General features: G+C 58.8%; 90 protein-coding genes and 15 pseudogenes (1 of these 105 only partly in view). 52 read left to right on the top strand and 53 right to left on the bottom strand.

Translation table 11 applies throughout. From position 1 onward, the window contains the following. Nucleotides 1-70: 70 nt before the first annotated feature. The 3 genes from phaC to phbB all read right to left on the bottom strand — a co-directional run bounded on the left by phaC (nt 71) and on the right by phbB (nt 3,862). Nucleotides 71-1,774, bottom strand: a complete 1,704-nt coding sequence (phaC, locus tag ACYZTU_RS14920) for a class I poly(R)-hydroxyalkanoic acid synthase (RefSeq protein ID WP_461963839.1) — start codon at nt 1,772-1,774, stop codon at nt 71-73. Between the two features lie 98 nt (nt 1,775-1,872). Beyond that, entirely contained in the window at nt 1,873-3,051 is a 1,179-nt protein-coding gene (locus ACYZTU_RS14915; RefSeq protein ID WP_461963837.1) for an acetyl-CoA C-acetyltransferase, read from the bottom strand. A 64-nt stretch (nt 3,052-3,115) separates the two neighbouring features. Next, the gene (phbB, locus tag ACYZTU_RS14910; protein WP_461963835.1) at nt 3,116-3,862 is read right to left on the bottom strand and encodes an acetoacetyl-CoA reductase; all 747 of its coding nucleotides are present in this window, start codon (nt 3,860-3,862) and stop codon (nt 3,116-3,118) included. Nucleotides 3,863-4,191: 329 nt separating this feature from the next. Here phbB and ACYZTU_RS14905 point away from each other — a divergent pair, with 329 nt between their 5' ends. Further along, the gene (locus ACYZTU_RS14905; protein WP_461963833.1) at nt 4,192-5,229 is read left to right on the top strand and encodes an AraC family transcriptional regulator; all 1,038 of its coding nucleotides are present in this window, start codon (nt 4,192-4,194) and stop codon (nt 5,227-5,229) included. Between the two features lie 24 nt (nt 5,230-5,253). On the opposite strand, the gene ACYZTU_RS14900 is transcribed toward ACYZTU_RS14905, so the two are convergent. Beyond that, nucleotides 5,254-7,683 (bottom strand): DUF3141 domain-containing protein, encoded by a 2,430-nt coding sequence (locus ACYZTU_RS14900; RefSeq protein WP_461963832.1) that lies wholly within the window; start codon nt 7,681-7,683, stop codon nt 5,254-5,256. 254 nt (nt 7,684-7,937) lie between these two features. On the opposite strand from ACYZTU_RS14900, the gene phaP reads away from it, so the two are divergent. Then, nucleotides 7,938-8,507: a TIGR01841 family phasin gene (phaP, locus tag ACYZTU_RS14895; RefSeq protein ID WP_461963830.1), complete on the top strand. Its 570-nt coding sequence runs from the start codon at nt 7,938-7,940 to the stop codon at nt 8,505-8,507. A 93-nt stretch (nt 8,508-8,600) separates the two neighbouring features. Here phaP and ACYZTU_RS14890 read toward each other — a convergent pair whose 3' ends face one another. From ACYZTU_RS14890 to ACYZTU_RS14865, 6 genes and pseudogenes are all read right to left on the bottom strand, one after another. Then, a complete protein-coding gene (locus tag ACYZTU_RS14890; RefSeq protein ID WP_461963828.1) occupies nt 8,601-10,622 on the bottom strand; it encodes a nitric oxide reductase activation protein NorD in 2,022 nt (673 codons plus the stop codon). Further along, nucleotides 10,622-11,437, bottom strand: coding sequence for an AAA family ATPase (locus tag ACYZTU_RS14885; protein WP_461963826.1), 816 nt, complete (start codon nt 11,435-11,437; stop codon nt 10,622-10,624). Before ACYZTU_RS14885 ends, ACYZTU_RS14890 begins: the two co-directional genes overlap by 1 nt. After that, nucleotides 11,437-12,807: a cbb3-type cytochrome c oxidase subunit I gene (locus tag ACYZTU_RS14880; protein ID WP_461963824.1), complete on the bottom strand. Its 1,371-nt coding sequence runs from the start codon at nt 12,805-12,807 to the stop codon at nt 11,437-11,439. The genes ACYZTU_RS14885 and ACYZTU_RS14880 overlap by 1 nt, the downstream gene beginning before the upstream one ends. 15 nt (nt 12,808-12,822) lie before the next feature. Continuing rightward, the gene (locus ACYZTU_RS14875) at nt 12,823-13,680 is read right to left on the bottom strand and encodes a c-type cytochrome (protein WP_461963822.1); all 858 of its coding nucleotides are present in this window, start codon (nt 13,678-13,680) and stop codon (nt 12,823-12,825) included. 378 nt (nt 13,681-14,058) lie between these two features. Beyond that, complete coding sequence (gene phaR / locus ACYZTU_RS14870) at nt 14,059-14,574, bottom strand: polyhydroxyalkanoate synthesis repressor PhaR (protein WP_461963820.1); 516 nt, start codon at nt 14,572-14,574, stop codon at nt 14,059-14,061. Nucleotides 14,575-14,678: 104 nt separating this feature from the next. Beyond that, nucleotides 14,679-14,958 (bottom strand): annotated as a pseudogene (locus tag ACYZTU_RS14865) (OprD family outer membrane porin); the annotation flags it as partial. A gap of 196 nt (nt 14,959-15,154) precedes the next feature. Here ACYZTU_RS14865 and ACYZTU_RS14860 point away from each other — a divergent pair. Continuing rightward, nucleotides 15,155-16,297, top strand: coding sequence for a patatin-like phospholipase family protein (locus tag ACYZTU_RS14860; protein WP_461971044.1), 1,143 nt, complete (start codon nt 15,155-15,157; stop codon nt 16,295-16,297). A gap of 20 nt (nt 16,298-16,317) precedes the next feature. On the opposite strand, the gene ACYZTU_RS14855 is transcribed toward ACYZTU_RS14860, so the two are convergent. From ACYZTU_RS14855 to gfa, 9 genes are all read right to left on the bottom strand, one after another. Continuing rightward, complete coding sequence (locus tag ACYZTU_RS14855) at nt 16,318-16,977, bottom strand: MliC family protein (protein ID WP_461963818.1); 660 nt, start codon at nt 16,975-16,977, stop codon at nt 16,318-16,320. Between the two features lie 130 nt (nt 16,978-17,107). Continuing rightward, on the bottom strand, nt 17,108-18,001 hold the full coding sequence (locus ACYZTU_RS14850) for an alpha-amylase family protein (RefSeq protein WP_461963816.1): 894 nt from the start codon (nt 17,999-18,001) through the stop codon (nt 17,108-17,110). Then, a complete protein-coding gene (locus tag ACYZTU_RS14845) occupies nt 17,968-18,957 on the bottom strand; it encodes an alginate O-acetyltransferase AlgX-related protein (RefSeq protein ID WP_461963814.1) in 990 nt (329 codons plus the stop codon). The genes ACYZTU_RS14850 and ACYZTU_RS14845 overlap by 34 nt, the downstream gene beginning before the upstream one ends. Continuing rightward, nucleotides 18,954-19,607 carry an alginate O-acetyltransferase AlgF gene (locus tag ACYZTU_RS14840; RefSeq protein WP_461963812.1) on the bottom strand — a complete coding sequence of 218 codons (654 nt, stop codon included), beginning with the start codon at nt 19,605-19,607 and terminating at the stop codon, nt 18,954-18,956. Before ACYZTU_RS14840 ends, ACYZTU_RS14845 begins: the two co-directional genes overlap by 4 nt. Nucleotides 19,608-19,615: 8 nt before the next feature. After that, a complete protein-coding gene (locus tag ACYZTU_RS14835; RefSeq protein WP_461963809.1) occupies nt 19,616-22,159 on the bottom strand; it encodes an NfrA family protein in 2,544 nt (847 codons plus the stop codon). Continuing rightward, nucleotides 22,156-24,270, bottom strand: coding sequence for a glycosyl transferase family protein (locus ACYZTU_RS14830; RefSeq protein WP_461963807.1), 2,115 nt, complete (start codon nt 24,268-24,270; stop codon nt 22,156-22,158). Before ACYZTU_RS14830 ends, ACYZTU_RS14835 begins: the two co-directional genes overlap by 4 nt. Before the next feature lie 12 nt (nt 24,271-24,282). Then, the gene (locus ACYZTU_RS14825; RefSeq protein WP_461963805.1) at nt 24,283-26,496 is read right to left on the bottom strand and encodes a hypothetical protein; all 2,214 of its coding nucleotides are present in this window, start codon (nt 26,494-26,496) and stop codon (nt 24,283-24,285) included. Nucleotides 26,497-26,538: 42 nt separating this feature from the next. Continuing rightward, nucleotides 26,539-27,777 carry a non-hydrolyzing UDP-N-acetylglucosamine 2-epimerase gene (gene wecB / locus ACYZTU_RS14820; RefSeq protein WP_461971042.1) on the bottom strand — a complete coding sequence of 413 codons (1,239 nt, stop codon included), beginning with the start codon at nt 27,775-27,777 and terminating at the stop codon, nt 26,539-26,541. A 674-nt stretch (nt 27,778-28,451) separates the two neighbouring features. Next, entirely contained in the window at nt 28,452-29,030 is a 579-nt protein-coding gene (gene gfa / locus ACYZTU_RS14815) for an S-(hydroxymethyl)glutathione synthase (RefSeq protein ID WP_461963804.1), read from the bottom strand. A 466-nt stretch (nt 29,031-29,496) separates the two neighbouring features. Here gfa and ACYZTU_RS14810 point away from each other — a divergent pair, with 466 nt between their 5' ends. After that, nucleotides 29,497-31,218: a type I secretion system permease/ATPase gene (locus ACYZTU_RS14810; protein ID WP_461963802.1), complete on the top strand. Its 1,722-nt coding sequence runs from the start codon at nt 29,497-29,499 to the stop codon at nt 31,216-31,218. Continuing rightward, complete coding sequence (locus ACYZTU_RS14805) at nt 31,211-32,581, top strand: HlyD family type I secretion periplasmic adaptor subunit (RefSeq protein ID WP_461963800.1); 1,371 nt, start codon at nt 31,211-31,213, stop codon at nt 32,579-32,581. The genes ACYZTU_RS14810 and ACYZTU_RS14805 overlap by 8 nt, the downstream gene beginning before the upstream one ends. A gap of 91 nt (nt 32,582-32,672) precedes the next feature. On the opposite strand, the gene ACYZTU_RS14800 is transcribed toward ACYZTU_RS14805, so the two are convergent. From ACYZTU_RS14800 to folE, 5 genes and pseudogenes are all read right to left on the bottom strand, one after another. Further along, the gene (locus tag ACYZTU_RS14800) at nt 32,673-38,288 is read right to left on the bottom strand and encodes a putative Ig domain-containing protein (RefSeq protein WP_461963798.1); all 5,616 of its coding nucleotides are present in this window, start codon (nt 38,286-38,288) and stop codon (nt 32,673-32,675) included. A gap of 361 nt (nt 38,289-38,649) precedes the next feature. Next, the gene (locus tag ACYZTU_RS14795) at nt 38,650-40,188 is read right to left on the bottom strand and encodes a cryptochrome/photolyase family protein (RefSeq protein ID WP_461963796.1); all 1,539 of its coding nucleotides are present in this window, start codon (nt 40,186-40,188) and stop codon (nt 38,650-38,652) included. A gap of 25 nt (nt 40,189-40,213) precedes the next feature. After that, entirely contained in the window at nt 40,214-40,519 is a 306-nt protein-coding gene (locus ACYZTU_RS14790; protein ID WP_461963794.1) for a DUF6482 family protein, read from the bottom strand. Between the two features lie 14 nt (nt 40,520-40,533). Next, nucleotides 40,534-41,246 (bottom strand): annotated as a pseudogene (locus ACYZTU_RS14785) (SDR family NAD(P)-dependent oxidoreductase). A gap of 40 nt (nt 41,247-41,286) precedes the next feature. Next, a pseudogene (folE, locus tag ACYZTU_RS14780) lies at nt 41,287-41,845 on the bottom strand (GTP cyclohydrolase I FolE). Nucleotides 41,846-42,205: 360 nt separating this feature from the next. Here folE and ACYZTU_RS14775 point away from each other — a divergent pair. Together ACYZTU_RS14775 and ACYZTU_RS14770 are read left to right on the top strand one after the other, a co-directional pair. After that, a complete protein-coding gene (locus ACYZTU_RS14775; protein ID WP_461963792.1) occupies nt 42,206-42,757 on the top strand; it encodes a chalcone isomerase family protein in 552 nt (183 codons plus the stop codon). A 19-nt stretch (nt 42,758-42,776) separates the two neighbouring features. Beyond that, the gene (locus ACYZTU_RS14770; protein ID WP_461963790.1) at nt 42,777-43,301 is read left to right on the top strand and encodes a DUF3833 domain-containing protein; all 525 of its coding nucleotides are present in this window, start codon (nt 42,777-42,779) and stop codon (nt 43,299-43,301) included. Nucleotides 43,302-43,355: 54 nt separating this feature from the next. On the opposite strand, the pseudogene ACYZTU_RS14765 reads toward ACYZTU_RS14770, so the two are convergent. Both ACYZTU_RS14765 and ACYZTU_RS14760 read right to left on the bottom strand, forming a co-directional pair. Beyond that, a pseudogene (locus tag ACYZTU_RS14765) lies at nt 43,356-43,484 on the bottom strand (class I SAM-dependent methyltransferase); the annotation flags it as partial. A 37-nt stretch (nt 43,485-43,521) separates the two neighbouring features. Then, a pseudogene (locus ACYZTU_RS14760) lies at nt 43,522-43,794 on the bottom strand (site-specific integrase); the annotation flags it as partial. Nucleotides 43,795-43,885: 91 nt separating this feature from the next. On the opposite strand from ACYZTU_RS14760, the gene ACYZTU_RS14755 reads away from it, so the two are divergent. Next, a protein-coding gene (locus ACYZTU_RS14755; RefSeq protein ID WP_461963788.1) for an IS3 family transposase occupies nt 43,886-45,438 on the top strand; the annotation gives its coding sequence in 2 pieces (ribosomal slippage) (nt 43,886-44,348 and nt 44,348-45,438; 1,554 coding nt in all). A 39-nt stretch (nt 45,439-45,477) separates the two neighbouring features. Here the strand turns inward: ACYZTU_RS14755 and ACYZTU_RS14750 are convergent. The 3 genes and pseudogenes from ACYZTU_RS14750 to ACYZTU_RS14740 form a co-directional block, all read right to left on the bottom strand. Beyond that, the gene (locus tag ACYZTU_RS14750) at nt 45,478-46,470 is read right to left on the bottom strand and encodes a TerC family protein (protein WP_461963787.1); all 993 of its coding nucleotides are present in this window, start codon (nt 46,468-46,470) and stop codon (nt 45,478-45,480) included. Between the two features lie 473 nt (nt 46,471-46,943). Continuing rightward, nucleotides 46,944-47,340 (bottom strand): annotated as a pseudogene (locus tag ACYZTU_RS14745) (transposase); the annotation flags it as partial. A gap of 149 nt (nt 47,341-47,489) precedes the next feature. Beyond that, nucleotides 47,490-47,603: pseudogene (locus ACYZTU_RS14740) on the bottom strand (ATP-binding protein); the annotation flags it as partial. A gap of 142 nt (nt 47,604-47,745) precedes the next feature. On the opposite strand from ACYZTU_RS14740, the gene ACYZTU_RS14735 reads away from it, so the two are divergent. The 6 genes from ACYZTU_RS14735 (at nt 47,746) to ACYZTU_RS14710 (ending at nt 54,080) form a co-directional block, all read left to right on the top strand. Continuing rightward, nucleotides 47,746-48,258: a sigma-70 family RNA polymerase sigma factor gene (locus ACYZTU_RS14735; RefSeq protein ID WP_461963785.1), complete on the top strand. Its 513-nt coding sequence runs from the start codon at nt 47,746-47,748 to the stop codon at nt 48,256-48,258. A 5-nt stretch (nt 48,259-48,263) separates the two neighbouring features. Next, a complete protein-coding gene (locus tag ACYZTU_RS14730; RefSeq protein WP_461963783.1) occupies nt 48,264-49,253 on the top strand; it encodes a FecR domain-containing protein in 990 nt (329 codons plus the stop codon). A gap of 121 nt (nt 49,254-49,374) precedes the next feature. After that, nucleotides 49,375-51,843, top strand: coding sequence for a TonB-dependent receptor (locus ACYZTU_RS14725; protein WP_461963781.1), 2,469 nt, complete (start codon nt 49,375-49,377; stop codon nt 51,841-51,843). Between the two features lie 11 nt (nt 51,844-51,854). Further along, the gene (locus ACYZTU_RS14720) at nt 51,855-52,151 is read left to right on the top strand and encodes a hypothetical protein (protein WP_461963778.1); all 297 of its coding nucleotides are present in this window, start codon (nt 51,855-51,857) and stop codon (nt 52,149-52,151) included. A gap of 20 nt (nt 52,152-52,171) precedes the next feature. Further along, complete coding sequence (locus ACYZTU_RS14715) at nt 52,172-53,743, top strand: PepSY-associated TM helix domain-containing protein (RefSeq protein ID WP_461963775.1); 1,572 nt, start codon at nt 52,172-52,174, stop codon at nt 53,741-53,743. Further along, the gene (locus ACYZTU_RS14710; RefSeq protein ID WP_461963773.1) at nt 53,736-54,080 is read left to right on the top strand and encodes a DUF3325 domain-containing protein; all 345 of its coding nucleotides are present in this window, start codon (nt 53,736-53,738) and stop codon (nt 54,078-54,080) included. Before ACYZTU_RS14715 ends, ACYZTU_RS14710 begins: the two co-directional genes overlap by 8 nt. 53 nt (nt 54,081-54,133) lie before the next feature. Here ACYZTU_RS14710 and istA (ACYZTU_RS14705) read toward each other — a convergent pair. After that, nucleotides 54,134-54,847: pseudogene (gene istA, locus ACYZTU_RS14705) on the bottom strand (IS21 family transposase); the annotation flags it as partial. 19 nt (nt 54,848-54,866) lie between these two features. On the opposite strand from istA (ACYZTU_RS14705), the gene ACYZTU_RS14700 reads away from it, so the two are divergent. Then, nucleotides 54,867-55,073 (top strand): hypothetical protein, encoded by a 207-nt coding sequence (locus tag ACYZTU_RS14700; protein WP_461971202.1) that lies wholly within the window; start codon nt 54,867-54,869, stop codon nt 55,071-55,073. 329 nt (nt 55,074-55,402) lie between these two features. Beyond that, complete coding sequence (locus tag ACYZTU_RS14695; protein WP_461963771.1) at nt 55,403-55,567, top strand: hypothetical protein; 165 nt, start codon at nt 55,403-55,405, stop codon at nt 55,565-55,567. Nucleotides 55,568-55,576: 9 nt separating this feature from the next. Here ACYZTU_RS14695 and ACYZTU_RS14690 read toward each other — a convergent pair whose 3' ends face one another. The 3 genes from ACYZTU_RS14690 to ACYZTU_RS14680 all read right to left on the bottom strand — a co-directional run bounded on the left by ACYZTU_RS14690 (nt 55,577) and on the right by ACYZTU_RS14680 (nt 59,079). Then, nucleotides 55,577-56,929 carry an SLC13 family permease gene (locus tag ACYZTU_RS14690; protein ID WP_461963769.1) on the bottom strand — a complete coding sequence of 451 codons (1,353 nt, stop codon included), beginning with the start codon at nt 56,927-56,929 and terminating at the stop codon, nt 55,577-55,579. A 129-nt stretch (nt 56,930-57,058) separates the two neighbouring features. Then, complete coding sequence (scpB, locus tag ACYZTU_RS14685; RefSeq protein ID WP_461963768.1) at nt 57,059-57,853, bottom strand: methylmalonyl-CoA decarboxylase; 795 nt, start codon at nt 57,851-57,853, stop codon at nt 57,059-57,061. Next, nucleotides 57,850-59,079, bottom strand: coding sequence for a CaiB/BaiF CoA transferase family protein (locus ACYZTU_RS14680; protein WP_461963766.1), 1,230 nt, complete (start codon nt 59,077-59,079; stop codon nt 57,850-57,852). Before ACYZTU_RS14680 ends, scpB begins: the two co-directional genes overlap by 4 nt. A 391-nt stretch (nt 59,080-59,470) precedes the next feature. Between ACYZTU_RS14680 and ACYZTU_RS14675 the strand changes: the two genes are divergently transcribed. From ACYZTU_RS14675 to ACYZTU_RS14655, 5 genes and pseudogenes are all read left to right on the top strand, one after another. After that, nucleotides 59,471-60,388 (top strand): LysR substrate-binding domain-containing protein, encoded by a 918-nt coding sequence (locus ACYZTU_RS14675; RefSeq protein WP_461963765.1) that lies wholly within the window; start codon nt 59,471-59,473, stop codon nt 60,386-60,388. A gap of 45 nt (nt 60,389-60,433) precedes the next feature. Further along, on the top strand, nt 60,434-60,595 hold the full coding sequence (locus ACYZTU_RS14670) for a hypothetical protein (RefSeq protein WP_461963763.1): 162 nt from the start codon (nt 60,434-60,436) through the stop codon (nt 60,593-60,595). Beyond that, nucleotides 60,589-60,975, top strand: a pseudogene (locus ACYZTU_RS14665) (transporter substrate-binding domain-containing protein); the annotation flags it as partial. The gene ACYZTU_RS14670 and the pseudogene ACYZTU_RS14665, both read left to right, overlap by 7 nt. A gap of 69 nt (nt 60,976-61,044) precedes the next feature. Next, nucleotides 61,045-62,264, top strand: a protein-coding gene (locus ACYZTU_RS14660) for an IS3 family transposase (protein WP_461963761.1) whose coding sequence is annotated in 2 segments (ribosomal slippage) — nt 61,045-61,390 and nt 61,390-62,264 — 1,221 coding nt in all. Because the reading frame shifts where the segments join, the coding sequence is not laid out codon by codon here. A gap of 37 nt (nt 62,265-62,301) precedes the next feature. Further along, nucleotides 62,302-62,481, top strand: a pseudogene (locus tag ACYZTU_RS14655) (ABC transporter substrate-binding protein); the annotation flags it as partial. Nucleotides 62,482-62,622: 141 nt separating this feature from the next. On the opposite strand, the gene ACYZTU_RS14650 reads toward ACYZTU_RS14655, so the two are convergent. Next, nucleotides 62,623-63,888 carry an IS256 family transposase gene (locus ACYZTU_RS14650; protein WP_461963759.1) on the bottom strand — a complete coding sequence of 422 codons (1,266 nt, stop codon included), beginning with the start codon at nt 63,886-63,888 and terminating at the stop codon, nt 62,623-62,625. A 516-nt stretch (nt 63,889-64,404) separates the two neighbouring features. Between ACYZTU_RS14650 and ACYZTU_RS14645 the strand changes: the two genes are divergently transcribed. Next, nucleotides 64,405-65,567 (top strand): IS3 family transposase gene (locus ACYZTU_RS14645; protein ID WP_461963757.1). Its coding sequence is split into 2 segments (ribosomal slippage): nt 64,405-64,660 and nt 64,660-65,567, totalling 1,164 coding nucleotides; the frame shifts between segments, so codons are not numbered across the junction. A 433-nt stretch (nt 65,568-66,000) separates the two neighbouring features. Here the strand turns inward: ACYZTU_RS14645 and ACYZTU_RS14640 are convergent. Beyond that, nucleotides 66,001-66,735 (bottom strand): substrate-binding periplasmic protein, encoded by a 735-nt coding sequence (locus ACYZTU_RS14640; RefSeq protein WP_461963754.1) that lies wholly within the window; start codon nt 66,733-66,735, stop codon nt 66,001-66,003. Nucleotides 66,736-67,334: 599 nt separating this feature from the next. Between ACYZTU_RS14640 and ACYZTU_RS14635 the strand changes: the two genes are divergently transcribed. After that, nucleotides 67,335-67,565 carry a PLDc N-terminal domain-containing protein gene (locus ACYZTU_RS14635; protein ID WP_461963752.1) on the top strand — a complete coding sequence of 77 codons (231 nt, stop codon included), beginning with the start codon at nt 67,335-67,337 and terminating at the stop codon, nt 67,563-67,565. A gap of 99 nt (nt 67,566-67,664) precedes the next feature. Further along, a pseudogene (locus ACYZTU_RS14630) lies at nt 67,665-68,782 on the top strand (DDE-type integrase/transposase/recombinase); the annotation flags it as partial. Between the two features lie 49 nt (nt 68,783-68,831). Here the strand turns inward: ACYZTU_RS14630 and istB are convergent. The 4 genes from istB to ACYZTU_RS14610 are packed head-to-tail and all read right to left on the bottom strand — an operon-like array spanning nt 68,832 to nt 72,225. Then, nucleotides 68,832-69,620, bottom strand: coding sequence for an IS21-like element helper ATPase IstB (gene istB / locus ACYZTU_RS14625; protein ID WP_461963750.1), 789 nt, complete (start codon nt 69,618-69,620; stop codon nt 68,832-68,834). Continuing rightward, a complete protein-coding gene (istA, locus tag ACYZTU_RS14620; protein WP_461963748.1) occupies nt 69,617-70,639 on the bottom strand; it encodes an IS21 family transposase in 1,023 nt (340 codons plus the stop codon). The genes istB and istA (ACYZTU_RS14620) overlap by 4 nt, the downstream gene beginning before the upstream one ends. A 60-nt stretch (nt 70,640-70,699) precedes the next feature. Next, the gene (locus tag ACYZTU_RS14615) at nt 70,700-70,960 is read right to left on the bottom strand and encodes a hypothetical protein (protein WP_461963746.1); all 261 of its coding nucleotides are present in this window, start codon (nt 70,958-70,960) and stop codon (nt 70,700-70,702) included. An 11-nt stretch (nt 70,961-70,971) separates the two neighbouring features. Beyond that, a complete protein-coding gene (locus ACYZTU_RS14610) occupies nt 70,972-72,225 on the bottom strand; it encodes a tyrosine-type recombinase/integrase (RefSeq protein WP_461963744.1) in 1,254 nt (417 codons plus the stop codon). Nucleotides 72,226-72,553: 328 nt separating this feature from the next. Here ACYZTU_RS14610 and ACYZTU_RS14605 point away from each other — a divergent pair, with 328 nt between their 5' ends. Next, nucleotides 72,554-73,189 carry a hypothetical protein gene (locus ACYZTU_RS14605; protein ID WP_461971040.1) on the top strand — a complete coding sequence of 212 codons (636 nt, stop codon included), beginning with the start codon at nt 72,554-72,556 and terminating at the stop codon, nt 73,187-73,189. Between the two features lie 156 nt (nt 73,190-73,345). On the opposite strand, the gene ACYZTU_RS14600 is transcribed toward ACYZTU_RS14605, so the two are convergent. After that, complete coding sequence (locus ACYZTU_RS14600) at nt 73,346-73,870, bottom strand: transporter suffix domain-containing protein (protein WP_461963742.1); 525 nt, start codon at nt 73,868-73,870, stop codon at nt 73,346-73,348. 118 nt (nt 73,871-73,988) lie between these two features. Between ACYZTU_RS14600 and ACYZTU_RS14595 the strand changes: the two genes are divergently transcribed. The 3 genes from ACYZTU_RS14595 to ACYZTU_RS14585 are packed head-to-tail and all read left to right on the top strand — an operon-like array spanning nt 73,989 to nt 77,695. Beyond that, nucleotides 73,989-75,545, top strand: a complete 1,557-nt coding sequence (locus ACYZTU_RS14595) for an efflux transporter outer membrane subunit (RefSeq protein WP_461963740.1) — start codon at nt 73,989-73,991, stop codon at nt 75,543-75,545. Further along, nucleotides 75,538-76,677 (top strand): HlyD family secretion protein, encoded by a 1,140-nt coding sequence (locus tag ACYZTU_RS14590; RefSeq protein ID WP_461963738.1) that lies wholly within the window; start codon nt 75,538-75,540, stop codon nt 76,675-76,677. The genes ACYZTU_RS14595 and ACYZTU_RS14590 overlap by 8 nt, the downstream gene beginning before the upstream one ends. Further along, entirely contained in the window at nt 76,667-77,695 is a 1,029-nt protein-coding gene (locus ACYZTU_RS14585; RefSeq protein WP_461963736.1) for a DUF2955 domain-containing protein, read from the top strand. Before ACYZTU_RS14590 ends, ACYZTU_RS14585 begins: the two co-directional genes overlap by 11 nt. Here ACYZTU_RS14585 and ACYZTU_RS14580 read toward each other — a convergent pair. Further along, nucleotides 77,680-78,135, bottom strand: coding sequence for a hypothetical protein (locus ACYZTU_RS14580; protein ID WP_461963734.1), 456 nt, complete (start codon nt 78,133-78,135; stop codon nt 77,680-77,682). The two genes, ACYZTU_RS14585 and ACYZTU_RS14580, sit on opposite strands and share 16 nt — an antisense overlap. 107 nt (nt 78,136-78,242) lie before the next feature. On the opposite strand from ACYZTU_RS14580, the pseudogene ACYZTU_RS14575 reads away from it, so the two are divergent. Further along, a pseudogene (locus ACYZTU_RS14575) lies at nt 78,243-78,832 on the top strand (mechanosensitive ion channel family protein); the annotation flags it as partial. Nucleotides 78,833-78,834: 2 nt separating this feature from the next. On the opposite strand, the gene ACYZTU_RS14570 reads toward ACYZTU_RS14575, so the two are convergent. Next, entirely contained in the window at nt 78,835-79,737 is a 903-nt protein-coding gene (locus tag ACYZTU_RS14570) for a helix-turn-helix domain-containing protein (protein ID WP_461963731.1), read from the bottom strand. A gap of 161 nt (nt 79,738-79,898) precedes the next feature. On the opposite strand from ACYZTU_RS14570, the gene ACYZTU_RS14565 reads away from it, so the two are divergent. The 10 genes from ACYZTU_RS14565 (at nt 79,899) to ACYZTU_RS14520 (ending at nt 91,207) form a co-directional block, all read left to right on the top strand. Continuing rightward, nucleotides 79,899-81,257, top strand: a complete 1,359-nt coding sequence (locus tag ACYZTU_RS14565; RefSeq protein WP_415767545.1) for a glutamine synthetase family protein — start codon at nt 79,899-79,901, stop codon at nt 81,255-81,257. A gap of 129 nt (nt 81,258-81,386) precedes the next feature. Then, the gene (locus ACYZTU_RS14560) at nt 81,387-82,475 is read left to right on the top strand and encodes a polyamine ABC transporter substrate-binding protein (RefSeq protein WP_461963729.1); all 1,089 of its coding nucleotides are present in this window, start codon (nt 81,387-81,389) and stop codon (nt 82,473-82,475) included. Then, complete coding sequence (locus ACYZTU_RS14555; RefSeq protein ID WP_461963727.1) at nt 82,472-83,773, top strand: NAD(P)/FAD-dependent oxidoreductase; 1,302 nt, start codon at nt 82,472-82,474, stop codon at nt 83,771-83,773. Before ACYZTU_RS14560 ends, ACYZTU_RS14555 begins: the two co-directional genes overlap by 4 nt. 137 nt (nt 83,774-83,910) lie before the next feature. Beyond that, a complete protein-coding gene (locus tag ACYZTU_RS14550; protein WP_461963725.1) occupies nt 83,911-84,507 on the top strand; it encodes a paraquat-inducible protein A in 597 nt (198 codons plus the stop codon). Further along, nucleotides 84,504-85,160, top strand: coding sequence for a paraquat-inducible protein A (locus ACYZTU_RS14545; RefSeq protein WP_461963722.1), 657 nt, complete (start codon nt 84,504-84,506; stop codon nt 85,158-85,160). The genes ACYZTU_RS14550 and ACYZTU_RS14545 overlap by 4 nt, the downstream gene beginning before the upstream one ends. Continuing rightward, nucleotides 85,141-86,796 (top strand): PqiB family protein, encoded by a 1,656-nt coding sequence (locus ACYZTU_RS14540; protein WP_461963720.1) that lies wholly within the window; start codon nt 85,141-85,143, stop codon nt 86,794-86,796. Before ACYZTU_RS14545 ends, ACYZTU_RS14540 begins: the two co-directional genes overlap by 20 nt. 17 nt (nt 86,797-86,813) lie before the next feature. Continuing rightward, a complete protein-coding gene (locus tag ACYZTU_RS14535) occupies nt 86,814-87,374 on the top strand; it encodes a PqiC family protein (RefSeq protein WP_461963718.1) in 561 nt (186 codons plus the stop codon). Nucleotides 87,375-87,524: 150 nt separating this feature from the next. Next, entirely contained in the window at nt 87,525-88,538 is a 1,014-nt protein-coding gene (locus ACYZTU_RS14530) for an iron ABC transporter substrate-binding protein (protein WP_461963716.1), read from the top strand. Nucleotides 88,539-88,541: 3 nt separating this feature from the next. Beyond that, nucleotides 88,542-90,140 (top strand): ABC transporter permease, encoded by a 1,599-nt coding sequence (locus tag ACYZTU_RS14525; RefSeq protein WP_461963714.1) that lies wholly within the window; start codon nt 88,542-88,544, stop codon nt 90,138-90,140. Further along, nucleotides 90,137-91,207 (top strand): ABC transporter ATP-binding protein, encoded by a 1,071-nt coding sequence (locus ACYZTU_RS14520; protein WP_461963712.1) that lies wholly within the window; start codon nt 90,137-90,139, stop codon nt 91,205-91,207. The genes ACYZTU_RS14525 and ACYZTU_RS14520 overlap by 4 nt, the downstream gene beginning before the upstream one ends. Before the next feature lie 10 nt (nt 91,208-91,217). On the opposite strand, the gene ACYZTU_RS14515 is transcribed toward ACYZTU_RS14520, so the two are convergent. Next, nucleotides 91,218-92,156: a site-specific integrase gene (locus ACYZTU_RS14515; protein ID WP_461963710.1), complete on the bottom strand. Its 939-nt coding sequence runs from the start codon at nt 92,154-92,156 to the stop codon at nt 91,218-91,220. A gap of 330 nt (nt 92,157-92,486) precedes the next feature. On the opposite strand from ACYZTU_RS14515, the gene ACYZTU_RS14510 reads away from it, so the two are divergent. The 4 genes and pseudogenes from ACYZTU_RS14510 (at nt 92,487) to ACYZTU_RS14495 (ending at nt 95,770) form a co-directional block, all read left to right on the top strand. After that, the gene (locus ACYZTU_RS14510) at nt 92,487-93,866 is read left to right on the top strand and encodes a UDP-glucose dehydrogenase family protein (RefSeq protein ID WP_461963707.1); all 1,380 of its coding nucleotides are present in this window, start codon (nt 92,487-92,489) and stop codon (nt 93,864-93,866) included. 128 nt (nt 93,867-93,994) lie between these two features. Next, nucleotides 93,995-94,445: pseudogene (locus tag ACYZTU_RS14505) on the top strand (glycosyltransferase); the annotation flags it as partial. 129 nt (nt 94,446-94,574) lie between these two features. Then, nucleotides 94,575-95,069, top strand: coding sequence for an Hcp family type VI secretion system effector (locus tag ACYZTU_RS14500; RefSeq protein ID WP_461971038.1), 495 nt, complete (start codon nt 94,575-94,577; stop codon nt 95,067-95,069). Next, complete coding sequence (locus ACYZTU_RS14495; RefSeq protein ID WP_461963705.1) at nt 95,057-95,770, top strand: DUF4225 domain-containing protein; 714 nt, start codon at nt 95,057-95,059, stop codon at nt 95,768-95,770. The genes ACYZTU_RS14500 and ACYZTU_RS14495 overlap by 13 nt, the downstream gene beginning before the upstream one ends. A 523-nt stretch (nt 95,771-96,293) precedes the next feature. On the opposite strand, the pseudogene ACYZTU_RS14490 reads toward ACYZTU_RS14495, so the two are convergent. After that, a pseudogene (locus ACYZTU_RS14490) lies at nt 96,294-96,758 on the bottom strand (LysR substrate-binding domain-containing protein); the annotation flags it as partial. Between ACYZTU_RS14490 and ACYZTU_RS14485 the strand changes: the two are divergent. The 4 genes and pseudogenes from ACYZTU_RS14485 to ACYZTU_RS14470 form a co-directional block, all read left to right on the top strand. Then, a pseudogene (locus ACYZTU_RS14485) lies at nt 96,749-97,186 on the top strand (MFS transporter); the annotation flags it as partial. The pseudogenes ACYZTU_RS14490 and ACYZTU_RS14485 sit on opposite strands and share 10 nt — an antisense overlap. Before the next feature lie 160 nt (nt 97,187-97,346). Then, nucleotides 97,347-98,057 (top strand): HPP family protein, encoded by a 711-nt coding sequence (locus ACYZTU_RS14480; RefSeq protein WP_461963703.1) that lies wholly within the window; start codon nt 97,347-97,349, stop codon nt 98,055-98,057. A gap of 134 nt (nt 98,058-98,191) precedes the next feature. Next, a complete protein-coding gene (locus ACYZTU_RS14475) occupies nt 98,192-99,298 on the top strand; it encodes an enoyl-CoA hydratase/isomerase family protein (RefSeq protein ID WP_461963702.1) in 1,107 nt (368 codons plus the stop codon). Nucleotides 99,299-99,301: 3 nt separating this feature from the next. Beyond that, complete coding sequence (locus ACYZTU_RS14470) at nt 99,302-100,453, top strand: acyl-CoA dehydrogenase family protein (RefSeq protein ID WP_461963700.1); 1,152 nt, start codon at nt 99,302-99,304, stop codon at nt 100,451-100,453. A 112-nt stretch (nt 100,454-100,565) separates the two neighbouring features. Here ACYZTU_RS14470 and ACYZTU_RS14465 read toward each other — a convergent pair whose 3' ends face one another. The 7 genes from ACYZTU_RS14465 to pssA all read right to left on the bottom strand — a co-directional run bounded on the left by ACYZTU_RS14465 (nt 100,566) and on the right by pssA (nt 108,817). Next, nucleotides 100,566-101,339: an enoyl-CoA hydratase gene (locus tag ACYZTU_RS14465; RefSeq protein WP_282378487.1), complete on the bottom strand. Its 774-nt coding sequence runs from the start codon at nt 101,337-101,339 to the stop codon at nt 100,566-100,568. Between the two features lie 28 nt (nt 101,340-101,367). Beyond that, nucleotides 101,368-102,495: an acyl-CoA dehydrogenase gene (locus ACYZTU_RS14460; RefSeq protein ID WP_461963698.1), complete on the bottom strand. Its 1,128-nt coding sequence runs from the start codon at nt 102,493-102,495 to the stop codon at nt 101,368-101,370. Between the two features lie 9 nt (nt 102,496-102,504). Continuing rightward, on the bottom strand, nt 102,505-103,698 hold the full coding sequence (locus ACYZTU_RS14455) for an acetyl-CoA C-acyltransferase (RefSeq protein ID WP_461963696.1): 1,194 nt from the start codon (nt 103,696-103,698) through the stop codon (nt 102,505-102,507). Nucleotides 103,699-103,710: 12 nt separating this feature from the next. After that, nucleotides 103,711-104,472: an SDR family NAD(P)-dependent oxidoreductase gene (locus ACYZTU_RS14450; RefSeq protein WP_461963695.1), complete on the bottom strand. Its 762-nt coding sequence runs from the start codon at nt 104,470-104,472 to the stop codon at nt 103,711-103,713. 16 nt (nt 104,473-104,488) lie between these two features. Then, a complete protein-coding gene (locus ACYZTU_RS14445) occupies nt 104,489-106,153 on the bottom strand; it encodes an AMP-binding protein (RefSeq protein WP_461963693.1) in 1,665 nt (554 codons plus the stop codon). Between the two features lie 151 nt (nt 106,154-106,304). After that, a complete protein-coding gene (locus tag ACYZTU_RS14440; protein ID WP_461971035.1) occupies nt 106,305-107,321 on the bottom strand; it encodes an AraC family transcriptional regulator in 1,017 nt (338 codons plus the stop codon). Nucleotides 107,322-107,473: 152 nt separating this feature from the next. Then, nucleotides 107,474-108,817 (bottom strand): CDP-diacylglycerol--serine O-phosphatidyltransferase, encoded by a 1,344-nt coding sequence (pssA, locus tag ACYZTU_RS14435; RefSeq protein WP_461963691.1) that lies wholly within the window; start codon nt 108,815-108,817, stop codon nt 107,474-107,476. A gap of 215 nt (nt 108,818-109,032) precedes the next feature. Here pssA and ACYZTU_RS14430 point away from each other — a divergent pair, with 215 nt between their 5' ends. The 3 genes from ACYZTU_RS14430 (at nt 109,033) to ACYZTU_RS14420 (ending at nt 111,031) form a co-directional block, all read left to right on the top strand. Further along, nucleotides 109,033-109,596, top strand: a complete 564-nt coding sequence (locus ACYZTU_RS14430) for a TetR/AcrR family transcriptional regulator (protein ID WP_461963689.1) — start codon at nt 109,033-109,035, stop codon at nt 109,594-109,596. Nucleotides 109,597-109,652: 56 nt separating this feature from the next. Continuing rightward, complete coding sequence (locus ACYZTU_RS14425; protein WP_461963687.1) at nt 109,653-110,129, top strand: nuclear transport factor 2 family protein; 477 nt, start codon at nt 109,653-109,655, stop codon at nt 110,127-110,129. Between the two features lie 122 nt (nt 110,130-110,251). Beyond that, on the top strand, nt 110,252-111,031 hold the full coding sequence (locus ACYZTU_RS14420; protein ID WP_461963685.1) for a TSUP family transporter: 780 nt from the start codon (nt 110,252-110,254) through the stop codon (nt 111,029-111,031). On the opposite strand, the gene nudC is transcribed toward ACYZTU_RS14420, so the two are convergent. Then, nucleotides 110,999-111,829, bottom strand: a complete 831-nt coding sequence (gene nudC, locus ACYZTU_RS14415) for an NAD(+) diphosphatase (protein WP_461963683.1) — start codon at nt 111,827-111,829, stop codon at nt 110,999-111,001. The genes ACYZTU_RS14420 and nudC overlap by 33 nt on opposite strands. 6 nt (nt 111,830-111,835) lie before the next feature. Continuing rightward, on the bottom strand, nt 111,836-112,648 hold the full coding sequence (locus ACYZTU_RS14410) for a crotonase/enoyl-CoA hydratase family protein (protein WP_461963681.1): 813 nt from the start codon (nt 112,646-112,648) through the stop codon (nt 111,836-111,838). Nucleotides 112,649-113,210: 562 nt separating this feature from the next. On the opposite strand from ACYZTU_RS14410, the gene glgA reads away from it, so the two are divergent. Both glgA and treZ read left to right on the top strand, forming a co-directional pair. Next, nucleotides 113,211-114,797 carry a glycogen synthase GlgA gene (gene glgA / locus ACYZTU_RS14405; protein WP_461963679.1) on the top strand — a complete coding sequence of 529 codons (1,587 nt, stop codon included), beginning with the start codon at nt 113,211-113,213 and terminating at the stop codon, nt 114,795-114,797. A gap of 17 nt (nt 114,798-114,814) precedes the next feature. Then, nucleotides 114,815-115,343: the 5' portion of a malto-oligosyltrehalose trehalohydrolase gene (gene treZ, locus ACYZTU_RS14400; protein WP_461963677.1), read on the top strand. It continues 1,268 nt past the right edge of the window; the window shows 529 of its 1,797 coding nt (coding positions 1-529); the start codon lies at nt 114,815-114,817; its stop codon lies beyond the right edge, outside the window.

The following is a 115,343-nucleotide window of genomic DNA, read 5'->3' as shown; positions in this document are numbered from 1 at the left end:
TATTGTAATCTCGGTTATCTGGGGAAGCCTGTGGCGAGGGAGCAGCTCCCTCGCCACAAGGTAGGTGCTGTCATTGCATCACATAACGCCCCGGTGCTGACTCAATCGCCGGGTATTGGGCGTTACCGGTACGCAGCACCGAGGGCTGGCGTTCGCCGGACTGTTCAGCCAGCCAGACGAACCAGTCATTCCACCAGCTACCGGCATGTTGCTCGGCATTCCTGAACCAGGTTTCAGGGTTTTTAGTGACCCGGTTGTTGGTCCAATAATGGCGCTTTTCCTTGGCCGGTGGGTTGATCACCCCGGCAATATGCCCAGAAGCGCCGAGCACAAAACGCTTGGTCCCGGAGAGCAACGCGGTGCTGGCGTAAGCGCTTCTCCACGGCACGATGTGATCGTCATGGGTGGCGAGGATGTACGCTGGAGCATCGATGGCGCGCAGGTCCAGCTTGACCCCGCAGCAGTCCAGCTCACCGGATTTCAAGTCGTTCTGCAGATAGGTGTGACGCAGATACCAGCAGTACATCGGGCCTGGAAGGTTAGTGCTGTCGTTGTTCCAGAACAGCAGGTCAAGGGGGATCGGTTTCTGGCCCTTGAGGTATTTGTCGACGTTGTAGTTCCACCACAAGTCGTTGGGACGCAGCAGCGAAAAGGTATTGCCCATGTCCTCGCCCTTGAACACGCCGATGGGACCATCCTGGCCGCCGATGGTGCGCTCGCGGTAGGCCACCAATTGTTCGTCGACGAAGATGTCGATGGGGCCGGTATCGAGGTAGTCGAGGAAGGTGGTCAACAGGCTCACGCTGCCGATCTCGCGGTCGCCGCGCGCCGCCAGGACGGCCAGCGCCGAGCTCAACAAGGTGCCGCCGATGCAGAAACCGACGCAATTGGGCCGCTGCTCGCCGCTGATCTCGCGGGTCACTTGCAAGCCTTTGATAATGCCAGTTTCGATCAGGTCATCCCAGGTGGTGCCCGCGTGCTCCTGGTCGAAGTTGCGCCACGACATCAGAAACACCGGGTGTCCTTGTTTCAACAGATGAGCCACCATCGAGTTGTCTGGGCGCAAGTCGAGAATGTAGTACTTGTTGATTGACGGCGGCACGACAAACACTGGGCGCCGGTACTGGGTTTCGGTTTGCGGGTAATACTGAATCAGTTGGAAGAGTTCGTTCTCGAAGACCACTTCGCCGGGGGTGTTGGCGAGGTCGACGCCCACTTTGAACGCGCCGGCGTCGCACTGGCGCATCTTGCCTTCTTGCAGGTCGCTGGCCAGGTGCAACAGGCCTGTGAGGAGGCTGCTTCCCTGGGTATCGACGACCCGTTGCAGCGCATCGGGGTTACTGGCCAGGAAATTGCTCGGCGCACCAGCGGCGATGGCTTGTTCCACCAGGTAGAGCAGGCGCTGACGCGGTTTTTTGTCCGGGATCGCTAACGTGTCCAGCAGTTTCAGCAGAAACCCGGCGTTGAGCAGGTAAAAGGCGGCGAGGGAGCCGAACAGTGGCTGGCTCCAGTTACCGCTGGCGAAACGTCGATCGTCGAAAGTGAAGGGCTGACCGGTCAGCAGACGCTGGCCGAGTTCGCCCCATTGCTGTTGGTAATCCGATTGGAGGCTGTCCAGGGTGCCGCGCGGCAGATCAAACCACTCGTTGTAGGCTTGGCCGGTAAACCACGGGTTGGTGCTGACCCAGAGACGTAATTGTTGCACTGCAAAGGAGGCAATGAACGGTACCTGGCCTGACCAGAAGGTGTTAAAGGTATGTGCGTTGTTGTCCATGGAAATCCTTGCGAACATCAGTAAACTTGGCAGAAATAAACCGCGGCGCTGGACTTCGGCGCCGCGTCAGCAGTCAAACAAGCAGTCCTGTGTTGCTTTTATCGTTCGATGACCAGGCTGACACCCTGGCCGCCACCGATGCACAACGTGGCCAGACCTTTTTTGCCGTCGCGACGAATCAGCTCGTGCAACAGCGACACCAGAATCCGCGCGCCCGATGCGCCGATCGGATGACCGAGGGCAATCGCGCCACCGTTGACGTTGACCTTGCTGGTGTCCCAACCCAATTCTTTGCCGACCGCCAGTGATTGCGCAGCGAATGCTTCATTGGCTTCGATCAGGTCGAGGTCGTCCAGGGTCCAGCCGGCTTTTGCCAACACCAGGCGAGTGGCTGGTACCGGGCCGATGCCCATGATCGACGGGTCCACACCGGCACTGGCGTAGGCCGTGATGCGTGCCAGCACCGGCAAGCCGAGGGCCTTGGCCTTGGCGGCGCTGGCCAGCAACAGCACGGCGGCGCCATCGTTAAGGGTCGACGAGTTGCCGGCCGTCACGCTGCCGTCTTTCTGGAACGCGGGTTTGAGGTTGCTCAATGCTTGCAGCGTGCTGTTCGGGCGCGGCTGTTCATCGGTGTCGAAGGCCAGCGGCTCACCCTTGCGCTGAGGGATCAGGATCGGGGTGATTTCACGCTTGAAGTAACCCGCTTCGATGGCAGCAGCGGCTTTCTGTTGCGAAGCTGCGGCGAAGGCGTCTTGGGCTTCGCGACTGAGGTCATACTTCTGCGCCAGGTTCTCTGCGGTGATGCCCATGTGGTAGTCGTTGAAGGCGTCCCACAAACCGTCCTGAATCACGCTGTCTTGCAGTTGCGCATGACCCAGACGCAAACCGGTGCGTACCTTGGGCAGAACATAGGGCGCCAGGCTCATGTTTTCCTGACCGCCGGCAATCACCAGTTCGGCGTCGCCGCAACGGATGGCCTGGACCGCAAGTTGAACAGCCTTGAGGCCAGAACCGCAGACCTTGTTCAGGGTCAGGGCAGGGGTGGTATGGGGCAGGCCGGCCTTGATGGCCGTCTGGCGTGCGGGGTTTTGCCCCGAGCCTGCGGTGAGTACCTGGCCGAGGATCACTTCATCGATCTGTGAGCCGTCCAGACCTGTCTCTTCCAGCAGGCGGCGAATGACTGCTGCACCCAGTTCAGTGGCAGGAATCGCGGACAAGGCACCTTGAAAACTACCAATGGCGGTACGAGTAGCGGCAACGATTACGACTTCGTTCATGCGTGACCTCATAAAAAAGACAACATTCGTCTAGCGCGAGCAGGGCGTCCTTGCCCTGGCCGGTCTACTGCATGTTCATGCCGCCGTTGACCGAGAAGTCCGCGCCGGTGCTGTAGCCCGATTCATCGGAAGCCAGCCAGGCCACGATAGAAGCGATTTCTTCGGGTTGGCCGAGGCGCCCGACCGGAGTGGCCGCGATCATGGTCTCGAGAATGTCCGGACGGATGGCCGCGGTCATGCTGGTCTGGATGTAGCCTGGGGAAACGGTGTTGACGGTCACGCCCTTGCCGGACACTTCCCGGGCCAGAGCCATAGTGAAACCATGGATGCCGGCCTTGGCCGCGCTGTAGTTGGTCTGGCCGAACTGGCCGCGCTGACCGTTGATCGAGGAGATGTTGATGACCCGTCCCCAACCCTTGGCCAACATCCCTTCGATCACCTGTTTAGTGGTGTTGAACAGGCCTGTCAGGTTGGTGCCGATCACTGCGTTCCAATCTTCTGGAGTCAGTTTGCGAAAGGACGCGTCGCGAGTGATGCCTGCGTTGTTGACCAATACATCGATCGGGCCGAATTGCTCACGTGCCATTTCGAACGCTTTGCGCGTTGATTCCCAATCGGTGATGTCGCCATAGATGAATTCGAATTGATAACCCGCCTCCAGTTGGCTCGCCATCCATTCGTTCTTGCGGGCGGAGTCAGAGCTGCAGCCCACGATGACTTTGAATCCTTCCTTGTACAGACGTTGGCTTATCGCAGTACCAATCCCACCCATACCACCCGTTACCAACGCAATACGACTAAGCGACTTCATAAGCTCTCTTCCTTTTTGTATTTTGCGCTGCAAGATGGGGGGGATTGTTCGGTATTGGCGGGGCGTACGGAAGTGTTGAGAGGTGACTGTGTGGTGTCCAACGGTGCCATGCATGGAATGAAATTGAACTGTTCACTGCTGTTGGCATCGCCTCGCAGGCTCGGCAGCTGCTACAGGGTAACGAATGGTCTGAAAAACTGGCTAAAAGTGAGGATTACCTATACTGGGATCAATATTGGCAACGGATCACCCCGTTAGCATTTTGATTCAACGCAGATCAGTCATGGCTCCGGACAGGATGTTCGGTTCCACAGGTCATTGAGGACGTCATGTATAGAATCAGTTCAGGTTATGCCAGCGTGCTGGTGAATACGCTCTCGGCACAAGGGCTGGATGTTGCCCATCTGTGTCGGGAGGCTGGGATGGACATGGAGTCCGTTAACAACCCGGGAGCGTACTGCGAACGAAGGGCTATTTATCGGCTATGGGAACTGGGAGCCCAGGCCGCTGGCGATCCAGACATCGGTTTGAAGGCCTATGGAAACTTCCATCCCGGTAACCTTCAGATCGTCGGCTACACCATGATGTCCAGTTTGAATCTGAAAAAAGCACTTGAACGCCTGGTACGTTTCAGCCCTTTGATCAGTACCGGATTCAGCCTCTTCTTTTTGCCGGAGCAACAGCATTATCGGCTGGCGGCGCTTGATCATCAGCAAAAAGGGTCGGTCAAACCCCGGCAGTACTCGGATGCAGGCATGGCTTCATTACTGGGTTTTTGCCGTTGGCTGGCGGGAGGCAACTTACCGCAACCGCTAAGTGTGGAGTTCGCCTATCCCGAACCTGAAGACACGTCCGAGCATCAAAGGCTGTTTGGCTGCGACCTGCATTTTGGGGCTGCCTATGACAGCATCCTGTTTGACGGGCAGGAGCTTCTGCGTCCGCTGAGCATGGCTAACGAAGAACTGGCGGTACTGCATGACAGTTTTGCCGAAGCTCGATTGGTTTCGCTGCATGGCTTCACCATCGTCGGCAGAATTCGGGCACTCATTACCAAGCGCTTGAGTCAGGGCCAGGGGTCGTGCGATATGGAGTCGATCGCGGCCGCATTGAACATCAGCAAGCGAACGCTACAACGCACCCTGGAAAAAGACGGGACGCAATTCAAGGACGTGCAGAATGCGGTGCGCCGACAATTGGCCGAATTCTACTTGCGCAATTCTCGCTTCAACATGAAGCATGTGGCGTATCTCCTTGGTTTTCATGACCACAGCAGTTTCAACAAAGCCTGTAGCCGCTGGTTTGGCATGACACCCGGTCAGTATCGGGCCGATGAATCGTTTGAAATCGAGGAAGCCGCGCCCGTGTGACGCGGTTCTCCTCACTGTTAAACGTTATTTCATCGGAGGTTTTTTTACGCCTTTCTTGCCCTTGGCAGGTTTGCCCGCTGGACTCGCAACCTTGGCGATGGGCTCGGGAATTACCACCGGGGCTTTCTGCTTGATCAGCTTTGGGGTTGCCGTCGGGATTTTCTCCTCGATGGCATCGGCCTCAGCGGGTGGTTGGGTCAGGCTGAAACCTGGCAGGGGGACGTCGAGCAGCGTGTGCAGCTCACACCAGAATGGGTTGTCTGCGCCGCCGGTCAGCAGTTCCGGCAGCAAATTGGCAACGGCCGCCAGCACTTGTTGGCGTTCTTCGACCTCAACCAGCATCAAGGGCAGGCTGTGCAGGCTTTCTAGCGGGTGGGTGGCGACCAGCAGTTTTTGCAGGCGCAGGGTTTCGCGCAGATCAAGCGGCTCGGCACTGTAGTCCTGGAGCAGCACCTGTAGTTGCAGGATCAGTTTTTCAACACTTTCCTTGCCCGGCTCGTCGCTGCCGCGGCCCAGCAGGAACAGAATCCTTATCAACGCTTCCATCAGACCGCCAAGGGGCAGGGCATTCTGCAGGCGCTCGATCAGGACCTTATCGTGTTGCTTGGCATGTTCCTGGAGATTGCGCCCGGGTGCATTGCCGGCGAGGCTATTGAGTACGCCATACACGCCGTAGAAACACATTTCCTGAGCTGCATCGCGCAGATCCCGATAGCCGTTCAAGGCGTCCTGCATCTGGTTGGAAAACAGTTCCTGCCAGACCAGCAACGGGTTTTTTTGACTGGCCGGGTGACGATCCTTGCTCACTTGGGCGGCGCTTCCTGCCAGCCACCACAGCGCCGGGTTCAAACTGCTCCAGGCCACTTGTTGCTGATGGAAAGGGTGTGCCCGGCGCAGCAGTTCGGCGCTGGGTTCGTTGATCAACTGGCGCAGCCATGGGCGTATGAATTCGTCGTACACACCGTTGTTGATGTCGGACGCGCGTTGGACCAGCGCGAATTCGCGATCGTCATCACGAGGCTTCTGCGCTTCACCATGGATGTCGGCGATACGCCGGGGCTCGAAACGCACGGCATACGGCGTCGCCGAGCTCTGCGGCAGGTCGTCGATCAGCATTTCATACAGCCCGGCGGGCAGCGCATTGATCGCATCGACCGCGCCCAGCAACTCACGGTGCTCACGCCGCGCCACTTCACCGGACACGAAGATGCCCAGATGACCGACGCTCGCGTGCCGCAAGTACACGATGGTGCGTCCGGCATTTTGCAACGCGAGATCGCTGGGATAGACGTCGGTGATCCAGTCCAGTGCCTGCTGCGGTGAGGTGATGTTGTCGCCATACGAGCAGAACACCACCACCGGCACTTCGATCAGCTTGAGGTCAAGCCCGCTGCTCTTGCGACCGAGGCCGCCAGACAGCTGATTACCGATGAACAGGTCGTCGACAATCATCTCGATCTCTTCGCCATTGAGCAGGGTCGGGCTGCCCCACCAGCGTTCGAAATCCAGAAAACGTGCGGCCTCGCTGTCGACTTCGCTGAACAGGTGGTAGTACTTGCCCCAATAGGTGTTGGCCGGGTCCAGGTATTCGAAATTGCTCACCAGCCAGGTGCCGTCGAAACGTTCATTGCCGAGGTCGCTACCGAGGCGCGCCATCCAGCCACCACCCAGCAAACCGCCGGTGTAGCGCATCGGATTGCGGCCATTGACGCCGGCCCAGTACGACAGCGGCGCACCATTGACGATGATCAACCCCGGCAACTCGGGCCGGGTGGCGGCCAGGCCCATTAACGCCCACCCCGCCTGGCAGTTGCCAATGACGACAGGTTTGGCGCTGTCCGGATGCCGGGCGCTGACGACTTCAATGAACCGCGCCTGGGCTTCTGTGATATCGGCGAGGGTTTGCCCAGGGCGGGGCGAGTGACTGAAGGAGATGAAGTAGGTGGGGTGGCCGGCTCTCAGGCTTTCGCCGATGACTGAATCCTGTTTGAAACCGCCGATTCCCGAGCCGTGACCGCCGCGCGGGTCAATGATGATCACCGGCTGTTTTTTGCTGTCGATCTGTTGTCCGGGGCCGCCGAGGATTTGCAGCAGCGAATAGTTGACCGGGCGGCGCAGGTCTTCCCCGGCGACCAGCGTTTCATGATTGAACTTGAGCAGCAGCGGATAACCGGCGCGTTCGTGGGCCAGGGTGTTGTCGCCGCGTTGGCGCAAGGTGTCCCAGAACAACACGCTGCGCTGGCCAAAGTCCGTGAAGTATTCCTGCCAGTCAGCGGGCGTCGGTTGTCTGAGTTGCCCAAGGTTTAAAGGCGCGAAGGTTTTTACCTGGCGCTTCTGCACGGCGTCGAGGACGTTGCGTGTATTGAGGCGTTGCAGATGATTGAGGTGTTCGAACAGACCGACGGGCCCGGAAGGCTCTTCATCTTGCAGCGCAATATTCACTTCCTGACCCATCGTGATCTCCTGACGCTCTACATGGGAACCTGCGCATCTGAACCCCTAGTTAAAGAGGGCTAGGCTGGCCGTTCGACAGACTGGAGTTTATAGCGAATAGGGAGGGCATGAGCAAAGTTTATTTTGCACCGCACAAAAATAGACGTTGCCAAATGATTTTGTGCACTGCAATATCAAGGCTAACGCGATGACTGGCCGGATCGCTATCGCGTCTTCAGGTCCATCAGGGCCTTCCAGTACCAGGAGATTCAAGCATGTCTTTTTTCAATTCGGAAAAACTGCAAGCCGCTCAGAAAGCCAACCTTGACCTTTTGCAGCAAATCAGCGGTAAAGTCTTCGCCAGCGTTGAACAGCTCAGCCAGCTGCAGTTCAAGGCACTGCGCGACTCCACCGAAGAGCACTTCGAAGGTGTTCGCAAGCTGATGGCCGTCCGTGATCCACAAGGTTTCGCTGAGCTGCAGGCATCTTTCACCCAGCCGAGCGCGCAAACCGAACGTCTGGCCGAGTTCAACCGTCAGGTTCAAGCACTGATCGTCGGTACTCAGTCGGACATCGCCAAACTGACCTCGAGTCAGGTCGAAGCGGGCACCCAACAAGTGCAAGAGTTTGTTGAAGCGATCAGCAAGAATGCACCGGCCGGCTCCGAGCCTGTTGTGGCCGCGTTCAAGTCGAGCCTGGCGAATGCCGGCACTGTGTTCGAAAGTGCACAGAAAGCCGTAAAACAGGCTTCCGATGTGGCTCAGAGTAGTTTCGACGCAGCGACTGCCGCGGCCACCAAAGCTGCCCCAGAAGCAAGCGCCAAGGCTACCAGCGGTAACAAGTAAGTCACGTCAAACAAGCGGCACCAATGGCGATGGGATCATTCCCCATCGCCATTTTTTGTGTGCCGCGAAAAACTTTGGCAGGAAAGCTCTGGTTCACGTTGATACCAGTCGTCTGATCCAGTCCAGCAGTACGCTGGGCAACAGTTCTGGTCTGTGCAGCAAGGCATATTGCCGCGATCCGAATACCGCCGGCAGGTAATTCGCCGCCTGGCGGTCGATGGTCAAACAGAAGGGATAGATGCCTTGGAGCTTGGCTTCGGTTACGGCCTGACGCATGTCTTCGACACCATAGCGGCCTTCGTACTGGTCAACATCGTTCGGCTTGCCATCGGAGAGCAATAATAAGAGGCGGTGGGTGGCGGGTTCGCGCATCAGCAACGTGCTGGCGTGGCGCAGGGCGGCGCCGGCCCGGGTATAGCGTTCCGGCTCGAGGGCGGCAATGCGCCGACCGACTTCATGGCTGTAGCGCTCATCAAATGCTTTCAGGGTGCGGATCGTGACCCGCTGCGGCCCTTCGCCGGAAAACGCCAGTACGCTATAGGGCTCGCCCAGACTCTCCAGTGCCAGACAAACCAGTAGCAACGCCTCGCGCTCGACATCAATGACCCGGCGATGTTGAGACAGCCAGCTGTCAGTGGAGCCGCTGACGTCGATCAGCAACATGATCGCCATGTCGCGTCGGCTACGGCGCTGGGTTTGATACAGCGCCTGCGGCATGCTCAGGCCGGCGCGGGCCTCGGCGCAACCGTCGATATACGCCTCCAGATCGATATCGTCGCCCTCCCATTGTTTGCGCAGCCTGACACGCTGCGCGCGCAGGCATTCGAATTGCCGGCAGATGGCATCAAGCACCGGGCGGTGAGCCTCCAGGGTTCGCTCAACCCACTGCTGCGGGCCTTCCTGGGCGGGACACAATTGCAGGGTTGTACCCGGATCACGGTAGATCTGGCTGCGGTAATCCCACTCGGGGTAGCTGATTGCGTTGCCGGGAATGTCCTGTGCACCGCGTTGGACGCGGGTTTGTGGCGGGTCGTCAGACAGCAGCACTTCTTTCGGGCGGCCTGCCGTGACCACCAGTCGGGCTTCGTTGAGTTCGGACAATGACTCGGCAAAATCAGCCGCCGGGGTGTCGGTATCCCGGTCGGTAGGGCGCTGCATCCCCATGGGGTCTTCGGCCTTTTCCAACGGTTCGGCAGGTTGCACCATCCACAAACCCTGTTCCTGATCGTCGTCTTCGTCGGTACGGGCCTCGCGCGCAGTGGGCTGGCGTACGAGGCGAGCGCTGCGTGGCAGGGTATCGGCGTTGTCGATTTCGCCGGTCAGGGGCGAAACCTTCAGGCCCGCCGACGGCTCGCGCAGGTCGCCCGTCCAGGCATCGAGCAGCAGCAGATGAGCATCGAGCCTGGGCTGTTTTTCGACGGACATGAGACGTTGTGCGAGGGTTTCTGATTGTTGCAGCGAGTCTGCCGTTTTGGCCGGTATCTCCAGCCCTTCCAGAGGTTTTCCGCATTCGCTGCGCAGCAGTAAACGAAGCAAGTTTTCCAGGGGTTGTCGCTGAACAGGAAAGGCCTGAAGAGGCGGGCGGGTCATCAAGGCATGATGGCGCAAGCCATGGATCGATGGCGCCAACCCCGGCAACAGTCGTACCAAGTCCGAATCAGCAGCCCAGGCTTCGAGGAGCCGATAGAAACTGCGCTGCATCGGGTTGTCGAGGGCTGACAGGGCGGTGGCACTGCCTCGCTGGGCGCGCATCGCCTGTTGCAAAGCCAGGGTTTTATAACGGTCCAGCGTGAGCGAACCGTCGTCGCTGCCCAGGTTCACCGGCAACCATATAGACACGCCATCGGTCGCCGGGACGGCGCGTTGCCGACACGGCTTTTCGTGACGCAGCAAGAGCTTTTTCAGTAGCGTGGGGGGCGAGGGTGGTTGCGCGACGCGCAGCGAATAGTGGGTGTCGAACACCGCCTTGATCAGCAAATCGAGGTGTTGTGCGACATCCCCGAGGGTGAACACTTTTGCAGTGTCCGAGGGTCCCCGATGACGACGCCACAACGCCTGTGCATATACCGTTGCGTGGCGTGCGACATCAGTGATGAGGTCCTCGGCTTCCGCCATTAGATAAACGTCAGGTCAACGAGGTCGCGCATGGCAGCGACCAGCACGGCGTCATCGGACAGCGGCGAGATCAACGCGACCCGGCACGCGATGGGCGCAGCAATGCCGTGGGCGATCAGCCGTGCAGTGGCGATCAGCAGACGGGTACTGGGGACTTCCGTCAGGCCCCGGTCCTGCAAGGCGCGTAGCCGCTGGGCGAGAGTGACCAGGGCGTGCGCGGTGGCGTAGTCGGTTCCACCCTCATGGATGACGATGGCGATTTCGCGCTCGGCCGGCGGGAAGTCAAAATCCAGCGCCACAAAACGCTGTCGGGTACTCGGCTTCAAATCCTTCAGAATGCGTTGGTAGCCGGGGTTGTAGGACACCACCAGTTGAAAGTGTGGCGAGGCTTCGAGGATCTCGCCGATTTTGTCCAGCGGCAAAATGCGTCGGTGGTCGGTCAGTGGGTGCAGGACGACAATCGTGTCTTGCCGCGCTTCGACCACCTCGTCCAAGTAGCAGATAGCGCCTTCGCGGACCGCACGGGTCAGCGGGCCTTCCGTCCAATGGGTGCCCTGGTGACCGATCAGGAAGCGCCCGACCAGGTCGCTGGCGCTCAGATCGTCATGACAGGAAATGGTGATCAACGGACGCTTGAGACGCCAGGCCATGTGTTCGACAAAACGGGTCTTGCCACACCCGGTGGGTCCTTTGAGCATGATCGCCAGTTGCTGCGCATGGCATTGCTCGAAAATCGCTACCTCGTCGCCGCAGGGTTGGTAGTAGGGCTCCGCTTGCAACGTTGCAGGTTCGGCGTGCATCAGCGAACGTTCCATCACAACGCCGCGCTTGAGGCTTGAGGTGTGGCCAGGACCGGATCGGCTTCATCGACATTGAAGTCCGGTGCATGGCGGAAAAACTCGAAGATGAACAGCCCGGCACCCAGGCTGAACATCGACGCCGTCGCCACCAGCATCAGGAAATGCACCTGAATCTTCAGCTGCACGTCCAGGTAGCCCAAACCGAGAATGCGCTCCAGGTACACCTGAGCAATGCCCGCCGTGGCAAATGACAGGGTCATGCCGAACATGCCTCCCAACTGCAGCCAGAATGCCCAATAACCGATGCTGCTTTCCTCAATGGGACGACGGGTCATGCCGGGCAGCGCATAGGTGATCATCGCCAGGACAATCATGGCATACGCCCCGTAGAAGGCCGCGTGACCATGCATGGCGGTAATCAGGGTGCCGTGGGTCCACTTGTTGACGTCGGGAAAAGTGTGAGCCAGACCCAGCAGGCCCGCGCCGAACAGGGTGAACACCGCGCTGCCCAAAGTCCAGTGCAAGGCCAGTTTGTTGGGGTGAGAGAGACCCGAGCGGCGCATTGCGTTGTAGGCATAGATCGCCATGCCGATCAGCGCCATCGGCTCAAGCGCACTGAAGAAACCGCCCAGTGGCAGCCAGTAATGGGGAACGCCTATCCAGTAATAATGGTGTGCGGTGCCCAGAATGCCGGCAATGAACACCAGGCCGACGATGACGTACAGCCACTTCTCCATCACCTCGCGGTCAGCGCCGGACAATCGGATCAACAGATAGGCAAGAAAGCCGCCCTGGATCATCTCCCAAACACCTTCGACCCACAGGTGGATCGTCCACCAGCGGTAATAGATCGACACCACGTAATTTTCATAGTGCAGCAGCGCCGGCAAGTAGAGCAGGGCGGCGCTGGCCAGGCCCAGCAACAGGACGCCTTCGGTGCCGGTGAAACGCCCGGCTTTCTTGATCGTCATGCCAATGTTGTAGAGGAACATCAGCATGCAAATCACGATCACGATCTTGTGGGGCAGCGGCTGTTCCAGGAGCTTGTTCCCGGTGCCGTAACCGAACAGGTAGCCCAGAACGGCGGTGACACCCATGGCCGTCCACAACCCGAGCTGGATATAGGCCAGTCTGGTGCTGTGCAATTCACCACGGGATTCGTCCGGCACCATCCAATAGGTCGCCCCCATAAACCCGGTCAGCACCCAGACAATCAACAAATTGGTATGGATGGCCTTGGTGACATCGAAGGGCAAGAGGTTCAGCAAGGGATCCGGCCCGAGGTATTTCGCCGCCGAGAGCAGGCCGAATACCAGTTGCAGGCCGAACAGCACCATGGCAACGGCGAAATACCAGTAGGCGACGGATTGAGATCTGTAGCGCATGGTCATCCCCTGCGGTTACTGGAACGACGCCAGATAGGCGACCAGTTGATCGACCTGTTCGGGCGTTAGCGATTTGGCGAAGGTGTCCGGCATGAAGGACATGCCGTTGGCGGAAAACATGTCGCCCGGATGCAGGTAGGCACTCGGCGCGACGATGGATTCGCGGATAAAGCCTTCGGCGTCCTTGGCCTTGCCCTTGTAGTCAGGCGAGGCGATGACCTGCTTGGCCCGACTGGCCAACCCGGCCAGGGACGGACCGGCGAGGTTGACGCCCGGCGCAATCGAGTGGCAAGCGCTGCACACCGGGGTGGCGGTTGTTCGAAACAGTGCCTCGCCCAGGGCGATCGGATCTTCTTTACCGGAGACCGGGCGGGCGGCGGGTGGTGGTTGGTCGCCGGTGGCGTTCTGCTGCGCCACAGTGAGGTCCATGCCGGGGATCGACGCACCGGTCACCAGAATCGGGCGTGGTGGCCAACCTTGATTGTCGACCTTGCTCACCCAATCGAGGAAGGCGATCAAATCGGCAATTTCCTCGTCGCCGAGTTTCAGGTTCGGCATCAGGCGCCGATGGCGTTGCTCGTCATAGAACTTTGAAGGGTCTTTGAGGAACGCGGTGAGATAAGGGGCACCGCGCTGTTGGGTGATTTTCGTCAGATCCGGGGCGTAATAAGCCCCTTCGCCGAACAAGGTGTGACAATTAATGCAATTGTATTGGTGCCAGACATCTTTGCCGCGAGTGACCTGAGGCGTGATCTGTTGTGCATTGGTCAGTGTGGGAAACTGCCGGTGACTATCAACGGTCATGCCCAGAAACACCACGGCAGCAATAGCCGTCGATATCAGCGCGAACGAGCGTGTCTGGCGTTTGTTCATTGCGATTTCCCTATACGCCGATGCCGGTCCAATAGGTGATGCCGATCACTGCGGCATAGACGACCGCGCTGGCCATCAGCACGAGCACCGCATAGCTGGCGAGCTTCAAGACTGTTTGCACGACTGCCTCCCAATGTGAAAGTGCAGGTGGAAAGTGCCTGGTCATTCACGTTGCACATTGAGTATGAGTGCGCGCGAAAGAGCGTTAGCCCGCTGCACTGACGATTGCTTGAGGTCTGCATTCGAACAGCTTCGAGCAGGCGCTAAATATTGACGACTTCACCACGCCTTGCATTCAAGTGCTGTGGTTCAGTGGGGAAGGCAGGATGACTGTGAGCCTAGTTGACGTCGCGCGACTGTCAATGACTCGGGGGTACTTCATTCACCGTCTTTTTTCTTAGCGCCATCAGCGTCAGGCTTGCCGCCAAACATGCCAAACAGGTTCTGGGTGTTCAGATAAAGCGCCTTCGACTGGTCGACATACTGGCGCATCAGGTCCTGCATCACCGGGGCCTGTTGATGCATGAAGTCACTCCAGGCCTCGGACGACTGCGCGCCGGTCTGGGACTGAATGTCGATGACGGTCTGAATGCTCTTGTCCAGGTAACTGCCGAGGACGCCCTGATAAGGGCCGTAGAACTGGATAATCCCCATCAGCATTTCGGTGGTGAAGATGGGCTCACCGCCGCTTTCGGCTTCCAGAATCACTTGCAGCAGGATGCTGCGCGTCAGATCCTCGCCGCTCTTGGCATCAACCACCTGAAAGGCAATTTTGTCGACCACCAACTGGCGTATGTCCGCCAGCGTCAAATGACTGCTGGTGTGGGTGTCATACAGTCGGCGATTGGGGTACTTCTTGATCAGGCGGGGAGTGTTCCGACTGTGAACTGGCATACGGGGGCATCTCGTGGCGAACCTGATTTACAGGCATCTTATCCTACTCTGGCCACGGCCGCGGATGATCGTTCCCCCACGCAGAGCGCGGGAACGATCAGGCACTACCAGATCGGCAAGGTGTAGCTGACAATCGCGGTTTTCATCCAGATCGCTGCCGAAGTGGGTCGAGCGCACCGTCGCGTTCCGCCACTTCACCCCGACATTTTTCAGCGGGCCGCTCTGCACGACATAACCGATGTCCGAATCACGTTCCCATTCCTTGCCCTCCGGGCGGTTGTTGCCCATATCGATATCGGAGCCGGTGATGTAGCGGGTCATGAAGGTCAGGCCCGGAACGCCGATGGCCGCAAAGTTGTCATCGTAGCGAGCCTGCCAGGACTTTGCAGCGCGCAACCGGAAAATTGCTGGTGTTCAGACGGCCGCCATCTGACTGAGAGCGTAGTCATGGGTAGGTGGCGCGCGCATGATGGCTGAGGCCCCTCACCGAATAAGTTGAGCGCGTTCTTTGTCGATTGCAGGGGCCGGAGGAGGCGTTGTGAAACCATTTCTGCCCAGGCCCAGCGCCTCAACGCTGAACATGTTGCGTGAAAGGTGCCTGCAACGCCGTGACGCGGTACCGCAAGCGCTAACGGAACAAGCGATCATCCCTGGCATCCCGAATGCGCGCTACTGGCTGGACCAGGACCTGACGCCGTTCATTCGGGATGTGAGTCTGGCCAACGATCGAGAGGTCGAGGCGCTCGCCGACTCAGAGTTGCCGAACGACATGCTGCCACTGGCCTATTACCTGGCAGTGTCGGGGGGCGGCGACGCCGGCACCTTCGCGGCGGGCATCATTGCGGGGTGGACCCTGCATGGGACCCGACCTGTGTTCAAGGTCGTTACCGGCATCAGCGCGGGTGCCCTGGTCGCCCCGTTCGCTTACCTGGGGCCTGAGTACGACGGTGTCATTCTGGGGATCTGCAAGGCAATCGGTCCAAAAGACGTTTTCCATTCGCGAAGTGTGCTGACCCGCCTGGCCAGCGACGGTATAGCGGACAGCAAGCCACTGGCGCGCCTCATCGCCAAGTACATCACCGCTGACGTGCTTGCGGCCATTGCCGCGCAATACGCCAAAGGACGACTGCTGATGATCGGCACCACCGATCTGGATGCAGGGCGGCCCGTCACCTGGAACATGGGGGCTATTGCCGCAAGCGAAGCACCGGGAGCGCTCCACCTGTTCCGCAACATCATGGTCGCGTCGATGAGTATTCCCGGAGCCGTCTCACCGGTCATGATTGACGTGGAGGTCGACGGCAAACAGTTTCAGGAAATGCACGTGGATGGAGGCGTCCTCACACAGGTGTTCCTTTACCCGCCGGGCACTGTGATGGCGCTGAACAGCGTGACCGGAGCGCGTATTCGCCGGGACCGTCATTTCTATGTCATTCGTAACGGGAAACTGGAACCGCAGTGGTCTGGAACCAAGCGCCGTACCTTGAGTATCGGCGGTCGCGCCATCAGCACATTGATCCACACTCAGGGGATCAGCGATCTGGATCGAATTTACCGAATTGCGCAGCAGGATGGGGCGGACTTCAATCTGGCGTACATCGGCGCCGATTTTGATATTTCTCGCAATCATAAATTCGATGGCGAGTACATGAAGCGCTTATTCGATTACGCCTTTAAACTCAGCGAGAAAGGCTATCCGTGGCATAAATCGCCGAATACGTGAGAGAGGCCCGGCGCTATTGCCTACTGCCGACCAGTTAAGCCCTGCTCGGCCGTACAACTCATTTCCCCTGAGCCTGGCTTCTGGAAAAGGGCCACGTTGCCGTCTTGCCAGAAGCGGTAGTTCCCCTGGTAATCCTTGCCAGTGTATTGGGTTCCCGAATCACTCGGCACTTGGCTCAGGGTGATCGAGGTGTTCTCCCATTTCAGGTACACGACACCTGGCTGCGTGCTAAAGAAGGTGGCGGCAATCAGCGCGTTAAACCCGGTACAACGAAAAGTCAGGGGGCCTTCGGTGAGTCGGTATGGATCCTTGGTTCTCACAATCGCCGAGCCTTGGCGCAACTGGTGCGCGCGTTCGGCATAACTTCGGATCGTGCACATCTTGGGGTCCGGCTCAGAGGCACACTGATTGCGGGCGTCGATCCAGAACTGCTGGTCGATCATGACTTTGTCTGGACGCGGTACTGAATGTTCATCGGTGAGCGCCAGGCGATAAAGACGCGTCAGTTCGATATCCATCTGCGCCAGTTGCGGATCGCGACAGATAAGCTTTTCGACGGATACCCTTACCTTGGAGCAGTCGAAGCTGGTCTCGAACGACGCAGCATCTGCGCAGGTGCTCGTCGCCGCGCACACGCTGGCAGAGAGCAGACAGGTGAAAAGGGCCGTGACCGTTTTCATGTTGGCTTTACCCAGATCATTATGTGATGCCCGGATTGCCGTGGGACCTATTGGTCCGTTGAACAGTCATTCATTCGCATTGGGTGTATCGCAGTGTAAGTCAGCGTTCAAAACTTGCCACGATTTCGCTTTATCGCAGCATTTGCTCGACCAACTCAGGCGTCACGTAGTGCGGCCCGTCGAACAGGTAGAGCGGATAACCGTCATAGGCCGCCAGCTGCGGTTTGAGCTCGGCAGCGGTCGCGGAGCGGAAGCCGCCGCCGAAATTGGGGCGGAAGGCTTCGACGATGATCCGCACGCGATCTTTGCCCAGACGCTGGCGCATGGCGTCGGCGTAGGTTCGGGCGACCGGTGCGGTGCGGGCGTAGACGCCGACGCCGTCCTGGAAGAACACACCAATGTCGTCCGGCAGCCACTGCTTGAGCCATTCGGCCGTGGCGACGGGGCCGATATTGGCGCCATCATAAACGCTGATCCACAACGGTCTTGGCAGCTTGGCCAGCAGGGCGGGCAGTTCTTTGGCGCGGGTCCAGCTGGGGTCGACTTCGGCCGGGAAATACCATCCCGTCACGTGTAACGGCGTAGGCAATTTGGCGATCCGTTCCGAGACCTTGGCCAGTTCCTCGATATTGTCCCGTGAGCGGTTCTCGCTGAAGTAACCCGCCAGCCCAAGGATGACATCCTGCGCCCAGGGTGCCTTGGCGATGCGCGCCCAATCGGGCAGGACCGGTACGGCGGGCAGGCCGGTACCGGGAACGAATGCCTGATCGTCCACGACTGTCCATTGGACCAGCAGCTCACGCGCTCCCAGTTTTTCCCAGTGTCCGCTGATTCCGACGGTCTTGTTATCCGGCTGCCAGACAATGCCGACAATCCCCGGGTCCAGGGCCTTGGTCTTCGTCACGTAGAGCATGCCGGTACCTGCGCCGACGGTGACAGCAAGCAACAGAGCAGCAACGGTCGCGCGACTGGCGGTGTAGCCGAAGATTTTCACGGCAGTGCCTTTTTGATGCGTTGATGCCATTGGCTCACCGAGGTAACGCCTTTTGCGTTCCAGTTGGCTGCCGCATCAGGGCCAAGGTGGAACTGGCCCTCGTTGAATTGCCAGACAATCACTTGTGGCTTGTGTTCGGCAAAATCCGCCGACTCTAGGTATTGCAGCAGCGTAGCCCACGGACCGACGTCGCCGGGGTTCCATGTCAGTGCGACGGGACGGTCCAGGGCATTTGAAAGCTTCTGCGTGAAACCCAGGTAAGGCTGGACAAAGCTGTTGCCGATCACCTGAACCGGCGCCGGTGCGTCATCGATCAGCAAGTCTTTCTCAGCCTGATGGCGAACGGTGTAGATGTCGCGACCAATCGCCTTGCGCTTGATTGCTGGCAGGAAATTACTGGCCAGGTCGCCGAACGCTCGCCTGTCGAACCATTGGCCCAGCACCGAGCCACCACCGGGGTCACCGCGCAGGCGGTAGCGCGCGGTAATGAGTTGCGCCGTGGCGTCGGCGGTGTTTTCGGCGCTCCAGGCTGTCCAGTGGTAGTCGGCGCGGTAAAACGCGGTCTGTTTGCCTTGCTCGGTCCGTTGCAGGATCGGTTTGATGTTCAGCGTGGTCAGGCCCGCTTGTGTCAGGTCGTTTTGCAGGTGGTCATAGCGCTGCATCACGGCCACGCTCAAGGGTTGATCGGCAGGAAGACGCTGAGCGTAAAAGGGCGCTTTCATCGGCACCACCAGTACGATCAAGCCGATGTGTTGGCGTTCGAGTTGCTGCTGGACGTGCCTCACCAACGCAATGCTGCGGGCGGTGCCGGGGTTATCGACGTTGCTCAGGCTTTCCCAGGCAGGGAATAACCAACCGCCGTTGCCGGTGATCACCGCCGAGGCCGCTTGAACGCCGGTACCTGACAGGCTCGCCAACAGGACGGCGATCATGGCGGGCATCGACAATCGACGGATAAACCGGTCGGGTTTGAATTGAAGGTTCATGGGGCGGTCTGGTCGACAAGGCCAATCAGGCGTGGAGCCTGCCGGGAGCCGATCACGAACAGGCTGTAGCGATCGCCGGCCTTGAAGGGCGCCAGTTTTAGCGGCGGGCTGGCGATTTCATTGCAGCTGACGACCAGCGTCGCTTGCACCGGGTTGATCGTGCGCTGGGCTTGTCCATTGAACGGCAGCTGGCTGAATACCGGGGCGCCATTGGCCAGTTTAACTTCAGCCTTTTCGCAACCGTTGCTCAGGTTATAAATATTGAGTTCGGCGCGCAGGTCTTTACCGCGCTGCGGCGGGTCGATGACCAGGCGTGGCGCCCGTGCCGGGTCGCTGTCCAGAATCAGGGTCACCCACGCACTTTTCGGTGCGCTCAGGCCTGTTATCTCGCGACCATTGACGGTCAGCTTGAGCGGCTGCCGCGAGTCCACGACCTGAAAGGGGCTGGCCATCGCGCTCTGGGCGGAAAGGGCAAAACTCGCGCCTTGGCCCACTTGGACCTGCATCGCGGTGTCGGCCGGATTGACCACCCGCACCCATGCCGAACCCTCGGGCAATTTTGGCGCGTACAGCTGGGCGATTTCCGGGGCCGCTTGTGCCCACATCGGGACCAGGCCAAGGCCCAGCCACAAACACATTCGAACGTTCATGCAAGTCCTCAGTAGGAATAAGTCAGGCGAGCAAACACGCCTTCGGCACGGTCATCGCCCATCACCTTGACGCGGTACTGCAGGGAAAAATCGACGTAGGAACGGGGCGCGTTGTACGCGTCTTCGCGGAACCAGTACCGGACGTTGTTACCGACACCCACCCCGCCGGCCTTGCCGGATGATGACTCTGAACTGCCGTCGGCATCGGTGCCGATGTTCATCTTCGAGTCATAGTCGAACGCGGCCACGACATGCGGGAAGCTCACCCAGCGCGAGCCAGCGCCACCGATCGCATAGCTGCGGCCGACCTGCCATTCGCTGTTGAAGTAGTTGCGCGAGTCGTTGACGTAATGACCCGCTTCCGCGAACAACTGCGAGGTCCACCAGCTGGAGGCATCGACGCGCAGGTCGGTGCCGACGCTGGAGCCGTAACCCAAACGCAGCAGCCAGTCGCCGTCAACGTCCGAAGATCCCAAAGGGAATGTGCGCTCGACAGCGGCCATCACGTTCAGAGCGGTGAAGGGTTTGACCCTTACACCCACGGCGCCTTGCAGCGCATCGAAACCGGTGTCCGAATCGCCGTTCTTGCTCCACAGCGTGTCGGTGACGCGTCCGTAGAGTTCGACAAAACGTGCGTTGCGATAGCCCAAAGGACGCCAGGAAAGCTCGGTGCTGTTTTGCAGGCTGTCATTGCTGCTACTGCCGCTGCTCGGAGCTGAACTCAGCCCACTGCTGGAGCTGTTGCCGCGATAACTGGTGGTGCTGGTCAAGCCCATTCTGCGCGAGACATCGCCCACCGCGCGGCGGGTGTCGAACAGTTGCTGCGCGGGCATGTCCAGTTCACCGGCGTGCTGCGCGTCGATGACGCGCTCGAAGTAGCCTACGGCTTGCTGGTCTTCGTTGGCGCGCATCGCGGTGTAGGCCGCATCCTGAGTCGCTGTCGGGGAGAGTCGGGTGTCGGTATCGGACTTGCGGAACGCCCCGAAGGCGGCGTCATCGTCACCGGCCTGGACCGACAAATACGCGATCTGCAGGTCACTCATCGATTCCAGCTCGCCCGTGTCCCGCGCTTGTTGCAGCCGTTCGCGCGCGGTGCGGCGCTGGCCGAGGGCGGCATACAGGCTGGCTTCTTCGTAAGCGGGCAGGCTGCCGAGGGCCAGGGCTTGGGTGAAGTCCTTGCGCGCCCCGGCATCGTCGCCGGATTGCTGGCGCAAACGACCGCGCTGGGCGAGCAGCCGTGCATCATCGCTATTGATCTTGAGACCGTCACTGGCCGCAGCGATGGCTTCGGGAACACGCTTCTGCTCGCTCAGAGCGCTGACCAACAGACGCCGGTACGCCGGATTCTGTGGCGCGCGGCCAATGGCTTCGTTCGCCAGGGCAACCGCCGTCGCGGGGTCTTTGCGGGCCAAAGCAGCGTAGGCCTGGGCGGCCGTGTCGGTTCCGGCATCGCGCTGGTTGCCCGGCCAGATATCACAGACCAGTCCGAAGGCGCTTTCCTGACAGTTCAAGGCCGGTGCCGGAAAGTGAGCAACAGCGTTCAAGCCGTTGTTTTTCTGCCGCAGCGCCATTCGGGCGGTGGTACGTCGACGGGCCACTTCGCCGCCTTCATCGTCGACCAGTGGCTGCAGATGATCGAGCGCCTGCTGAGGCTCGCCATGGGCCAGTGCGGCGTCCCCGGCGAAGAAACGAATGTCACGAATTTCCGCTTCCAGCAGGCCATCGATGGCCAAAGCTTGATTCAGGTCAGCCTGGGCGGCCTGAGTCTTACCCTGACGATCAAGGGCGTAGCTGCGCAAAATCCACGGTGCGATTTCCCCATCGTCCTGAGCCAACGCGCCTGACGCGGCCTGTTCCGCGCCACGGTAATCGCGGGCAGCGAGCAGGGCACTGATCAGCAGTTGCTGATTGGCGCCGATTTCCGGAGCCCAGGCGACGGCTTTTCTGGCCTGGTCCACGGCCAGGGACACCTTGCCTTGCTCCAGGGCGCGATAACCCTGAACCGCCAGCGGCGCCGCCAGTTGACGCCGAATCGCTTCGCGACGCATCAGCAACGTATCGTCGTCCGGGAACACGGCCAGTGCCTGGGTGGTGGCTTGATCCGCTTCCTGCAAGTGCTGTTGGCGCTGCAAGGACTCGATCAGCAGCAATCGATAATCCATGCGTTTGGGCGCCTGAGCGATAGCTTTGCGTGCCGACTGGGCCGCAGTGCCGAAGTCATCGCGATCATAGGCCTTGAACGCCTGGGCAGCGGCACCGAAGCCCGGTGCCTGACGTGATTGCGGGTAGCGCTTGGGATGGTCTCGCTGTTCCTTGTCGCGTTGCGCCAGTGCAATCAAGGTGTTCAAGCGGGTGATATCAGCTCGCTGACGCAACGCTTCGCGGGCCTTGGCGATGGCCAGGTCGTAGTCTTTACGCTCGTACGCGCTGTACGCCTCGTTGGCCGTTTCATAGGCCGGGCCGGTCAACGGCAGGGGCAGCGTCTCGGCATGAACAAGGCCAGGTAACAGGCTTAGCCCCGTGGCCATGAGGGTCAGGAAGGGGCGGTTCATGTCGCAAGCTCCGCAGGGTAGTGGCTGTGCTGACGCGCCACGGCCTTTTCGATGGTGGAGCGGGGCAGCACGCCGCTGTCGACCAGATAGTCGCCAATGCGTCCGTGATGCTGCGGGCGGTACTGCAACATGGAGCGGCTGAACACGTCGCGATCCAGCAGCCCCATTTCGATCAACAGGTCGCCCAGCAGCGGCGCACGGGCATCCGGCACGGATTGGCCTTCACGCACGTTCAGTTGACGCAGTTGCGCGACGATTTCGCTTTCACGGGCAATCAGTTGCACCGGTTCGCAGCCCAGTTCATCGCTAACCTGTTGCAGACCTTCGGCCGGCAGAGGGCTGGCGACGGCGACTTGCGCGCGGCCGTCGGCATTCAAGCCAAGCGGCACCACGCGCCAACGCAGGGCGAACTCATCGTCCAGCGTCAGGATCGAGTCCCGTGCCTTGGCGGCCACATCGAACACCCGTGGCAGATCGTTCTGGAAGGCGATGGCTTCCGCGAGCGTCTCGTCGTCCAGCCAGCCGTTGCTGAGCAAAATCCGCCCCAAAGGCATGTGCCGGGTTTTCTGTTCGGCGAGGGCGCTTTGCAGGTCAGCGTCGTTGATCGCCTGCCAGGACAGCAACACGCTGCCCAGCTTGCGCGGTGCGACAGCCACCAGGTCGGTGGACGGGAAGTCGTGCATGGTCTTGTCCCACACCAGTTTGCGGTTCAGCGCCTTGCCGACCAGGAACATGCGCCAGGCGCGTGATGCGGCCATGAAGTTGACGAAGTTGCCCACGACCATGCGCGGGATGGACAGCAAACCATGCTGCCAGCCGTACAGCACGGTGGTGAAGTAGCAGCGGTGCGCGATACGCCAGGCCAGCGCGATACCGTTGGCCAGTAGCAGGGTTTGGATAAAGCCATTGGTTTCAAAGGGTGTCGGGAAACTCACGTCCCACAGGCCACTCTGGCGCAGGATGATCAGGCCCAGCAGCTGCACCAGAATCACGTAGGCGATGATGCTGACGAACGCCGTCACCACGCCCTTGCGATCACGAAACAGCAGATAACGGTTGGCCAGCGAGCCATTCCAGCCCATTTGCTCCCAGCCTTGCAGGCCAATGCCCAGTGTCCAGCGGGCTTTCTGGCGGAACGCGGTACGGAAGGTATCGGGAAAGAATTCCCGCACGCACAACGGCATCTTCAGGGTCGATTCGTAAGGTTTGCGAAACCATGATTTACGCAACACGCGAAACTGCACCGGGAAGCGCACGAAGATTGCGTTCATGCCGACCTTGGCCAGGCGGGCGCCGACGTCGTAATCCTCGGTGAGGCTGTCAGTGTTAAACGGCTGGTTCTGGGTTTCTCCGGCCAGTACGCGCAGGGCACGATGGGAGAAACAGGTACCGACCCCGGCAGATGGCACCGTGTCGGTCATGCTTTCACGCACCACCAAATCCTTGCCATGCCATTCGGCGAATTCGTCCATGTAGGTGCCGGCCACCCATTCGTACCAGTTGCGCTCCAGCGAAACCACGGGCAACTGGATCATGTCCTTGCGCGGCAGCAAGTAGTTGAACAGGCGCAATTCCATCGGGTGCAGCACGTCTTCGCTGTCGTGCAATACGACGCCGGCGAAGGTCATGCCGTGGGTTTTCTCGTGCAGGAAGATCGCCTGGATCACCCAGTTCAGACAGTCGGCCTTGCAGGTCGGGCCGGCATGCGGGACTTCCACGCGATGCAGCTGCTTGTAGCGCCGACGCATGCGTTCCACTTCATCGATGGTGCGTTGGTCATTAATGTAGGTGCCGACGAAGACAACATAGTTCTGGTAGTCCAGGGTCGACACCATGTTCTCGATCATCGGTGCGATGACGTCATATTCCAGCCAGGCCGGGACCATGATCGCCAACGGCTGTTCATCCCGGGCCATCAGTTGCTCGGCGGTCAGCGGCCGGTATTTGCGATCCACGGTGAACTTGCGAAACAGGCGGCGAGACCAGTACCACAGGTCAATGAACAGATCGTCCAGGCTGGAGATCAGGATCAGCACTGCGACCACGATGGTCGAGATCTCCAGGAAGCTGTAGTAGTGGGCCAGCCAATAGGGCCAATAAAGCGACGTCATCGAAAGGTTCCGTTACTGGCGATTGCGACGGGCGCTACGGCCAGCCAGCAACAGGATGAGGACCAACAGGATGCCACCCGGAATCAGCCACAACAGCGATGGCTTGCGCCAGGCGTCGAGGCCCTTGGGTTCTTCTTTGTCGATCAATTGGCTGCCACTTGGATCCTGGGTGTCGAAGGTGGTCAGTACACCGTTGTCACCGAGGATGGCCACATCGCCGCGGGTCAGCAGAATCTGTTTGGCGAAGCGTGGCGCGTCATTGCCCAGGGCGCGATAGACCAGACCATGGCGGCCGCCGGCATCCACCACTTGCAACGAGGCCAGGTGGTTGAGGGGATGGATGTCCAACAACATCTGATCCTTGTGATTGATGCGCAAGCGACCCTGATCATCGACCTGCACCGATTCCTTGCTGTCCTTGATCGGCAGCTCGAAGGCGAGGAAGGCTTTGTCCGGCGTGACCGAAACCTTTGGGTCGGCGCTGACGTTCAGTTGCGCCCGCAGCGGCGAAACACCGGCGGCGTCAGCCACCGAAATCACCTGCGGCAAGCTGCTCGCCGGATGCTCGAGGTAGGCCTGTGGTACGAGGATTTGCGTGTCCATGGCAAAGCGCGCAGCCATGCCCGAGAAGTCATCATCCAGCGCGGTTTTTTCCAGCACGATGTGGCTGGTCGGCAGCACCGAGACCGGGAAGGCCTGTGGCGTTTCCAGGCAACGATCGCTGACCGGCTGACGCTGGAACGACACGCGCAGTACGTTCTTCGAACCCAGGGCGTAACGCGGGATACGTGCTTCGATGCGTTGCTGTTCACCGTTGGCCACGAGCTGTTGCGCGCCAATCAAGTAATCGTTGAGAAACAGCGAGGCCACCGGCGCGGTGTCCGAGGCTCCGGGGGCGGCAGACACATCGATCACCGCCTTCACCGGCAGGCGACCGTCATAGGCCACGCTGCCCAGAGGGAACGAGGTGCTCCAGTCGGACTTGGCGAGCACGTCGATGGCGCCGGGGTTACCGCCCAGGCGTGACAGGGCCACACGGCCGTCGGCGCTCAATGGCATCTGTGCTTCGCTGACCGTCAATTGGCGGCTGCGTGCGAGTGTATTCCAGGCCGAGCTGAACAGGGCCAATGCCTTGCCGGTCGCTTGCGGCGCGATCATCAGCACCGGACGCGTGCCCAGCAATGCCAGGCGTACGTTGTCGGTACCGGTGGCGGCCAGACCTGCATTGATATGCCGCTCACGCCATTGCGTGAAGGCGTTGGCTGCCGTCGCGTCGAGACCCCGAATCTGGCTCTGCAGCGCGTCCAGCGATTCATTCACGGCTTTGAGCAGTTGCGGGTCGTTGATAGCCAGGTCCGCCTGGACGTTCGGCGTCTGCCCCAACATCAACAGCGCACCGATTTGCGCCGGGTTTGCCAGAACGTGCGAGCCTTTGCCGTTAAGGCTGGCGAACGCTGGAATAGACTGCAGTTCAGCCGGGATGCGCAGGCCGCTAAGGTCAATGCTGTCTTGAATGGCGGGGAAGGGCAGGATGCGGCTGTGCTTGCCAATCCGCTCCAGTGCCACACCGAGGCGCCAGGCCGCATCGTAGCTGTCGGCGGATAAGGTGCCCGGCGCGACCATGATCCCCGGTTTGCCAGGCAATGCCGTCCAGGCAGCACCGACGTCCTGTAACTGGCTGGCGTCGTAGCTGTAATTGAGGCGGGTGTCCGGTTCGATACGCAACACGTTGCCGATGGCACGCTCGTCTTCGCACAACACGCGGGACACGATCGACGACCAGGCAATCCCCAGGCGTAGCGAGCCGCTGTCACGCGCTTTCTTGTCCACGCCCAGTGTGGCGCTGGCATCACCTTGGGCTTCGCTGAGCCCTTCGGCGCGTACCGGATAGCCGTCCAGCGACAGCAACAGCGTGTTGCGTCCACCTTCGCCATTGAGGTAACTGGCGTCGAAATTCAGGGTGGCTTCCGTCAGCGGCACACCCGCCGGTACCGGCAGATACAGGTCGCGTCGGGCGTCGGTGGAGCCGAGGATGATTGGTGCATCGATCCCCAGATCGCTCAAGCGAATCTCACGCTCTTGACGGGTGTCGGCGTTGAGCCGGTTGATCGCCTGGGTGAGCGGGCTGTCCGCGGCCAAGGCAAAGGTCGGCAAGAGCGCGAGCAGGCTCACGCCACAGGCAAGGGCGCTGAGCGCACCCGTATGGATGGCAACGGAAGACTTCATTCAGGTAGATCTCGAGCTGGTAAGGGGGAGGATCGGTTTGGTTTATTGAGAGGTAAAAGCTGGGTAATCTTTCTCGGGCACAGGCACCGCTGACGGGTAGTGCAGGAACTTGGGCAAGGGCTGTCCGGCCACGACGAAATCATCGACCGGGCGTCCCATCAGGGCATCGACGATGCGCGCACTGGCCTTGCCATCGCCGTAGGGGTTGGCCGCCTGGGAGCATCGGCGCCACAGCAGGTCGTCATCGAACAATGCGTTGACGCCAGCGATGATCGAGTCCGGCGAGGTGCCGACCAGTCGCACAGTGCCCGCCGCGACAGCTTCGGGGCGCTCGGTCACATCACGCATGACCAGCACCGGCTTGCCCAGGGAGGGTGCTTCTTCCTGCACGCCACCGGAGTCGGTGAGGATCACATGCGCACGTTGCATCAGGCGCACGAAGGCCAAGTAGTCCAGGGGATTGATCAAGTGCACGTTGGGCAGATCGCCCAGCTGCTCGGTGACCGGGCCCAGGACGTTGGGGTTCAAATGCACCGGATAGACGATCTGAATATCAGCGCGCCGCGCCAGATGGCTCAAGGCCTTGCAGATATCCAGGAATCCTTCGCCGAAGTTTTCCCGGCGATGCCCGGTCACCAGCAGAACCTTGCGGCCGGTTTGCAGGAACGAAAACTGCCGGTCCAGGCTTGCACGCAGGTCAGCGTCTTGCTCAATGCGCCGCGCCGTCATCTGCAACGCGTCGATCACCGTATTGCCGGTCACGAAGGCGCGACCTTGGAGGCGTTCGTCGAGCAGGTTCTGGCGCGACTCGTGGGTCGGCGCAAACAGCATGTCCGCACCGAGGTCGATGCAGCGACGGTTCATTTCTTCCGGCCACGGGCTGTAGATATCACCGGTTCGCAGCCCGGCTTCGACATGACCAACCGGAATGCGTCGATGAAACGCCGCCATTGAGGCAACCATGGCCGAAGTGGTGTCGCCATGCACCAGCACCCGGTCCGGGTGGGTCATTTCCAGCACCGGGTCAATCGCCCGGTAAAGCGCCGCGGTCAAGGAGTTGAGCGACTGGTGCGGCGTCATCACGTCGAGGGTGTAATCGGCCTTGAGGTCGAACAGATCCAGCACCTGTTTAAGCATGCTTTGATGTTGGCCGGTGATGCAGATCTGCGATTGAATGCCAGGTTCTGCAGCGAGGGCTTTGACTAAAGGCGCCATCTTGATGGCTTCTGGACGGGTACCGAAGATCGAAAGGATTTTAACCCTTGAATGATGGCGAGCGATGATGTCTTCCTTGCGCAGCTTTAGTGCGCACACAACAGCGGCCCAAGTTTTATTGAAACTTGAGCACGCCAGCGTTATTTGAATTTAGTAAAGACCGGGACAATCAGCGTGAGATCAGATGTTCACTTCAATGTGAGGTGGTGCGTCGCCTTAAACCCGGAACGGGCCAAATTATTAGCATCGATGGTGAATATTTTAAAGTGTTATATGCGTTATTTTTTTAATGGTAAAAGTTTGAAACTTTTATGTTTGTGGCCGGTCTTTTCTGGTTTTTTGTAAATCCTGGAAAGTTTCCCCTGGTTGTTGTGGCGATTATAACTTCATGGTTTATAACGATATTGCTAATGTTTATATCCACTCGTCGGCGCGAATGAATTATTCATTGGTTATATCGGTCGCGCTCTGCGTGTTAACGATCTGGCTTTCTAGAGTGAGGGTTATGGTAGTCACTGAAATGACGCCTGTATATTGTCATGGTTAAATAAAGTGTTTCTTTTTGGAGTAAAAAAAATGAACTTTCTTTCTGTCTTCAATATTTAATAATCCCTCAACCTGTACTGGTTCGGGAGGTGACTCAGAGAAGGGTGTTTTCAAGTACCCATAACAGCGGCGTTTTACATGTTGGTGGTGAAACGGGGCCGCGGTCCGGCGAAGAAACCGCGGCGGCCGATCAATCAGGCGGCGGGGAGCAGGCCTTTCTGTTTGGCGACATGAGTCGCCAGTGCGTCCATCAAGTCCGGGGACAGGCAGTCATAGGGCTCCAGGCCGATCGAGCGCAGGCGCTCACGGATAGCCTTCATTTGCGCTGGCGGTGTGCCGGTTTCGATGATGGAGGACACGAACGCTGCGAAGCTCGGAGCAGCCCATCCGCTCTGGGGAGAGAGCTCGGTGTGGACGAAGTCCAGGCCATAAAACGCATGGTCCTTGTTTTCGATGCGCCCGAAGAGATGGGCGTGGCACTGCTTGCAGGCGTGGCGCTGGATGGCGGCGCTTTCGTCGACAATTGCCAGTTTTTCGCCGTGGGCAGTGACGCCGACCTTATCCCGAGGTACTACGGCAATGACGGCAAATGTCGCGTTTTGCGGTTTCCAACATTTGCTGCAGCCACACGCGTGGTTATGCAGGGTTTGTGCGTCGATCTTGACTTCGACTTTGTCGGTCGCGCACAGGCATTGCAGGGTGCCACCTGTGAAATTCGCGGCGGCGGGTTGAATACCATCGTCCAGTACGGGGTGAAGTTTCAAGGTGCTCACGTTGGCTTCTCCGTTTCAGGGTGTCAGACGAAAGTGCCTGGGGCGGTGCACCAGGCCGGTAGATCATTCGCGCCAGCGGCATGGCGTGAGTGACGAAGGGCGCCCATTCAAGCTCGCCATTCATCGCATCCTAGACCCTCTTCGGCAACTGAGGGCGGTGTGAGCATCTGGAAGGGACGGGCGGACTCCAATGCGTCATTTAAATTAGGGGCAATATTGAGTGTTCATGAGATCTCGTGCCCCAGTCCGAATAAACGCAACATTCCCGCCCGTCACCCACATGAAACCCCAGCCCGTCGAACCAGCACTAACCCGTGGTCACGTTGTCAGTAATTGGCGGTAGCGACGTAGTCGTCTCTGATAGCGGCACGTCAGCCTACGTTTAGTGTTCTCTCCAATGCCTCAGGGCAAAAGCTCGCGATGGATTGCGTCTTCGACCGACTATTCCTTTTGCGAGCGACACTCTATGGGTTTGCTTCTCGATCCGCGTCATGACATTGATGCCGCTTTATTAAGCTATCGCCGGGTGTTCTGGTCGCTGGCGCTGTTCAGTGGCGTGATCAACCTGCTGGTGCTGGTGCCGTCGCTCTACATGATGCAGGTGTACGACCGGGTCCTCACCAGCCGCAACGAAACCACCTTGTTCATGCTCACCTTGATTGCCCTGGGACTGTTCATGTTCAGCGCCCTGATCGAGTGGGCACGCGGCGAGGTGATGATCCGCATGAGCGCGGGGCTGGACGAGGCCTTGGGCGAGCGGATTTTCGACGCCGCCTTCGCCCGCAGCCTGCGTGAGCACAACGCCAACCCGGCGCAGGTGCTCACCGATCTGGCGACGCTGCGGCAATTGATCACCGGCCAGGGCCTGATCGCCCTGATGGATGCACCGTGGTTGCCCATCTTCGTGCTGGTGGCGTTCATCTTTCATCCCTGGTTCGGCGTGCTGACGCTGGTTCTGGCGCTGGTACTGATCGGCCTGGCGCTGTGGGGCGAGTTGGCGACTCGCACGCGCCTGGACGAAGCCAATCGCTTGGGTGTGCAGTCGTCGATCTATGTAAACAGCACGCTACAGAATGCCGAAGTCATCCAGGCCTTGGGCATGCTCGGGCCGTTGCGCCAGCGCTGGAGCCTGCTGCAGCAACGCATCATTGCCGCCCAGGCCCATGCCAGCGATCGCAGCGCGCGCATCACTTCGACGACCCGTTTTGTGCGCATCTCCGGACAGTCGCTGGCGCTGGGCCTGGGGGCGTTGCTGGTGCTTGAAGGCCAATTGTCGGCGGGCATGATGATTGCGATGTCGCTGCTGCTGGGGCGTGCCCTGGCGCCCGTGGAAATCGCCATTGGCTCGTGGAAGCAATTCAACTCCGGCCGCCAGAGCTACCAGCGCCTGAGCCAACTGCTTGCCCAGCATCCGCGCGAACGCCTGCGCATGCCTTTGCCACCGCCCACCGGCGCGGTGCGCCTGGAGCAGGTGTATGTCGGCCCGCCCGGCGCTTCGCAACCGATCCTGCGGGGCATTAATTTCAGCCTGGTCAAAGGTGATGTGCTCGCCGTCGTCGGCCCCAGCGCCAGCGGTAAATCAACGCTGGCCAGGGCGCTGGTCGGGGTATGGCCGGCCATGGGCGGGTCGGTGCGCCTGGACGACGCCGAGATCAGTCAATGGTCCCACGACGCCCTGGGCCCGCACCTTGGATATCTGCCTCAGGACATCGAGCTGTTCGACGGCAGTGTGGCCGACAACATTGCCCGCTTCGGCGAGCAGGACGCCGATAAGATCATCGCCGCCGGGCGTCACGCCGGCATTCACGAGATGATCCTGAAATTCCCCAAAGGTTACGACACGCCGCTGGGCCCCGGCGGGCTTGGCTTGTCCGGTGGGCAAAAGCAACGCCTCGGTCTAGCTCGCGCGCTCTATGGGCGCCCGTCGCTGATCGTGCTCGATGAGCCCAACTCCAATCTCGATGAAGCCGGAGAGATGGCGCTGGTGCAGGCCATCAATGCGCTAAAGGCTGCTGGCAGCACCGTGGTGCTGATTACCCACCGGCCTAATGTGCTGGCGGTGGTCGATCACATCCTAGTGCTCAAGGACGGCACTCAACATGCATTCGGTCCAAGGGATCGGGTGCTCAAGGCATTGAGGCCGGGGCCAAGACCGGCCGCGGTCAGGGAGGCTGGCAGAGATGCGTGATCTGACCCCAGAGGCACAAACGTACAACGAACAGGGACTGAGTGTGCGCGGCACCACACTGCAGCCCCGCGCCAGTACCGACGCCGGGGGAGCTGCTCGCTATGGTGTGGCTTTCCTGGTCCTGACGCTGGGCGGCTTCCTGCTCTGGGCCTGCCTTGCGCCGCTCGACCAGGGTGTCGTGGGTAGCGGCACCGTGGTGGTGGCGGGCGAACGCAAGGCTGTGCAGTCGTTGGTTGGTGGGGTGGTGGAAAAGCTGCTGGTCAGCGATGGCGACCGCGTCACCCAGGGACAGTTGCTGGTGCAGCTCAATACAGTGCAGGCACAGTCGCAGCTGGACGTGACCTTGGGCAAGTTGCTCAACGATCGCAGCGTCGAGGCGCGGTTGATTGCCGAGCGCTTGGGCTCAGCCGAGATCCAATGGCCCGCTGAACTGCTGGAACGCGCCGACGAGCCGCGGGTCAAGGCCGCCATGGCCTTGCAGAGCCAGTTGTTTCTGACCCGCCGTGCAGAGCTGGGCAGTCGCTTGCAGATCAACGAACACGAAGCCGCGGCATTGCAGCAGCAACTGCTCGGCTACGAAGGCGTCAAGCGTAACTACGATACGCAGATGCGCTTCCAGCAGCAGGAGCTGGAAGGCCTGCGTAATTTGGCCCTTGAAGGCTACATTCCGCGCAACAAACTCTACGAGGCCGAGCGCAACGCTGCCCAATTGGCTGGACAGATTGCCTCCGGAGTGGGCGATGTCGGCAGGACCCGCCAAGCGATCAACGAAAGCCGGCTCAAGGCTTTGCAGGCGCAGCAGGAATTTCGCCGCGATGCTGAAACCCAGCTTAGTGAGGTCTCTGCCGAGGCGGCAGGTTATGCCGATCAGATTCATGCCTTGCAGTTTGAAGTCGACAACGGTGCGATCCGTGCTCCGGCATCCGGGCAGGTCATGGACGTGAGCATTCATACGGTCGGGGGCGTTGCGCAGGCCGGCCAAACCCTGATGCAGGTGGTGCCGCTGGATGCGCCGATGGCGATCACCGCGCGTTTCGAGCCGCTGATGGCCAATAAGTTGCGCCCGGGTCTGCCGGTGCATGTGCATTTCACCGCGCTGCAACGGGTCGATACGCCGACCGTCACTGGCACGGTGACAACGGTGTCGGCGGACCAGTTGATCAATGAACAGACGCACCAGCCTTACTTTTCCGCCAAGGTCGAAATTCCCGCCGACACCGTCGCCTCGCTGCAGGCCGCCGGCCTGCTGGTGCGCCCCGGTATGCTCGCCGATGTCACGGTGGTGACAGGAGAGCGCACCTTGATGAATTACCTGATGAAACCTTTGCGTGAACGCTTGCTTGCGGCCTTCAAAGAGGAATGAGCATGCCCCACCGTTGCCGCTTTCGCTCCGGTGTGCATCCGGGTTTGTGTACCCGCTGTGGCGAGGGGATAAATCCCCTCGCCACATCAGGTCAGGCTGTGAAATCGCTGGCCTGCAGCTCCTTGACGCCCACCATTTGGAATTCGAACTCGGGGGTGGCGTTGGCGTTGACGCTGCCGTAGAGGATGCCATCGGCAAAGCGTATTTGGCCGGTGGCGTTGGTGGGGTCGAAGGCGTTGCTGCCGATGAACATGAAGGCGTCGAGGGTGGCGGTCAGCGGGTTGGCGTCCAGGCTGGTGAAATCCAGATGATCACCCTCGGCGGTTTTGAAACCGCTGATCACATCGCGTGAAGCCCCGACGCCCATGTCCGACAGCGCACCAAACGCGTAGGTGTCCGCGCCAGTGCCACCGGTGAGGTTGTCCGTGCCTGCACCGCCAATCAGTCGATCATCACCCGAACCACCCACCAGCGTGTCATTACCGGCACCACCGTTCAGGATATTTGCGGCGCTGTTGCCCGACAGGCTGTCGGCGTAGGCGCTCCCCGTCACGTTTTCGAAGAGTTTCAAGGTGTCGAGCCCCGACCCCGCGGTGTTTTGTTGTGCGGACGTCGAGAGGTTTACGCTAACCCCCGCCAAGGCACGCTCGAAGGACACCGTGTCATTGCCATCGCGTCCGTCCAGCACGTTGTTGCCGGCACCGGCGAACAACGTGTTGTCCTGCGCGTTGCCCGTGCCATTGGCAGCGCCAGCGCTATCGATATACAAATTCTCGACGTTGTTGCCGAGGGTGTAGGCCGCCAGGCTGCTGTGCACGCTGTCGATCCCTCCGGGCACCGCATTGCTGTTGGTCTCGATCGCGGTGTCGTCGGCATCGTCGACATAGTAGGTGTCGTCACCCTCGCCACCGCTCATGCTGTCGGCCCCTGCGGCACCATCGAGCACGTTGTCGGCGGCATTACCGGTGATGAAGTTGCGCCGCTCATTGCCGGTGCCATCGATCTCCGACACGCCGGTGAGCACCAGATTCTCGAGATTGGCGCCCAGTGTCCAGCTGACCGAGGCCTTCACGGTATCGATCTGCGAGGTCGAGGTGTTGGTTTCCACCACACTGTCGAATGCGTTATCGACCACGTAGATGTCGTTGCCATCGCCACCGGTCATGGTGTCGGCGCCCAGGTCACCATCCAGTGTGTCGTTGCCCGAGCTGCCCACCAGGGTATCCGCTTGATCAGTACCGGAAATCATCCCGCCTTGGTTCTGAGCGTTGTCGAAAATAGCCTGCACGCTGTTGTTGTCGTTCGGGTTGCCCTGGAAGCCAAGGTCACTGGCAATGTAATCGGCCAAACGCTGGCCGACGATTTCCGCCGATTCCTCATGCAAGTGCCAGACGTCGTCGGGATACACCAGCGGATCGACCTCGTAGCGCAAGGGCAGGTCCGTGTAGTCCACCGCCAGCTTGACGTCGGCGCGCTCGGCGGCGATGGCCTCTTGGGTGGCGCGGACGTAACCGACACCCTCGACGATCGAGGCAATCTTATCTTCCGAGAAGCCACGGGCACGCGCCGCGTCCTGCTCGTAGTGACCGGTTTCCATCATGTACACGCTGAAGTTGCCGAACTGGGCATGCAGGTAATCAAACACGTTCAGGGTCGCGGCCTTGTAGGCCGCTGCTGCCGCGGGTTTGTCCGTGGCGCGGGCGATCTCCTGGGCGGCTTCCTCGCCCTGGCTCCAGATGATGCCCATGGTGACGTTATCGATGGATTTGAGTTCGGTGAGCTGGTCCTGCAGCAACGCCACGGCACGCAACAGCGCAGGCCCGGGTTGGTTGGTGTCGGTCAGCCACCAGCACAACTTGAGTTGCTCTGCGTCCAGGGTCGACAGGCCATTGACCGTGCTGCCACCCACCGCGATGTCGATGCCATTGCCATCGGCGTCGGTGAACTGGCTGCGTACGTCATAGGGGGTGTAGCGGTCCAGGTCTTTGACCAGCATCGAGGTGCCGGACTGATCGTCGTCCTCCGTCATGCGTAACAGGCGCGCATTGGATTGGCCGAGTGTGGGTAGGTAGAGGATGTCTTGCTGGGCGCGCTCGCCGAACACGAAATCACTGGCGGTCAGGGTGTTGAGGTAGTTGCCGTTTAGGGCGATTTCGAAGCGATTGCCATCGGCGTCGGCCTCGGCGGATTTGATGTAGGTCTTGTCGCCGGCCGCGTTGAGGGTCATGTACAACGTGCCATTGCTGCCATCGCCGAGGCCGAGAAAGCCAAGGCCCGAAACATTGATCTTGTCGACGCCCACGGTGAAGTCATACATCGTGTCGGTGGCCGTGACACCGCCGGTGTCGTAGTCGCGGTAGCTGTCGAGTACGTTGGTGTAGCGGAAGGTGTCGGCACCGTCGCCGCCGTACAGCGAATCGCGTCCGGCGCCGCCGTCGACGATGTCCGCGCCGGTGCCGGCCTTGATGGTGTCGTTGCCACCGAGGCCGAGGATCAGGTCTGCGCCTGCCGTGCCGTTAAGGCTTTCGGCGTTGTTGGTGCCGGTGATGGTGTTGGCGGGCGCATCGGCCACCGCCAGGGCGAAGCTGTCGCTGACCGACGCACCTGAAGGATCAATGGCCTTGACCAGTACGTTGTAATTGCCGGACGCCGTGCTGATCGGCGTGCCGGTGAACGTCAGGCTGGTGGCGTTGAAACTCAGCCATGCGGGCAGGGCGCTGCCGTCGGCTAGGGTCGCGGTGTAGGTCAGCACATCCTGGTTGGCGTCGGTGAAGCTGTCGTGGGTCACGGTGTATTTGAACGGCGTGCTTTCAGTTGCGTTCTGGTCGAGGAGGGGGATGGCCACCACCGGCGCTACATTGCTGGGGGTGTTCTGGTCGGCGAAGACAAAATGACTCGCCGTCAGGCTGTTTACCAGGTTACCCGCCAGCGACACTTCGAAGCGGTTGCCATTGGCGTCGACGGTGAGATCCTTGAGGTAGGTGCGGTTGCTCGAAGCGCTGTAGGTCACTTGCAGCGTGCCATTCAGGCCATTACCCAGGCCCGTGTAGCCGATTGCCGAGACATCGATCTTGTCGACAGCCACATCGAAATCGAGGATCTGGTCACCGGTACTGGTGGACCCGTTGCGGTAGCTGTCGAGTGTTGAGGTGTAGCGGAATACGTCGGCACCCGCGCCGCCGGTGAGTTTGTCCGCGCCGGTGCCGCCGACCAGAATGTCGTTGCCGGCGCCGCCATTAAGGGTGTCGTTACCGGCGCCACCGAACAGTTGTTCGTTGGCAGCGGTGCCCGTCAGCGTGTCATTGTTCGGCGTGCCATTGATCACAGTGGGTGCTGCGGGTACGTCCTGTACGGCCAGGGTAAAGCTGTCGCTGACGGTTGCATTGCTGCTATCAGACACGGTGACCTGTATGGAGTAAGTGCCCGATGCCGTGTCGCTGGGCGTGCCGCTGAAGGTACGGGTGGCGGCGTCGAAGGTTAGCCAACCGGGCAGGGCGCTTCCATCGGCCATTTTGGCGGTGTAACTGAGGCTGTCGTTATCCGGATCGGTAAAACCGGTGGCCGGCACCACGTAGCTGAACGGGGTGTTTTCAGTGGCGTTCTGATCAAGCAACGCCGTCGCCACCACCGGCGCATGGTTGACCGTTGGCGAAGTGGCAAAGACGAAATTGGCGCTGGTCAGTTTGTCGAGGTAATTGCCGTCCAGCGCTACCTCGAAGCGGTTGCCATTGGCGTCGGCGGTCAGGGTTTTGATGTAAGTCTTGGTGCCGGCAGTGTTGAGCACCAGATACACGGTGTTGTTTTTGCCGTCCCCAAGGCCGGTGAAACCCACGGCCGAGAGGTCGATCTTGTCGGCGGTGATATCGAAGTCGGTGATCAGGTCGGCAAGGTTGGCGCCGCCGGTGTTGTAGTTGCGATAACTGTCCAGGCGGTTGGAGAACACAAAAGTGTCCGCTCCGGTGCCACCGGTGAGGGTGTCCATGCCGGCGCCGCCGTCAATTTTGTCGTCGCCCGTGCCGCCACTGAGGCTGTCGTTGCCCGCCAGACCGAGTAGGGTGTCGGCCGAATCGCTACCCAACAGCGAGTCGCTGCCGCTGGTACCGGTGACCACCCGATTGAAAATGAAGTTGCTGGCTGTCAGGGTGCTGACCAGGTTGCCCGAGAGAATCAACTCGAAGCGATTGCCGCTGGCGTCGGCATCGTAGTCTTTGATGTAGGTGCGGTCGTTGCTGGCGCTGTAGCTGACCTGCAAGGTGCCGCCACGGCCATTGCCCAGGCCGGTGAAGCCGAGGCCGGCGAGGTCGATCTTGTCCTGGGTGACGTCGAAGTCGGTAAGGGTGTCATCGAAGCTTGCGGTTGCGTTGCGGTAACTGTCGGATTGGGCGATGAAACGGAACGTATCGGCACCCGTGCCGCCGGTGAGTTTGTCGATGCCTGCACCACCCACCAGAATGTCGCCACCGGCCCCGCCATTGATGGTGTCGTTGCCGGCTGCGCCGTAGAAAATCTCGCTGGCGGCGCTGCCTAACAGGGTGTCGTTGCCAGCCGTGCCCTGCACGGTGGTCATCGGCACCGTGGCGCTGACGTAGCTGCCGTCGCCATAGACCAGCGTGGCGCCTTTGCTGGTGTGACTGATGGTGTTGCCGATGATGGCGTTACGATCGGTGCCGTCTTCATTACGCTCTGCAACACCGTAGGTCGACAGGTCGCTGCCGCTGATGATATTGCCCTGGATGAGGTTATCACTGCCGTTGAAGTACCTGCCGGACACGCCCAGGGTGTCGTCGTAGGACTGGATAATGATCTCGGGTACAGCGCCGCCCAGTGAGTTGTTGTTGAGCGTGTTGTCGATGACTTCGACGTGGTTGCTGCCGTAGACGCGTATCCCGGCGCTGGCGTTGTCGTGGATATCGACGCCGCTGACGGTCACGTCGCTGGACAGTTTGATCAACACGCCTTCGGCGCCGTTGCCGTACACCTCGCCACCGGTGATGGTGATGTTACTGGGGGAGGGGATGTCCTCGCTGCCGCGCTGCACCACGATGCCATTGCCGCCATTGTTGTAGGCAACGTTGTTGGTGAGGGTGAAGTCGTGGGTGCTGGTGACGACGTTGAAACCGTGGCGGTCATTGTCGTAGGCGACGTTGTTTTCGAAGGTGCTGTCGCTGAGGAAGTCAGCAACAAAGCCGTCCAGGCCATTGCCGTGGGACACGCTGTTCTTGATGACCATGTTGACGGTCTGCTCGTGGGGGTCGAAACCGTACCCGGAGCAATCCTTGATCTCGACGCTGTCGAGGGTGACGTTGGAGTCGTAGCCTTCTTCGCCGGGAATGTAGCCGTTGAACCAACCGTCGACCTTACCCGTGGTGTTGTCACGGTTGCCGTCGATGGTGAGGTTGCTGACGCCGAAGTCGTGGGTTTCCTCGCCATAGGCGGAGCGGATGACACCCGTGATTTTGGTGTCGGAGCCGTCAGCCACCTTGACGGTGGTCTCGCCCATGCCGTCGCCGTACAGGTAGACGTTGCTCTTGAGCATCAGGCAGCCGTCGGAGGGTTCCTCACCTCCCGAAACGATATAAGTCCCGGTCGGCATATACACCTGCCCTCCGCCTGCGGCGGCCGCTGCATCAATCGCACTTTGTATCGCCGCCGTGTCGTCTGTGATGCCATCTCCTTTGGCGCCAAAATTCTGTACATTGAAAATCATGAGCTTATCTCCGTGTCAGACTAGAACCTCGCTAGACGCCAATATTCCATCGACGACCACCGTGTTATGACCCCCCGGAGCGCAAAAGTTGTGACCGCATATCGGTGAAGTGTCAAAGAACCAGACTTACTGATCAATGGTTGTAGGATGTATCAAAAAATAACGTTTTGTTGACGCTTGCGCAGATAGCAAGCGAGGCCTGTGGGTGGAACGAAGGCTTTAGGCCTCTGATCGCGCTGCTTCAGGGCGATCAGCCCGCATTACAGACGCACATCCGCTGTCCTGATCAGCCAAAGTCTCAGCCGTGTATGTCCGTAAACTTGGCCCGTTAGGCTGTCGGTCCTCCTCGATCGCGGTTCACTTATAGCGACTCCGCGGCATCCAGTTTGGCGAGCAGGATCTGGCCACGTTGCCAGAGTGCTTGCTGCTTGGGTTCGGGCATGCGGTCGAGGTTTTTGTAAATCATGCCCATGCGTTGATTCCTGCGCAGGAGATCGCTGTGGCGCATTAGGAAATGCCAATAGAGCGCATTGAAAGGGCAGGCGTTGTCGGTGGTGCTTTCAGTCACCTTGTACGCACAGCCACGGCAGTAATCCGACATACGCTTGATGTATTGGCCGCTGGCGCAGTAGGGCTTGGAACCCAGGTAACCACCATCGGCGTGCATGACCATACCCAGCGTATTGGGCAGCTCGACCCAGTCGAAAGCATCCATGTAAATCGCCAGGTACCACTCACAAATCTGGCTCGGGGCGATGCCGGCGAGCAAGGCAAAGTTTCCGGTGACCATCAGCCGTTGGATGTGATGAGCGTATGCATGTTCCAGGCTTTGACCGATTGCCTGGCGCATACAGTTCATTTGCGTTTTGCCGGTCCAGTAAAACTCCGGCAGAGGCCTGCTGTTCCCGAACGCATTGCCGTCGGCGTAGTCGGGCATTTTGAGCCAGTAGACACCACGGACGTATTCCCGCCAGCCGATCAGTTGACGGATAAAGCCCTCAGCGGCGTTCAGCGCGATACTGCCCGACCAATAGGCAGATTCCACATCGCTGCACAGCTGACGGACATCGAGCAGACCGATATTGAGCGCCGCGCTGATGCGGGCATGAAACAGGAAGGGTTCGTCGCTGGCCATTGCATCCTGGTAATCGCCGAACCCCGCCAGGCCAAAATTCAGAAAATATTCCCACAGCTCCAGGGCATCGGCGTGGGTCACCGGATAGTCGAACGTATCCAGGGAGCCGTAGTGGCTGGCGAAACGTTCCCGCACTAGCGCAATCACTTCCTGAGTAATCGAGTCCGCAGAAAAACGCGCCGGGTAGGGGGCTTTCACGCCTTTTGGCAACGCCTTGCGGTTGTCCGCATCAAAGTTCCAGGCGCCTCCGACCGGACTGCCGTCGCCGTTGAGCAACAGTCCACTCCTGCGGCGCATTTCACGGTAGAAAAACTCCATGCGCAGCTGTTTTTTGCCCTCGGCCCAGGCGGAAAATTCGGCGCGGCTGCACAGGAATCGAGTATCGGCATGCCACTGCAACGCTAAGCCACAATCGTTGATCGACTGCTCTAGACGCCAGTCACCGCACTCGGTCAGGTGCAGCTCATCCGGTCGCAGCAACGCGTCCCAGCGCTGCAACTCGCCCGGCACCGAACCGGTATTGTGCGGATCATCAAGAGTTACGTACTGCACGCGGACGCCGCGCTGCTGCAACGCCTGGGCGAAATGACGCATGGCACTGAAGATCAGCGCGATCTTTTGCGGATGATGGGGCACATGGCTGGCTTCCTCCATCACCTCGACCAGCAACACCGTATCGCGCTCAGCATCCAGGTCCTGCAATGAGGCGAGGTCAAACGATAACTGGTCGCCCAAGACGAGGCATAGCCGGTAAATCTTATTCATTCGACAGTATCCGAAATAATGCAACTCACCAGGGTGCAGTCACTGAGAAAGGAATGCGCAACGACTCGATGGGCCCTTCACGTGAGCCGCACATCTCGTCGTGGACGCACTGCTGCACAAGCACGCAGGGAAAGGGCGGGACGAGCTTCAATAATTCGCGCAGGTGATTGATGGAGCGCAGGTGCATAGGCATCGCTGTATCGTCCAGAAGGGTGAACTGGTCGCGGTCTAGCCTGACTCGCGCTAGATAAAACCCGCCCTCCAGTGACAGCAGCTCCAGCTCACGGATTTCGCCCTTTGAGGCTTGTTCGATCAACGCTTGCAGATTCAATGTGCACTCCTTGCCTACCAGGGTAGGCGTTCTCCGTTGTAAGCAAAGAAATTGCCGCTGTCGGCAGGCGCTAAGCGGTCAATCAGTGACAACAATTCTCGGGCAGCAAGGCTTGCGGGCCTCGCAGCAGAGGCACCCCGAAAGGGCTGTGACAGGTCTGAAATAACAGTGCCCGGATGAAGGCTCAGCAGGCGGGTCTGAGGACGGGTGCGCGCCAGTTCGATTGCCGCCGTTTTAATCAGCATGTTCAACGCTGCCTTGGAGGCGCGATAGGCATACCATCCGCCCAGCCGGTTATCGCCGATACTGCCGACCTTGGCGGAGAGCATCGCCATTGCGCCTCGTGGATCAAGCAAGGGCAGGAAGTGACGCAACACAAGAGCAGGCCCGAGCGTGTTGACCTGGAATACAGTCTGAAACGCATCCGCTTCAATCGAGGAATAACTTTTTTCAGGCTTGATTTCGTTGCGATGGAGCATGCCAGCGGCATGCACAATCAACTGATAGGGTGCTTCGGCCGCTAATTCGAGGGCGGCTCTGGCAATACTATCGGGCTCTTCTAGATCCAGACCTGGAACACTTTTGCGCGCCAGTTCACGAACGCCCGCACAGCGTGGGTCTGCATTTAGCCATTCACAAAAAGCCGCGCCGAGTCCTCCGCTGGCGCCGATCACCAAGGCACGGTAGCTCTATCGCCAAGCGAATTCATCGTGAAGGAACTGTTCATTTGCCTCTCCCACAGAAAAAGCACGATTGCCGTCTGGGCGTTAATGGCGACACCCGATCAGTTTCAGGAACTCCTGACGCGTCGTGGATGACTCGTTAAAGGCGCCCAACATCACGGATGAGGTCATCACCGAATTTTGCTTCTCTACGCCCCGCATCATCATGCACATGTGCTTTGCTTCAATGACCACCGCCACGCCGGCGGCATCAGTGATGTGCTGGATGGCGTCGGCAATCTGCTTCGTCAGGTTTTCCTGAATCTGTAAGCGTCGGGCGAACATATCGACCACTCGCGCAACCTTCGACAGGCCCAAGACTCGTCCGGTGAAGGTAGGGCACATGAGCCTTACCAATGAAGGGCAACATGTGGTGCTTGCACAGTGAATACAGTTCGATGTCGTGCACGATGACCATTTCATCGTTTTGCGAGTCGAACAGGGCGCCGTTGATCATTTTTTCGAGATCCATCGTGTAGCCATTGCATAGGTACCACATCGCTTTAGCTGCGCGCTTGGGCGTGTCCAGCAGTCCTTCGCGCTCAGGGTTCTCGCCTACGCCGACGAGAATTTCACGGTAATGCTCAGCTAGCCATGGGTTCACTTTGATGTTCTCAGCCATGCAACAGGGGCGTGCTTGTCACTCAAGGTTTGACGCAGGTCACGAGCGTGAGTGGCCAAAGCTCTTTCTTGTACGTGTCGGCAATTTCTGTATAAGTTTTGTATAAGATAGGCTGAAAAAAACAGACTGACAATGTCGGCTACTCCTGCCACTCACTCCGGAAGATCGACGCTCTTTGCAGCTCGCCAAAAACCTGCTTGTGAAAGCGCCAATGGCGCTCCATCTCTGCGGTTCTGGCGAGCCTGTTTTTAAGGGGAGTCCGGTTTTGAGGTATTAGCTGTACAAAATAATAATTTGGTATAACTTTTAAAGGCGTCTATTGAGTCTTAACGAGGTCTTTGCATGGCTATGCAGACGGACCGCTTAATCCGCCACCTGATCTGTCTTGTTCTGATGCTCTCAAGTGCAGAACTATTTGCTGATTGGCGCGAGGCGTTACCCGATGCTCGTCGGTTGGGTAGCGGGGAGATGCGCGTGTTCGGTTTCTCTATCTACAACGCGCAATTCTGGAGCCCTCGCCTGATTGCAGGTGAACCGCTGGATGCGGATGTGCCTTTTGCGCTAGAGCTGACCTACAGTCGCGCTATTAGTCGCGATGATCTGGTTGAGGCCAGCATCAAGGAAATCCGTCGCCTTTCACCCAACGCCCTGAATTCAGAGCTGATGGCCCGCTGGAAGTGGGAGATGCAGCAGGCGTTTGTCGACGTGCGCGCCGGTGACCGCATCACCGGAGTCTATATGCCTGGAGAGGGCGCACGTTTTTACGTCGGCGAGAACCTACAGCATGTGGTGAGGGATGATGCGTTCGCCAAAGCCTTTTTTTCCATCTGGCTTGACCCCCGAACACGCAACCCGGAGCTGCGCGCCCAATTGTTGGGTGCAGCTAAACCCTGAGACCGTTGAGGAAATGCACATGTTGAAGATATGGATATTGCTGCTATGCATTGGCCTTGCAAGTTGCAGTCGGGTGGATGTGCACACCTACAGTCAGGAGACGCCCACGCTTGAGTTGCGCGAATTCTTCGAGGGCCGGGTCGAAGCCTGGGGTATGTTTCAAAAGCGTTCAGGCGAGGTGACCAAGCGTTTCCACGTTGAGATCAACGGCCACTCCGAAGGTAGTAGGCTGATCCTTGACGAATCATTTACTTACAGCGACGGCACTAAGCAAAAACGGGTGTGGACGCTAACTCCAGTTGGTTCTAGCCAATGGCGCGGAACCGCTGGCGACGTGGTGGGCGAGGCGCTTGGTGAGGTGGCAGGCAATGCACTGCGCTGGAGATATGTGCTGAGCCTACCGGTGGATGGCACGGAGTATCAGGTACAGTTAGACGACTGGATGTACCTTATGGACAAGAACACCATGATCAATCGCTCGTTCATGACCAAGTTCGGGGTGGAGGTAGGCCAGATCACCTTGTTCTTCCGCAAGCAGCCTTGAGTCAACGTACATGGTGTCCGGCCATTCAATACCAAACACGCAGGCGAACCAACCGAAGCACAGGTAGAATTCCCAGAGGCGATAGAACGTCTGGTCGTAGCCTAGTGCTTCTAGGTTGTGCCGGCTGCGCCGCAGGTTATCGTGCCACATGCGAAGAGTACGTGCGTAGTGAAGGCCGAAGTTCCTCCCATCCTTCACCCTGCATACATTGCAAGGAGCGATCGAATGGTGAGGGCAGGGGCGAGAGCTGCAGCGATTGGCGATACCGCACCAAATAGCGCTCGATGTACTCGTCTCTCACACTGATTTTGGCCGCTTTGTTACCTTTGCCGACGACGTGGAACCACCAGTTGCCCGTTGTATCTCCGCCGCAGATTTCCCATTGTTGGCCGCCAGTTGTCACGGCCGACCAGATCAGACACACGAGGTACATAGCAAAGAGCTTCGCCACAATAAACAGCGTGCGCTCATGGGCTGGATCATCGTCAGCCATTTTGTTTCTCGACTGTCCCCCGGTGTCAGGATAGTTGTCGCCTCTCCGAATTTTCCTGAAAAAGCATATCGGGGGCGGAAAGAGACTGGTCGTGCCGTACTATTCACCTGAACGCAAAGCCGCATTACTCAAGATGCTGCTTCCCCCGCTGAACCTGACAATGGCCGAGGTTTCCCGGCGTGAAGGGGTTAGCGAAATGTCTTTGTCCAACTGGCGCAAGAAGGTCAGTTCTGAAGGAAGCGCCGTGCCTGAAGACAAGCCACTCCCCGAGAACTGGTCTGCTGAAGCCCGGTTCGCTGTCGTCCTTGAAACCGCCGGTCTGTCGCAGCTCGAACTGGGTGAGTACTGCCGACGAAAAGGTCTGTACCCCGAACACGTCAGCGCCTGGCGCCAAGCCTGTATCACGGGGCAGCAGAGTGTTCAGAACCAACAAAAGGTCGACCGCGAACAATCTCGCAAGGACAAGAAACGTATTCAGCAACTAGAGCGCGAACTGCTGCGTAAAGACAAGGCGCTGGCCGAGACCGCCGCGTTGTTGGTGCTGCGAAAAAAGCTCAACGATTACTGGGGGATCGACAACGAGGACACCTGACCTCTTTGCCGGAACGGCAGTTGTTGGTGGCTTGGTTGATCGAAGCCATCGTGGCCGGTGCTCGAAAAATCAGAGCGTGCCAGGAGGTGGGGCTGTCGCTCAGAACCTTGCAGCGATGGACTCAGAGTGAGGATGTTCAAGCCGATGCCCGCACAACCACCGTGCGGCCCACGCCGCGTAATGCGTTGAGCGAGATCGAACGACAAGCGATCGTGACCCTGTGTAACAGCCCTGCGTATGCCCATTTGCCGCCGAGTCAGATCGTGCCGAGGCTGGCTGACGAGGGGCGTTATCTGGCGTCGGAAGCGACGTTTTATCGCATCCTGCGTGCAGCCGGTCAGCAACATCATCGGGGCCGTAGCCAGCGACCCAGACGGCATGCGGCACCGACGACGCATGTCGCCAAAGCGCCCAATCAGGTGTGGTCGTGGGACATCACGTATTTGCCGTCGCCGATACGCGGCAAGTACTACTACCTGTATTTGATCGAAGATATTTACAGCCGCAAGGCCGTGGGCTGGGAAGTTTACGAAGAAGAAAGCGGCGAAAAAGCCGCTGCGCTGCTGCAACGCAGCGTGATCGGCGAGCAGTGTTTACGCGAGCCGCTGGTGCTGCACTCGGACAATGGTGCGCCGATGAAATCGCTGACGCTGTTGAGCAAGATGTACGACCTGGGCATCACGCCGTCCCGTGGCCGACCGCGAGTGAGCAACGACAATCCGTACTCGGAGTCGCTGTTTAGAACGCTGAAATATTGCCCGCAATGGCCGCAGGAGGGTTTTGCCAGCTTGGACGCCGCACGCGCTTGGGTGAGGGATTTTATGCGTTGGTACAACAACGAGCACCGGCATAGCCGGATCCGCTTCGTGACACCGACGGAGCGGCATCGAGGGCTGGACCACCAGATCCTGGCGCGGCGACATGAACTGTACCAGCGAGCGCGCAAGAAAAGCCCGGAACGTTGGTCAGGCCAGACGCGGAACTGGGAGCCGATAGGAGCGGTGATGCTGAATCCGGATCGGGAGCAGCAGGACGAGAAAAGAGCGGCATAGTTGAACGGTTGACGCGACAACTACCTTGAAAAATGCCGCCTACTCCTGCGAGCCAGCAGAGGCTTGGTCGCGGGTTTTCCACAGCGACAGCAGCACACCGCCCAGCAGCAGCCCCAGGGTCACGCTCAGGGAAATGATCGCCGGAATCTTGCCGATGATGCCGACCAAGAAAATCTTGCCACCGATAAACACCAGCACCAGTGCCAGCGCGTACTTGAGGTAGGCGAAGCGGTGAATCATCGCCGCCAGGGCGAAATACAACGCACGCAGGCCAAGGATGGCGAAGATGTTCGAGGTGTAGACGATGAAGGGGTCTTGGGTGATGGCGAAGATCGCCGGCACGCTGTCCACGGCGAACACCAGGTCGGCACACTCGATCAGCACCAAGGCCAAGAACAACGGCGTCGCCCAGACCACGGACTTGCCGCTGGCGTCCGTCTGGCGGACAAAGAAGCGCCCTTCATGCAGTCGCTCGGTCACCCGCATGTGTTTGCGCAGGAACTTCACCAGCAGGTTTTCTCTAAGGTTCGGGTGGGCATCGACCTTGCTGAACAGCATCTTCACCCCGGTCAACAGCAGGAAGATGCCGAAAACATACAGAATCCAGCTGAACTCGGCGATTAGCGCCGCCCCCAGGCCAATCATGATCGCGCGCAGCACGATTACACCGAGAATACCCCAGAACAGCACCTCGTGCTGATACTTACGCGGGATTGAGAGGAAGCTGAAGATCATCGCCATCAGGAACACGTTGTCCATCGACAACGATTTCTCGATCAGAAAGCCGGTGTAGAAGTCCATCCCGGCGTCACCGCCCTTGACCTGCCAGACCCAGAGGCCGAACAGCAAGCCAGCCGTGATATAGCCAGCAGACAGCAGCAGACTTTCACTAACGCCGATTTCTCGCTGCTCACGGTGTAGCACCCCGAGGTCGAAGACCAACAGGCCCATCACGATGCTTATAAAGACTAGCCACAACCAAATGGCGGTGCCGAGAAACTCGGCCAGGAAGAACGGTTCTAGGGCAGTCATGAGCCCCTCCTCTAAGTGTCGAAGTTATAAAAACTGCAACTCCGACATGGCAGCGGTTAGCTGTCAGAGGGGCCCGGCATTGCGAGCTCAAATCTAGAGAGACGCGTGGGGTTTCTCAATCACGCAAGGGTTGCAAGGTATTTCAAGTTGGTAGCCCGCAGCGGAAGTCGGAATACCGATATGCCGATATGCAGAAATGATATCTGCATCCAGAGAATCTCTAGCAGAACCTGACACGCTTCCTGGGTTTTTGTTGCCGAACTTAGCGATGAAATGAGCCTGAATGTCCTATATACGCAAGATGAACGCTTTGGGCCGATTTTTGCCTGTGGCACCGTCAGCTTTGGGTAGTTATCTGCCGGTCATGGTGCCAAAGCGTGTTGGTCAAATCCGATGCAATCGTTGGTCAGAACGAATGCAAATGACGGGTCAGGCCGAATGTAAACGGGTGGTCAAGTGGAGTGCAATTTCGCACCCAACTGCTGACAAAGCACAACGAACTGGCGACAGACGCCTCGGATAGCCTTGCTGTTGTCTTTCGGAAGTTGGCGATGGTCTTGAAATCCGCCATCAAACGCCCGGTCAACCACATCAGCTCGAGGTTGCGTTGAGCTTCTCGCTCCAAACGTCGGCTCGACTGGATGCGGTTGAGATAACCATAGATGTAGATCTTCAACAAGACCGCGGGGTGGTAAGCAGGCCGGCCAGTATCGGCTGGGATGGCACCTTCAAAACTCAGATTGACCAGGTCGAGTTCATCGACAAAGACGTCGACTACGCGCACCGGGTTGGTATCGCTGACGTAGTCGTCGAGGCTCTCGGGAAGTAGGTGCCTTGGCCTCGATGTTCACCTTGGATAAAGCGCTTCATGGGCGATCCCTGCGATGAAATCTGCGGGTTCCACGACACTTGGACACTCAGCCCGCGATCATTTGGGCACTCGTTCCACGTTCACTTGGACACCTGATCCACATCCACTTGGACAGGCAGTCGGAGCGCAGCGACGCAGGTTTGCATTGTTAGTCTGAATTCTGTGTTGCCGTCAATTTCGTCGCGCGCCTGCGCATCGATTCGCCCTTCAGTTCGATGCGGTAAGCGTTGTGCACCAACCGGTCGAGGATCGCATCTCCCAGGGGAAACCGATGGGCCAGCCATTGAGCCGCGTAATCAGGAATTCGGGATGCCATGGTTGAGCCAGTATGCAGTATTGAGTTTGGTAATAATAATTATTATCATATGTGTTTGAGTAAGCCATCCGGCTGACCGGAGTTCGCCGTGCCCGCCTCTGATTTTGACTTGTCCGAAAACCTCAATAAGCTCTATCGCCTGCATCATGGCTGGCTTGAGGGCTGGTTGCGGCGCAAGCTGAATGACGCTTTTGCCGCAGCGGATCTGGCACAAGACACCTTCGTCAGCGTCATTCATTCAGGCAAGGTGAACGACATCCGCGAACCGCGGCCCTTCCTGGTGACCATCGCGCGGCGTCTGATTGCTCATCGAAACCGCCGCCAACGCTTGGAAGACGCCTACTTAGAGGTGCTCGCCAGCTTGCCGGAAGCGGTTTACCCATCCCCCGAAGAACAGCTGCAGGCTCTGGAAACTTTGCGCCATCTCGACTACGCCCTCGATGGGCTGCCCGCACAGGTGAAAGAAGCCTTCCTGCTCGCCCATCTGGAAGAACTCAGCTATGCCGAAATCGCCGAGCGCCTGGGCGTCTCCAGCAGTTCGGTGAAGCAATACCTGATGCGCGCGAACAGGCAGTACCTGTTCACGCTTGCCGGCGGATAGCTGCTATGCAACAGAATGATGGCCGCCCTATAAGCGAGGCCGTTGCCGACCAGGCGGTGGATTGGCTGACCCTGCTGATGTCGGGTGAAAGTACCGAGCATGATCAGCTTGCCTGGCGCGCATGGAGAGCGGCGAACCCTGAACATGAACGCGCCTGGTGCCACATTGAGGCCATGACCGGGCAACTCAAAACCTTGGCTCCCAAGAGCGCCTACCAGATCCTGTCGCCCTACGCTCGCCAGGAGAACCTCAACAGCCGTCGTACTCTGCTGCGCTCGTTGTTCTGGGGCAGCCTGCTGGCCGGTTCCGGCCTGTTGGCCAGCCGGAGCGGCATCTGGCATGAGCAACTTGCCGATCACCGCACCAACACCGGCGAGCAGCGCACGCTGACGCTCAGTGATGGCACCCGGCTGACCCTCAATACCGCCACGGCCATTGATCTACATTTTGACAGCAACACGCGCCGGCTGCGCCTGAGGGCCGGCGAAATTTTGGTCATCACCGCTGCAGCCCAAGGAGTACAGCCCGCCGACCCACGCCCGTTCGAGGTCGAAACGGCGCAAGGTCGCATCCGCGCGCTGGGCACCCGCTTTACCGTGCGCCTAGGCAATGGCCACACGGCTGTTGCGGTGCAGGAAAGTGCCGTGCAGATCCAGCCAATTAGAAGTGATCGCGTCCAAGTATTACTGACAGGCCAGCAGGCGGGTTTCAGCCCGACCCACATTGACTCGCTCAGAGCGTTAAGCGAGGTTGAGCTGGCTTGGACTCAGGGCCAGATCATTGCCGACGAACTGACGCTGGGAGCGTTCATCGCCGAACTCGATCGCTATAGGCCCGGGGTGCTGCGCTGCGACCCGAAGGTGGCGGGGCTGCGGTTATCCGGAGTATTCCCGTTGCACGACACTGACCGAATTCTCGCCACATTGCCCAGTGTCCTGCCCGTGCGGATACGTTCTCGCAGCCGCTACTGGGTACTGATCGAGAAGGCCGGTTGATACCGCTTACCAAAGCCCTGCAGTACAGGAGCGCGAAAATAATTTACCGACGCACTGCCCGTTTACGATTCTCAGGGCACCTACACAGCAAGAACCTCATTATTTTGTGTCAGGAGCCTTCATGTGCCGCCCAATCAGCCCAGTATCCACATGCCCGGATCTGCCAGCCTCGCGCAAATCCCCTGGCGTACCGAGTGGCCACTTGCTGCTGGCACTAGCCAGCAGCATGGCGCTCTACCAAATGCCTGGCGCAGCACTGGCAGAGGAGCTCACATTGGTGCAGAGCCAAGCGCGCCAGCAGCATTTCGATATTCCTGCAGGTCCTCTGGCCCCGGCACTGCGCAACTTGTCAAGCCACGCCGACCTGCTGCTGAGCTTCACCGCTAAACAGACCGAGGGCAAGGTTACCCAAGGCGTCCGGGGCCAATACACCGCGCCACAAGCGCTCTCGTTACTACTGGGTGGAACAGGGTTGCAAGGAGTTCAGTTGCAGGCCGGTGGCTATGTACTCAGGCTAAGTCTTGTCGAAGATTCAGATTCAGCATCGCACATGGAGCTGCCGTCGATGACCATCTCGGGCAAAGCCAGCGACTACCAGGCGAGCGTGCCGGTCAGCAGCGCAACCCGCTCCGATGCGGACTCGCTCGATGTGCCGCAGACGGTGGATACGGTGCCTGCTGCCGTGCTGCGTGATCGTGCCGCGCGCTCGGTCAAGGAAGCACTGGCCTATACCCCCGGCGTCACCAGTAGCACCGGCGAGGGTATTCGTGAGCAGTTCGTCATTCGCGGCTTTTCGGCCATTTCCGATACCTATGTGGACGGCATGCGCGATGGCGGGAGTACATTTCGCGACACCTTCAACCTCGAACAGATCGAAGTGGTCAAAGGGCCGAGTGGAGTGTTGTACGGCCGAGGGTCCGCCGGTGGCCTGATCAACCTGGTCAGCAAGCGCCCTCACCAGCAGGCGCAGGCCGACATCGCCGCCAGCCTGGGCTCTAACGATGCCCGTCGCGTGACCCTCGACGTCAACCAGCCGCTGCACGATGCCGTGCAGCTGCGCATGAATGCCATGGCCGACGAAGGCAACTCGAACCGTGATGATGTCTGGTACAAGAAGAATGGCTTGGCTCTGGCCTCGACCCTGAAGTTCAACGAGGACGTTTCCCTGGACCTGCGTGCGCAGCACCTCGCCGATAAGCGTGTGTTCGATGCCGGCATTCCCGGCATCAACGGCAAACCGGCCGATGTTTCACGCTCCACCTACTACGGCTCCATGGATCCTGGGAACAACGACAGCGGCACCAGCGAGGACATCTCATTCCAGGCTGATCTTAAGGTTGCGCTAAGCGACACCCTGCAACTGCGCAATACGTTGAGCTATCGCACCCTGGATCTTGAACGGAATCAGACCACCATCAATCGGCTGCTGCTCAACACACCCACGCCAACCCTGCGTCTTTCCCGCAGCAACTTCGACAGCGAACAGACCGATCTGGCCAACAAACTGGAGCTGACCAAGCATTTGCACTGGCTCGGCATTGAACATGAGCTGATGGTGGGTGCCGAATATGCCATCGAACAGCGCGACATGCTGTCGCGCGGCGGTGACCTGCCGGCTGCCTACAATCTCGCCGTGTACAACCCGGTACTCAAGACCGTGCCCTACAGCGCCTCTTCGGTGCGCCGCGATGGCATCTATGACACCCATACCGCCGGTTACTACATCCAGAACCTGATGCGCTTCAACGAGCACTGGGTGATGCTGCTCGGCGTGCGTGAAGACAAGCTTGACCGCGACTTCGCCAACCGCATCGGCAGTGATTACGGGCGAAAGGATGACTACCGCAGCCCGCGCGCCGGTATTGTGTATCAACCAAACGGCTGGTCGTCTTACTACGTCTCTGCTTCTCGCTCCTATCAGCCTGGTAGCGCCACCGGGGTGATCGATCCCGGTAATGCCATCCAGCCAGCGGAGATTACCACTAGCTATGAAGTGGGCAGCAAGTTCAGCCTCAACGACGGCGCACTTGAGTTGGGCGTCAGCCTGTTCCAGATCATCAAGGAAAATGTGCCCACGCGGGACCCCAGTGACCCCAGCGGTCCATCCCTCTACGTAGGTGAAATCACCGCCGAAGGCGTCGAGCTTTCCGCCTTGGGCGGTCTCGGCTACGGTGTGAGCCTGCAAGGCGGCATTACCTACCTGGATGCGCAGGTGACCAAATCCAACAACACCATGGCACCGGCGATTACCCCGACTCAGCCGGCAACGCCGCTGGAAGGCAAGCGTGCGGCCCATGCGCCACGACTCAGCGCCTCGCTGTGGGGGGTCAAGGAGCTAGACAACGGCTGGCGCGCCGGGATAGGCGTAAGGCACCAGGCCGACTCCTACGCCTCGACCACCAACGCGATCACCTTGCCGGCCTACACCGTGCTAGATGCAGGCCTGTTCTATGAATACCGGCCGTGGGCGTTCGCCTTGAACGCACGCAACCTCAGCAACAAAACCTATTACGAGTCGGCCACCAACGACCTCGGCATCCTGCCAGGCGAACCCCGTTCGCTGCAGTTCACCACCAGCTACCTTTATTGAGTGAGGCGGACATGCAACTGCGCGACATAGCACTACCGACCGCGACGGCCACGCACGTCATCGGCATCTGTACACTGGCTTACTTTGCAAGTGCACAACTGGTCGGCCTGAGCGGCCGCCTGGCCTGGTGGGCAGGCATGAGCCGAGGGGATGCCGTGATGCTGGCGATCATACTTGGATTCGTTTATCTGTTGCTGTTGCTGCTCTGGGCCTTTTCCCGCGAGCGCCGACTGCATGCCTGGCTCTTGCTCGGCGGGCTGAGCGTGCTGGCCACAGCTGCACTACTGATTGTGCAGGGGCAGCCATGAAAACGGGATTCAGAAGCCGCATGACCGAGATGCATACTTGGGCCGGAGTGTTGCTCGGTACCTTACTGTTTGCCGTGTTCTGGACCGGCACCGTGTCGGTATTCGACAAGGAAGTCGACCGCTGGATGATGCCCAGTACTCGCCTGCACTGGGATGACAGCATGCAGCGCCCGTCGCTGGACCGCGATATTCGCCCCATGCTCGAACAGCGGGCGGCGGCATCAAAGGTCTGGACCATCGTCCTGCCTCTTGAGCGCACCCCCTTTCTGACCCTCAGCTACGGCACCGAGGAGGCGCGCAAAAGCAGCCGCGACCTGTTCAACCCGATTACCATGGAACCGCTGTCCAAGCCCATGACGCTGGGAGCCAGTGGTTTTATCTACCCCTTCCATCACAACCTGACTATTCGCTACAAGGATATCGGGGCTTGGTTGGTCGGCATCGCCGGTATGGCGATGCTCTGCCTACTGATTTCCGGCATCGTCATCCACCACAAGCTGTTCAGCCAATTCTTCACCCTACGCCTGCAACGAGCCTTCGGTCGCAGCACCCTGGATGTGCACAACGTAGCCGGCGTAGCACTGCTACCGTTTCACCTGCTGATCACCCTATCCGGGCTGATCATCGCCTTCTCGATCTACTATCCCGCCGCACCGGAGCAGACCTACAGCGAGCAGGGCAAGCCAGGAATGAGCGCGGAACGCGCCTTCCAGGGTGAAGTCCTCGGGCGTGAACGCCTGCGGGCCAGCGGGCAACCAGGCGAACTGGCCGCGCTGCAGCCCATGGTGGCGCATGCCGAGCAGCATTGGGGGCCGGGCTCGGTCTACCTGATGCGGATCAATAACCCCAAGGATGCCAACGGCAATGTGCTCCTGCGCCGCACCAGCCACACAACTGTGACCAAGGACATCGACAACTTTCGCTTTGCCAGCGGTAGCGGTGGGGCCATCGGCCGTTTTCAGGCCTCGGCAACGGTAACCGCCTGGAACTTCATCGCCGGCATGCATTACATCCAGTTCCGTCATGACGCCCTACGCTGGCTGTATTTCCTTGGCGGGCTCGGCGGTTGCGTGGTGATCGCCACCGGGCTGTTCTTCTGGACCCAGGCACGGCGAAAGAAACAGCAACGCCAAGGCTCGTTGGGCGTAGCGGTAATGGATGTGCTGAGCATTGCCGGTGTGTGCGGCGTGATCCTCGCGACGCTTGCGTTCTTTTTGGCCAACCGCTGGCTGCCCCTGCAGGAGCAGGTATTCGGGCTGCCCCGCGAGCGCGGCGAAGTGCTGAGTTTCTATGCCATCTGGCTCACCGCAGCAGCCCATGCGCTGCTGCGCGTCTTGCATGACCTGCGCTTCGGCTACCTGCGAGCCTGGGTGGAGCAGTGTGCTGCGATTGCGCTGCTGGCCGTGCTGGCGATGATGTCGAACTGGCTGACCACCGGTGCCCATCTGGGCAACACGCTACTCAACGGCAACGGGGCAGTCGCTGGTATGGACCTGTGTCTGCTGGCGGCAGCGCTGCTCGCCTTGCAGGCCGCGCGCAAACTGCAGCGCCGATTCCCGCAGAAACAGATCAAGGAGGCCGTAAGTGTCTGACTCAACACTCTACATCCTTCTCGCACTAGTGCTGGCGGTGCTGGGTTTTGTCTGGATCGCCTTGGCACTGAATAGCCACTGGCGTCAGGTACATGGCTCACATCATCTGTCTGCAGGCCGCAAGGCCAGTCTGCGAGCCTCTGGCAGCCTGGCGCTACTGCTGTCGCTGGCTTGCACTTTAGCGAGTGGTTCGCTGGCTATGTCCATCATGCTCTGGGTGATGCTGCTGGCGGTGGCAACGCTGATTGTGGCCCTGACCTTAAGCTGGCGACCCCGTTGGTTGGCGAGGTTCTGGCCTGCCCGTGCAACCAGGCAAAGCAGTGACCTTGCGGAGTAGCGCCGTGGCTCAGTGACTTTGCGCCTACGTCAGCGGCCGTGGCACTGCCTCGGCTTTGCAGGTGAACGCCACCGCCGATGACCCACACAGATCAGGCAGCTGCTGGAAACCAGCACAGTTCGTTCGATGTAACCGTCGAATGCAGTGGGCATGGGCATCATTTCGGCCCGCTCCAATTCCAGCACCTCGGCCACACTCAGCCCATCGTATTGCGGGTGCGGCAGCTCACTCCAGAGTGCGCAGCAGCGCTGTGCCAACCAGGTATTGAGTTCCTCAAGGGAGTGAAATTGATAACCTTGAGCGTCTAGCCAGATAAGCCGCCAACTGTCCTGCACATTCTTCTCAACGATACCCTTCTCCCAAACGACATTGCAGAAGTCCGGATCGAACAGGTAGTGCGCGCACATCACCGCGAAGCGCGTATTCACCGTCCGGCTTTTGCCTTTATTGATCTTGTCGACGGCCGTTTTCATGTTGTCGTAAATGCCTCGGCGCGGCACGCCGCCCAAAGCGCTGAACAAGCGCGTATGCGCGTATGCGCGTCGAACAACATCTCATGACCTTGGCTTGGATAAGCCACCAGCCAGAATGCACGGCTGGCGCCCAGCTTCAGGTGCGACACCTGCATGCGTCGGTAAATACCGCCGATCAGCAAACCCTCTTCGCTCCAGTCAAACTGAAACGCGTCACCAAGCGCAAATGTCAGCGGCACAAAGGCTTTGCAGCGCTTTGCCCTGAGCCCCTCGCCACGCACGGATATTCACCGTCGGTTTTTTGCTGTCGTTATTGTCGTTTCTGATCGCATGGCGTGTGGCGGCGATTAACGGCGCGCAGGTGCTGGACCCCCCCCAAGGCTCCAACAGCAACACCACCAGTAACTACCCCTACACCGCCAGCAGCACTCGCACCCGTTGCAGCAGTTCCAGTAGCGACAGCAGCAGCTGTGCAGAGTCCGCCAAAGGACGCACCCGCAGTAGCAGCAGCTCCGCCTAATACAAGTGTTCCGAGTGCAGTCGGTAGGGCGCTACCACCGATTATCTTGAGGCGGGTGTTTCCTTGTGCATCCGTTTCACGACCACCAAGAATGGAGAGTTCGCCGTAGTTGGACACTTTCTCGACAGGGATAAACCCGGCTGGTTTCTTGTAGTCGATCACACCGTTAGGAAGGTCACAGCTCTTTGCGAACACACAGCCAAAGGTGTTGGGCTTGGCGTCTTCCTTCGATGGGAGGTTTTTGTATTACGCCCAACGTTGGGCGTGGATATGTCACCGTCCTACCCAGGTCTGCCGCTTACCTGGAACTGCATTAACGCAAGCTCGAAGTGTCTAAGGTCGATCACCTGCAGTTCGCCCGCGAGCTTTCACTGTGCTGGCATCGCACCGGTGTCATGAGCAATGCCGTGCAGAAAGTCAAAGCCGCGATCGTCGAATTGATTGGCGAACTGGGGCTGCGTCCCGAATGGGTCCTGCAGGCTGATCAGGCCTGACCCGATGATTCAAAGGACCCCGGGCACCACCAGAGTCAACCAGGCGACACAGGGTCCCACTAGGGCAATCACCGCGCTGTAGATCAGCAGGCTGCGCAAGACTTTTTCCCGCTCCCGCTCCGGCGTATTGGCCACCACCAGCGCGCCGTTAGTGGAGAACGGGCTGGTGTCGACGATGGTGGTGGAAATGGCGATGGCCGCGACCACACCGACCGCACTGATCTGGCCCTGGCTCAAGAACGGCACGGCCAGGGGAATGATCACCCCAAGCAAGGCCGTGGACGAGGCAAAGGACGAGATTATGGCGGCGGTGAAGCACAGCAGCAAAGCCACCAGCAGCGGTTCACCCAGGCTGGAGATGCCATGGGCGACATAGTCGATGGTGCCGATGCGCTGCATCACTCCGATATAAGTGATGATTCCGGTGATCAGCAACACGGTCGACCAACTGACCTTGTCGATAGCCGCCTTCTGCGCGTTGGGCGCGAACATGGCCAGGACCACCGCGACCGTCATGGCCACCAGGCCGATATTGAACTTGAACACGAGTGCCGAGACCGCCAGAGCCAACAGCCCTGCCAGCGTCGACAGTTTGGCCCAGTCCAGGCGGTGGACGGTTTGCAGCGGCGCTCCGGCGCCTGTCAGGTCGGCGCGGTGATAAGCCGGGGAAGCCGGCGTACCGCCGTGGCCAAGAATGGCCAGCGATGCACCAGCGGCATGCAACCCGGGACCGGGCGCGACGGCCACCAGGGACAGCCGAGCGCTGCGCAAGCCCCCGAAAACCACGAACACCACCATGGCAATTCCCAGGTTGAACAGCAGGCTGGAGATGAACAAAGTGGTCGGCGCGTAAGGCAGTCCCGAGGACTCGACGATCTGATTGGTGATGCCCCCGAAAATACTCACGGGCGAGAAGCTGCCGCCCTGGGCGCCGTGGATCACCATGAGTCCCATGAGCACCGGGTTGATGCGGTATTGCACGGCAAAGTTCAGAGCAATAGGCGCCAGGATCGCCGCCACCGCAGGGCTCAGCGCACCGAAACCGGTGAGCAGCGCCGCCACCACGAACATCACCCAAGGTATCAACGCGACTCGGCCGCGCACCATCAACACCGCCCTTTCGATCAGCCAGTCGATGGTGCCGTTGTTCTGGGCGATGCCGAACAGGTAGGTCACCCCAACCAGAGTCAGGAACAGGTCACTGGGAAAACCGGCGAAGATAATCGTCGGTGTCATGTCCATTATCACCGAACCGACGATAAAGGCCGCCGCGAATGCCAGCGCCCCCATGTTGATCGGTAATACGCTGGCGATGCCGAAAACGACCACCAATACCAAAATCGACAGAATCTCATTATTCATTTCAATCTGACTCCCCGCAGTCGGACGGTCCCGCAGGTACCGTCCTTGTTGTTATTTTTTCGGGATGTGGAGCAAGCGACTCACGTCAGGCCGTGCGGGCCATAACGAGTGCGCCAGGGATCTGTCGTGCTACTTGCCACTAAATATGGCCGGCCGGCGCTCGGCAAAGGCTGCCAGCCCTTCGCCAAAGTCGACACTTTCGCAGGCTTGTCGGCGCAGCTCGGCAATCTGTTCCATCGCCTGCACCGGCATCGGTTGCAGGTCTTCGAGGATGCGCAGCTGTTCCTTGACTGCCGCAACGGCCAGCGGCGCTTTGCTGGCGATGCCCTGCGCCAGTTCATGTGCGGTCGCTTCCAGCACATCTTCGTCGACCAGTCTGTTGATCAACCCGAACCGTTCCGCGCGCTGGGCATCAAGCTTCTGTGCAGTGAAAAACATCTCCTTGAGCACATGAATCGGCAAATTGTTGAAGAAGCGCAGCAATCCGCTGGTGGTGTACGGCAATCCAATATTCACTGGAGTCATGGCAAAGCTTGCGCTGTGATCCGCGACGACCATGTCGCAGCTCATTACCAGATCCACCGCGCCACCCCATACCGAGCCCGACACCAGGGCAATCACCACGCCGGGATAAGCGCGGATGCGGCGCAATACTTGTTCGAGCGGCTTGCCGTAGGCAATCGGGTCGCGATCGTGTTGCAGTTCGCGGATATCATGGCCGGCACTCCACACGGATTGGCCGACTTCGCTGCCGAGGATCACCACCGGGACGCGTTCTGACGCCAGGGCAACCAGGCTTTCGTCGAGCGCCGTCAGCAGTTGTGCGCTGAGTGCATTGCGGTGGGTGGGGTTGCTGAAGACCAGCCGCGCGATGCGTTCATCGACCCGGTTGACGGTCACGGTAGCGCAAGAGGCTGGATTCATTGTGCGGTTCCTGTTGATTGCGCGCAGGTCATGTCGTCGGAGTCCTGGAACACTACTTTAGCGGCGAGCAGTGCATTGATTGATGAAGTGTCGAACCCGGCTTCGCGCAGTATTTCGACGCTATGTTCGCCAAGCAGTGGCGGTGGGCGGCTGGCAACGCCGTCAGAGGCGCCGAATACCGGGGTCACTACCTGGCGCAGCGCGCCGAGTGTCGGGTGCGTAAGTGTCTCGGTCAATTGGCTGTGCAGCACCTGCGGGTCGTCGAAGACCTCATCAAGTGTGTTGATCGGGCCGGCGGGTAGTCCTGCATCAACGAACAGCGTGGTCCACTCGCGTTTGCTGCGGGTTTTCAAACGGCTTTCCAGAATCTCTCGCAATTCGTCACGACGTTCGACCCGCGCTTCATTAGTGGCGAAGCGCGGATCGGCCGGCAGCTCGGGAAGATCGAGCAGTACGCACAAACGCACCCACATGGCCGAGGTGATCGGCGCCAGATTGAGCGGGCCATCCTTTGTCTGGAACACGCCGTAAGGCGCAATCACCGAATGGGCGTTGCCGCTGCGACGCGGCACATCGCCCAGGCTGAGGTAGCGTTGGCCGTGCACACTCAGCAATCCGACCAGGCTGGCCAGCAGCGACGTGCTGACATGCTGACCGCGCCCGGTGCGCTCGCGCTCCAGCAGCGCGGCCAGCACAGCTGTCACCAACCACATGCCCGAGGTCAAATCACCGATGGCGGTGCCGGTGCGCGTCGGGTCGCCATCGACGAAACCGGTCAGGCTCATCAGCCCCGAGTAGCCTTGGGCGATCTGGTCGAAACCCGGCCAACTGCTCATCGGCCCGTCGGCGCCAAAGGCGTTGATGCTGCCCATCACCAGTCGGGGATTGCGTGCGCTGAGCACCTCATAACCGAGGCCCATGCTTTCCAGCGTACCGGGTTTGAAGTTCTCGATGACGACGTCGGCGTCATCGATCAGCTGCTGGATGGTAGCCAGCCCTTTGGGATTGCGGAAGTCAATGCACATGCCGCGCTTGTTGCGGTTACACGATAAATAGTAGGTACTCACGCCCCGGTCGAAGGGGCCCCAGGTGCGGCTCATGTCGCCAGTTGGGCCGGGCTCGATCTTAATCACATCGGCACCGAGGTCTGCCAGCACCATGGTGCAGAACGGCCCCGACAGTGCGCGACTCAGGTCGACGATTTTCACGCCTTGCAAAGCTTGCATAGGGTTCTCCAGTGAAGGGTTGAGTGCGGGCTATTGCGGCAAGGTCTGATCACGGTTTTGACGGCAAACGGCAGGATCAGTATCCCGGACGAAGGTGGCGATCCCGAATCCACGCCATGCAGAACTCATCCCGCGTAGTCCGTCCAGAAGCCGTGAATCTACTAGCGTCAGTGGCGTTTTGATGGGCTTCACGCTCGTTGCTGATGTCGTTAGTACTCTAGACATTAAGATCTCACATTGACCTTGATCAGGCCTATTGAGGCGCTGCTTGTCTTTGACGACCGTTAGCGCTTCGTTTGTTGTGAGACGAGTCTAGGCGACGTATCTCATAAGCTTCAAATATGATATTCCTCTGCATCCATCGGAAACTCATATGGCTTAGGAGGTACGCTTGGACCTGCGCCAGTTGCGGTATTTCATCAAGGTGGTCGAATGCGGCAACATCACCCGCGCCAGTGAAGCGCTGCATATTGCGCAGCCCGCGATCAGCCAGCAGATGCGCAATCTGGAACTGGATATGGATATGCAACTGCTTGAGCGCAGCGTGCATGGCGTGGTCCCCACTGCGGCCGGTCAGACACTTTACCGGCATGCCATCGAACTGCTGCGCCAAGCCGACGGCACCCAGGAACTACTGCGCCAGGACGCCGAATTCCCGCAAGGCAAAGTGTCAGTCGGCATGCCGTCGAGTACGGCTCGGGTGTTGGCGATTCCGCTCGCTCGTACGATTCGCAGTCGATATCCGGGTATCAAGCTGGAGTTGATCGATGCCCCGAGCGCCGACCTGGGGCGCCTGATCACTGTTGGGCGGGTGGCACTTGCGGTGAATGTCGATGCGGTCGAAACCCGGGGCATGGCTTTCCGGCGGCTGTTAACCGAAACGCTGTACTTGGTGGCGTGGCCGGAATTTGCATTATCGGATGAGCCGGTGTCGATTGAGGCATTGGCGAAGATGCCGCTGGTGCTGCCCTGTGCCCCGAACACAATTCGCAGTCGGGTCGAATTTGCACTGCAGGAGGCCGGCCTGAAATGCGAGGTTGAGTTCGAAGCCAATTCCACCGACCTGTTGTTCTCAGCCGTCAAGGCGCAGCTCGGTGTCACGATCCTGCCGTGGGCCGCTGCCCATGTTGAGCTTGTGCAACACAGGCTTAAACTGGCCAGGATCGATCATCGACTGTTCAAGCGGGATCTTTCGCTGTGCTGGCATGACACGGTTGTAGAGAGCAATGCCGTGCAGAAGGTCAAGTCGACCATTTTCGAGCTGTTCGAGGAATTCGGGCGGCAGCCGGGATGGGCAGATGGGCAGTAATGGGGCATTGGATTCTGTACGGTTTTGGGACGGTCGTCGGGGGCAATGATGAGCCTCGTCGAGGCGGCAGGGCTGGCAGAGGCCGATTGTTCTCCGGTCGATGAGTTCGACAAAGAGGCGCTGCGCATCATCAATTATCGCCAAACGGTCGATGGTGCTCCCTCAGTCACGCAAATGGCTGAAGACGTAGCCGTGATCAGATTCTAGGGCTGCTGACCCGCAAGTTCGACGTCGTCGCATCGTCGATGACCATGACCATGACCCCAAAACGCTTTGAGCAAATTGCGTTTACCGACAAGGTTTTCAACGCTCCGGCACGTTTGGTCGTCAAACGCGGATCAGACTTGTTGCCGACACTCGCATCGCTGAAAGACAAACGCGTTGGTGTGGAACAGGGCTCTATCCAGGAAGCTTATGCGAAAGCCGTTTGGGGGTCGAAGGGGGTCGAAATTCTCTCTTATCAGAATCAGGATCAGGTGTACGCCGACCTGGTGGTGGGGCGGCTCGATGCCTCTCTGCAAGTTTCCATTCAAGCTAGCTATGGGTTTATAAATAAACCGGAGGGTAAGGACTACAAGTTTGCGGGTGAACGAGCCCCATGAAAGACAGGACACCGTTTCCCCCTTACGATAAGGGATAGGCAAACGGTTATGTTTATGACTAATAGCAACGATAAGAGTGGTGAGCTTTTGGGCCAGGAGCGGCGGCGCCGCTGGAGCCCAGAGCAAAAACTGGCCATGGTTCGAGAGAGCCTTGAGCCCGGACAAAGCGTTTCGGTGGTGGCCCGGCGCAACGGCATTAATGCCAACCAGTTGTTCCTGTGGCGCAAGCTTTACCAGGACGGCAGCCTGTCGGCGGTCAGTGCTGGCGAGGCCGTGGTGCCGGCCTCCGAGCTGAGTGATGCGCTCAAGCAGATCCGTGAACTGCAACGGATGCTGGGCAAGAAAACGATGGAAGCAGAAATCCTCAAAGAGGCCGTGGAGATTGCCCGGTCGCGAAAATGGATTGCGCACTCACCCTTGTTGCCGGGGGACGACCAGTGAAGCTGGTCAGCGAATGTCTCGGTGTGGCGCGCTCGCAATTAACGGTTCGAATCAAACAATCGGTATCGCCCAAAGTACGGCGAAGCAGACCTGTGGACGATGCTGAGTTGGTGATGGAAATCCAACAGCAAGTCAGCGAGTTGCCCAGCTACGGCTACCGTCGTGTCTGGGGATTACTGCGCCGCGAACGTGAAACCCAGTCGCTGCCAGCGATCAACGTGAAGCGGGTTTACCGGGTCATGCGTGATCACAACTTGTTGCTTGAGCGGCGGATCAAACAGCCCGGTGTGCCGCGTCGGCACGAAGGCCGTATTGCCGTGAAGACCAGCAATACGCGTTGGTGCTCGGACGGCTTTGAGTTCCGCTGCGAGGACGGCGCAAAACTGAGCGTGACCTTCGCCCTGGATTGCTGTGATCGCGAGGCCATCGGCTGGGTCGCGAGCCCGACCGGGTACAGCGGCGATGACATCCGCGATTTGATGCTGGAAAGCGTGGAGAAGCGTTTTGGTGATCAGCTGCCGACAACGCCGGTGCAGTGGCTAAGCGATAACGGCTCGGCATACACGGCCGAACAGACGCGCCTTTTTGCTCGGCAGATCGGCTTGCAACCGGTGACCACGCCAGTTCGCAGCCCGCAGAGCAACGGGATGGCGGAGAGCTTCGTGAAGACGATCAAGCGTGACTACGTGGCGCACATGCCCAAACCGGATCGGGAAACGGCGCTGCGTAACCTGGCAATTGCCTTTGAGCATTACAACGAGCAGCATCCGCACAGTGCCTTGAACTATCGCTCGCCGAGGGAGTTCAGGCGCTTGGCAGCTGCATCAATTTAACGGGGAGTTGGTGTCCGGTTTTGTAGGGGCAAATCCAGCGGGCGCCATGCTGAGTGCCCCGAATTTCTTTGGTGTCGGTGATGGCATCGGCATGTGCAAGAATGATGTGGCGCTGCGTGAAGACTTGAACAAAGCCCTCGCGACCATTCTCGCCAACGGCACTTACACGTGTATCAACAAGAAGTATTTCAATTATGACGTCTACGGCGCTCAATAGAACGGCCCCGATACTTTAAGCAAAGCAGTAGCTTGGACAGCGCTGCTTCAGCGTTACCTTCATCTCACCCTAACAAAAACAAGGAGAGTGAAATGCTTCGGACGGGAGGGTGTCCCTGATTTTGTGTAAACGGGATTTCTATTAAACCGTTAACAGCCGATCTTCAAACTGGATACTGAAGCGATTCAAAGCCGCTTTCCAGTCCCGGATCGGCATTGTCCACTTTTTGCTGATGTTGTTCAGCGCCAGATAAAACAGCTTCATCACCGCCTCGTCGGTCGGAAATGACGCACGCGTTTTGATCACTTTACGCAGGCTCATGTTGATCGATTCGATGGCATTGGTGGTGTAGATCACCTTGCGAATTTCGGCTGGATAGTCAAAAAACGGAATCACCCGAGCCCAGTTTCGTCGCCATGACAGGCTGATCGATTGGTACTCGGCGTCCCATTTGGCTTCAAATTCGCAGAGCCGTTGCTCAGCCAGCTCGGCGGTGGCCGAGGTGTAAATCAGCTTGAGGTCAGCCGCGACTTCCTTCTGCCGTTTCCACGATACGAAGTTCAAACTGTTGCGCACCATGTGCACGATGCACAGCTGAACGACGGCTTTCGGGTAAACCGTTTCAATCGCCTCAGGGAAGCCTTTGAGGCCGTCCACGCAGGCGATGAAGATGTCCTGCACGCCCCGATTCTTGAGTTCGGTCACCACTTGCAGCCAGAATTTGGCGCCTTCGGTTTGCGCGATCCACAAGCCCAGCACCTCTTTGTGACCCGCCATGTTGACGCCGATGGCCAGATAAACCGCCTTGTTGCGCACGGCGCCGGCATCGCGCACTTTGACGTGAATGCAGTCCAGATAGAGGATCGGGTACAGCGCGTCCAGCGGCCGCGCCTGCCAGAGTTTGACCTCATCACTCACCGCGTCGGTAATCGCCGAGATCAGGCTGGGAGAGACCTCGGTGCCGTACATTTCCTGCAAGTGCGCCTGAATTTCTCTGACACTCAAACCGCGAGCGTACAGCGAGATGACTTTGTCATCGAAGCCCGTCCAGCGGGTTTGATGCTTGGCCACCAACTGCGGCTCGAAGGACGCCTGCCGGTCGCGAGGGATGTCGAGCGGCAGTTCGCCGAAGTCGCCCTTCAGGGTTTTACCGCTGTGACCGTTGCGCGCATTGGCGGCGGTGTTGGTGATCGTCGCGCTTTTGTCGTGCCCCAGGTGTTCGGTCATCTCGGCTTCAAGGGCCCGCTCGACCAGCATCTTGGTGAGCTGTTTGAGCAGGCCGTTTTCGCCGATGAGATCTTCGGGCTTTTTGTAATTGGCCAGCAGACTGTCGGCCAGTTTAACCAGTTCAGGATCAGGCTTGACTCGTTTGACTCGTTTGGCTCGCTTGGGTTTTGGCTCGGTCATTGGATTTCCTTGGGGTAGGCAGTCTCCTGCCAAATGACCGTTTACACAAAACTAATTACACCCTCAGGAGGCTTTTTCAGACCATCTTTAGGAAAGTCTTCAACACAAATCGCGTTCTCCGAGACGATACCAGGAATAGGATCACTCTTTCGGATAGCTGACAGCCAGATTCGCGTTTGCACGATATCAGACTTGAGTCCCTGTATTTCCATAATGAGCAGTAGGGTTCTAGAAACCCTGTAATACCCGCAGGCGCCACAGTAACGCTCTTCCCAATCACCGATTGAACGTTGCAAACATGTACGTTGAGCACAAATCAAGCAGCACATTCACCCCTCCTTGGAGCAACCTGAGAAACCTTGTGGTGAGACTCGGGTATTTGAAATAGATACCTGTGCTTAGCTATGAGCGCGCCAAGGCACTCGCGTACGACTCTTCAGGTCGTAATGAAGTGTAGTGGTCTAATGAAACCGGACACCCATTTAGGCGAGAATGCTCGCCAGATCGAGGTGTCAGATGACCAAACAACGCCGTTCCTTTTCTGCTGAATTCAAACGCGAGGCTGCCGAACTCGTGCTCAAGCAAAACTACAGCTACATCGAAGCCAGCCGTTCACTCGGCGTCGGCGAGTCGGCACTACGCCGTTGGGTCGACCAGGTTCAGCAGGAGCGCAAAGGTGTTACCCCGCAGAGCAAAGCGCTGACACCGGAGCAGCAGAAAATCCAGGAGCTGGAAGCCCGGATCGCCCGGCTTGAACGGGAAAAATCGATATTAAAAAAGGCTACCGCGCTCTTGATGTCGGAAGATCACGAGCGTACGCGCTGATCCATCAGCTGAGCGTCCATGAGCCGGTTGATTGGCTATGCAACGTATTTGAAATCAACCGCTCAAGTTACTACGCCCACCGCCTAAAGCGCCGAACGCCGGATGTCGAACGACTTCGGTTGCGCAGCCGGGTGAGCGAGTTGTTTTCACAAAGTCGCAGTGCTGCCGGCAGCCGTAGCATCCTCTCGTTGATGCGTGACGATGGTGAGCAACTCGGTCGGTTCAAAGTGCGCAGCTTGATGCGTGAGCTTGACCTCGTCAGCAAACAGCCAGGTTCTCATGCCTATAAACGAGCGACGGTTGAACGGTTGGATATCCCGAACATCTTGAATCGGGAGTTCGATGTCTCGGCACCCAACCAGGTGTGGTGCGGCGACATCACCTACATTTGTGCTCAGGGGAAATGGCACTATCTGGCTGTCGTGATGGATCTTTGCGCGCGCCGGGTGGTGGGCTGGGCGCTATCGGAAAAGCCGGATGCCGAGCTGGTTATCAAGGCGCTGGATATGGCTTACGAACAACGGGGAAGGCCTCAGGGCCTGCTGTTTCACTCGGATCAAGGGTCGCAGTATGCGAGTCGTTTATTTCGCCAGCGACTGTGGCGTTATCGCATGCGTCAGAGCATGAGTCGTCGGGGGAATTGCTGGGACAACGCGCCGATGGAGCGCGTGTTCCGCAGCTTGAAAACTGAATGGATACCGACCACGGGTTACAGAACTGCTCAAGAAACCCAACGCGATATCAGCCATTTCTTGATGCATCGGTACAACTGGATTCGGCCCCATCAATTCAACGGTGGGCTGGCGCCAGCTCGGGCCGAAGAAAAACTTAACGTCGTGTCCGGGATTAGTTGACCACTACACCGTGACCCACCGCAGTTCTCATAAAGTCTTAGCGAGTTTCTTCCGAATGCTGCTGATGGCTTCGGTGAAGGCGGATGCGTTTTGAGATCCCGGCCAGCAGCGCGAGTGGTCGACCTGACGCCAGGTTGAGGCGCACTCCATTCGGACACCGACTGCACATCGCAAGGCTCGCAGACTGTCAGCAGGACTTATCGTACGATTTTTTCCGTTTTCTCTATGCACCCCATCCAGGTTATCGACAAAGTGCTGATGCCCAAAAGCTAAGCAATGATGCCGACCCTGTGCATCGGGGGCGGCGTCCCCTGCAACGCAGTCGTCTTTTTTTGCTGAGATTTTTCGAGTTGGAGCAGTGAAAGTGAAGCGGTGCCAATTTTGTGTTTTAACGGCGTTTGGAATCGTGGGAATACTGCTAACTGGAGCGTGGTTACGGCATCTTGTGATCGGTTAACCATCGCTTTTTCAATCGATTCAACTGTCCATCGCCTTTCATATTTTCGAGTGCCTGCTTCCAGCGCGCTATCAGGTGGGCGTCGGTTTGCAGCGAGAATGCGATATAGGTTCCTTGTTTCATCAATGGCATCTGATAATGTAAATGGCGACGTTCCATACCCGCCTCATGAGCCAGCGTAGCGAGCGACATCGTGTCAGCGACCACTAAATCTGTCCGTCCCATGCGCAACAGCCGCATCATTTGCTCCGGGGTGTCCACCCCGTACAGATTGGTAAAACCCTGTTTTTTTAGATAATCGTAAGCAAGCCACTTGCGCGGAAGAGTAATTCTTCCCGCAACGCTCGCCTGTTTGAGATTTTGCACTGGTTCCTTGATTCCGCTCCCCGCGTACAATGCTGTTTCTACCTCCATCAATGGGCCGACCCACTGGTATTGGTTCTCCCGCTCGGGTGTTCGCAAGATGATAAATACCCCAACGTCAGGCTCAGTGCTGGCGACATGTAGGGCGCGCAACCAGGGGAGTTGGTCGATGCGTACTTTATCTCCAGTTTGCTCAGCGACAGCCTTCACTAAATCGACGCCAAAGCCCACCAACTCATCACCTTGGAGGAACTGCAGTGGCGGATGGATATCCGTAAGCATCCGAATATCTGCTGCAAGAGTGGAAAAGGTAAAAACGGAGACTAAGCAACCAAGCATGAATTTCATTAAGCAGCCTTAGCGCACTGGGAGAGGCTTCGCGTTTTGCAAGCGAAAATCTTATGTTGTATCAGATTATTTTCTAGTTTATAGCACTGTTCAGAGCATTGCGATTGCGGGAATGCATTATAGATGGATTTAAGTTTAAGATCTGCGTGATCAGAAACTATCTTACTTAGCTGTTTTAGCTGTTTTAGCTGTTTTAGCTGCACAAGTTTTACGATTTGACCTGTAACGAATATTTAATACTTGCTTTTGCGGCGCAGTAGATCGGCAATTAGTTGCATTTCTTCAGAATTACGTGCCCCCTAAAGGGTTGGTCGATGCGTTACTCTGATGACAGCAACTGCGCTGAAGAAAGCCGACTACAATCAGCTTTCGACGTTCGCATAGCACGACCAAAATGCTTGAGCCGAAATGCTGAGTTAGTGATTTCCATATGTTGTTTTTACGTCATGCGGCACCGACACAACTAGCCTGAGCCGTCGTATCAGCTTGCTCGGAGTGGTCGTCGATCCTGTACGTTTTTCGGCGCAACAGCGACTATCGAACTCAATGAGCCCCGCGCTACCTGCGCGCATAATGGTCTATCGACGAGGTGGCGCATCATGCATAGAGAATATTTCTGGATCGGTGGAGCAGGGATAGTGCTGTTGTTGGATCTATGGGCCCTCCACGGTGTTCTGAGTAGCGAAAACTCTCCAGCCATTAAAGGCGTGTGGTCGGCAGTGATCTTGCTGTTACCAATGCTTGGCCTCGCCTTTTGGGGAGCCGCTGGGCCGCTAGGGATTCAAAAAGGGTCGTCATCACCCGAGCACAACCCCCCGGTGTCAGGATAGTTGTCGCCTCTCCGATTTTTCCTGAAAAAGCATATCGGGGGCTGAAAGAGACTACTCGTGCCGTACTATTCACCTGAACGTAGAGCCGCATTACTCAAGATGCTGCTTCCCCCGCTGAGCCTGACGATGGTCGAAGTTTCCCGGCGGGAAGGAGTCAGCGAAATGTCGTTGTCCAACTGGCGTAAACAAGCCAGATCCGAAGGGAATGTAGTGTCCGAATCCAAGCAACCATCAGAGAACTGGACAGCCGAAACCAAGTTCGCCGTCGTCCTTGAAGCCGCCGGTTTGTCAGAAATCGACTTGGGCGAGTATTGCCGACGCAAAGGACTTTATCCCGAGCAGATCGCCACTTGGCGACAGTCGTTTATTAGTGGTCAGAAGTCTGAAAAGGCCCAGCAAAAAGACGACCGCGAACAAACGCGAAAAGACAAGAAGCGCATCCAGGAACTTGAGCGTGAACTGCGCCGCAAAGACAAGGCGCTGGCCGAGACCGCCGCGTTGTTGGTGCTGCGAAAAAAGCTCAACGATTACTGGGGGCTCGACAACGAGGACAGTTGACCTCTTTGCCGGAACGGCAATTGCTGGTGGCCTGGTTGATCGAAGCCATCTTGGCCGGGGCTCGAAAAGTCATGGCGTGCCAGGAAGTGGGGCTCTCGCTCAGAACCTTGCAGCGATGGATGGGGACGCAGGAGCTTCAAGCCGATGCCCGTACTACCACCGTGCGGCCTACGCCGCGCAACGCCTTGAGTGAGATTGAACGGCAAGCCATCGTGACGCTGTGGAACAACCCTACGTATGCCCATCTGCCGCCAAGCCAGATCGTACCGCGCCTGGCTGACGAGGGGCGCTATCTGGCGTCGGAGGCGACGTTTTATCGCGTCTTGCGAGCGGCGGGTCAGCAACAGCATCGCGGTCGTAGCCAGCGACCTCGGCGTTACGCAGTACCGACAACGCATGCAGCCCAAGGGCCTAATCAGGTGTGGTCGTGGGACATCACGTATCTGCCATCGCCGATACGCGGCAAGTTCTACTACCTGTATTTGATCGAAGACATTTACAGCCGCAAGGCGGTGGGCTGGGAGGTTTACGAGGAGGAAAGCGGCGAAAAAGCGGCGGCTTTGCTGCAACGCATCGTGATCGGTGAGCTGTGTTTGCACGAGCCGTTGGTGTTGCACTCAGACAATGGCGCGCCGATGAAACCGGTGACGCTGTTAAGTGTCAACACCGGTTGAAAACTGACCCACCCCGGCGGTGTTTGAGGTCTGTTTATTTCTGTGGCGAGGCCGTTTCTCTCGGCACCACCTTACCTGATTTCAGCTTGTCCTTCAGTCGATAACTCTGTCCGCTGACCTGGACGATATGCGCATGGTGCAGAAGCCGATCCAGCAGCGCAGCGGTCAGTGTCGAGTCGTCCGCGAAGGTCGTTGCCCACTGGCTGAACGGCAAGTTGCTGGTCAGCACCAAGCTGCCATGTTCGTACCGTTTGGCGATCACGTTGAAGAACAAGTTGGCTTCGTCACGGCCGAACGGCAAATAGCCGATCTCATCAATCACCAGCAGTTTCGAGCGTTGAACAACGCGACTGAAATACTGAGCCAGGCGCCCTTGATGGTGCGCGGCGACGAGTTGCAAAGTCAGGTCGGCGGCGGAGATGAATCGGGTCGAAATGCCTGCCATGATCGCCCGATAAGCCAGAGCGCTGGCCAAGTGTGTTTTGCCAACGCCCGAAGGCCCCAGCAGCACGACGTTTTCCTTACGCTCGATGAAGGCCAGCCCGGCCAGTTCCAGGATCTGGCTTTGCGGCGCGCCGCTGGCGAATTTGAAGTCGTATTGTTCAACCGTTTTTACCGCCGGCAGCCCGGACTGTTGCAGCAGCGCTTGCCGCCGCCGCTCGTTTCGAGCGCGATCCTCGCTCAGCAGAAGCTGTTCCAGGAAGTCGGCATAGCTCGTTTCTTTTTCGGCCGCTTGCTGGGCCAGTGCCGGCCAGTCCGTCGCAAAAGTGTCCAGCTTGAACTGTTGGCAAAGAGACTCGATGCGCAGATGTTGAAGGTTCATGGACGTACCTCAAGCAGTGCCTGATAGACCGAAAGCGGATGCTGCAAGCTTTCCACCGGCATGGGTTGGACGACCGAAATCATGCTGCTCGCAACCCCTTGGATCTCTGGCAGGGGCAACAAGTGGTGCACTTCGGTATCCAGTCGGTGTTGCGGTATTTCGCCCGTCGTCGCATGTGTTCGGGCGTTGGCGACCTCCATCAACCAAGGGCCGATCTTGCTGTTCGCGACCTCAACGTCCAACAGCAAGTTGACCTGGTTAAGTGACGCGGCCAGTGGCACTACGAAGCTGTTTTTCAGGTAGTGGTTGAAGCGCTCGACCTTGCCCTTGGTCTGCGCCCGATAAGGCCGGCAGACTTTCGGTGTGAAGCCGTAGCGCTCTGCCAAATTCAATAGCGCAGGATTCCAGCGGTGCTGACCGGGGCCATAAACATCGCGTTCCTGGATGATGGTTTTGGCGTTGTCGAAGAGTAGCTTTCGCGGCGTACCGCCGAAGAAACGCAGCGCCTTTTCGATACCGGAACACCAGGCTGCGGAGTCTTCGCGACGGGAGAAAACGACGTAGGTCGCACGGCTCCAGCCCAACGTTGCAACGAATGCCAACAACGGATCGCGGCCACGCCGAATGACGGTGAAGTCCACCTGCATCTGCTCACCGGGCTCGGTTTCAAAGCGAACGACGGCTTCGTTTGCCTTGGATTTCAAGGTCAACAGAAAGCTGGTGAGGATTGAGTACCCACCTTCGTAACCCTGTTCGCGGATCTCCCTCAACAGCACGATGGCGGGAATCCAATGGGGTCGAGCGGCTTCTACGCGCTGGCGCAGATAGGCCTCGAAAGGCACAAGCTTGCCCACGCGCTGCGCGCGCGGGCCATAGACGACGGGCTGGCGCTGGGCCTGTAATTTGAGGTGGCGTCGAATGGTATTGCGAGAGCAGCCCATCTGCCGGGCGATGGCCCGAATAGACAAACCCTGACGAATAAGAACACTGATTTCCACGTGTTGCTCCTGGGACAGCATGGGCAGCTCGCAAAAGCTGCATTTTGCCCAAGTGGGTCAGTTTTCAACCGGTAGGGTGGGTCAGTTTTGCATCGGTACTGACACATAGGCCACGAACGCTTTGGCGATTTGCATGAGGTTAGGATTCAGGTGGAGCGCAGCCCAATCTATTTTCATAGCCGTTCCGCCGTCGTACCACGTCCAAACGCTCAATCGAGTATCGACGTATCTTGGCTGGTCATTAGTGCGAGTTCGAATCGCAACCTGAGCCGGGCCCTCGAACACGTAGGCCGGAAAAGAGGAGGAGGGTAAAGCGTGTTCTTGATCGGCTGATTTGGTCACGGCGAACCTCCTTAACTGTCAAGTCGGCTCCAGGCTGCCGAGGCACGCTGGGCGTTGTGGAGGTTGGCCGACTCGGCTAGATAACGACTTGCATAACGACGTGGCATCGTCGAAGTGTCAGACCAACCGCAGACTCGCCGGAGTTCGTCCGTGGCCCGCTCGAGGTCATACCCACGCTTCTCGACCAGGTAAGCCAAAAACCGGTCGGCAAAGGTGTGGCGAAAGTCATGCGCGGAAAGTGTAGACAACAACCCCGGATGAGCCAGTTCAATGGTCAGAAACAGCCGATCAAGGACGTTAGACAACGCGCGGATCGACAGCGGGCGACCTCGGTCAGAGATGAACAAATAGTGGTACAGCAATTTCATTGGTCTGCCATTACGTATGAGGCGCCGTTCGCCCTGGATATAGCGCACGTAGACCTCATACAACTGCGCGGAGATACCTACCGTACGTCCGTGTGTTTTCAGCGCAGGCTCTTCAGCGCGCGGGTCGTCCGGGTCATGTTCGCGATCATTGATGCTGACATATGCATGCTGAGAACCCTGATTGATATCCGTGGTGTAGAGCTTCAGAAGCTCTCCGCGACGGATACCAGTCTCCAGCAGCAATTCAATCATTAGCCAATTGCGCAACTGCAGTCGTTCCGGAAACGGATTCTCTGCGTCGCCCGGGCGAATCAGTGTGCGAATGATCTCGAGTTGAGTATCTGTCAGGCTTCGGTAACGAGTGCGGTCCGGCCGAGCATTGATGATATGGCTCTCAAAGCGCCGTTCAATGACGTCGGCGACATCTGCAAATACCACCTTGATGTTAGCCAGGGTGGTTGAGTTCTGACGGGCGCGCGGGATGTAACGGGTGACACACCAGGACAGATACTGCTTTAGCAACCGCAGGTACTGGTCACGGGTACGCGGATCGATCTGCGGAAAAGGTGCCGTTTCCGCTTTGCCGATTCGGGCGACCAGGTTGTCGGCTTGACGGCCGCTTTGGAGCCAGATGGCGTAACCGTCCAGTAAAGCCAGAATCGACTCGAAGTGGCAGGCCAAGATGGCGTCATCAATATTGAGGTCACGGCTTTTGGCATAGCTGTAGAAAGCCTGGATCGCGCGCACATGTGCCGCAGTAGTGTTGTAAGCGCGGTACCTTAACTTGAGTTGAACGTAGATGAACGGGACAAGTATGGGCAACGGCGCCGCATCTCCAGTCTGCACGAGCAGCGGTACACGCTGACCTGAAGAGAAACGGCATTGAATCAGCTTCATCGGCAGCAACCTCATTCAATGACTCGCCATGAACACGAAGTACATGGCCCGTTGAGAGAGTGGACGCCAGAAGCGAGTTTGTCGAATCAGTGCCTTACGAGCCTCATGAACATTTCTAACATGGCATATGGTTTAACATAATATACATTATGCGAACCTTCGTATTCTTACGTGGGGGCCTCGGCGGTCCGATTGAGCGCAGCGTTTCTCGAAAATCAGCCCTGTTTTCAGTTGCATTGCTCACGGCTGATCGCATCTAATCCGTCTCCGGCATTTGACGGCTACTCAGTCGGATGGCGTTCGTATTAAGCAATCAAGGACGTACGTGATGGACAGGAAGATTGTATCTCTGACAATTCTGCTCGCAGCGCTGACCGGCTGCTCCGACCCCAAGAAAGCCAACGAAGAAAACTTCGAAAAAGCTGCTCAGTCTTATTTGGACACTCAGTACCCTCAGTGCTTCGTGGTCACTGAGTTCCCGACTGAAACCAAGGACTTTGACATTACCGGCAACAACAAGGTCCTGCATGCTCTGGCCCAGGTCGGCATCATCAAAGAAGTCGAATTGTCTCGCAAAGAGATTCCCAAAAGCCTCTGGCAAGAACAACGAACCGACATTCGTTACTCGTTCGATCTAACTGATGAAGGTCGCAAGTTCTACAAGAACGACGCGCAAAAACTCATGAACGGAACCACCGCAGGCGGCCTTTGTGTGGGTAAGGCTCAGGTTGTCAGTGTTGATCAATTCAGCGAGCCTGGCGATATGATGGGTCAAAAGATCTCTCGGGTGACTTACTCCTTTAAGGTCCATGATCTACCGGATTGGGCTCGTAACGAGGCGGTCGTAGCTACCATTCGTGGCCTGGCGCCAGTGGTTGCCAGCGAGAAGACTCCCATCAAAGAAACGCGAGCCATGATTCTGACCAACAACGGTTGGGTGCATGAGCGTCTTTTCGGTAAGTGATTGAGTTGCAGGGAACCTATTAGCTGTTCCCTGCTCTCGTTTTTATATCACGAAAAATTATAACTAATCTAAATAGCTCTTTAGTAGAGCTAGCTATTTAGTGCCGGGACGCACGGTATTGCCCTCGCCCACAGCCGCTATGTCGATAATTTTTGTTCACACCCCACTCGTGTTTGCAACACGAGCGGTGCGAATAAACAAGGCGCGCACCTTCTCCCAGAAATCCCCCCCCAGCACAAAAAAGCTGCCGATCAGCATTGCGTCGCCCAACGCTTGAAGCTGCCAGAGGTTGGGCCTGAGTCCAGGCCAAAGGCTGTCGATGTAGGGTTCAAGAAGGGATGAGATCAGCGGCAAACAAAACATGACGATGCCGATTCTATGACGAACCGGCCCCACTTCAAGATCGGGTTTGGGCGCGAGTGTGGACACGTAACCGAACACGTTGCGTTTGAGTTGCTGGAAGCCCGACTTGCCCATGATGGTGATGACAAGAATCAGCAGGACCTTGTTGCTGATGAACAGCACGCCGGTCAGCGCAGCGATCTTTGAGCCAGGTACACCGGCCGCTGCTGCGACAGGCACCATCAGCCAGGACCCCAACATCAAGCAGATTATGGCTATTCCCATTTTGAAGCGCCAGCCGGCTGAATCGGGTTCAACACTACCCTGAGTGGTATTCATGATCGTCGTACCTTTTTGGCCGGTCGCAGGAGATGTGAAGAGGCTTGAAAAGCGTAGCAGCCGTTCGCCCATTCGGGCGGCTATGCTCCAGTGATCGTCGTTGGTCGGGAAATGCGTAATGCATCCAAGTAGACCCCTGCTGAATCGGCCAGGCCAGCTCCTGCTGCTGGGTGTATTTGGCATCAGTGGTTGCGTACGGCTGGGCCCGGACTTCCAGTCGCCCGGCGAAGAATGGGTCAAGCACTGGAACACCCCTGCCCTTGAACAATCCAGCCAACGCGGGCTTAACCCGGACATGCGTCAGTGGTGGCAAGTCTTCGCCGATCCGGTTCTCGACCAACTGATTGCCGACTCGGATGCTCACAACGCCAGCCTTAAGATCGCCGGCCTGCACGTGATGGAAGCCCGTGCCCAGCTGGGCATCGCCCAAAGCGGGCATTATCCGCAACTGCAGCAGGCCAGCGTCGATAGTCTGTACTTCAATCGAAAACAAACGGGCGGCATCAATCCGCAGAACAGCCATTTCTGGCAATACAGTGCCGGTTTTGACATTGGCTGGGAGCTGGACTTCTGGGGACGCTTCAGTCGCGCCATCGAGTCGTCCGATGCCAGTTACTTCGCCGCCCAGGCCAACTATGAAGACGTGCTCGTGCTGTTGCGGGCGCAAGTGGCCGACACCTACTTCTCGCTGCGCACCACCGAAGCGCGTTTGCGCGTCGCCCGGGAAAACGCCAGGCAGCAAAAGCGCAGCTTCGAGATCACCGAGAAGTTGTTCAACAGCGGTCAGACTGCCGAGCTCGACCTGCAACAAGCCAAGACCCAGTACCTGGGCACGCTGAGCACTATCCCCAATCTCGAAGACCAGTTGTTGCGCACCCGCAATGCGTTGGCCGTGTTGATCGGTCAGCCGCCCGGCGCTCTGCCGCTGCTGTTGGAAAATGAAGGATTGATCCCGCTGGTCGACCGTGCCGTGTTGCAGGAAGTACCGGCCAATCTGCTGCTGCGTCGGCCCGACGTGCGCGCCGCCGAGCTCAATGTCGCGGCCCAGTCGGCGCTGATCGGCGTGGCCGAAAGCGATTACTACCCGTCACTGACCTTGTTGGGCAGTATCGTCTGGTCGGCCGACACGCTGAAGGGTACTTCCAAAAGCCTGGACTTGATCGGCGGCCCCAGTCTGCGCTGGAACCTGTTCGACCACGGCCAGATCAGCAACAACCTGCGCGTTCAGGATGCCCGTTTGCAGCAACTGATCGAGGCCTACCGCGACAAGGTTCGTCAGGCTGCACGTGAGGCTGACGACGCCGCCAGCGGCCTGATCAAATCACTGGAGCGTGAACGAATCCTGCGTGAGGCCGAAGTGGCAGCCAAGCGCTCGCTGGTGTTGGCCAGTTCGCTGTACCGCGAGGGGTATTCGGACTTCCAGCGGGTGCTGGATGCGCAGCGCGTGCTGCTCGAACAGCAGGACAACTACTTGATCGCTCGCAGCAACGCGGTGAGCAATGTGATTGCGCTGTACAAATCCCTGGGCGGCGGTTGGTACAGCTCCCAGCCGAACGTTGACTACCTTACCCGCAAGCAGATGGAAAAACGCACGGACTGGGGCGATCTGATGAATGAGCCTACCGCTGCGCAGCCAGCCTTTCCCATCCCACAGAAGGTAAGAAAAGATGAGTGAAGCCGCGCAGCTTTCCCCCGACGCGCCCTCCTCCAAGGCGCCAGCGCCGGCCCCCGACTCGGCCAAAAAAGGCATCAAGTGGGTGTTGCTATTGATCATCCTGAGCCTGGCCTGGTACCTGTTGGCGGACCGCTTCACACCCTATACGCAGCAGGCACGGGTGGGTGCCTTTGTGATTCCGGTGGCCGCGGAAGTGGCAGCCCGAGTGACCCGTGTAAACGTGCGTAACAACCAGGACGTCAAGGCCGGCGAAGTGCTTTTTGAGGTGGACTCTCAGCCCTATCAGATTGCCGTCGATCGCGCGCGCGCTGACCTTGAGTCGACACGCCGGCAGATCGGTGCCAGCACTGCTGGAATCGCGTCGGCGCAAGCGTCGTTGCGTGCTGCTCAGGCCAACGAACGCAAGGCCCGGCAGGACAATCAGCGTCTTGAAAGTTTGTATCGCGAAGACCCGGGTACCGTATCGGTGCGCCTGCTTGAAGTGTCCCGCGCCAACCATGAACAGGCGGTCAGCCAAGTGGCCGCCGCCCGTGCCGAAGTTCTGCGTGCGCAAGAGCAGGAAGGTGGCAGCGACGAAGAGAACGCCCTGCTGCGCAGCGCCGCCACGGCACTCTCAAAAGCCGAACTGGACTTGGCCAATACGCAGATTCGCGCGCGCTCGGCCGGCCTGATCACGGACCTGCGCACTGACGTTGGGCAATTCGCAGCGGCCGGTAGCCCGGTCATGACCCTGATCGCCATCCGCGATGTGTGGATCAGTGCGGACATGACCGAGAACAATCTCGGTCTGGTGAAGCCCGATACTGCGGTGGCGATTGCGCTGGATGCGTTGCCAGGCCAGATTTTCGAGGGCCGCGTGCGCAGTGTCGGTTACGGCGTCAGCGTGGGCCAGACGCCCGCGGCCGGCACCCTGCCCAGTGTGCAGAACAGTCGTGACTGGCTGCGTCCGGCCCAGCGCTTCCCGGTAATCATCGAGTTTTCCCAAGACTCAATGAACACACTGCGTGACAGTCGCGCCATCCGTGCCGGAGGGCAGGCCGAAGTCATGGCCTTCCCCACCCAGGGCAACCCGCTCAACCCGCTTGGTCGCGTGTTCCTGGGACTGATGAGTTGGCTGTCCTATGCCTACTGAACGCACACCCCAGGCTCAACGCGCACTACGCATCGCCACCGGCACGGCGTTGTGCCTGGCGACCAGTTTCGGCCTGGGTTTGCCGATCCCGTTTATCGCGCCAGTGCTGTGCTTGCTGCTGCTGGCCACGCTCAATCGTGCGCTGCCCTTCAAGGCCGCATTAGTACTCGCACTGGTGGCGATGTTGACGACCGGCAACGGCTTGCTGCTGATTCCGATCCTGCGTTACTACCCCGTCAGCGGTGTGCTGCTGATCGGCGCCAGTCTGTTCCTGGCTTTTCGTTTTGGACTGCGTGGCGGTAACAACCTGATCGTCACTTTTTTAGTGATTGGCCTGACCATGATCTCTTCGGCCGGTGTGGCGGATTTTGATTTGGCCGCGATGGTCATCGGTGCGTTGGTCAAGGGATTGCTCCTGGCCGTCGTAGTGCTGGCACTCAGTCATTGGCTGTTTCCCGAGCCGATCAATGCCCCGTCACCACCACCCCCTCCAGTTCTACCGGACGAAGAAGTCGGTCGAGTGGCTCTGCGTGCCACCCTGATCGTGCTGCCGACATTCCTGCTGGCGCTGATCGATCCGGCCAGTTATCTGCCGATCATCTTGAAGGCGGTCAGCCTGGGTCAGCAAAGCTCGACGACGACCACACGCCATGCCGGCCGTGAACTGGTCGGCTCAACGTTGCTCGGTGGCTTGCTGGCCATTCTGTTCTGGTGTGCCCTCAGCCTGTTTGTACATCTGTGGATGTTCTTTTTGTGGATGCTGCTGTTTGGCCTGGTGCTGGCGCGCAAGCTGTATGGCCTGAGCCCCACTCGGTTGAGCCCTGGGTTCTGGCTCAACAGCCTGATCACGATGATTATTTTGTTGGGTCAGTCGGTTCAGGACAGCGCGGCGGGCAAGGACGTTTACACGGCCTTCGCCGTGCGTATGGGGCTGTTCATCGTTGTGACGCTGTATGCCGACTTGATGGTGCATTTGCTCGATCAGCGTCAGCCCAAAAATGCTCAAGGATTAACCTGATACCCCTTCCCTTGCAGGCAACTGGTATAGGCCGTTGAACTGGTCGCAGCACTGGTTTTGTGCTGCGCCCGGCGTTCCTGACGCTGGCGCGAGCCACCTACCACCGCGCCCGCTGCCGCCGTCCCTTTTGCCTGGTTCTGGCGATAGTCCTGCTTCACGTCATCATCGACGCGATCATAAAACTCGTCATGCTGACGGCCGCGCACCTGCGCGCCCGCAGCCCCTGCGGCAGCGCCTACAGCGGCTCCCTTCAGTCTTCCACCGGCAGGAGGCGGTGCAGTCGAGGCGCTCTGACTGGCCGCGATGTTGTGGCAATCGGTGATGTCCTCTTGGGTTTGTTGCGAACTCTGCCCTTTCATCGGCACGACCGTTTCCGCCCACCCCTGGATCGAGGAAACCGACAGTGCAATGCACAGGCTAATTGACGACAACGTTCTCATGATGACCTCCTAAAGAGCCCTTGCTACTCCACACACCGTTATTCTGAATCGAGCTCAACGCAGAAGATTGTAGATCACCCCTCCTCTCCTCTCACTTCGCCAGGGCAGCGATCCTCGGCGGCGATGGCTTGCGCAAGTTGAATATCATCCCGGGAAATCTGCTGAATGCGCTCCTGGCACTGTTGATCGGTATTTATCTGATTCGATCGCTGCGCAGATGGCTGGATAACGAGTTCCTGCCGAAAACCGACATGGACCCCGGCATGGGTGCGTCGTTGAGCACCCTGTTCAGTAATATCGGGTCAATGTCAGGGCCACCGAGATACAGCTCAGTGATCGCTCGATCGTGATCGTCCCCAACTCCCAGCTGATTTCCCAAAACCTGCGCAATGTGACCTTGGGCGGTAGCGCCCAAGGAGTGGCGACACTCGAACTGGTGTTCCCTCTGGATATCGACCCCGAGCAAGTCAGAACCCTGCTGTACACCGCCTATTGCGAACATGAAACCATCCTCGACAAACCCGCCCCCGTTGTTCGATTCAGCAATCTGAGCCCTGAAGGCATCACATTAACCATCACCGGGTATGTCAGCAGTCCAAGGATTGTCAGTACGACCAAGAGCGACCTGCTCTTTGAGATCCTGAAGCGATTGAGTGCGGCCGGCATCGAATTGGCCAAGCCTGCCCCTGCACCATGACATTAACGACTGCGCTTCAGCGTTTCACTCGGCAATTCCTTAAATAACGCCCGATAACTGCTGGAAAATCTTCCTAAATGCCAGAACGACCAATGCATCGCGACTTCGGCAACGGTAGTCTCCATCGCTGTACGGCTGAGCAATTCTCGGCGCGCACTGTTGAGTCGACGCAAGCGCAGCCAATGGGTCGGGGTCATCCCGGTATAAGCCTTGAACGCATGCTGCAACTGCCGCAGTGACACCTCGGCGACCTGAGAAAGCTCCAGCAGGTTCAGGGTTTCTTCCGGGGCATCGGCCGCCCATTCACCGATGCGCTTCATCACCGATCGCTCTTCGGTGCGGCGCTGTAGACCTCCGCGATCAAGGCAAACACACGCGTTGTCGAGGATGTACAGGCAGTCTTCCAGCAACTGCTGGGTCAACGCCTCCTTGCTCGGCGGATCGAGCGTCTGCGTCAGTCGGGTCAACGTGCCGCTAAGCCAGCGACTGAACAGCGCGTTCTGTCCCGAGTTCAGTGGCACCATGAACAGGCCTTCGAGCCTGGCCACATTCAGACCGTGACGCTGAACGAACGCCGGACCGAACACCACGGCGATTTCCTGGTAGTTCTCCGGGGTGATCCAGATGTTGCGGCTCTCACCATTCAACACGTAAAGCGCGTTGTCGCTGCGATCGAAACAGAACGCCAGCGAGCCTTCAGGGGCGCTGAAATTCTGTTCGACCCGCGTGTTCATGTGTTCCTCGTAAATCTCCACGCCTTGCAGGTCCAGATAGCGCACCCTCCCTGCGAAATGTCCCGGCGACATTTGCTGATAATGCTGTACCCAACCCGGTGTGGCGCGGATTTGCTCGGCCACGTTGGCGGTGTTGAACGCTTGGACTTGTAAGGGATTGCACGTTGTCATGGGTGACCTTACGCACTCGTTTGGTGCGTTTTGGTGCTGCTGAAAGTGGATAGATAGAACGTCAAGGCTCGCCCAAGATAGTCGTCAACGCGCCATAGGGGAAGTGTGTGGTGGATGAAACCAGCCTCCCCGGCGTTAATAAAACCAATAACGAGGTCTTTATGAATGTCCCTTTCGATCAGCTGCTCACGTGGCTGAAAGATCACAAAATTACCGAAGTCGAGTGTGTGGTCAGCGACTTGACCGGCATTGCACGCGGCAAAATTGCACCCACCAACAAGTTCCTGCATGAGCGAGGCATGCGCCTGCCGGAAAGTGTGCTGTTGCAAACGGTAACCGGGGACTTTGTCGACGATGACATCTACTACGACCTGCTCGACCCCGCTGACATCGACATGGTTTGCAAGCCCGTTTCCGACGCGGTTTACGTGATTCCATGGGCCATCGAACCCACCGCTATCGTGATTCACGACACCTTCGACAAGTTCGGCAACCCGATCGAGCTGTCGCCGCGCAACGTACTGAAGAAAGTCCTGCAGCTGTACACCGACAAAGGCTGGCGGCCAATTGTCGCGCCGGAAATGGAGTTCTACCTGACCCAGCGCTGCGAAGATCCGGACTTGCCGCTCAAGGCGCCGCTGGGTCGTTCGGGGCGTGCGGAAAGTGGTCGTCAATCGTTTTCCATCGACGCCGCCAACGAATTCGACCCGCTGTTTGAAGACGTTTACGACTGGTGCGAACTTCAGGGTCTGGACCTCGATACCTTGATCCACGAGGACGGCCCGGCGCAGATGGAAATCAACTTCCGTCATGGCGACGCACTGGACCTGGCCGACCAGATCACCGTATTCAAGCGAACCCTGCGCGAGGCGGCCCTCAAGCACAACGTCACCGCGACCTTCATGGCCAAACCGATTGGCGATGAGCCCGGCAGCGCCATGCATATCCACCAGAGCGTCGTGGACATCGCCACCGGCCAGCCGATCTTTGCCGATGCCGACGGGCAGATGAGCGAACTGTTCCTGCACCACATCGGTGGCCTGCAAAAATACATTCCCAAAGTGCTGCCGATGTTCGCGCCCAACGTCAATTCGTTCCGTCGCTTTTTGCCGGACACTTCGGCGCCGGTGAACGTCGAATGGGGCGAAGAAAACCGTACCGTGGGCCTGCGCGTGCCGACCTCCACGCCAGACGCGATGCGCGTGGAAAACCGTTTGCCGGGGGCCGACGCCAACCCTTATCTGGCCATCGCCGCGAGCCTGTTGTGCGGTTACCTGGGCATGGTCGAGCGCATCGAGCCCAGCGCTGCGGTGCAAGGTCGCGCCTATGAACGGCGCAACCTGCGCCTGCCGATCACCATCGAAGACGCTCTGACGCAGATGGAGGAGTGCGAAACCGTCGGGCGCTATCTGGGCAGCAAATTCGTCCGCGGATACGTGGCAGTCAAGCGCGCCGAACATGAGAACTTCAAGCGCGTGATCAGCTCGTGGGAGCGTGAGTTTCTGCTGCTCAGCGTCTAGCACTTGATCGTTCCCACGCTCTGCGTGGGAACGCCTCACCGGACGCTCCGCGTCCGTTTTGGGACGCAGAGCGTCCCGGGCTGCATTCCCACGCAGAGCGTGGGAACGATCATTCAAAGAGGTGTCGATATGCGTCTATTGAAACCCGTGGTTCCGGTCGCACTGGCGTTGTTGTTCAGCGCCGTTGCGCAGGCTGAGCCAACGGTCAGCGTCTACAACTGGACCGATTACATTGGCGAGACCACCCTCGTCGACTTCCAGGCGAAAACCGGGATCAAGGTGATCTACGACGTGTTCGACTCCAACGAAACCCTGGAGGGCAAATTGCTCGCCGGCCGCACGGGGTATGACGTGGTGGTGCCGTCCAACCACTTCCTCGCCCGCCAGGTGAAAGCCGGCGCGTTCCTGAAGCTTGATCGTTCGCAGCTGCCCAACTTTGAAAACCTCGACCCGAAACTGTTGGCGTTGTTGGAGAAAAACGATCCGGGTAACGAACACTCGGTTCCGTACCTGTGGGGCACCAACGGCATTGGCTACAACGTCGACAAGGTCAAGCAGGTCCTGGGCATCGATCGCATCGACTCCTGGGCAGTGTTTTTCGAACCCGAGAATCTGAAGAAACTCAGTCAGTGCGGTGTGTCGATGATGGATTCGGCCGATGAAGTGTTCCCCGCCGTTCTCAATTACATGGGCATGGACCCGCGTAGCGAAAATCCTGAAGACTTCAAAAAAGCCGAAGCCAAGCTGTTGACCATCCGCCCTTACATCACCTACTTCCACTCCTCGAAGTACGTTTCAGATTTGGCCAACGGCGACATCTGCGTGGCTTTCGGTTACTCGGGTGACGTGTTCCAGGCCGCGAACCGGGCCAAGGAAGCCAAGAACGGCGTGAACATCGCCTACGCGATTCCCAAGGAAGGCAGTAACTTGTGGTTCGACCTGTTGGCGGTTCCCGCAGACGCCAGCAACCAGAAAGAAGCGTACGCCTTCATCAACTACTTGCTGGACCCGCAAGTGATTGCCAAGGTCAGCGCGTCGGTCGGTTACGCCAACCCTAACCCGGCGTCCAAGCAAGACATGGACCCTGAGCTGGTCAACAACCCTGAGGTTTACCCACCCCAGGCAGTCCTCGACAAGCTCTACATTTCCACCACCCCGCCCCAGGCAATCATGCGTTTGATGACCCGTTCCTGGAGCAAAGTGAAGTCCAACCAATGAATCAGAACAGCAATGAACATGCTCGCTCCTATTACGCGGCGTCGGCCAATGGCATGGCGCCCTACCCCGCGCTGGCCGCGGATCTTGAAGCCGATGTCTGTGTAATCGGCGGTGGCTTTACCGGCGTTAACACGGCGATCGAACTGGCTCAGCGCGGACTCTCGGTGATTCTGCTGGAGGGCCGACGGATCGGCTGGGGCGCCAGCGGACGTAACGGCGGGCAACTGATCCGCGGTATCGGCCATGACGTCAGCGGTTTTGCCCGTCATGTCGGTGAAGAAGGCGTGCGTTACCTTGAGCGTGCGGGTGTCGACTCGGTCGCTCTTGTGGGCAACCGCATTCGTGAACACGGGATTGATTGCGACCTGCGATGGGGGTTCTGTGAACTGGCCAATACTAAAGCGCAGTTCGCGGCGTTCAAGGCTGAGCAGCAAGCCCTTGCCGAATCGGGTTACGCCCACGAAACCCGACTCGTCGGGCCGGAGCAGATCCGTCAGCAGGTGGTGAACTCAGGCGTGTATGCCGGTGGTCTCGTCGATATGGGCTCGGGTCATTTGCATCCGCTCAACCTGGTGCTCGGCGAAGCGCGGCTAGCCGAATCTCTCGGGGTACGGATCTTCGAACAGAGCCCGGTGCTGGAGTTGATCCATGGCAGCACCGTGCAGGTTCGCTGTGCCGGCGGCACGGTGCGCGCCGGCAGTCTGGTGCTGGCATGCAACGCGCACCTGGACGAGCTCGAACCGAAACTGAGCGGCAAGGTCCTCCCGGCGGGCAGCTACATTATCGCCACCGAGCCGTTGACGCCCGAACAGGCAGCGCAATTGATCCCGCAGAATCTGGCGCTCTGCGACCAGAAAGTCGGCCTGGATTACTACCGGCTCTCGGCAGATCGGCGCTTATTGTTCGGCGGGGCCTGCCATTATTCCGGGCTTGATCCGGCGGACATCGAAGCTTACATGCGCCCGCACATGCTCAAGGTCTTCCCGCAACTGGCCAACGTGCGCATCGACTATCAATGGGGCGGCAAGATCGGCATCTCGGCCAATCGCTTCCCACAGGTCGGGCGCTTGAGCCAGCATCCGAACGTGTTTTACGCCCAGGGTTACTCCGGTCATGGCCTGAACGTGACCCACTGGTGCGCGAAGCTGTTGGGCGAAGCGATCCATGCCGGACACAGTCAGGGCTTTGACGTGTTCAGCGCCGTGCCGCACATGACGTTCCCCGGCGGACCCATGCTGCGTTCTCCCCTGCTGGCGCTCGGCATGTTCTGGTATCGCCTGCGTGAACTGCTGGGCTGACCGCCCTCCACCCTCGCGGTGCCCTAGCGCACCGCCCCGACTTATCCCATTGAACAGCCTTTTAATTTGCTCAATCGCGAGGCACTTCTATATTGAGGAAGTGCTCTGACTTCCCTGCGTCCTCGCGAGTGCGGCCTATGGCTACGACTGACCCACTGATCATCTGCGAGCACTGCGACTGCGTGTATGAAAAAGTCACGCTCGCCAAACATCAGAAAACCCTTTGTATGCGCTGCGGCGGTGTGCTGCAGCGCTATAACGGCCTGTCGGTGGAGCAGCGGCTGGCCCTGACATTCACCGCCGCGGTGCTGTGGGTTTTCGCCAATTTCTATCCGGTCATGAGCATCAGCCTCAAGGGCCTGAAAAACAGCGCGACGCTCTGGGATTCGGTGCTGGCCCTGAGTCATGGGCCGATCACGTTTATTGCCATGGTGGCGGCGATTTCCATCATCATCGCGCCCATTTTCCAGTTAGTCCTGCTGATCTGGGTCCTGAGCTTCGCGCTCGTGCAGCGACGTTCGCCCGTTTTCAGGTTCTGCATGCGCTGGCTGGAAATACTCCGGCCCTGGAGCATGCTGGAAGTGTGCTTGCTGGGGGCCATGGTGGCGGTGTTCAAACTCGCAGGTTTGCTCGACGTGCTGCCCGGGATTGGCCTATTTGCCCTGGCCGTCCTCAGCCTGATGATGATCCGCCTTGCCGGACGCGATATTCGCGATCTGTGGGACATCCAATGAACGCGCCACCGACCGCCAGCGAACTCAACCTCTGCCTGTGTCACAGCTGCGGCCTGGCCTGCGACATGGCCCATGAACCTCACGAATGTGAACGCTGCGGCGCGCCCTTGCACCGGCGCAAAAGCAACTCCCTGACCCGGACCTGGGCCTACCTGCTGACATCGCTGGTGTTCTATATCCCGGCCAATTTGCTGCCGGTGATGAACACCACCATGCTCGGCTCCGGTGCCGACAGCACCATCATGAGCGGTGTGCTGGAGTTCTGGCAGCACGGCGCCAGGGACATTGCCCTGATTATTTTCATCGCCAGCATCGCGGTGCCGGGCGTCAAGTTCGTCGCCCTGACGCTGCTGCTGGTCACCGTGCAACGCGACAGCTCATGGGCGCGCAAAGAGCGCTCGAAGCTCTACCGATTTGTCGAGCTCATCGGCTACTGGTCGATGCTCGACGTGATTGTCGTCGCGCTGGTAGCGGCGCTGGTGAAGTTCCAGGCGCTGGGCGATATCGAGCCGCGCGTGGGCATTCTGTTTTTTGGCCTGGTGGTGGTGTTCACCATGCTCTCGGCCATGAGTTTCGACCCACGCCTGATCTGGGATAAAAAAGAGCGGGATAACCCAAACGAGGAGGTCAAGGATGAAGTTGCAAGCCACTGACGGGCCGCAAGCGCCCGGTCAGGCCCCTGTCAAAACTCGTCGTTTCAGCGTTTCGCTGGTCTGGATCGTGCCAATCGTCGCGGTGCTGGTGGGGATTTCCCTGGTCGTACACACCATGCTGCAGGAAGGTCCGACCATTACCGTCACGTTCAAAACCGGTAGCGGCCTGACGGCCAACAAGACCGAGGTCAAATACCGCAACGTGGTGATCGGTCAGGTCTCGGACGTGGAATTGAGCAACGATCAGAAGAGCGTCAACGCCACCATCAAACTGTCCAAACAGGCGGAAAGTTTCACCCGCGAAGACTCGCAATTCTGGGTCGTGCGTCCACGTATTGGCGCCGGCGGGGTGTCGGGTATCGATACCCTGCTGTCCGGGGATTACATTGGCGCAGACATCGGCCAGGCCAATGCTCGCTCAAAGAACTTTACCGGCCTGGAAAACCCGCCGCCGATAACCTACGGCGAGCCGGGCAAGCGCTTCACCTTGCATACCCAGGACCTGGGTTCGCTGGATATTGGCTCTCCGGTTTACTACCGCAAGATTCCGGTGGGTCAGGTGGTGGCCTATGCCCTGGACGCCGACGGTAAAGGGGTGAACATCGAAGTGTTCGTCCACGCGCCCAACGACGCCTACGTCACTGAAAACACCCGGTTCTGGAACGCCAGCGGGATCGACGTAAATGTTGGCGCCAACGGCTTTTCGGTGAAAACCGAGTCGCTGTCGTCCATCCTGGTGGGCGGCATCGCCTTCCGCGCTCCGGAATACAGCACCAACGATCAACCGGCTACCGAGGAAAAAGCCTTCGACCTGTTCGAAGACCAGCTAACCGCCCTCGCCCCGCCCAGCGGTAAGGGACAATTCTTGAGTTTGCGTTTCGATCAGGCCTTGCGCGGGCTCAGGGTCGGTGCGCCTGTGGAGTTCCTTGGCATAGAGTTCGGCAGAGTCGTGTCGGTCAATCTGGACTTCGACGCGAAAAAGCGCAGTTTCCCGGTCAATGTCGGCATCGTGATCTACCCGCAACGACTCGGCCAGGCCCACACTAAAATGCTCGAGGCCTTGAAGCATGACCCCAACGACGAAGCCGCAGGCGTACGTCTAATGGGCAGCTTCATCGACAACGGTCTGCGGGCCCAGGCCCGTAGCGGCAACCTGTTGACCGGACAGTTGTACATCGCGCTCGACTTCTACCCCAAAGCGGAGAAAATCGTGTTCGATCCGACCGCCCGGCCGATCTCCATCCCCACCATTCCTGGCAGCCTCGAGCAGTTGCAGGAAAAACTGGAGGGCATGGTCAACAAGATCAACCAACTGCCAATCGAGCGCATTGCCGGCAACCTCGACAGCAACCTCGTCGAACTGCGTAAAGGCCTGGCGCAATTCAACGCCAAAACCCTGCCTCGCGTGCAGACTACCCTGGCGGACGTCAGCAAGACCCTGCAGTCGGCCAGTTTGACCTTGGCCGAAGACTCGCCGCAACGCGAACAATTAGGCCAGACCCTGGACGAACTCGGACGCATGTCGCGCTCCTTGCGTGAACTCTCGGATTACCTGGGACGCCATCCGGAATCGCTGATTCGTGGGCGCCCCGACAATGCCGCGCCGATGGATCTGCAAGGGCCACCGCGCAAATGACCACAGGAGCATCACCCATGGCTTTTCCGCTGAAGATCACCTTGCTCACCGCGCTGGTGCTGCTCGCCGCTTGCCGCAGTGATCCGATTCAATTCCACACCCTGATTCCGGCTCAACCGGGCCTAGCTGCACGGAACAGCGGTGCGGAAATCCAGATTGAGGGCATCAGCGTGCCGCCCCAGGTGGATCGTCCGCAGATCGTCATTCGCCAGGGCAACAGCGGGATGGCGATCCTTGAAACCGAGTGGTGGGCTGCGAGTCTGGTGGATGAATTGCGCAGTGCTCTGGTCGATCAAATGGTCAACGCCAATCCCCGGCACAACCTGTCGGTGCGAGTAGACGTGCAGCGCTTCGACTCCGTTCCCGGTCAATATGCTTTGATCGACGTCAAGTGGCGCCTGCGTAATCTGAGCGAAGGTGATGCTGCGCTGGTCACCTGCCGCAGCACCTTGCAGACGCCTTCAGGCGCTTCCATAGATGAGCTGGTGGCGGCGCAACAAAACAACGTCAAACGCCTCGCCGCGCTTATCAGCCAGGCCGCTGGCGGAGCACAAAAAAGGTGTCCGCCGGCCCAGTGATTTGACGCTTTTTTCTCATACTGCCCTTTACATTTGCCGTGCCTTAAACATGCAAATGATTCGTATTGATCTACACTGATCGACGACCTTCCCCGTTGGTTCTGTCGAATCTGCGTACTCGATTCTAAAAAAACCAGGAGCTGTCACTGCATGATTTCTCACATCCCTTCTTTCCTGAAAACAGCACTGCTGGCAACCGCTCTGCTGAGCGCCGGTCACGTATACGCAGCAGAGACTGATGGCATCGTGGTCTATAACGCCCAACACGAAAGCCTGACCAAATCCTGGATCGAGGGTTTTACCAAGGAAACCGGCATAAAGGTCACCGTACGCAATGGTGACGACACCGAGATGGGCAATCAAATCGTGCAGGAAGGCGCCGACTCCCCGGCCGACGTGTTCCTGACCGAAAACTCCCCGGCCATGGTGCTGGTCGACAACGCGGGGCTGTTTGCGCCGGTTGCGTCGACCACTCTGGAACAGGTCGGCGATGCTTACCGCCCGGCCCACGGCAAATGGGTGGGGATCGCCGCGCGCTCTACGGTGTTTGTCTATAACCCGAGCAAACTGCCCGAAGCCGAACTGCCCAAGTCGCTGATGGACCTCGCCGGCCCGAACTGGAAAGGTCGTTGGGGCGCGTCGCCGGCCGGTGCCGACTTCCAGGCCATCGTCGCTGCCGTGCTGGAACTCAAGGGTGAAGCCGCCACTCTGGAATGGCTCAAAGGGTTGAAGGCCAATGCCACGATCTATCGCGGCAACAGTGCGGTACTGAAAGCGGTTAACGCCGGGCAGATCGACAGCGGCGTGATTTACCACTATTACAGCTTCGGCGACCAGGCCAAGACCGGCGAAAACAGCAAGAATACCGCCCTGCACTACTTCAAGCACAAGGATCCGGGCGCGTTTGTCAGTGTCTCCGGCGGCGGCGTTCTGGCGTCCAGCCAACACAAGGAACACGCCCAGGCGTTCCTCAAATGGATTACCGACAAAGAGGGCCAGGCCATCCTCAAAACCGGCAAATCGTTCGAATACGCCGTAGGCAAGAACGCTGAATCCAACCCAAAACTGGTGCCTTTGCAGCAACTCGACGCGCCGACAGTCGACGCCTCAAAACTCGACAGTAAAAAAGCCGTGGAGCTGATGACTCAGGCCGGACTGCTCTAATTGATGCCTGAAACCTTGCCGGCGGGTGTCGCTGAAGCGATACCCGCGAACCTGCGACGACGATCCCGCGGTATCTTCGCGGGGCGCGGTGGCGCGTGGGTGATCGGTTTGTCGGTGCTGGTGTCGCTGCTGTCGTTGCTGCCGATTGCCTTCGTCATCGGCGTGTCGTTTCAGACAGGCTGGGCGACCCTTGTGCCGCTGGTATTGCGGCCGCGAGTCGCTGAACTGTTGATCAACACGGTTTTACTGGTGGTGATCACGATTCCGTTGTGCGTCACGTTAGGCCTGTCTCTGGCCTGGCTGACAGAACGGACCAACCTGCCGGGTCGACGCTGGTGGTCGTTGTTGGCGACCGCGCCGCTGGCGGTGCCGGCCTTCGTTCACAGCTATGCGTGGGTCAGTCTAGTCCCACCGATTCACGGGCTGTTTGCCGGAGTTCTGGTGTCGGTCATCGCCTACTTCCCGTTCCTGTACCTGCCGATTGCTGCAACGCTGCGTCGGCTCGATCCGGCCATCGAAGACGTTGCCGAATCACTCGGTCTCAAACCCTGGGCGATATTTTTCCGCGTGGTGCTGCCGCAACTGCGCCTGGCCATCTGCGGCGGTGCCTTGCTGGTGGGCCTGCACCTGCTGGCTGAATATGGCCTGTACGCGATGATCCGCTTCGACACCTTCACCACGGCAATCTTCGATCAGTTCAAGTCCACCTTCAATGGACCCGCCGCCAACATGCTGGCCAGCGTGCTGGCCCTGTGTTGCCTGGTGATGCTGACCGCAGAATCCGCTGCTCGCGGCACGGCGCGTTACGCCAGGGTCGGGTCGGGAAGCGCTCGCGAACAGCGGGTTGTGCGCCTGAAATCCGCAGCCACGCTCCTCGCGCTGACACTGCAGATCGCCACCTGCGCGCTGGCGCTGGGCGTGCCACTGGTAACCTTGGGGCACTGGCTGGTCGCCGGCGGCACGCAGGTTTGGCAGATGACCGAACTTCTGCCGGCACTGGAACAGACACTGCTGTTCGGCGTTGCGGGTGCAGCCCTGACCACCTGCGCCGCGATCCCGATTGCCTGGTTGTCGATTCGTTCTCCGGGCCGGTTGCAACGTGTGCTGGAAAGCTGCAACTACATCACCAGCTCGTTGCCTGGGATCGTTGTTGCCCTGGCATTGGTGACCATCACCATCCATTTTGCCCGGCCGATTTACCAGACGACGATCACAGTGTTGCTGGCGTATCTGCTGATGTTTTTGCCCCGTGCCCTGGTGAGTTTGCGCGCGGGTATTGCCCAGGCGCCGGTAGAGCTGGAAAACATGGCCCGCAGCCTCGGCCGCTCACCCACCCGGGCTTTGTGGCTGATCACCCTGCGCCTGGCCGCGCCCGGCGCTGCTGCTGGCGCCGCGCTGGTGTTTTTGGCGATCACCAATGAGTTGACCGCCACCCTGTTGCTCGCCCCAAACGGCACGCGCACCCTGGCCACCGGATTCTGGGCCATGACCAGCGAAATCGATTACGCCGCCGCTGCGCCCTACGCCCTGTTGATGATCCTGCTGTCGCTTCCGTTGACCGGGCTTCTCTATCACCAATCCAAACGAACGGCTGGCCGATGAACGCTCTCGAACTCCATTCCATTTCCAAGTCCTATGGCGCCTTTCAAGCGCTGGAGAACATCAACCTGTTGGTGCCAACGGGCAGCCGAACGGTCATCGTCGGCCCGTCCGGCTCAGGAAAAACCACGTTGTTGCGGATGATCGCCGGCTTCGAATTCCCTGACACCGGCCGTCTGTCACTCAATGGCCAAACGCTCGTCGACGACACCCACGAAGTCCCGGCGCATCAGCGTTTGATTGGCTATGTTCCGCAGGACGGCGCCCTGTTCCCGCACATGACCGTGGCCGCTAATATCGGTTTCGGGCTTTCGAGCAAGGGCGGCGCAAGACAGGAGCGAATCGCGGAGTTGATGGACAGCGTGGCGCTGGATGCGAACATGGCCAACCGTTGGCCCCATGAACTCTCCGGTGGCCAGCAACAGCGCGTGGCGCTGGCGCGGGCGTTGGCGCAACAGCCGCGCTTGATGTTGCTGGACGAGCCGTTTTCGGCCCTCGACACCGGACTTCGGGGCGCCATGCGCAAAATGGTCGCACGGCTGCTGACAGACGCCGGCGTGACCACCATTCTGGTCACCCATGACCAGAGTGAGGCCTTGTCGTTTGCCGATCAGCTGGCGGTGATGCGCGACGGTCGGCTGGTGCAGTCAGGCCATCCGCTGGATCTTTACCGCTACCCCGAAGATGAACAAACCGCGCTGTTTCTAGGGGATGCCGTGGTCATGCCCGCCAGAATCGAAGCCGGTTGGGCCCATTGCGATCTCGGTCGTATACCGGTGAACAATCATCGGAACAACAAATCGGCGCAGATCATGCTGCGCCCCGAGCAACTGCAACTCGTCAGCCTCCAGCCCAGCTCAACCAAGGCTGCGGGGTGCCGCGCCGTGGTGACCGAGCGGGATTTCAGCGGCAATACCTGCACGTTGACGGTGCAATTGCAGTCTTTGGTTTCAGGGAAACAGCCTGGCCGATCGTTAATGGTGCGCAGTTCGGGCCTGTATGCGCCACCCGCCGGCAGTGCGGTTCACGTCGCGATGATCGGCCATGCCCACGTACTGAGCGAACCTTGAGCCCCGTCCGTCAAAGATCGAACCGGTCCACTGCCCGACGCCGCTCGTTGTCATCGCGCACATCGTAGTTGGCCGTTGTCTGGATGTTGCTGTGATGGGCGAGTTTCTGGGCGATAGACAAGTCATGCTCCTCAATCACTCGTGTAATGAACGAACGCCGAAAATCATGCGGCATGATTTTCACCCCGACCTGCGCGCCCCGTTGCCGGGCGATGTAATAGATCGCGTGCTTGGTGATGCGCTCGCGGGTGATGTGGCTGCCGCGACGAATGCGGTTGAACAGGAACGGATCGTCCGTTTCACCCTCCTTCAGCAGTGAGCGCCGCAGTTCCAGCCAGTCATTGAGTTTGGCGAACGCCCAGGCCGGTGCGTACTTGATCAATTGCTTGTTGCCCTTGGCGGTCACACAAAGGCTGCGCTCGGTGAAATCGACCTGGTTCAGGTCCAGGTTCACCGATTCCGATTTGCGCATCCCCGAACCGTACAAAATCCCGATAATCGCCGCGTCCCGCAGACCTTGCGGCCGTGGATCGGCGGCACAGACCGCCATCAATTCCTGGATCAGCGTGCGTTTGAGGTTGCGCCCCTGGGACAGTCGCGTGCCGGCAATCCCCTTGACCGAACGCATTTTCAGCAAGTGTTCCTGACTGATCAGGCTCATGCGCCACGCTTCGTTCATCACCCCGCGCACCGCGTTGACGTACAACGAAGAGGTGTTCGGCGCGTAACCGTCCGAGCGTAAGGTGGCCACCAGCGCAATGACATCTTCAGGTTGCAAGTTGTGCCAGGGAATCTCCTCGACGTTCATGTCTTCGAAGCCCAACCGGTCAGCGGCATCCTGCAAAACGTAACGCATGGTCAGTTGGCTGGAGGGCGCCAGGCGCGCCAGATACAGGGTCAGCGGGTTGGTCTTTGAGGGGATTAAGTCAGTAGCGGGTAAGTCAATCAAACGAAACGGCCTTGAGTAGAAACAGTTCATTAAACAGCTAAGGATTGAAACATCCTTCCGATAAAGCGGAACACTTCTGTAAGACTTTCTACTAAAAAAATTCGATGAACGGCAGAAGTCCGAACAGTGGCTGTATGACTTTCAGAATAAACAAAGGTGTTGGGCCTGGCGTATGAAGCGCCCGGACGTGGCGTTATACAACACGATAGGCGAATTGAAATATGGCCTTGCCTATTCTGATGGCGCACGGCTGCCCAGGGATGGCAAGCGCCTCGGTGTCGTCACCATCAACTCTCGCCCTGCTCGCGCGCCCGAACTCTGGAGTGCCCCATGAAAATCAGTGTATTTGGTAGCGGTTACGTTGGCCTGGTGCAAGCGGCTGTCCTGGCTGAAGTCGGTCACGACGTGGTCTGCATGGACATTGACGAGAAGAAAGTCGAGCTGCTGCAACAAGGTCACGTGAGCATTTTCGAACCGGGGCTGGCCAGCCTGGTACGCGAAAGCCTGGAAGCCAAACGTCTGCAGTTCACCACCGACGAAAAGCTCGCGGTGAAGCATGGCCAGGTGGTGTTTATCGCGGTCGGTACGCCGTCCCGGGAGGACGGTTCGGCGGATCTGCGGTATGTGCTGTCGGTGGGTGAAGCCGTGGCGCGTCATCGTGAACAACCGGTGATTTTGGTGGAGAAATCCACGGTGCCGGTGGGCACGGGTGACACCTTGCGCGCGCACATCGACAAGTGCCTGATCAAGGTCGGCCGGTTGCTGCAGTTCGAAATCGTCTCCAACCCGGAATTTTTGAAAGAAGGCTCGGCCGTGGCCGATTGCCGGCGCCCAGACAGGATCATCATCGGCTGCGAACGCGAAGATGTACGTGACGTCATGCGCGACCTTTACGCACCATTCAACCGCAACCATGACCGGATCATGTTCATGGACCTGCGCAGCGCCGAGCTGACCAAGTACGCCGCTAATTGCATGCTGGCGACCAAGATCAGCTTCATCAACCAGATCGCCGAATTGGCCGAACACCTGGGCGCCGACATCGAATCGGTGCGCCTGGGCATCGGCGCCGATTCGCGCATTGGTTACCACTTCATCTACCCCGGTTGCGGTTATGGCGGTTCGTGCTTTCCCAAGGACATGCGCGCTCTGATCCACAGCGCCGAAGAGGCTCATTGTTCCAGCGATCTGCTGCAAGCGGTGGAAGCGATCAACCAGCGTCAGAAGCACAAGCTGTTCGAGCGCATCAACGCGTTCTACAAGGGCGACTTGCGCGGCAGAACCTTTGCCGTGTGGGGCCTGGCGTTCAAACCGAACACCGACGACATGCGCGATGCGCCGAGCCGGGTGCTGCTGGAATCGTTGTGGGCCGCCGGGGCCAACGTCCGCGCGTTCGACCCGGAAGCCATGCAGGAAACTCAGCAGCTGTATCCCGATGAATCCAGGCTGATGCTCATGGGCACGCCGGAATCGGTCTTGTCCGGCGCCGATGCATTGATCATCTGCACTGAATGGCAGCAGTTCAAGGCACCGGATTTCAGCCTGATCCAGCAGCGGCTCAACGCACCGGTGATCTTCGACGGACGCAACCTGTACGACGCCGATCGCCTGGCTCGCGCCGGTTTCATGTACTTCCCGATGGGCCGAGGTGAATCGCGCAATCTGCCGATTCCGCACCAGCAATGGCCGGTCGCTTCGGTCGTCGCTTGATTGCGACGTTAGCCGAAATCCGTAGACAGTCCTTGGGGCTAGGGCTGTCGGCGCATGCAGTTCATGGGCCGCCTGGACGGTAGCGAATGCGTCAGCGGTTCGCTGTATTACTTCACCCGTTCGGTGGGCAACTGACAACCTTCACTCCGGCGTTTATCATTCTCGGCGTGCTGCAAGTAATCGCCCTTGTCGTGCTTTGCCGATCCCGCTGGCGGGCGCAAACATTGGCCTTTGGCGCTGTTCTGGCGCTTTGGTCGTTTTACATTCCGGTGTTCAAACCGGTTGAGCGTCGGCACTACGACACTCAGTCTTTCAACCGCGCAGCATTTGCACGGGTGCAGAAAGAGCCAGCGCGTGCTGCATGGCATGGGCAAGGACGGGAAGGCGATCAAGTTCATGGTCAATGTCGATCAGGACTTACAGCCAGTTTTTACCGAATCAATCCACGAACTGGAAAGCCTTCAGGGGCCGCAGTGGCTGATGATGGATAAAAGCGACTACCGCGCCCTGCGTGGCACGCCGTTGGGTGCGTTGTCGTCCGTGTTGAGCGGGCGCTTCGACAAAAACGATTACGTGTTGCGCATTCAACGCTGTAGCGCGTTACGCCCGCAGATTCGCTCTCGTCCTACCGGATACCCGGAAACGCCCTACATATACCCGAAGACGTTTTCAATAAGGTGCCCCATCGACAAAAGGAGCGGCACCTACATGGCTAATCACGGTTATATGACCATCACAGGAAAGACTCAAGGACTGATATCGGCGGGTTGTTCAACTCAAGATTCAATCGGCAATAAATGTCAAACAGCGCATACCGATGAAATCATGGTGTTGTCTTACAGTCACAACATGTCCAACATCGGAAACATTAATAAGCCTACACACCGTCCGCTCGTCATCACAAAAAATGTCGACAAGTCATCTCCTTTACTCGCGCAAGCGCTATCAGGCAGAGAGGAAATTAGCTGTGCGATAAGTTTCTACCGGATTTCTTCGTATGGTCTTCAGGAGAAATTTTTCAGTATTGAAATTGAAGGCGGCATTATTGCCGACCTGACACTTGATATGCCCCATGTGGTTTTACAGAACGATGTCGAGCCTCAAGAGCACGCTGCTATTCGCTATCGCGAAATCACGTGGAGGCACCATCTGGCAGGAACCAGCGGGTACGCCTCATGGGGAAATAACGAATGGGACAATTAAACAATCGCTGCGAGTCAAGTAGTTGTGATTATTGGGCCGTTAGTAAGGCGGCGGGCAATTTGACCAATCAGGCCTGTACGCTGGCTTCTCGACACATAAAAGATGGCACGTTGCGCTTACAGTTCAATCGCGAAGTTTCTTATTACGCGAGAGGTGTTGTAAATGATGTAGCACAGGGGCGGAAAAGTGCTGAGCAGGGTCTCAAGGAGATCAAGAACGAACAGAGTAGTTTGCTGAGCCAGTCGTGGGAAGTTGCCAAAAAAGGCGCGGGCGCGATTGCTGGAGGGATGCAAATATTGACAGGTGCTGGGATTTGCTATGGCTCAGCGGGTACTTTGTGCCTTTTTCTTGGTGGACCGATGATGCTCCATGGTGCGAATAATGTTTATGAAAATGGCCGTAACCTTTTGGAGGACCGCACTGATACGGAGGGGCCGACCCGCAAGGTTTATCAAGCGATAGCTAAGGGTGTTGGACAGACTGAAAGAGAAGGCAATATTGCGTATGGGTCGTTGGATATTGGGATGTCAGTGTATGGACTTACTCGAACTGTACTAAAACCGGATGCTTGGCGATTGTTTAGATATATCAAAACGGACTACGTACGCGCATACAAAACCATGGCGCCTCAAGCACTGATACTGGAAGGGCAGACCACCCTCCAGACAGGAAAGCAAGTATATGAAGAGCTGGAAAAATGATTATTTGGCTTTTTCCATTAATAGCAGTCTGCTCCGTTAGCGCAGCCTATTCTCTAAAAAAACGCTTGTCTGGCGAAGACTTAAATCATACAAAACTGTATGCAGGTCTTGCATTCAACGGCCTATTCGTAGTGCCTTATATAGATATCGTTCAAGCTAACGACTTCCCATTTCTAGGTTATCGGCCAGACATAATTTCGGAATATCCGCTTATTGGCTGGATTGCATTTATATGTATTTTTCTTCACTCATTTGCATGTCCCGTGAAGTGGAAGATTAAATGTTGACTCTCGAAAAATTAATTGCTGCAGCGACAATGTATTTATTTATTCTTGCCTGCTCCGGCTTTCATACAGCATGGATCTCACTATTAATAGTATATTTTTTCGAAATGGACGTTTTTGCGGCAAGAGTAGTGGTAATTATGTGCTTTGTTATTGTGTCAGGCTTCGGCTTGAAAATTATGCCAAAAAAGCTTCGAAAGCTTGACGGAAAATAAAGTCTTTACTCCCAGTAGCCCCTCAACCGCCCCCCTCAAATCGACCTTTAACGCTTGTGCAAACGCTTTCACCAACGGACTGCGCACGGTGTTATGGCGGAGGATCAAATGGAACGGCGTGTCGAAGTGAATCGATGCGGGGCGAAGGGCGCGCAGTTGTCCTTCCACGACCATGGCGGCGGCGTAATGCTGCGGAAGGAAACCGAGAAAGCGTCCGGTCTTAATCAGCAGCGCCACAGCTTCGACTGGGGTTGCCGAGGCGGACAAGCCGCCGTACGCGGCAAAGTTGAGCTTGTCGCGGTGGATCGCGTAGCGGTGGTTGACCCACTCGTACTGCTTTAGCACGTCCCCGCCGAGTTGCTAGTCGGGCACATCGAACAAAGGGTGGTCTACGGCGCAGTAAGCTTCGGAGCCCTCTTCGTAAAGAGCGTAATATTCAAACTCTTCGCGTTTTTGATAAACCGGGACAATCCCCGCCACTAACCGCCCTGCTCGCCTGCAACGCCATCAGCGTGATCCTGCTGCAATACCAGATCGGCCGTTTCCTCAAGCGTGAACAACTGCGTTACTGGATCGCGGGCGGCACCAGCCTGTTCATCGTCGGTCTGATCGGTTTCCGCCTGGCCAACAGCCTGATGTCGTGGTGCGTGGCAATGTTCATCTTCACCCTCGGTGAAATGATCATTTACCCCGCCGAATTCCTCTTCGTCGACACCCTGGCCCCGGAAGAACTGCGCGGTAGCTATTACGGCGCGCAAAACCTCGCTGCCCTCGGCGGTGCCCTGAGCCCGGTGATTTGCGGTTTCCTGCTGATGCCCCCCGCGCCAACGATGTTTTATGCCTTGAGCGCGCTGAGCGCCATGGGTGGTTCCCTGTGTTTCATGAGCGGTCGTCGAATGGCATTACAGCAAAATTAATGCACTGAAACTTCATTAATATGAATTTGTCAGCAGCAGGATTGGACGGCACACTGTGCCCCGTTCCTCCCCCAATAGTTGGAACTACTTCAAGGGCTTTCTGGGTATCCCAGCTAAGCCTTTTTTTTGCATAGATTTTTGCCAACGGATTGTCTGCCTCATGTTCTCTCGCTGGTTACCCGCCGCCATCAATACTCGGCCCTCTGAATGGAGTCGTGCTGCCATTGGCATGTCCTTGGGCACGATGTTAAGCGTCTGGCTCTGTAGCCAGGTGTTTGGCATGCAAGTGGCGCAGCATCTGATCGGTCCGCTGGGCGCATCGGCGGTGTTGCTGTTCGCCGTATCCTCCGGCGCCCTCGCCCAGCCCTGGTCGATTCTTGGCGGCTACCTCAGCGCCGGGGTGGTTTCACTGCTGGTCGCTCACGTGCTCGGACGAACCCTCGGCAGCGCTTGCCTGGCGGCTGGCATGGCGCTGATTCTGATGTGCTGGCTGCGTTGCCTGCACCCACCGGCCGGGGCCTTGGCGCTGCTGTTGGTGTTGGCAGACCCGGCGACGATTGCCCTGGACTGGAAAGCTCTCGGCCCGGTGATGCTTGGCGCATCGACCATGCTGCTCAGCGCCCTGGCCTACAACAACCTGACGCGTATACGTTACCCAAGACGCGCCAGTGAACCGGTGGCCATGGTGCCGGCCGACCATCCGCCGATAGACAGCCAGGCCATCACCGCCCAGGACCTGAAACGAGCGCTGGCGGACATGGAAGCGTTCATTGACGTGACCCCGGAAGACCTCGAACAGCTGATTCATGCCACCGAATTGCAGGCCAAACGGCGCAGCATTGGCGAAGTGTTGTCCCGGAGCGTTCAGTAGTCATTGCCTAAGGCAAAAATGCAGACCAAACCTGCATGGATCCCGGTTGTACATCACAAATTTGCACTGTTACGATCCAGCATCGCTCGCGCGCGGGCTTCTCTATAAAGAACAATAAAAGCAGGGAGTTAGTGATGACTGCTCAGGTTTCTTCTCCAGGGACTCAGTCCATGGATGCCACGCAAAACGAAGTACTGGCCGAGGTTCGCAACCACATCGGTCACCTGACCCTTAATCGCCCCGCCGGCCTCAACGCCATTACCCTGGACATGGTGCGCAATCTGCAGCGTCAGCTCGACGCGTGGGCACTGGATCCGCACGTGCACGCGGTAGTGTTGCGCGGTGCTGGCGAGAAAGCTTTCTGTGCCGGCGGCGATATTCGCTCGCTGTATGACAGTTTCAAAAACGGCGACACGCTGCACGAAGATTTCTTCGTCGAGGAATACGCCCTCGACCTCGCTATTCACCACTACCGCAAACCTGTGCTCGCCTTGATGGACGGTTTTGTCCTCGGCGGCGGCATGGGCCTGGTGCAAGGCGCCGACCTGCGTGTAGTCACCGAGAAAACCCGTTTGGCGATGCCGGAAGTGGCGATCGGTTATTTCCCGGATGTCGGTGGCAGCCACTTCCTGCCACGCGTTCCTGGCGAACTGGGTATTTATCTCGGCGTCAGTGGCGTGCAGATCCGCGCGGCCGATGCGCTCTATTGCGGCCTGGCCGATTGGTACCTGGAAAGCGACAAATTGGGCTCCCTGGACGAGCGACTCGATCAGCTCGAATGGCATGAGACACCGCTGAAGGACCTGCAAGGTCTGCTGGCAAAACTTGCCGTGCAGCAATTACCCGATGCGCCACTGAGCAAGCTACGCCCGGCCATCGATCACTTCTTCGCCCTACCCGATGTGCCGAGTATTGTTGAGCAACTGCGTGAAGTAACGGTCGCCGACAGTCACGTGTGGGCCACGACCACCGCCGACCTGCTGGAAAGCCGTTCACCGTTGGCCATGGGCGTGACCCTGGAAATGCTCCGTCGTGGTCGGCACTTGAGTCTCGAAGACTGCTTCGCCCTGGAGCTGCACCTGGACCGTCAGTGGTTCGAGCGCGGCGACCTGATCGAAGGCGTACGCGCCTTGCTGATCGATAAAGACAAGAGCCCGCGCTGGAACCCGCCGACCTTGAAGGCGCTGGACGCCGAGCACGTCGCGAGTTTTTTCACGGGTTTTGAGCAGAGCGGGAGCTGAGCCATGCACGATATCGAATTGAGCGAAGAACAAGTCATGATCCGCGACATGGCCCGGGACTTTGCCCGCGGCGAAATCGCGCCCCACGCCCAGGCCTGGGAAAAAGCCGGCTGGATCGATGATGGTCTGGTGGCGAAGATGGGCGAGCTGGGGCTGCTGGGCATGGTGGTGCCCGAGGAATGGGGCGGCACCTATGTCGACTACGTCGCCTACGCCCTGGCGGTGGAAGAGATTTCTGCCGGCGATGGCGCCACTGGCGCGCTGATGAGCATTCACAACTCCGTGGGCTGCGGCCCGGTCCTCAACTACGGCACTGAAGAACAGAAACAGACCTGGCTGCCGGATCTGGCCAGCGGTCAGGCCATCGGCTGCTTCTGCCTGACCGAACCCCAGGCCGGTTCCGAAGCCCACAACCTGCGCACCCGCGCTGAACTGCGCGACGGCCAGTGGGTCATCAACGGCGCCAAGCAATTCGTCAGTAACGGCAAACGGGCGAAGCTGGCCATCGTGTTCGCGGTGACCGATCCGGATCTGGGCAAGCGCGGCATCTCTGCATTTCTGGTGCCGACGAACACTGCGGGTTTCATCGTTGATCGCACCGAACACAAAATGGGTATTCGGGCATCCGATACCTGCGCGGTGACCCTGAGCAACTGCACCATTCCCGAAGCCAACCTGTTGGGTGAGCGCGGCAAGGGACTGGCGATTGCCCTGTCGAACCTTGAAGGCGGCCGCATCGGTATTGCGGCACAAGCGTTGGGCATTGCTCGCGCGGCATTTGAAGCGGCGCTGGCGTACTCACGGGATCGGGTGCAATTCGACAAGCCGATCATCGAGCACCAGAGTATCGCCAACATGCTGGCCGACATGCACACCCGATTGAATGCTGCACGACTGTTGATCCTGCATGCCGCGCGTTTGCGCAGTGCCGGTAAGCCGTGTCTGTCGGAGGCTTCACAGGCCAAACTGTTTGCGTCGGAAATGGCCGAGAAGGTGTGTTCGTCGGCGATGCAGATCCATGGCGGGTATGGGTATCTGGAAGATTACCCAGTGGAGCGTTATTACCGGGATGCGCGGATTACGCAGATTTATGAAGGGTCTAGCGAGATTCAGCGGATGGTGATTGCTCGGGAACTCAAGAACTACCTGGTGTGATGCCTTAAAAGCGTCGTCGGAACGCCGCCCGGAGCAAGCTCGGCTCCTACAGGTTATGCGCAATCCTGTGGGAGCCGAGCTTGCTCGCGATGGCGTCCTCGAAAACGTTACATCACTTTCCTTGGAACTCGGCCTCACGCTTACCAATAAACGCCGCCATCCCTTCCTTCTGATCCTGCGTAGCAAACGCCGCATGGAACACCCGACGCTCAAAGCGCACACCTTCCGACAGGCTCACTTCAAACGCGCGGTTGACGCTTTCCTTGATCATCATGGCAATCGGCAACGACTTCTTGGCAATCAGCGCCGCGACTTTCAACGCTTCTTCCAGCAACTCATCCGCCGGAACAATCCGCGCGACAATCCCGCAACGCTCCGCTTCCACCGCATCGATCAGTCGGCCGCTGAGGCACATTTCCATGGCCTTGGCCTTGCCCACGGCGCGGGTCAGGCGCTGGGTGCCGCCCATGCCAGGCAGTACGCCGAGGTTGATTTCCGGTTGACCGAACTTGGCGTTGTCGCCGGCCAGAATGAAGTCGCACATCAGCGCCAGTTCACAACCACCGCCCAAGGCGAAACCATTGACGGCGGCAATGATCGGCTTGCGGCGGTTGGCCACGCGATCGCTGTCGCTGAACAGGTCGTCGAGGTAGATCTGCGGGTAAGTCAGCTCGGCCATTTCCTTGATGTCGGCGCCGGCGGCGAAGGCTTTTTTCGAGCCGGTCAGCACGATGCAGCCAATGTTCGAATCGGCTTCGAGGCCATCGAGGGCCTGATTCAGCTCACTGACGATCTGCGCGTTCAACGCATTCAGCGCCTGCGGACGGTTCAGGGTGATCAGGCCGACACGGCCATGTGTTTCCAGCAAAATCGTTTCGTAACTCACAGAACTCTTGTTCATAAAGCATTCCTTCTCAAAGATTGCGCGAAATAACCATGCGCTGAATATCGCTGGTGCCTTCGTAGATCTGGCAGACCCGCACGTCGCGGTAGATCCGCTCCAGCGGGAAATCGTTCAAGTAACCGTAACCGCCGAGGGTTTGCAAGGCGGCGGAGCAAACCTTCTCAGCCATTTCGGAGGCGAACAGTTTGGCCATGGAGGCTTCGACCAAGGCCGGTTTGCCGCTGTCTCTTAACGCCGCCGCGTAATGCACCATCTGCCGGGCGACGGCGATCTGGGTTGCCATATCGGCCAGGCGGAACGCTACCGCTTGATGCTCGATGATCGGCTTGCCGAAGCTTTCACGCTCGCGGGCGTAATCGCGGGCGGCTTCGAACGCAGCGCGGGCCATGCCCACCGATTGCGAAGCGATACCGACACGGCCGCCTTCGAGGTTGGCCAGGGCGATTCGATAGCCTTCGCCCTCCTCGCCCAACCGATTGGCCACCGGCACCTTCACGTCTTCAAACAGAATCTGACAGGTGTCGGACGCGTGCTGTCCGAGTTTGTCTTCGACCCGCGCGACTTTGTAGCCCGGCGAATCGGTCGGCACGATCAGCGCCGTGATGCCACGCTTGCCGGCACTCGGGTCAGTCACGGCGAACACGATCACCACCCCGGCGTTCTGCCCGGACGTGATGAACTGTTTGCAGCCGTTCAACACATAATGATCGCCTTCCAGACGGGCACGGGTTTTCAGGCCGCTGGCGTCCGAGCCAGCCTGCGGTTCGGTCAGGGCAAAGGCCCCCAGCATCGAGCCGCTGGCCAGCGGTTTGAGGAAGCGTTCTTTCTGGTCGTCGTTGCCGTACTTGAGGATCGGTACGCAACCCACCGAGTTGTGCACGCTCATGATGGTCGAGCAAGCGCCGTCGCCGGCCGCAATTTCTTCCAGGGCCATGGCGTAGGCCAGGTAACCGGTGTCGCAACCGCCCCACTGCTCCGGCACCAACATACCGAAGAAGCCCAGTTCAGCCATCTCGCCGATGGCTTCCTTGGGGAAGCGATGCTCGCGGTCCCATTCGGCGGCGAACGGTTTCAGCCGTTCCTGGGCAAATTGCCGGGCCGCGTCGCTGATCTGAAGTTGTTCGTCAGTCGGGAGCATAGTGATTCCTTAATACAGGCATTCAACGGCCATGGCCGTGGCTTCACCGCCGCCGATGCAGATCGCTGCGACGCCGCGTTTCAAGCCTTTCTGGCGCAGGGCCGAGAGCAAAGTCACGAGGATCCGCGCGCCAGATGCACCGATCGGGTGACCGAGGGCGCAAGCGCCACCGTGAATGTTGATCTTCTCGTGGGGGATTTCCAGTTTGGTCATGGTGACCAGACTGACCACGGCGAAGGCTTCGTTGACTTCGACCAGATCGATTTCGTCCAGCGACCAGCCAGTTTTCTTCATCAGCTTCTCGATCGCGCCCACCGGTGCCACCGGGAACAGGCCCGGGGTGTCGGCAAACGCCGCGTGGCCGTGAATCACTGCCAGCGGTTTCAGGCCGCGCTTTTCAGCTTCGGAACGGCGCATCAACACCAGTGCGGCGGCGCCATCGGAGATCGAGCTGGAGTTCGCCGCCGTCACCGTGCCGCCGTCGCGGAACGCCGGTTTCAAGGAGGCGATCTTGTCCAGTTTGGCTTTCGGTGGCTGTTCGTCGTTGCTGATCAGCACTTGCTCTTTTCCGACGGTCACGGTGACCGGCACGATCTCGTCTTTGAAGCTGCCGTCCTTGATCGCCTGCTGCGCGCGGGTGGTCGAGGCAATGGCAAAGGCGTCCTGAGCTTCACGGGTGAAACCGTTGGTTTCAGCGCAATCCTCGGCGTAGGTGCCCATCAGACGGCCCTTGTCGTAGGCGTCTTCCAGGCCGTCGAGGAACATATGATCGAGTACGCGACCGTGGCCCATGCGGTAACCGCTGCGGGCGCGGTCCAGTAGATACGGCGCGTTGGACATGCTTTCCATACCGCCGGCGACAACCACATCGGCGCTGCCGGCCACCAGCATGTCGTGGGCCAGAATGGCCGCTTCCATGCCCGAACCGCACATCTTGTTCAGGGTCGTGCAGCGGGTCGATTTATCCAGCCCGGCGCCCAGTGCGGCTTGGCGTGCCGGGGCCTGGCCGAGACCTGCGGACAGGACGCAACCGAACAGCACTTCTTCAACCGAATCTGGCGCTACACCGGCGCGTTCGACGGCTGCGCGGATCGCGGCGGCACCGAGTTGTGGTGCGGTCAGGCTTTTTAATTCGCCCTGGAAACCACCCATCGGGGTGCGGACGGCGCTGACGATAACAATGGGATCGTTGGACTGAGTCATGACAAATTCTCCTTACTTGGCGGCCATGCGCAAGGCACCGTCGAGACGGATCACCTCGCCATTGAGCATGCTATTTTCAATGATATGCCTGACCAGCCCGGCATACTCGCTCGGTTTGCCCAGACGCGGCGGAAACGGCACGCCAGCCGCCAGGGATGCGCGGACTTCCGGGGTCATACCGGCCATCATCGGGGTTTCGAAAATGCCCGGGGCGATGGTCATCACCCGAATGCCGAAGCGCGCCAGTTCACGGGCCGCAGGCAACGTCAGGCTGACGATCGCGCCTTTGGACGCGGCATACGCGGCTTGGCCGATCTGGCCGTCGTACGCGGCCGCCGAGGCGGTGTTGATGATCACGCCGCGCTCGCCGTCGGCATCCGCTTCGGTTTCGGCGATCGCCGCTGCCGCCAGGCGCAGCATGTTGAAACTGCCGATCAGGTTGACGTTGATCACCTGACTGAAATTGGCCAGCACATGAGGGCCAGTCTTGCCGAGGATCTTCTCACCCCGCACGATCCCGGCGCAGTTGACCAGACCATTCAGGCCACCGAAGGCTTTGACCGTCGCCTGCACGGCGGCTTCGGCCGCAGCTTCGTTGCTGATGTCCGCCACCACACTTTGCGCGCCGAGACGTTCAGCCTGGGCCGCAACGGCCTCGGCGTTCATGTCCACCAGCATGACTTTGGCGCCGGCCGCGACCAGCATTTCAGCCGTGGCCGCACCGAGTCCGGAGGCACCGCCGGTGACGAGAAAAACCTTGTTTTCGATCTGCATCATTGTTTCCTTGGATTCAAGCTGAAACGTTCTTCGCGGCGGCCTCTTGAGCCTTGGCGATTTCCTGGTTGCGCAAGATAAAGCGCTGCAATTTGCCGCTAGGGGTTTTCGGCAACTCGCTGACAAATTCGATTTCACGGGGGTACGAGTGCGCGGCCAGCCGCTTGCGCACGTGTTGGCGCAGTTCTTCGGCCAGTTCCGGCGCAGCGCGGTATTGCGCGCTGAGCACCACGAAGGCTTTCACCAGTTCGGTGCGCTCTGGATCGGGTTTGCCGACCACGGCCGCTTCGACCACTGCAGGGTGTTCGATCAATGCGCTTTCCACGTCGAACGGACCGACGCGATAACCGGAAGTGGTGATCACGTCGTCGCTGCGACCGACGAAGCTGATGCTGCCGTCCGGGTTCCATTCGACGGTGTCGCCGCTCAGGTAATAGTTGCCGACGAAGGCCTTGGTCGGTGCGCCTTCGTAACCGGCGAACCAGCACATCGGCGACTGGGTGCGATCGATGGCCAGAATGCCCGGCTGACCGACGCCGAGTTCCTTGTACTCGTCGTCCAGCACCACAATGCGGTGGCCTGGCGAAGTGAAACCGGCGGCGCCCATGTGGATCGGATGCTCCAGGCCGTGGTGATTGCACAGGACCATGCCCAGTTCGGTCTGACCGTAATGATCGTGAATGACCACGCCGAGGTTGTCAGCGAACCAGCGGATCACTTCCGGATTCAGCGGCTCGCCGGCGCTGCTGACGATGCGCAGCTTGCCCTTGATCGAGCGGGCGAATTCGTCGCCTCCGGCGATCAACAGGCGATAGGCCGTCGGCGAACCGGTGAGGTTGGTGATCCCGTATTTGTTGATCACCCGGCAGGTGCTTTCGAGGGTGAACGGGCCATCGTAAAAGGTGATCGGATGCCCCATGGCCATCGGCCCGGTGACACCGAAATAGATGCCATAAGCCCAACCCGGATCGGCGACGTTCCAGAAGGCGTCTTCAGGGCGCAAGTCCACGGCGTCACGGGTGTAGCTCTGGAAGGCGACGATGGCCTTGAGCGGTACGGACAGCGCTTTCGACGGACCGGTGGTGCCAGATGTGAACATCAGCAGGAATGGATCTTCGCCGGTCAGCAGGACCGGTTCGCACTCAGGAGAATAATTGGCCAGTTCGGCCCAGAAGCTGTAATCGCCGCGGACGATGCCTTGGCCTTTTGGACCGGCGACGGTGACGATGGTCGGGCAGTCCGCGACTTCAGTGAGTTTGGAGCGATTGCCCGCGTCGGTAACCACCACTTTGGCGCCAGAGGAGCTGAGGCGGTGTTCGATGGCTTTGGGGCCGAAGGCAGTAAACAGCGGTTGATAGACCGCGCCGATGCGCCAGGTGGCGAACACGGTGATCAGCAATTCGATATTACGTGGCAGGAGACCGGCCACCTTGTCGCCTTTTTTCACGCCCTGGGCCAGCAGGAAATTGGCGAAACGCGCGGCTTTGTCCTGCAAGTCGCTGAAGGTGTACGTCGCGCTGGCGCCATCGCGGCCTTCCCAGAACAGCGCGATGCGCCCCGGCAAGGCATGCCGGTCGCAACACTCGACGCAGGCGTTGAGGGCACTCAAATCGCCGGTGAGCGCGGCGTCGACGGTGTGCTGATAATTGAACTGTGATGTCGCAGACAAATAATCGCGCATTGCCAGAATCCCTCTGTATTTTTATTAGGTTGGGGGAACCGTAATTAACAGGGAAATACTCGCTCTGCGCGGGGCGCGGGACAATGGTCAAAGCTATCAAGTTGCGTGACTGGTTTGGCCAAGGCTCAAGAGGTGCGCCAATGATCGGTGCCTAGCTCGCCTCGTTAAGGATCAAACTCCGATAATGCCCCGGATTAGAACCCGACCACTTGCGAAACGCCTTGTAGAACGAGCTGGCGTCGGCAAACCCTAAACGCGTGGCGATCTCGGCGAAGCTGATGGCAGGCTCGGCCAGCCAGACAATCGCCAGCTCCTTGCGCACACTGTCCTTGAGCCCTTGGTAAGTCTGGCCCTCTTCGGCCAGGCGCCGACGCAGCGTCGACGCCGACATGCACAGCTGTTGCGCCAGCGCTTCGGTTTCCGGCCAGTGTTCGGCGGGCAGTTGCCGCAAATCGTGCTTGATCCGGCTGGCCAGGCTCTGTGGGTCGCGGTACTTGACCAGAATGTTCGCCGGCGCATGGGCCAGGAAGCGCTTGAGTTCTTCCGGGCTGCGCTTGATCGGCAAATCCAGGCACTCGGCCGAGAAAATCATCCGCGTGCGCGGCCGGTCGAAACGCAGGTTCTCGGAGAACATTACCTGGTAGTCATCGCAGAAGTCCGGTGCCGGACAGCGTAACTCGATGGCCAGGATCGGAATCCGTCGCCCTGCCAGCCAGCAGGCGACGCCGTGGACGATCATCCAGTAAGTGAAATACGTGAAGGCGCGGCGCGGGTCCTGGTCGTCTTCGAGCAGGACGATTTCCGCCAGGCTTTGCTGACGAACCAACTGTGCGGGCAGGTGCTCGAGCATCAGCGACAAAAAGCTCAAACCCGCGGTCAGGCCGGCGGCCAGGCTCGGCTGGACCATGGAGCAGCGACAGAGAAACGCCAGACTACCGGATTTGAGTTTGCGTGGGTCCATGCCAAAAAACTCATCGTCTCCACGACGTGCCAGCAAACGCCACAGACGCGCATAAGCTGTGGCCGGGACGCGTGCATCGCTGCTTTCGAGCAGTGCCGGATCGATGCCGACTTTGTTCAACACCTCTTCGGTGGTGACGCCCGGGGCGCAGCTTTGCAACAGCGCTTCACGCACCAGTTGAATGGAGATGGTGTCTTTTTCCGACATTGGCCGAGGCAAGCCCTGTTCTTTGAGTGGTGGGAATATTAGCCCGTCAAGATCGAAAGATCGTCCGAACGCGGCCCGAACCTTCGGCAGCTCCTGCCACGGTGCACGTCATCCCACTGGAGCTGCCATAGACTGCGATCTTGCCTTAAGCCTTAAAGAATCCGGTACAACAACCGCTCAATCCGCACCCGACTGACGCGTTTGAGGAACTTGGCCACCCCCGCCGGGTATTCCAGCAGCGTGTCCAGGTCCTGGTAACGCTCGATGCGACGGGTGTTCTCGAAGATCTCCGCCAGCTCTTTACGACGCGGCCCCAGCAGCTCGCCTTTCGGATCATCGATCAGCAAGGCGTTTTCCAGATCGAGACGAAACGCCCGCGGATTGAGGTTGTTGCCGGTCAGCAAGGTATAGCGCTGATCGATCCACATGCCCTTGAGGTGATAGGTGTTGTCGCCGTCACGCCACAGATGCAGGTTCAACTGGCCGCTGTCGACGCTGCGATGATGACGCTTGGCGAAACGCCGAAGGCTGATCTCGTAAAGGTACGGCAGCGCCGAGATCACCTTGAACGGCTCGCTCGGTGGGATGTAGAAATCGTTGGCCGTCTTGTCGCCGACAACGATGTCGATCTTCACGCCCCGCGCCAGTGCCCGGTTGATTTCCCGGGTCACGGCCAGCGGCAGGTTGAAGTACGGCGTGCAGATGGTCAGTTGATGTTGAGCGCTGGCGATCAACTCGCAAATCACTCGACTCAGCGGATTGTTCTTGCCGACACCGAGCAATGGGCTGACCGACAAACCGCACTTGTCCGTTGTACCCGTCGTGGTGTCGTACGCCGCGTGCTTGAGGCGGCTGCGCAAGTCGCCAATGTCGTTGCGCAGACTGCGGGTGGTCGGCAAGTTCGGCAAATCGAGACGATGCACCGCTTTGGAGGCGATCAGGCCGTGCTGAATCAGGTGCTGCATCGAATCGGCCAGTGCGCGGTTGTGCAGCAGGTGATAACGGTCGTAGCGGTACTTGTCGAACTTGTGCAGATAAACGTTGTTCAGACTCGCGCCGCTGTAGATCACACAGTCATCGATCACAAAGCCTTTCAAATGCAGCACGCCAAACAACTCTCGGGTCTGCACGGGAACGCCATACACCGGGACTTCACTGGCATGAGTCCGGGTGGTTTCCTGATACCAGGCCGAGTTGCCCGGCTGCTTGCCGGCACCGATCAAGCCGCGCTGGGCGCGCAGCCAGTCAACGACCACCACCACGTCCAGTTCAGGACGCGCCAGTTTGGTCGCGTGCAAGGCATCGAGAATTTCCTGGCCGGCTTCGTCCTGTTGCAGATAAAGCGCGACGATATAGATGCGCTGGGTGGCGCTGGCGATCTTTTCCAGCAGGCAACGGCGGAACTCGGCAGCGCCAGAAAGGATAGTGACGGCATCGGCGGTCAGCGGAAAACTGCGCAGTTTGGGCAGCAGAGAGCGTTTGAAAAGCGACGGCATAGGGCTCGCAATGGGTCGAATCCGAAGAACCCGAGAGCTTACACCATGGATCCGCTTGGGTCTTGTTAGCGTCTGTAAAGGCCTCTTCGCGAGCAAGCTCGCTCCCACATTGAAATGCATTCCCCTGTGGGAGCGAGCCTGCTCGCGAAAGCGATTTTACAGGCGACAACAATATCTTCTTGATCAAGGAGAACGATCGTTCTACTGTTCGCCGCATGAACGAAATCACCAGCACCGACACACGCGATATCATCCTGGATGTCACCGAAAAGTTGATCTACAAAAGTGGCATCGCGGCCACCGGAATGGACCTTCTGGTGAAAACCGCCGGCGTCTCCAGAAAGAGTATTTACCGCTACTTCGCCAACAAGGAGGAGCTCACCGTCGCGGCCCTGCAACGGCGAGACTTGCGCTGGATGCACTGGTACACAAGCGCAGTCGACCAGGCTGAAACCCCGGCCGACCGGCTGCTCAACCTGTTTACCGTGCTCAAGGCCTGGTTCGCTTCCGAAGGCTTCCGTGGCTGTGCATTCATCAACACCAGTGGCGAAACCGGCGATCCGCAAGACCCGGTTCGCCTGGTCGCCAAAGACCACAAACAGAAGCTGTTCGACTACGTGCGCGAGCTCTGCACCGAATATGGCGCAACAGACCCGGAAACGCTGGCCAAACAGCTGCTGATCCTGATCGACGGTGCCATTACCGTGGCGCTTGTCATGGGTGATCACAGTGCCGCCGATAATGCGCAATGCATGGCGCGAAAGTTATTGGACCTGTAACACTTCAATCAAGCCCGACACCGTGTTTGAACTTTAATTTTATAGGGAGACTGTCAATGTCTAACGCCGAAGTTCGTCCGCCATTACCGCCATTCACCCGTGAGTCGGCCATCGAAAAAGTACGCCTGGCCGAAGACGGCTGGAACTCTCGCGACCCGGAACGCGTGTCGCTGGCCTACACCCTGGACACGAAATGGCGTAACCGCGCCGAGTTCGCCTACAACCGCGAAGAAGCCAAAGGTTTCCTGACGCGCAAATGGGCAAAAGAGCTGGATTACCGCCTGATCAAAGAACTCTGGGCCTTTACCGGCAACCGCATCGCCGTGCGTTACGCCTATGAATGGCACGACGACTCGGGCAACTGGTTCCGTTCCTACGGCAACGAAAACTGGGAGTTCGACGAGAACGGTTTGATGGCCAATCGGTTTGCAAGCATCAACGACATGCCGATCAAGGAAAGCGACCGCAAATTCCACTGGGCGCTGGGCCGCCGGCCTGACGATCACCCAAGCCTGTCCGACCTGGGTCTGTAAACCAACACTGCTCGTTTCCACGCGAGCGTGGGAACGAGCAGCTGTAGGAGGACAACTTTATAGGTAAGATATCGGCCCTTCCCCGCAGCCCTGTTCTGCACCCCGCCGAATAAGCCGATTCCATGCCTTTCGAACTCAGTGTTGACCCCACCACCCTGGCCATTCTGGCCCTTGTCGCTTTCATTGCCGGTTTCATCGACGCCATTGCCGGCGGCGGTGGTCTGTTGACCACCCCGGCGCTGCTGACCGCAGGCCTGCCGCCGCATTTGGTGCTGGGCACCAACAAACTCAGTTCGACATTCGGCTCGGCCACCGCCAGTTTCACCTTCTACCGACGCAAACTGTTCCATCCCAGGCAGTGGATGCACGCGATTGTCGGCACGCTGGTGGGCGCGCTGACCGGCGCCGTGGTCGCTCACTACCTGCCAGCAGAATGGCTGAACAAGATGCTCCCGGTGATCATTTTCGCCTGTGGCCTCTACCTGTTGTTTGGCGGCACGCCGAAAGCGCCGCTGGACAGCGACGCACCGATCAAGAAAAAGTGGCAATCGACCCAAGGCTTCGGCCTCGGGTTTTACGACGGCGTGGCCGGCCCCGGCACGGGTGCGTTCTGGACCGTCAGCACGATGCTGATGTACCCCATCGATCTGGTGAAGGCCAGCGGCGTGGCGCGCAGCATGAACTTCGTCAGCAACATTGCGGCACTGTCGGTGTTCGTTTTTTCCGGGCAAGTGGACTGGATCATCGGCCTGAGCATGGGCCTGTCGGTGATGGTCGGGGCGTTCTTCGGGGCCCGCACCGCCATCAGCGGCGGTGCGAAGTTCATTCGGCCGGTGTTCATCACCGTGGTGCTGGGCTTGACCGTGCGGTTAGCCTGGCAACACTGGTTCAGCGTGGCCTGAGCGCCGCGCCACATAGACGTCGATCAGGTAGCGGGCAATCGAGCGTGACGCCGGCAACGGCGGCAAGTCGCGTACGTTGAACCACTGGGCGTCTTCGATCTCGTCTTCCTGACACACGATCTCGCCACCGGCGTATTCGGCGTGAAACCCCAGCATCATCGAATGCGGGAACGGCCAGCACTGGCTGCCCATGTACTGGATGTTCTTGACCTCGATCTGCACTTCTTCGCGGACTTCGCGAATCAGGCAGTCTTCGGCCGACTCGCCCGGTTCGGCAAACCCCGCCAACGTGCTGTAGATCCCGGTGACAAAGCGCGGCGAACGGGCCAGCAGGACTTCATCGCCACGGGTCACCAGTACAATCATGCTGGGTGAAATGCGCGGGTAGCTGCGTAAATCACACGGTTGGCAATACATCGCCCGTTCCCGGGGCACCTGGGTCATCGCCTGCCCGCAGTTACCGCAGAAGCGGTGTTCGCGGGCCCAGGTGCCGATTTGCGCGGCATAACCGAGCACCTTGAACACCGTATGATCGCCTTCGAGCATGAACGCCCGCAGGCCTTTCCAGTTACAGCCCGGCACTTCGCTGTGATTGCGCAGTTCCAGCAGGTAGACCGGTTCGCCATCCAGATGGCCGATGCCATGCTCAGCGAGAATCGACAAATCCTGGCGCTTGAGCCATTCGCGGGGGAACAGCGCGCCATTGTCATCGAACAGAAAACCTTCGGGGCTGCGGGCCACGGCCCAGCCGCCGGGTTGGTCGGTGTCCAGTACTGCGGTGGTCCAGCGTGAAATCATTTTTAATCAATCCAGAAATTCGGGTTTCTGTTTGCTCATATGGGCGGCCATGGCCACGCGCAAATCGTTGGATTGCAGCATGGCGGCGTTCCAGGTGGCGACGTATTCAAGGCCGTCGTCGATGCGATGGTCGCGCATGTAGCTGATCATCTCTTTGGTGCCGGTGATCGCAATCGGCGACTTGCTGGCGATCTCGCGGGCAATGCCCATGACACCGTCTAGCAGGCTGGCCGTGTCACTGTAAACGCGATTGACCAGGCCCATGCCACGCGCTTCTTCAGCACCGAAAGTGCGACCAGTGTAAGCCAGTTCACGCAGCATGCCGTCACCGATGATCCGCGGCAAGCGTTGCAGAGTGCCAACGTCGGCCGCCATGCCGATGTCGATTTCCTTGATCGAAAACTGCGCGTCTTCGGCGGCGTAACGCATGTCGCAAGCAGCAATGAGGTCGATGGCGCCACCCAGGCAATAACCCTGAATCGCCGCCAACACCGGTTTGCGGCAATGGTCGACCGCATTAAAAGACGCTTGAAGGGTGAGGATTTTGCGGCGCAGCAAGCGCGCGTTGCGACCCACGTCCTTGCCCAGTTCATTGGCCACGCCGGCCAACATCATCAGGTCGATGCCGGAAGAAAAATGCTTGCCCGCACCACTGAGGACCACCACCCGGACTTCGTCAGTGTCGTCGACCCACTGGAAAATCTCGATGATCTCGCTCCAGAACGCGGCATTCATCGAATTGATTTTTTCCGGCCGGCTGATCTGCACATGGGCGACTTTATCGGCCAGTTCGACGGTGAACGCGGTGTACTGAGACATGGCAGTGATCCTTTTACCGGGCAGAAAATGAGGCCCGAACTATAACAAGGCATCTGGGCAGGCCGTAAGGCAGCGGTTCGGACAAAAACGGGACTTGCCCGTTGCGCACCACAACAGTGCCAAGCACGGCCGCGTTTCGCACATTCATGTGACATCTCGACTATTTTTTGAGGCAAAAACGGAAAAAAACAGGCCCTTCGTCGGTGCGTTTCTCCCTCTAAACGGTACGTCCGTACCTCTTTAAACCGATTGTCGAACAATTTTGCCATTTGACCTCCCCCGCTCTAAGTTCTGGCCTAGACTCATTTCCGCGGGGCGAAACCGGCGGGTCACAAAGCGCAAAGAAAGTCGAAACTTTTGCAGCTCGTGACGGGTCAGGTTAATGGTAAGTGCGTTGCGACTGGTGCAATCCTTGCAGCATCTATTCCAGCCATTCTGCTTCAACGCATTGGCAGCGCTTGCTCTCCGATGCGTAGCGCGTTTGCGCCCGGCCACAGGAATTGGCCACGAAATACCGTTTGTGCCAGACCTAAGAATTAGATCAACAACACGGGAGATTCATATGATCAGTGCGGCTTTAGATATTCAGGGAGAACGTGCTCATCAGCAGGTCGGCGAAACGAGCACTGTGAGCGCGCCAAGTCACCAATCGGTCAGCGTCCCTGGCACCAAGACGCTGACACCGGTGGCCAGTCAGAACCCCAACAAGAAAAAAGTGCTGTTCGTCACCTCGGAGATCGCCGATCTGGTGAAAACCGGTGGTCTGGGCGACGTTTCCGCAGCGCTGCCGCGAGCCATGGCGCATCTGCATGATGTGCGTGTGCTGATTCCCGGTTACCCGCAAGTGCTGAACAGCGAAAACCCGATTCATATCATTGGTGAGCTCGGTGGTCACGCCGCGTTGCCCCCCTGCAAGATCGGGCGCATGGACATGCCCGACGGTCTGGTTATTTACGTGTTGATCTGCCCCGAACTCTACGAGCGCGAAGGTTCGCCTTACGGTGCCAACAACGGCCGCGACTGGCCGGACAACCACATTCGTTTCGCCCGCCTGGGTCTGGCGGCCGCCGACATTGCCGCTAATCTTGCACAAATCCACTGGTGCCCGGACCTGGTACACGCCCATGACTGGCCGGCCGGTCTGGCGCCCGCCTACATGCACTGGCGCGGACAACGCACCCCGACGCTGTTCACCATTCATAACCTTGCCTACCAGGGCGTGACCAGTCTTGGGTCGTGCCCGGAACTGGGTATTCCCATGCATGCCTTGCAACAGGAAGGCATGGAGTTCTACGGCAAGATGTCGTTCCTCAAGGCTGGCATGGCCTATTCGAGCCACATCACCACCGTCAGCGCCACCTATGCCCAGGAAATCACCACCCCGGCCTTCGGCTGCGGTCTCGACGGTTTTCTCGCCGCCAAGACCCAGCAAGGTCTGCTCAGTGGTATTCCCAATGGCATTGATGAGAGTTGGGACGCGGCCACCGACACGCACCTGTTCCGCCCGTTCAGTATCGGTGACTGGGAAGGTAAAGCGGTCAACGCTGCACACGTCCGTGAGCTGTTTGGCCTGGACGATAGCGAAGGTCCGTTGTTCGCCGTGGTGTCGCGACTGGTGTATCAGAAGGGCCTGGACCTGACCGAAGCCGTCTCCGAATACATCGTCAAATCTGGCGGGCAGATCGCAATCATTGGTCGTGGCGAGCCGGAAGAAGAACAAGCCATGCGTGAACTGGCCCTGCGTTTCCCCGGCCAGATCGGCGTGCGCATCGGTTTCAACGAAACCGACGCTCGTCGCATGTTCGCCGGCAGTGATTTCCTGCTGATGCCTTCGCGTTACGAGCCTTGCGGCTTGAGCCAAATGTACGCCCAACGCTTCGGTTCGTTGCCGGTGGCACGCAACACCGGCGGTTTGGCCGACACCATTGAAAACGGCGTGACCGGTTTCCTGTTCGATGAATCCACGGCCGAGAGCTATCAGGAAGCCCTGAGCCGGGCATTTAAGATATTTGCCTTCCCCGACCTGCTCAATGCCATGCGCTGCCGGGCCATGGCGGCGCCTTTCAACTGGTGCAAGGCGGTCGAACCGTACGCCGAACTCTACGAACAGCTTGTCACTAAGGCATTGGGTAAATCGGGCAAACATTAAGAAAGAGGTTTTCAAAGATGCCGTTACGGACCCTTGAGACCTGGCCCCACGGCGCAATCATGCTGGACGCAGAGCACACGCGTTTTGCCTTGTGGGCGCCAGATGCGTTTTTTGTCAGTGTCGAACTGGAAGATGGACAATCCTTGCCACTATTGCCTCAGGCCGATGGCTGGTTCGTGATCAACACCCGTTGCCCCGCTGGCACGCGTTACCGCTACAACATCGACGGCGAGCTTGCGGTGCCCGACCCGGCCTCCCGCGCGCAGGCCGGTGATATTGACCGCCACAGCGTGGTGGTCGATCCCCTTGCTTATCAATGGCAACACAGCGCCTGGCTCGGTCGGCCGTGGAATGAGGCGGTGATCTACGAATTGCACGTCGGTGCGCTCGGCGGCTACAGGGAAGTCGAGCAACACCTGGCGCGTCTCGTGGAGCTGGGCATCAGCGCAATCGAATTGATGCCGCTGGCGCAGTTCCCCGGCGATCGCAATTGGGGTTACGACGGGGTTCTGCCCTACGCGCCCCAAGCCTCGTACGGCACTCCCG

It is taken from the genome of Pseudomonas sp. HLT2-19-2, from assembly GCF_054898005.1.
This window is presented reverse-complemented; position numbering and strand designations above follow the sequence as displayed.

Coding starts and splice junctions, on each gene's coding strand:
- phaC (WP_461963839.1), bottom strand. CDS start 1,774: ATGGACAACAACGCACATACCTTTAACACCTTCTGGTCAGGCCAGGTA.
- ACYZTU_RS14915 (WP_461963837.1), bottom strand. CDS start 3,051: ATGAACGAAGTCGTAATCGTTGCCGCTACTCGTACCGCCATTGGTAGT.
- phbB (WP_461963835.1), bottom strand. CDS start 3,862: ATGAAGTCGCTTAGTCGTATTGCGTTGGTAACGGGTGGTATGGGTGGG.
- ACYZTU_RS14905 (WP_461963833.1), top strand. CDS start 4,192: ATGTATAGAATCAGTTCAGGTTATGCCAGCGTGCTGGTGAATACGCTC.
- ACYZTU_RS14900 (WP_461963832.1), bottom strand. CDS start 7,683: ATGGGTCAGGAAGTGAATATTGCGCTGCAAGATGAAGAGCCTTCCGGG.
- phaP (WP_461963830.1), top strand. CDS start 7,938: ATGTCTTTTTTCAATTCGGAAAAACTGCAAGCCGCTCAGAAAGCCAAC.
- ACYZTU_RS14890 (WP_461963828.1), bottom strand. CDS start 10,622: ATGGCGGAAGCCGAGGACCTCATCACTGATGTCGCACGCCACGCAACG.
- ACYZTU_RS14885 (WP_461963826.1), bottom strand. CDS start 11,437: ATGGAACGTTCGCTGATGCACGCCGAACCTGCAACGTTGCAAGCGGAG.
- ACYZTU_RS14880 (WP_461963824.1), bottom strand. CDS start 12,807: ATGCGCTACAGATCTCAATCCGTCGCCTACTGGTATTTCGCCGTTGCC.
- ACYZTU_RS14875 (WP_461963822.1), bottom strand. CDS start 13,680: ATGAACAAACGCCAGACACGCTCGTTCGCGCTGATATCGACGGCTATT.
- phaR (WP_461963820.1), bottom strand. CDS start 14,574: ATGCCAGTTCACAGTCGGAACACTCCCCGCCTGATCAAGAAGTACCCC.
- ACYZTU_RS14860 (WP_461971044.1), top strand. CDS start 15,155: ATGTTGCGTGAAAGGTGCCTGCAACGCCGTGACGCGGTACCGCAAGCG.
- ACYZTU_RS14855 (WP_461963818.1), bottom strand. CDS start 16,977: ATGAAAACGGTCACGGCCCTTTTCACCTGTCTGCTCTCTGCCAGCGTG.
- ACYZTU_RS14850 (WP_461963816.1), bottom strand. CDS start 18,001: ATGGCATCAACGCATCAAAAAGGCACTGCCGTGAAAATCTTCGGCTAC.
- ACYZTU_RS14845 (WP_461963814.1), bottom strand. CDS start 18,957: ATGAACCTTCAATTCAAACCCGACCGGTTTATCCGTCGATTGTCGATG.
- ACYZTU_RS14840 (WP_461963812.1), bottom strand. CDS start 19,607: ATGAACGTTCGAATGTGTTTGTGGCTGGGCCTTGGCCTGGTCCCGATG.
- ACYZTU_RS14835 (WP_461963809.1), bottom strand. CDS start 22,159: ATGAACCGCCCCTTCCTGACCCTCATGGCCACGGGGCTAAGCCTGTTA.
- ACYZTU_RS14830 (WP_461963807.1), bottom strand. CDS start 24,270: ATGACGTCGCTTTATTGGCCCTATTGGCTGGCCCACTACTACAGCTTC.
- ACYZTU_RS14825 (WP_461963805.1), bottom strand. CDS start 26,496: ATGAAGTCTTCCGTTGCCATCCATACGGGTGCGCTCAGCGCCCTTGCC.
- ACYZTU_RS14810 (WP_461963802.1), top strand. CDS start 29,497: ATGGGTTTGCTTCTCGATCCGCGTCATGACATTGATGCCGCTTTATTA.
- ACYZTU_RS14805 (WP_461963800.1), top strand. CDS start 31,211: ATGCGTGATCTGACCCCAGAGGCACAAACGTACAACGAACAGGGACTG.
- ACYZTU_RS14800 (WP_461963798.1), bottom strand. CDS start 38,288: ATGATTTTCAATGTACAGAATTTTGGCGCCAAAGGAGATGGCATCACA.
- ACYZTU_RS14795 (WP_461963796.1), bottom strand. CDS start 40,188: ATGAATAAGATTTACCGGCTATGCCTCGTCTTGGGCGACCAGTTATCG.
- ACYZTU_RS14775 (WP_461963792.1), top strand. CDS start 42,206: ATGGCTATGCAGACGGACCGCTTAATCCGCCACCTGATCTGTCTTGTT.
- ACYZTU_RS14770 (WP_461963790.1), top strand. CDS start 42,777: ATGTTGAAGATATGGATATTGCTGCTATGCATTGGCCTTGCAAGTTGC.
- ACYZTU_RS14750 (WP_461963787.1), bottom strand. CDS start 46,470: ATGACTGCCCTAGAACCGTTCTTCCTGGCCGAGTTTCTCGGCACCGCC.
- ACYZTU_RS14730 (WP_461963783.1), top strand. CDS start 48,264: ATGCAACAGAATGATGGCCGCCCTATAAGCGAGGCCGTTGCCGACCAG.
- ACYZTU_RS14725 (WP_461963781.1), top strand. CDS start 49,375: ATGTGCCGCCCAATCAGCCCAGTATCCACATGCCCGGATCTGCCAGCC.
- ACYZTU_RS14720 (WP_461963778.1), top strand. CDS start 51,855: ATGCAACTGCGCGACATAGCACTACCGACCGCGACGGCCACGCACGTC.
- ACYZTU_RS14715 (WP_461963775.1), top strand. CDS start 52,172: ATGACCGAGATGCATACTTGGGCCGGAGTGTTGCTCGGTACCTTACTG.
- ACYZTU_RS14690 (WP_461963769.1), bottom strand. CDS start 56,929: ATGAATAATGAGATTCTGTCGATTTTGGTATTGGTGGTCGTTTTCGGC.
- scpB (WP_461963768.1), bottom strand. CDS start 57,853: ATGAATCCAGCCTCTTGCGCTACCGTGACCGTCAACCGGGTCGATGAA.
- ACYZTU_RS14680 (WP_461963766.1), bottom strand. CDS start 59,079: ATGCAAGCTTTGCAAGGCGTGAAAATCGTCGACCTGAGTCGCGCACTG.
- ACYZTU_RS14670 (WP_461963763.1), top strand. CDS start 60,434: ATGATGAGCCTCGTCGAGGCGGCAGGGCTGGCAGAGGCCGATTGTTCT.
- ACYZTU_RS14650 (WP_461963759.1), bottom strand. CDS start 63,888: ATGACCGAGCCAAAACCCAAGCGAGCCAAACGAGTCAAACGAGTCAAG.
- ACYZTU_RS14640 (WP_461963754.1), bottom strand. CDS start 66,735: ATGAAATTCATGCTTGGTTGCTTAGTCTCCGTTTTTACCTTTTCCACT.
- ACYZTU_RS14635 (WP_461963752.1), top strand. CDS start 67,335: ATGCATAGAGAATATTTCTGGATCGGTGGAGCAGGGATAGTGCTGTTG.
- istB (WP_461963750.1), bottom strand. CDS start 69,620: ATGAACCTTCAACATCTGCGCATCGAGTCTCTTTGCCAACAGTTCAAG.
- istA (WP_461963748.1), bottom strand. CDS start 70,639: ATGCTGTCCCAGGAGCAACACGTGGAAATCAGTGTTCTTATTCGTCAG.
- ACYZTU_RS14610 (WP_461963744.1), bottom strand. CDS start 72,225: ATGAAGCTGATTCAATGCCGTTTCTCTTCAGGTCAGCGTGTACCGCTG.
- ACYZTU_RS14605 (WP_461971040.1), top strand. CDS start 72,554: ATGGACAGGAAGATTGTATCTCTGACAATTCTGCTCGCAGCGCTGACC.
- ACYZTU_RS14600 (WP_461963742.1), bottom strand. CDS start 73,870: ATGAATACCACTCAGGGTAGTGTTGAACCCGATTCAGCCGGCTGGCGC.
- ACYZTU_RS14595 (WP_461963740.1), top strand. CDS start 73,989: ATGCATCCAAGTAGACCCCTGCTGAATCGGCCAGGCCAGCTCCTGCTG.
- ACYZTU_RS14590 (WP_461963738.1), top strand. CDS start 75,538: ATGAGTGAAGCCGCGCAGCTTTCCCCCGACGCGCCCTCCTCCAAGGCG.
- ACYZTU_RS14585 (WP_461963736.1), top strand. CDS start 76,667: ATGCCTACTGAACGCACACCCCAGGCTCAACGCGCACTACGCATCGCC.
- ACYZTU_RS14580 (WP_461963734.1), bottom strand. CDS start 78,135: ATGAGAACGTTGTCGTCAATTAGCCTGTGCATTGCACTGTCGGTTTCC.
- ACYZTU_RS14570 (WP_461963731.1), bottom strand. CDS start 79,737: ATGACAACGTGCAATCCCTTACAAGTCCAAGCGTTCAACACCGCCAAC.
- ACYZTU_RS14565 (WP_415767545.1), top strand. CDS start 79,899: ATGAATGTCCCTTTCGATCAGCTGCTCACGTGGCTGAAAGATCACAAA.
- ACYZTU_RS14560 (WP_461963729.1), top strand. CDS start 81,387: ATGCGTCTATTGAAACCCGTGGTTCCGGTCGCACTGGCGTTGTTGTTC.
- ACYZTU_RS14555 (WP_461963727.1), top strand. CDS start 82,472: ATGAATCAGAACAGCAATGAACATGCTCGCTCCTATTACGCGGCGTCG.
- ACYZTU_RS14550 (WP_461963725.1), top strand. CDS start 83,911: ATGGCTACGACTGACCCACTGATCATCTGCGAGCACTGCGACTGCGTG.
- ACYZTU_RS14545 (WP_461963722.1), top strand. CDS start 84,504: ATGAACGCGCCACCGACCGCCAGCGAACTCAACCTCTGCCTGTGTCAC.
- ACYZTU_RS14540 (WP_461963720.1), top strand. CDS start 85,141: ATGAAGTTGCAAGCCACTGACGGGCCGCAAGCGCCCGGTCAGGCCCCT.
- ACYZTU_RS14535 (WP_461963718.1), top strand. CDS start 86,814: ATGGCTTTTCCGCTGAAGATCACCTTGCTCACCGCGCTGGTGCTGCTC.
- ACYZTU_RS14530 (WP_461963716.1), top strand. CDS start 87,525: ATGATTTCTCACATCCCTTCTTTCCTGAAAACAGCACTGCTGGCAACC.
- ACYZTU_RS14525 (WP_461963714.1), top strand. CDS start 88,542: ATGCCTGAAACCTTGCCGGCGGGTGTCGCTGAAGCGATACCCGCGAAC.
- ACYZTU_RS14520 (WP_461963712.1), top strand. CDS start 90,137: ATGAACGCTCTCGAACTCCATTCCATTTCCAAGTCCTATGGCGCCTTT.
- ACYZTU_RS14510 (WP_461963707.1), top strand. CDS start 92,487: ATGAAAATCAGTGTATTTGGTAGCGGTTACGTTGGCCTGGTGCAAGCG.
- ACYZTU_RS14500 (WP_461971038.1), top strand. CDS start 94,575: ATGGCTAATCACGGTTATATGACCATCACAGGAAAGACTCAAGGACTG.
- ACYZTU_RS14495 (WP_461963705.1), top strand. CDS start 95,057: ATGGGACAATTAAACAATCGCTGCGAGTCAAGTAGTTGTGATTATTGG.
- ACYZTU_RS14480 (WP_461963703.1), top strand. CDS start 97,347: ATGTTCTCTCGCTGGTTACCCGCCGCCATCAATACTCGGCCCTCTGAA.
- ACYZTU_RS14475 (WP_461963702.1), top strand. CDS start 98,192: ATGACTGCTCAGGTTTCTTCTCCAGGGACTCAGTCCATGGATGCCACG.
- ACYZTU_RS14470 (WP_461963700.1), top strand. CDS start 99,302: ATGCACGATATCGAATTGAGCGAAGAACAAGTCATGATCCGCGACATG.
- ACYZTU_RS14460 (WP_461963698.1), bottom strand. CDS start 102,495: ATGCTCCCGACTGACGAACAACTTCAGATCAGCGACGCGGCCCGGCAA.
- ACYZTU_RS14455 (WP_461963696.1), bottom strand. CDS start 103,698: ATGACTCAGTCCAACGATCCCATTGTTATCGTCAGCGCCGTCCGCACC.
- ACYZTU_RS14450 (WP_461963695.1), bottom strand. CDS start 104,472: ATGCAGATCGAAAACAAGGTTTTTCTCGTCACCGGCGGTGCCTCCGGA.
- ACYZTU_RS14445 (WP_461963693.1), bottom strand. CDS start 106,153: ATGCGCGATTATTTGTCTGCGACATCACAGTTCAATTATCAGCACACC.
- ACYZTU_RS14440 (WP_461971035.1), bottom strand. CDS start 107,321: ATGTCGGAAAAAGACACCATCTCCATTCAACTGGTGCGTGAAGCGCTG.
- pssA (WP_461963691.1), bottom strand. CDS start 108,817: ATGCCGTCGCTTTTCAAACGCTCTCTGCTGCCCAAACTGCGCAGTTTT.
- ACYZTU_RS14430 (WP_461963689.1), top strand. CDS start 109,033: ATGAACGAAATCACCAGCACCGACACACGCGATATCATCCTGGATGTC.
- ACYZTU_RS14425 (WP_461963687.1), top strand. CDS start 109,653: ATGTCTAACGCCGAAGTTCGTCCGCCATTACCGCCATTCACCCGTGAG.
- ACYZTU_RS14420 (WP_461963685.1), top strand. CDS start 110,252: ATGCCTTTCGAACTCAGTGTTGACCCCACCACCCTGGCCATTCTGGCC.
- nudC (WP_461963683.1), bottom strand. CDS start 111,829: ATGATTTCACGCTGGACCACCGCAGTACTGGACACCGACCAACCCGGC.
- ACYZTU_RS14410 (WP_461963681.1), bottom strand. CDS start 112,648: ATGTCTCAGTACACCGCGTTCACCGTCGAACTGGCCGATAAAGTCGCC.
- glgA (WP_461963679.1), top strand. CDS start 113,211: ATGATCAGTGCGGCTTTAGATATTCAGGGAGAACGTGCTCATCAGCAG.